General features: G+C 61.6%; 111 protein-coding genes, 1 tRNA gene and 1 other RNA gene. 46 read left to right on the top strand and 67 right to left on the bottom strand.

The genetic code is table 11. From position 1 onward, the window contains the following. Positions 1–449 precede the first annotated feature (449 nt). The 4 genes from ACIQWP_RS29680 (at position 450) to blaOXA (ending at position 3,391) form a co-directional block, all read left to right on the top strand. Positions 450–1,346 carry a sterol desaturase family protein gene (locus ACIQWP_RS29680; RefSeq protein ID WP_402795501.1) on the top strand — a complete coding sequence of 299 codons (897 nt, stop codon included), beginning with the start codon at positions 450–452 and terminating at the stop codon, positions 1,344–1,346. Positions 1,347–1,427: 81 nt separating this feature from the next. Then, the gene (locus tag ACIQWP_RS29675) at positions 1,428–1,814 is read left to right on the top strand and encodes a hypothetical protein (protein WP_402795499.1); all 387 of its coding nucleotides are present in this window, start codon (positions 1,428–1,430) and stop codon (positions 1,812–1,814) included. A 25-nt stretch (positions 1,815–1,839) separates the two neighbouring features. After that, positions 1,840–2,577: an SIMPL domain-containing protein gene (locus ACIQWP_RS29670; RefSeq protein WP_402795497.1), complete on the top strand. Its 738-nt coding sequence runs from the start codon at positions 1,840–1,842 to the stop codon at positions 2,575–2,577. A 94-nt stretch (positions 2,578–2,671) separates the two neighbouring features. Further along, positions 2,672–3,391, top strand: coding sequence for a class D beta-lactamase (gene blaOXA, locus ACIQWP_RS29665; protein ID WP_402795496.1), 720 nt, complete (start codon positions 2,672–2,674; stop codon positions 3,389–3,391). A 32-nt stretch (positions 3,392–3,423) separates the two neighbouring features. On the opposite strand, the gene ACIQWP_RS29660 is transcribed toward blaOXA, so the two are convergent. The 9 genes from ACIQWP_RS29660 to ACIQWP_RS29620 form a co-directional block, all read right to left on the bottom strand. Beyond that, positions 3,424–3,696: a hypothetical protein gene (locus ACIQWP_RS29660; RefSeq protein WP_402795493.1), complete on the bottom strand. Its 273-nt coding sequence runs from the start codon at positions 3,694–3,696 to the stop codon at positions 3,424–3,426. After that, positions 3,693–6,821, bottom strand: coding sequence for an efflux RND transporter permease subunit (locus ACIQWP_RS29655; protein WP_402795491.1), 3,129 nt, complete (start codon positions 6,819–6,821; stop codon positions 3,693–3,695). The genes ACIQWP_RS29660 and ACIQWP_RS29655 overlap by 4 nt, the downstream gene beginning before the upstream one ends. A 12-nt stretch (positions 6,822–6,833) precedes the next feature. Further along, positions 6,834–7,961 (bottom strand): efflux RND transporter periplasmic adaptor subunit, encoded by a 1,128-nt coding sequence (locus ACIQWP_RS29650; protein ID WP_402795488.1) that lies wholly within the window; start codon positions 7,959–7,961, stop codon positions 6,834–6,836. Between the two features lie 143 nt (positions 7,962–8,104). Continuing rightward, a complete protein-coding gene (locus ACIQWP_RS29645; RefSeq protein ID WP_402795486.1) occupies positions 8,105–8,737 on the bottom strand; it encodes an outer membrane protein in 633 nt (210 codons plus the stop codon). A 265-nt stretch (positions 8,738–9,002) separates the two neighbouring features. Then, entirely contained in the window at positions 9,003–10,340 is a 1,338-nt protein-coding gene (locus ACIQWP_RS29640) for a sensor histidine kinase (RefSeq protein WP_402795483.1), read from the bottom strand. After that, positions 10,337–11,011 (bottom strand): response regulator transcription factor, encoded by a 675-nt coding sequence (locus tag ACIQWP_RS29635; protein WP_402795480.1) that lies wholly within the window; start codon positions 11,009–11,011, stop codon positions 10,337–10,339. The genes ACIQWP_RS29640 and ACIQWP_RS29635 overlap by 4 nt, the downstream gene beginning before the upstream one ends. A 114-nt stretch (positions 11,012–11,125) precedes the next feature. Next, entirely contained in the window at positions 11,126–12,328 is a 1,203-nt protein-coding gene (locus ACIQWP_RS29630; protein WP_402795478.1) for a hypothetical protein, read from the bottom strand. Positions 12,329–12,451: 123 nt separating this feature from the next. Next, positions 12,452–13,831, bottom strand: coding sequence for a sensor histidine kinase (locus tag ACIQWP_RS29625; protein WP_402795475.1), 1,380 nt, complete (start codon positions 13,829–13,831; stop codon positions 12,452–12,454). Further along, a complete protein-coding gene (locus ACIQWP_RS29620) occupies positions 13,828–14,502 on the bottom strand; it encodes a response regulator transcription factor (protein WP_402795473.1) in 675 nt (224 codons plus the stop codon). The genes ACIQWP_RS29625 and ACIQWP_RS29620 overlap by 4 nt, the downstream gene beginning before the upstream one ends. Positions 14,503–14,646: 144 nt before the next feature. On the opposite strand from ACIQWP_RS29620, the gene ACIQWP_RS29615 reads away from it, so the two are divergent. Continuing rightward, complete coding sequence (locus ACIQWP_RS29615; RefSeq protein ID WP_402795471.1) at positions 14,647–15,285, top strand: class I SAM-dependent methyltransferase; 639 nt, start codon at positions 14,647–14,649, stop codon at positions 15,283–15,285. 27 nt (positions 15,286–15,312) lie between these two features. Here ACIQWP_RS29615 and ACIQWP_RS29610 read toward each other — a convergent pair whose 3' ends face one another. The 6 genes from ACIQWP_RS29610 to ACIQWP_RS29585 all read right to left on the bottom strand — a co-directional run bounded on the left by ACIQWP_RS29610 (position 15,313) and on the right by ACIQWP_RS29585 (position 21,363). Continuing rightward, positions 15,313–16,377 carry an ABC transporter ATP-binding protein gene (locus ACIQWP_RS29610; protein WP_402795468.1) on the bottom strand — a complete coding sequence of 355 codons (1,065 nt, stop codon included), beginning with the start codon at positions 16,375–16,377 and terminating at the stop codon, positions 15,313–15,315. Further along, positions 16,377–17,303 carry a PfkB family carbohydrate kinase gene (locus ACIQWP_RS29605; protein ID WP_402795465.1) on the bottom strand — a complete coding sequence of 309 codons (927 nt, stop codon included), beginning with the start codon at positions 17,301–17,303 and terminating at the stop codon, positions 16,377–16,379. The genes ACIQWP_RS29610 and ACIQWP_RS29605 overlap by 1 nt, the downstream gene beginning before the upstream one ends. Next, positions 17,304–18,326, bottom strand: a complete 1,023-nt coding sequence (locus ACIQWP_RS29600) for an SIS domain-containing protein (RefSeq protein WP_402795463.1) — start codon at positions 18,324–18,326, stop codon at positions 17,304–17,306. Further along, the gene (locus ACIQWP_RS29595; RefSeq protein WP_402795460.1) at positions 18,323–19,168 is read right to left on the bottom strand and encodes a carbohydrate ABC transporter permease; all 846 of its coding nucleotides are present in this window, start codon (positions 19,166–19,168) and stop codon (positions 18,323–18,325) included. The genes ACIQWP_RS29600 and ACIQWP_RS29595 overlap by 4 nt, the downstream gene beginning before the upstream one ends. Further along, the gene (locus ACIQWP_RS29590) at positions 19,168–20,052 is read right to left on the bottom strand and encodes a carbohydrate ABC transporter permease (RefSeq protein WP_402795457.1); all 885 of its coding nucleotides are present in this window, start codon (positions 20,050–20,052) and stop codon (positions 19,168–19,170) included. Before ACIQWP_RS29590 ends, ACIQWP_RS29595 begins: the two co-directional genes overlap by 1 nt. Before the next feature lie 72 nt (positions 20,053–20,124). Continuing rightward, positions 20,125–21,363, bottom strand: coding sequence for an extracellular solute-binding protein (locus ACIQWP_RS29585; RefSeq protein WP_402795455.1), 1,239 nt, complete (start codon positions 21,361–21,363; stop codon positions 20,125–20,127). A gap of 233 nt (positions 21,364–21,596) precedes the next feature. Here ACIQWP_RS29585 and ACIQWP_RS29580 point away from each other — a divergent pair, with 233 nt between their 5' ends. Beyond that, positions 21,597–22,799 carry an ROK family protein gene (locus ACIQWP_RS29580; RefSeq protein ID WP_402795452.1) on the top strand — a complete coding sequence of 401 codons (1,203 nt, stop codon included), beginning with the start codon at positions 21,597–21,599 and terminating at the stop codon, positions 22,797–22,799. Between the two features lie 3 nt (positions 22,800–22,802). Here the strand turns inward: ACIQWP_RS29580 and ACIQWP_RS29575 are convergent, their stop codons facing one another. Continuing rightward, positions 22,803–23,138, bottom strand: a complete 336-nt coding sequence (locus ACIQWP_RS29575) for a DUF6665 family protein (protein ID WP_402795450.1) — start codon at positions 23,136–23,138, stop codon at positions 22,803–22,805. Between the two features lie 249 nt (positions 23,139–23,387). Here ACIQWP_RS29575 and ACIQWP_RS29570 point away from each other — a divergent pair, with 249 nt between their 5' ends. Then, positions 23,388–23,921, top strand: coding sequence for a methylated-DNA--[protein]-cysteine S-methyltransferase (locus ACIQWP_RS29570; protein WP_402795447.1), 534 nt, complete (start codon positions 23,388–23,390; stop codon positions 23,919–23,921). A gap of 96 nt (positions 23,922–24,017) precedes the next feature. Here ACIQWP_RS29570 and ACIQWP_RS29565 read toward each other — a convergent pair whose 3' ends face one another. The 5 genes from ACIQWP_RS29565 to ACIQWP_RS29545 form a co-directional block, all read right to left on the bottom strand. After that, on the bottom strand, positions 24,018–26,021 hold the full coding sequence (locus tag ACIQWP_RS29565; RefSeq protein ID WP_402795444.1) for an aldo/keto reductase: 2,004 nt from the start codon (positions 26,019–26,021) through the stop codon (positions 24,018–24,020). A 51-nt stretch (positions 26,022–26,072) separates the two neighbouring features. Beyond that, a complete protein-coding gene (locus tag ACIQWP_RS29560; RefSeq protein ID WP_402795441.1) occupies positions 26,073–27,161 on the bottom strand; it encodes an ABC transporter ATP-binding protein in 1,089 nt (362 codons plus the stop codon). A 15-nt stretch (positions 27,162–27,176) separates the two neighbouring features. Next, positions 27,177–28,013: a carbohydrate ABC transporter permease gene (locus ACIQWP_RS29555; RefSeq protein WP_402795438.1), complete on the bottom strand. Its 837-nt coding sequence runs from the start codon at positions 28,011–28,013 to the stop codon at positions 27,177–27,179. Continuing rightward, positions 28,010–28,870 (bottom strand): carbohydrate ABC transporter permease, encoded by an 861-nt coding sequence (locus tag ACIQWP_RS29550; protein ID WP_402795435.1) that lies wholly within the window; start codon positions 28,868–28,870, stop codon positions 28,010–28,012. Before ACIQWP_RS29550 ends, ACIQWP_RS29555 begins: the two co-directional genes overlap by 4 nt. Before the next feature lie 223 nt (positions 28,871–29,093). Then, the gene (locus ACIQWP_RS29545) at positions 29,094–30,368 is read right to left on the bottom strand and encodes an ABC transporter substrate-binding protein (protein WP_402795432.1); all 1,275 of its coding nucleotides are present in this window, start codon (positions 30,366–30,368) and stop codon (positions 29,094–29,096) included. A gap of 86 nt (positions 30,369–30,454) precedes the next feature. On the opposite strand from ACIQWP_RS29545, the gene ACIQWP_RS29540 reads away from it, so the two are divergent. After that, on the top strand, positions 30,455–31,405 hold the full coding sequence (locus tag ACIQWP_RS29540; RefSeq protein WP_402795515.1) for a helix-turn-helix domain-containing protein: 951 nt from the start codon (positions 30,455–30,457) through the stop codon (positions 31,403–31,405). A 63-nt stretch (positions 31,406–31,468) separates the two neighbouring features. Next, on the top strand, positions 31,469–32,239 hold the full coding sequence (locus tag ACIQWP_RS29535) for a TIM barrel protein (RefSeq protein WP_402795430.1): 771 nt from the start codon (positions 31,469–31,471) through the stop codon (positions 32,237–32,239). A 28-nt stretch (positions 32,240–32,267) separates the two neighbouring features. Here ACIQWP_RS29535 and copD read toward each other — a convergent pair whose 3' ends face one another. Beyond that, positions 32,268–33,152, bottom strand: coding sequence for a copper homeostasis membrane protein CopD (copD, locus tag ACIQWP_RS29530; RefSeq protein ID WP_402795428.1), 885 nt, complete (start codon positions 33,150–33,152; stop codon positions 32,268–32,270). Between the two features lie 379 nt (positions 33,153–33,531). On the opposite strand from copD, the gene ACIQWP_RS29525 reads away from it, so the two are divergent. Beyond that, positions 33,532–34,305, top strand: a complete 774-nt coding sequence (locus ACIQWP_RS29525; protein WP_402795425.1) for a metallophosphoesterase — start codon at positions 33,532–33,534, stop codon at positions 34,303–34,305. Between the two features lie 7 nt (positions 34,306–34,312). Here ACIQWP_RS29525 and ACIQWP_RS29520 read toward each other — a convergent pair whose 3' ends face one another. Both ACIQWP_RS29520 and ACIQWP_RS29515 read right to left on the bottom strand, forming a co-directional pair. Next, positions 34,313–35,794: an NAD-dependent succinate-semialdehyde dehydrogenase gene (locus tag ACIQWP_RS29520; RefSeq protein ID WP_402795422.1), complete on the bottom strand. Its 1,482-nt coding sequence runs from the start codon at positions 35,792–35,794 to the stop codon at positions 34,313–34,315. Positions 35,795–35,865: 71 nt separating this feature from the next. Beyond that, a complete protein-coding gene (locus ACIQWP_RS29515; protein ID WP_402795419.1) occupies positions 35,866–37,137 on the bottom strand; it encodes a 4-aminobutyrate--2-oxoglutarate transaminase in 1,272 nt (423 codons plus the stop codon). Between the two features lie 224 nt (positions 37,138–37,361). Here ACIQWP_RS29515 and ACIQWP_RS29510 point away from each other — a divergent pair, with 224 nt between their 5' ends. From ACIQWP_RS29510 to ACIQWP_RS29500, 3 genes are all read left to right on the top strand, one after another. Continuing rightward, positions 37,362–38,192, top strand: a complete 831-nt coding sequence (locus tag ACIQWP_RS29510) for a MerR family transcriptional regulator (protein WP_402795416.1) — start codon at positions 37,362–37,364, stop codon at positions 38,190–38,192. A gap of 95 nt (positions 38,193–38,287) precedes the next feature. Continuing rightward, positions 38,288–38,914, top strand: coding sequence for a ribonuclease D (locus ACIQWP_RS29505; protein WP_402795413.1), 627 nt, complete (start codon positions 38,288–38,290; stop codon positions 38,912–38,914). Between the two features lie 239 nt (positions 38,915–39,153). After that, positions 39,154–40,809 carry a hypothetical protein gene (locus tag ACIQWP_RS29500; protein ID WP_402795410.1) on the top strand — a complete coding sequence of 552 codons (1,656 nt, stop codon included), beginning with the start codon at positions 39,154–39,156 and terminating at the stop codon, positions 40,807–40,809. A 207-nt stretch (positions 40,810–41,016) separates the two neighbouring features. Here ACIQWP_RS29500 and rpsA read toward each other — a convergent pair whose 3' ends face one another. The 4 genes from rpsA to aroA form a co-directional block, all read right to left on the bottom strand. After that, positions 41,017–42,720, bottom strand: a complete 1,704-nt coding sequence (gene rpsA, locus ACIQWP_RS29495) for a 30S ribosomal protein S1 (RefSeq protein ID WP_402795407.1) — start codon at positions 42,718–42,720, stop codon at positions 41,017–41,019. Positions 42,721–42,900: 180 nt separating this feature from the next. Continuing rightward, the gene (gene cmk, locus ACIQWP_RS29490; protein ID WP_402795405.1) at positions 42,901–43,533 is read right to left on the bottom strand and encodes a (d)CMP kinase; all 633 of its coding nucleotides are present in this window, start codon (positions 43,531–43,533) and stop codon (positions 42,901–42,903) included. Positions 43,534–43,561: 28 nt separating this feature from the next. Beyond that, a complete protein-coding gene (locus ACIQWP_RS29485; RefSeq protein WP_402795403.1) occupies positions 43,562–44,197 on the bottom strand; it encodes an FMN-binding negative transcriptional regulator in 636 nt (211 codons plus the stop codon). A 75-nt stretch (positions 44,198–44,272) separates the two neighbouring features. Then, a complete protein-coding gene (gene aroA, locus ACIQWP_RS29480) occupies positions 44,273–45,628 on the bottom strand; it encodes a 3-phosphoshikimate 1-carboxyvinyltransferase (RefSeq protein WP_402795400.1) in 1,356 nt (451 codons plus the stop codon). Here aroA and ACIQWP_RS29475 point away from each other — a divergent pair. The 6 genes from ACIQWP_RS29475 to ACIQWP_RS29450 all read left to right on the top strand — a co-directional run bounded on the left by ACIQWP_RS29475 (position 45,627) and on the right by ACIQWP_RS29450 (position 48,627). Then, positions 45,627–45,818 carry a hypothetical protein gene (locus ACIQWP_RS29475; protein ID WP_402795398.1) on the top strand — a complete coding sequence of 64 codons (192 nt, stop codon included), beginning with the start codon at positions 45,627–45,629 and terminating at the stop codon, positions 45,816–45,818. The two genes, aroA and ACIQWP_RS29475, sit on opposite strands and share 2 nt — an antisense overlap. A gap of 83 nt (positions 45,819–45,901) precedes the next feature. After that, positions 45,902–46,282, top strand: a complete 381-nt coding sequence (locus ACIQWP_RS29470) for a TIGR02300 family protein (protein ID WP_402795396.1) — start codon at positions 45,902–45,904, stop codon at positions 46,280–46,282. A 151-nt stretch (positions 46,283–46,433) separates the two neighbouring features. Then, positions 46,434–46,509 (top strand) — tRNA-Ala (locus ACIQWP_RS29465). Positions 46,510–46,695: 186 nt separating this feature from the next. Further along, complete coding sequence (locus ACIQWP_RS29460) at positions 46,696–46,938, top strand: GIY-YIG nuclease family protein (RefSeq protein WP_402795512.1); 243 nt, start codon at positions 46,696–46,698, stop codon at positions 46,936–46,938. A gap of 103 nt (positions 46,939–47,041) precedes the next feature. Beyond that, positions 47,042–47,764, top strand: coding sequence for a YoaK family protein (locus ACIQWP_RS29455; RefSeq protein ID WP_402795393.1), 723 nt, complete (start codon positions 47,042–47,044; stop codon positions 47,762–47,764). Between the two features lie 71 nt (positions 47,765–47,835). Further along, positions 47,836–48,627, top strand: a complete 792-nt coding sequence (locus tag ACIQWP_RS29450) for a YdcF family protein (RefSeq protein ID WP_402795390.1) — start codon at positions 47,836–47,838, stop codon at positions 48,625–48,627. A 41-nt stretch (positions 48,628–48,668) separates the two neighbouring features. On the opposite strand, the gene ACIQWP_RS29445 is transcribed toward ACIQWP_RS29450, so the two are convergent. After that, complete coding sequence (locus tag ACIQWP_RS29445; protein ID WP_402795387.1) at positions 48,669–49,148, bottom strand: hypothetical protein; 480 nt, start codon at positions 49,146–49,148, stop codon at positions 48,669–48,671. 140 nt (positions 49,149–49,288) lie between these two features. Here ACIQWP_RS29445 and ACIQWP_RS29440 point away from each other — a divergent pair, with 140 nt between their 5' ends. Further along, on the top strand, positions 49,289–49,924 hold the full coding sequence (locus tag ACIQWP_RS29440; protein WP_402795384.1) for a trimeric intracellular cation channel family protein: 636 nt from the start codon (positions 49,289–49,291) through the stop codon (positions 49,922–49,924). A gap of 69 nt (positions 49,925–49,993) precedes the next feature. Here ACIQWP_RS29440 and irrA read toward each other — a convergent pair whose 3' ends face one another. After that, entirely contained in the window at positions 49,994–50,413 is a 420-nt protein-coding gene (gene irrA, locus ACIQWP_RS29435; RefSeq protein ID WP_402795381.1) for an iron response transcriptional regulator IrrA, read from the bottom strand. Positions 50,414–50,710: 297 nt separating this feature from the next. Here irrA and fabA point away from each other — a divergent pair, with 297 nt between their 5' ends. The 5 genes from fabA to ACIQWP_RS29410 all read left to right on the top strand — a co-directional run bounded on the left by fabA (position 50,711) and on the right by ACIQWP_RS29410 (position 55,354). Next, positions 50,711–51,226, top strand: a complete 516-nt coding sequence (gene fabA / locus ACIQWP_RS29430; protein ID WP_402795378.1) for a 3-hydroxyacyl-[acyl-carrier-protein] dehydratase FabA — start codon at positions 50,711–50,713, stop codon at positions 51,224–51,226. A 53-nt stretch (positions 51,227–51,279) separates the two neighbouring features. Beyond that, positions 51,280–52,503, top strand: coding sequence for a beta-ketoacyl-ACP synthase I (fabB, locus tag ACIQWP_RS29425; protein ID WP_402795375.1), 1,224 nt, complete (start codon positions 51,280–51,282; stop codon positions 52,501–52,503). Positions 52,504–52,507: 4 nt separating this feature from the next. Further along, positions 52,508–53,314 carry an enoyl-ACP reductase FabI gene (gene fabI, locus ACIQWP_RS29420; protein WP_402795373.1) on the top strand — a complete coding sequence of 269 codons (807 nt, stop codon included), beginning with the start codon at positions 52,508–52,510 and terminating at the stop codon, positions 53,312–53,314. Positions 53,315–53,391: 77 nt separating this feature from the next. Next, positions 53,392–53,970 (top strand): GNAT family N-acetyltransferase, encoded by a 579-nt coding sequence (locus ACIQWP_RS29415; RefSeq protein WP_402795371.1) that lies wholly within the window; start codon positions 53,392–53,394, stop codon positions 53,968–53,970. Positions 53,971–54,127: 157 nt separating this feature from the next. Beyond that, entirely contained in the window at positions 54,128–55,354 is a 1,227-nt protein-coding gene (locus ACIQWP_RS29410) for an acyltransferase family protein (protein ID WP_402795368.1), read from the top strand. Positions 55,355–55,393: 39 nt separating this feature from the next. Here the strand turns inward: ACIQWP_RS29410 and ACIQWP_RS29405 are convergent, their stop codons facing one another. From ACIQWP_RS29405 to rimP, 11 genes are all read right to left on the bottom strand, one after another. Then, positions 55,394–56,410: a class I SAM-dependent methyltransferase gene (locus tag ACIQWP_RS29405; protein ID WP_402795365.1), complete on the bottom strand. Its 1,017-nt coding sequence runs from the start codon at positions 56,408–56,410 to the stop codon at positions 55,394–55,396. A gap of 312 nt (positions 56,411–56,722) precedes the next feature. After that, positions 56,723–58,861, bottom strand: a complete 2,139-nt coding sequence (gene pnp, locus ACIQWP_RS29400; protein WP_402795362.1) for a polyribonucleotide nucleotidyltransferase — start codon at positions 58,859–58,861, stop codon at positions 56,723–56,725. A gap of 325 nt (positions 58,862–59,186) precedes the next feature. Next, complete coding sequence (gene rpsO / locus ACIQWP_RS29395; protein WP_402795360.1) at positions 59,187–59,456, bottom strand: 30S ribosomal protein S15; 270 nt, start codon at positions 59,454–59,456, stop codon at positions 59,187–59,189. Between the two features lie 163 nt (positions 59,457–59,619). Then, positions 59,620–60,471, bottom strand: a complete 852-nt coding sequence (locus tag ACIQWP_RS29390) for an alpha/beta fold hydrolase (protein ID WP_402795357.1) — start codon at positions 60,469–60,471, stop codon at positions 59,620–59,622. A 98-nt stretch (positions 60,472–60,569) separates the two neighbouring features. Beyond that, positions 60,570–61,502 carry a tRNA pseudouridine(55) synthase TruB gene (truB, locus tag ACIQWP_RS29385; protein ID WP_402795355.1) on the bottom strand — a complete coding sequence of 311 codons (933 nt, stop codon included), beginning with the start codon at positions 61,500–61,502 and terminating at the stop codon, positions 60,570–60,572. Positions 61,503–61,514: 12 nt separating this feature from the next. Continuing rightward, the gene (rbfA, locus tag ACIQWP_RS29380) at positions 61,515–61,922 is read right to left on the bottom strand and encodes a 30S ribosome-binding factor RbfA (protein ID WP_092720337.1); all 408 of its coding nucleotides are present in this window, start codon (positions 61,920–61,922) and stop codon (positions 61,515–61,517) included. A gap of 68 nt (positions 61,923–61,990) precedes the next feature. Next, positions 61,991–62,599, bottom strand: a complete 609-nt coding sequence (locus tag ACIQWP_RS29375) for a hypothetical protein (RefSeq protein WP_402795351.1) — start codon at positions 62,597–62,599, stop codon at positions 61,991–61,993. An 89-nt stretch (positions 62,600–62,688) separates the two neighbouring features. After that, positions 62,689–65,409, bottom strand: a complete 2,721-nt coding sequence (infB, locus tag ACIQWP_RS29370) for a translation initiation factor IF-2 (protein ID WP_402795348.1) — start codon at positions 65,407–65,409, stop codon at positions 62,689–62,691. A 101-nt stretch (positions 65,410–65,510) separates the two neighbouring features. Then, positions 65,511–66,203: an RNA-binding protein gene (locus ACIQWP_RS29365; protein ID WP_402795345.1), complete on the bottom strand. Its 693-nt coding sequence runs from the start codon at positions 66,201–66,203 to the stop codon at positions 65,511–65,513. Continuing rightward, complete coding sequence (nusA, locus tag ACIQWP_RS29360) at positions 66,200–67,807, bottom strand: transcription termination factor NusA (RefSeq protein ID WP_402795342.1); 1,608 nt, start codon at positions 67,805–67,807, stop codon at positions 66,200–66,202. Before nusA ends, ACIQWP_RS29365 begins: the two co-directional genes overlap by 4 nt. A gap of 63 nt (positions 67,808–67,870) precedes the next feature. Beyond that, on the bottom strand, positions 67,871–68,479 hold the full coding sequence (gene rimP / locus ACIQWP_RS29355) for a ribosome maturation factor RimP (RefSeq protein WP_402795339.1): 609 nt from the start codon (positions 68,477–68,479) through the stop codon (positions 67,871–67,873). Between the two features lie 230 nt (positions 68,480–68,709). Between rimP and ACIQWP_RS29350 the strand changes: the two genes are divergently transcribed. After that, a complete protein-coding gene (locus ACIQWP_RS29350; RefSeq protein WP_402795336.1) occupies positions 68,710–69,318 on the top strand; it encodes a hypothetical protein in 609 nt (202 codons plus the stop codon). Next, positions 69,318–69,620: a transcriptional regulator gene (locus ACIQWP_RS29345; RefSeq protein ID WP_402795333.1), complete on the top strand. Its 303-nt coding sequence runs from the start codon at positions 69,318–69,320 to the stop codon at positions 69,618–69,620. The genes ACIQWP_RS29350 and ACIQWP_RS29345 overlap by 1 nt, the downstream gene beginning before the upstream one ends. A 20-nt stretch (positions 69,621–69,640) precedes the next feature. Here ACIQWP_RS29345 and ACIQWP_RS29340 read toward each other — a convergent pair whose 3' ends face one another. The 4 genes from ACIQWP_RS29340 to ACIQWP_RS29325 form a co-directional block, all read right to left on the bottom strand. Further along, on the bottom strand, positions 69,641–71,101 hold the full coding sequence (locus tag ACIQWP_RS29340) for a lytic murein transglycosylase (RefSeq protein WP_402795331.1): 1,461 nt from the start codon (positions 71,099–71,101) through the stop codon (positions 69,641–69,643). A 33-nt stretch (positions 71,102–71,134) separates the two neighbouring features. Further along, positions 71,135–71,740, bottom strand: a complete 606-nt coding sequence (recR, locus tag ACIQWP_RS29335) for a recombination mediator RecR (RefSeq protein WP_402795328.1) — start codon at positions 71,738–71,740, stop codon at positions 71,135–71,137. A gap of 139 nt (positions 71,741–71,879) precedes the next feature. Next, entirely contained in the window at positions 71,880–72,491 is a 612-nt protein-coding gene (locus ACIQWP_RS29330) for a LysE family translocator (RefSeq protein ID WP_402795326.1), read from the bottom strand. A 95-nt stretch (positions 72,492–72,586) separates the two neighbouring features. Then, positions 72,587–73,123, bottom strand: coding sequence for an RBBP9/YdeN family alpha/beta hydrolase (locus tag ACIQWP_RS29325; RefSeq protein ID WP_402795323.1), 537 nt, complete (start codon positions 73,121–73,123; stop codon positions 72,587–72,589). Positions 73,124–73,236: 113 nt separating this feature from the next. Here ACIQWP_RS29325 and ACIQWP_RS29320 point away from each other — a divergent pair, with 113 nt between their 5' ends. Continuing rightward, positions 73,237–73,713: an Lrp/AsnC family transcriptional regulator gene (locus tag ACIQWP_RS29320; RefSeq protein WP_402795321.1), complete on the top strand. Its 477-nt coding sequence runs from the start codon at positions 73,237–73,239 to the stop codon at positions 73,711–73,713. A 19-nt stretch (positions 73,714–73,732) separates the two neighbouring features. Here ACIQWP_RS29320 and ACIQWP_RS29315 read toward each other — a convergent pair whose 3' ends face one another. From ACIQWP_RS29315 to ffs, 3 genes are all read right to left on the bottom strand, one after another. Beyond that, a complete protein-coding gene (locus ACIQWP_RS29315; protein ID WP_047635820.1) occupies positions 73,733–74,056 on the bottom strand; it encodes a YbaB/EbfC family nucleoid-associated protein in 324 nt (107 codons plus the stop codon). 106 nt (positions 74,057–74,162) lie between these two features. Then, entirely contained in the window at positions 74,163–76,049 is a 1,887-nt protein-coding gene (locus ACIQWP_RS29310; protein WP_402795316.1) for a DNA polymerase III subunit gamma/tau, read from the bottom strand. A gap of 66 nt (positions 76,050–76,115) precedes the next feature. Continuing rightward, positions 76,116–76,213, bottom strand: an RNA gene (gene ffs / locus ACIQWP_RS29305) — signal recognition particle sRNA small type. A gap of 91 nt (positions 76,214–76,304) precedes the next feature. Here ffs and ACIQWP_RS29300 point away from each other — a divergent pair. The 6 genes from ACIQWP_RS29300 to ACIQWP_RS29275 all read left to right on the top strand — a co-directional run bounded on the left by ACIQWP_RS29300 (position 76,305) and on the right by ACIQWP_RS29275 (position 79,912). Then, positions 76,305–76,715, top strand: a complete 411-nt coding sequence (locus tag ACIQWP_RS29300; RefSeq protein ID WP_402795314.1) for an HIT family protein — start codon at positions 76,305–76,307, stop codon at positions 76,713–76,715. Beyond that, positions 76,712–77,671: an NAD(+) diphosphatase gene (gene nudC, locus ACIQWP_RS29295; protein ID WP_402795312.1), complete on the top strand. Its 960-nt coding sequence runs from the start codon at positions 76,712–76,714 to the stop codon at positions 77,669–77,671. The genes ACIQWP_RS29300 and nudC overlap by 4 nt, the downstream gene beginning before the upstream one ends. A 13-nt stretch (positions 77,672–77,684) precedes the next feature. After that, a complete protein-coding gene (locus ACIQWP_RS29290) occupies positions 77,685–78,371 on the top strand; it encodes a helix-turn-helix transcriptional regulator (protein WP_402795310.1) in 687 nt (228 codons plus the stop codon). Between the two features lie 82 nt (positions 78,372–78,453). Then, entirely contained in the window at positions 78,454–78,681 is a 228-nt protein-coding gene (locus tag ACIQWP_RS29285) for a hypothetical protein (RefSeq protein WP_402795307.1), read from the top strand. Positions 78,682–78,806: 125 nt separating this feature from the next. Continuing rightward, on the top strand, positions 78,807–79,175 hold the full coding sequence (locus ACIQWP_RS29280) for a VOC family protein (RefSeq protein WP_402795304.1): 369 nt from the start codon (positions 78,807–78,809) through the stop codon (positions 79,173–79,175). A gap of 341 nt (positions 79,176–79,516) precedes the next feature. Beyond that, the gene (locus tag ACIQWP_RS29275) at positions 79,517–79,912 is read left to right on the top strand and encodes a VOC family protein (protein WP_402795301.1); all 396 of its coding nucleotides are present in this window, start codon (positions 79,517–79,519) and stop codon (positions 79,910–79,912) included. Between the two features lie 10 nt (positions 79,913–79,922). On the opposite strand, the gene ACIQWP_RS29270 is transcribed toward ACIQWP_RS29275, so the two are convergent. Both ACIQWP_RS29270 and ACIQWP_RS29265 read right to left on the bottom strand, forming a co-directional pair. Beyond that, on the bottom strand, positions 79,923–80,777 hold the full coding sequence (locus ACIQWP_RS29270; RefSeq protein ID WP_402795298.1) for a prephenate dehydratase: 855 nt from the start codon (positions 80,775–80,777) through the stop codon (positions 79,923–79,925). 28 nt (positions 80,778–80,805) lie between these two features. Then, entirely contained in the window at positions 80,806–81,558 is a 753-nt protein-coding gene (locus ACIQWP_RS29265; protein WP_402795295.1) for a 3-deoxy-manno-octulosonate cytidylyltransferase, read from the bottom strand. Positions 81,559–81,709: 151 nt separating this feature from the next. Between ACIQWP_RS29265 and ACIQWP_RS29260 the strand changes: the two genes are divergently transcribed. Next, complete coding sequence (locus ACIQWP_RS29260) at positions 81,710–82,285, top strand: c-type cytochrome (RefSeq protein ID WP_402795292.1); 576 nt, start codon at positions 81,710–81,712, stop codon at positions 82,283–82,285. A gap of 64 nt (positions 82,286–82,349) precedes the next feature. Here ACIQWP_RS29260 and ACIQWP_RS29255 read toward each other — a convergent pair whose 3' ends face one another. Both ACIQWP_RS29255 and ACIQWP_RS29250 read right to left on the bottom strand, forming a co-directional pair. Then, complete coding sequence (locus tag ACIQWP_RS29255) at positions 82,350–83,507, bottom strand: patatin-like phospholipase family protein (RefSeq protein WP_402795289.1); 1,158 nt, start codon at positions 83,505–83,507, stop codon at positions 82,350–82,352. 120 nt (positions 83,508–83,627) lie between these two features. Further along, the gene (locus ACIQWP_RS29250; protein WP_402795286.1) at positions 83,628–84,572 is read right to left on the bottom strand and encodes an AEC family transporter; all 945 of its coding nucleotides are present in this window, start codon (positions 84,570–84,572) and stop codon (positions 83,628–83,630) included. A gap of 505 nt (positions 84,573–85,077) precedes the next feature. On the opposite strand from ACIQWP_RS29250, the gene ACIQWP_RS29245 reads away from it, so the two are divergent. Further along, positions 85,078–86,070 (top strand): adenosine kinase, encoded by a 993-nt coding sequence (locus ACIQWP_RS29245; RefSeq protein WP_402795285.1) that lies wholly within the window; start codon positions 85,078–85,080, stop codon positions 86,068–86,070. Between the two features lie 112 nt (positions 86,071–86,182). Here ACIQWP_RS29245 and ACIQWP_RS29240 read toward each other — a convergent pair whose 3' ends face one another. The 3 genes from ACIQWP_RS29240 to ACIQWP_RS29230 form a co-directional block, all read right to left on the bottom strand. Then, positions 86,183–86,539 (bottom strand): hypothetical protein, encoded by a 357-nt coding sequence (locus tag ACIQWP_RS29240; protein ID WP_402795282.1) that lies wholly within the window; start codon positions 86,537–86,539, stop codon positions 86,183–86,185. A 193-nt stretch (positions 86,540–86,732) separates the two neighbouring features. Further along, positions 86,733–87,335, bottom strand: a complete 603-nt coding sequence (locus ACIQWP_RS29235; protein ID WP_402795510.1) for a cadmium resistance transporter — start codon at positions 87,333–87,335, stop codon at positions 86,733–86,735. Between the two features lie 97 nt (positions 87,336–87,432). Then, entirely contained in the window at positions 87,433–87,972 is a 540-nt protein-coding gene (locus ACIQWP_RS29230; RefSeq protein ID WP_402795279.1) for an SH3 domain-containing protein, read from the bottom strand. A gap of 189 nt (positions 87,973–88,161) precedes the next feature. On the opposite strand from ACIQWP_RS29230, the gene ACIQWP_RS29225 reads away from it, so the two are divergent. After that, on the top strand, positions 88,162–89,163 hold the full coding sequence (locus ACIQWP_RS29225) for a 2-hydroxyacid dehydrogenase (protein ID WP_402795276.1): 1,002 nt from the start codon (positions 88,162–88,164) through the stop codon (positions 89,161–89,163). A gap of 141 nt (positions 89,164–89,304) precedes the next feature. After that, positions 89,305–90,618, top strand: coding sequence for a UDP-N-acetylglucosamine 1-carboxyvinyltransferase (murA, locus tag ACIQWP_RS29220; protein ID WP_402795274.1), 1,314 nt, complete (start codon positions 89,305–89,307; stop codon positions 90,616–90,618). 27 nt (positions 90,619–90,645) lie between these two features. On the opposite strand, the gene ACIQWP_RS29215 is transcribed toward murA, so the two are convergent. Genes ACIQWP_RS29215 through recF form a run of 3 tightly spaced genes read right to left on the bottom strand, consistent with a single transcriptional unit; the run spans position 90,646 to position 93,056 of the window. After that, positions 90,646–91,116, bottom strand: a complete 471-nt coding sequence (locus tag ACIQWP_RS29215; protein WP_402795507.1) for a GNAT family N-acetyltransferase — start codon at positions 91,114–91,116, stop codon at positions 90,646–90,648. Positions 91,117–91,121: 5 nt separating this feature from the next. Further along, the gene (locus ACIQWP_RS29210) at positions 91,122–91,892 is read right to left on the bottom strand and encodes a molybdopterin-synthase adenylyltransferase MoeB (protein WP_402795271.1); all 771 of its coding nucleotides are present in this window, start codon (positions 91,890–91,892) and stop codon (positions 91,122–91,124) included. Between the two features lie 36 nt (positions 91,893–91,928). Then, positions 91,929–93,056 carry a DNA replication/repair protein RecF gene (gene recF / locus ACIQWP_RS29205; protein ID WP_402795268.1) on the bottom strand — a complete coding sequence of 376 codons (1,128 nt, stop codon included), beginning with the start codon at positions 93,054–93,056 and terminating at the stop codon, positions 91,929–91,931. A gap of 396 nt (positions 93,057–93,452) precedes the next feature. Between recF and ACIQWP_RS29200 the strand changes: the two genes are divergently transcribed. After that, the gene (locus ACIQWP_RS29200; protein ID WP_402795265.1) at positions 93,453–94,256 is read left to right on the top strand and encodes an APH(3'') family aminoglycoside O-phosphotransferase; all 804 of its coding nucleotides are present in this window, start codon (positions 93,453–93,455) and stop codon (positions 94,254–94,256) included. Between the two features lie 90 nt (positions 94,257–94,346). Here ACIQWP_RS29200 and dnaJ read toward each other — a convergent pair whose 3' ends face one another. The 3 genes from dnaJ to ACIQWP_RS29185 all read right to left on the bottom strand — a co-directional run bounded on the left by dnaJ (position 94,347) and on the right by ACIQWP_RS29185 (position 100,501). Further along, positions 94,347–95,492, bottom strand: coding sequence for a molecular chaperone DnaJ (gene dnaJ / locus ACIQWP_RS29195; protein ID WP_402795262.1), 1,146 nt, complete (start codon positions 95,490–95,492; stop codon positions 94,347–94,349). A 182-nt stretch (positions 95,493–95,674) separates the two neighbouring features. Further along, a complete protein-coding gene (dnaK, locus tag ACIQWP_RS29190; protein WP_402795260.1) occupies positions 95,675–97,594 on the bottom strand; it encodes a molecular chaperone DnaK in 1,920 nt (639 codons plus the stop codon). Positions 97,595–98,104: 510 nt separating this feature from the next. After that, entirely contained in the window at positions 98,105–100,501 is a 2,397-nt protein-coding gene (locus tag ACIQWP_RS29185) for a transglycosylase domain-containing protein (protein WP_402795257.1), read from the bottom strand. A 341-nt stretch (positions 100,502–100,842) separates the two neighbouring features. Between ACIQWP_RS29185 and ACIQWP_RS29180 the strand changes: the two genes are divergently transcribed. The 3 genes from ACIQWP_RS29180 to ACIQWP_RS29170 all read left to right on the top strand — a co-directional run bounded on the left by ACIQWP_RS29180 (position 100,843) and on the right by ACIQWP_RS29170 (position 101,721). Continuing rightward, positions 100,843–101,031 carry a hypothetical protein gene (locus ACIQWP_RS29180; protein ID WP_402795255.1) on the top strand — a complete coding sequence of 63 codons (189 nt, stop codon included), beginning with the start codon at positions 100,843–100,845 and terminating at the stop codon, positions 101,029–101,031. 92 nt (positions 101,032–101,123) lie between these two features. After that, a complete protein-coding gene (locus ACIQWP_RS29175) occupies positions 101,124–101,246 on the top strand; it encodes a hypothetical protein (RefSeq protein ID WP_402795253.1) in 123 nt (40 codons plus the stop codon). Positions 101,247–101,478: 232 nt separating this feature from the next. Beyond that, positions 101,479–101,721, top strand: a complete 243-nt coding sequence (locus ACIQWP_RS29170; protein WP_402795251.1) for a DUF982 domain-containing protein — start codon at positions 101,479–101,481, stop codon at positions 101,719–101,721. Between the two features lie 331 nt (positions 101,722–102,052). Here ACIQWP_RS29170 and ACIQWP_RS29165 read toward each other — a convergent pair whose 3' ends face one another. Beyond that, entirely contained in the window at positions 102,053–102,937 is an 885-nt protein-coding gene (locus ACIQWP_RS29165; protein ID WP_402795248.1) for an SH3 domain-containing protein, read from the bottom strand. Positions 102,938–103,131: 194 nt separating this feature from the next. Between ACIQWP_RS29165 and ACIQWP_RS29160 the strand changes: the two genes are divergently transcribed. Then, positions 103,132–103,389 carry a hypothetical protein gene (locus ACIQWP_RS29160; protein ID WP_402795245.1) on the top strand — a complete coding sequence of 86 codons (258 nt, stop codon included), beginning with the start codon at positions 103,132–103,134 and terminating at the stop codon, positions 103,387–103,389. A 75-nt stretch (positions 103,390–103,464) separates the two neighbouring features. Further along, complete coding sequence (locus ACIQWP_RS29155) at positions 103,465–103,647, top strand: hypothetical protein (protein WP_402795242.1); 183 nt, start codon at positions 103,465–103,467, stop codon at positions 103,645–103,647. On the opposite strand, the gene ACIQWP_RS29150 is transcribed toward ACIQWP_RS29155, so the two are convergent. The 4 genes from ACIQWP_RS29150 to ACIQWP_RS29135 form a co-directional block, all read right to left on the bottom strand. Next, positions 103,644–105,104 (bottom strand): efflux transporter outer membrane subunit, encoded by a 1,461-nt coding sequence (locus ACIQWP_RS29150; RefSeq protein WP_402795239.1) that lies wholly within the window; start codon positions 105,102–105,104, stop codon positions 103,644–103,646. The genes ACIQWP_RS29155 and ACIQWP_RS29150 overlap by 4 nt on opposite strands. A 351-nt stretch (positions 105,105–105,455) precedes the next feature. Next, positions 105,456–106,400: a phosphoribosylaminoimidazolesuccinocarboxamide synthase gene (locus ACIQWP_RS29145; protein WP_402795503.1), complete on the bottom strand. Its 945-nt coding sequence runs from the start codon at positions 106,398–106,400 to the stop codon at positions 105,456–105,458. Between the two features lie 144 nt (positions 106,401–106,544). Beyond that, on the bottom strand, positions 106,545–107,228 hold the full coding sequence (locus ACIQWP_RS29140; RefSeq protein ID WP_402795237.1) for a phosphoribosyltransferase: 684 nt from the start codon (positions 107,226–107,228) through the stop codon (positions 106,545–106,547). A 13-nt stretch (positions 107,229–107,241) separates the two neighbouring features. Then, entirely contained in the window at positions 107,242–108,042 is an 801-nt protein-coding gene (locus tag ACIQWP_RS29135; protein WP_402795234.1) for a pseudouridine synthase, read from the bottom strand. 364 nt (positions 108,043–108,406) lie between these two features. Between ACIQWP_RS29135 and ACIQWP_RS29130 the strand changes: the two genes are divergently transcribed. Together ACIQWP_RS29130 and ACIQWP_RS29125 are read left to right on the top strand one after the other, a co-directional pair. Then, positions 108,407–109,126, top strand: coding sequence for a response regulator (locus ACIQWP_RS29130; RefSeq protein ID WP_402795231.1), 720 nt, complete (start codon positions 108,407–108,409; stop codon positions 109,124–109,126). A gap of 3 nt (positions 109,127–109,129) precedes the next feature. Continuing rightward, a complete protein-coding gene (locus ACIQWP_RS29125; RefSeq protein WP_402795229.1) occupies positions 109,130–110,482 on the top strand; it encodes an ATP-binding protein in 1,353 nt (450 codons plus the stop codon). 65 nt (positions 110,483–110,547) lie between these two features. Here the strand turns inward: ACIQWP_RS29125 and ACIQWP_RS29120 are convergent, their stop codons facing one another. Then, positions 110,548–110,754 carry a hypothetical protein gene (locus ACIQWP_RS29120; protein ID WP_075856804.1) on the bottom strand — a complete coding sequence of 69 codons (207 nt, stop codon included), beginning with the start codon at positions 110,752–110,754 and terminating at the stop codon, positions 110,548–110,550. Positions 110,755–111,088: the final 334 nt, after the last annotated feature.

The raw sequence follows: 111,088 nt of genomic DNA, 5'->3' as shown, positions 1-111,088 counted from the left end.
CTTCGAGGCCTTCATCGAATTCTCCTCTCTTCCCCGCAGGGATCATAAGTGGAAAATTCCAGTTCTAAATGGCCTAATTTAACGGGGGCACGTCACCGTTCAATCGATCGAAGGCGGATGGAAATGCAGATCTCTTTCCTCATGGCTTGTGTCGTCTTGGCCGCAGCGTCGTGCGTCTCGGCGAACGGGCTAGGCCCCGAGCCCAATGACCGGCGTCCTGTTATCGTCCGCGAAAAATATGATCCATGCACCGATGGCCGCATGAGCGACGGGCGCCCGAGGAGTTGCGAGGAGGTTCGGCGGGCCTTGCGGCATGATCGATGGCGCGGCTGGCCCGATGAAGACTACAGCCGTGCAAGACGCCCCTACGTCAATCCGTGCACGGACGGGCGCTTCAGCGATGGCAGGCCCCGCTCCTGCCGCGAGCTGCTGGACTGGTTGGATTCGCAATGAAGACGATCCTCGCCTTGTCGTCTTGGCCGCTTGTGTTCTTCTCCGGCCTGCTTCTCACCCATCTTGCCTTCTCGAGCGAGCGGCCGATGCTTGCCTTCGTTCTCGTCTATGCCGGCGAAGTGCTGCTGCTCTTCTTGCTCGAGCGCTACATTCCCTATGAACGACGCTGGCTGCTGTCCGATGGCGAAACGGCGAATGATATCGCTCACACACTTCTGACCAAGGGGCTTGTGCAGGTTGTGGCGCTGCTCGGCGCGGTCTTCCCGATGCTGGCGGCGATGATATTGCAGCCGCTTGCCAATGCCAGGTTCGACCTGTGGCCGACGGCGCTCCCCTTGCTTTTGCAAGTCGCGATCGCGGTGGTCATTGCGGAGTTCGGCCTCTATTGGTCGCACCGGATCGCTCATGAAAAGCTGTTCTTCTGGCGTTTCCACGCCCTGCATCACAGCGTCGTCAGGCTCTGGGTCGTCAATACCGGCCGCTTCCACATTGCCGATTCGCTCTTCAAGGTCGCGCTCAGCCAGCTGCCGCTCTACCTCATGGGCGCGCCGCTGCAGGTCTTCTGGTGGCTCGGCGCGGTCACCGCATTCATGGGCATTCTCACCCATTGCAATGTCGACATGCGAACCGGCTTCTTCGACTACGTTTTCAGCACGCCGCGCCTGCATCGCTGGCATCACTCCAAGGACATGCGCGAGGGCAACACGAATTACGGCGAGAATGTCGTGTTCTTCGATCTGCTGTTCGGTACCTATTTCAATCCGGACCGCCCGTCTTCGACCGATATCGGCATTCGCGGCCAGATCGCGAAGAGCTTCATGGGCCAGCTCGCTCAGCCTTTCCGCAAGGAAGGTGTCCGTCAAATTCTCGGCCGCCCGACAAAAAGCGCCTGAGGCCGCAATGCGCAATGCTGGTGTAATCCAGCAGACGTACCCCTGCCTGCGATCCCTCTCCAGTTGCAAAGGACGTTGCTGATGCCTGCCAACCGCATGAAGCGGCTCCCTGTCGCAATTGCCGCGCTCTCGATCCTGCTGATCCTGTCGGCCTGCGCCTCGCAGATCATGAAGAGCTATATCGGCGCGCCGATCAGCAGCGTGATGCTCGATTACGGCCCGCCCGACAATGTTTATGACCTGCGCCCCGGCGAGCGTGCCTATCAATGGCGCAAGCAGAAGACGCAGGTGGTTCCGGGCCAGTCCAGCGGCGAAATTAAGGAGACGCGCCGCGGCAAACGCTACGAAGTCACCGAGACGCCCGGTTATGTCGAGCATACGGAGTGCTTTTACACCTTCCATACCCGAAGCTCCGGCGCCGATTGGTACGTGACGAGCTTCCGCCAGCCCTCGCTCGAGTGCGAATGATTCTCCAGTTGCAGGATTCCAGAATATGAAACGCAGTTTCTTGACCATGGCCGCCCTGGCGGGCCTCTCCTTTGCGATGGCAATTCCGTCGCATGCCCAGGAAAAACTGGGCCAGGGTGCTGGTCTCATCCGCGTCGTTGGCGACGGGCAGGCCGTCCGCAGCCCGGATCTAGCCGTTGTCCGTCTGACGGTGTTGCGCCAGTCGGCCGAGGCGAGCCCGGCGGTCTCGGCCTCCACCGAGGCAACCCGCAAGCTCATCGATGCGCTGACCGCCATGGGCATCGACCGAGACGACATGCAGAGTGCGGATTTCCAGATCTCGCCGCGCTTCGATTATACGGCGAAGCCGGACGGCATGCCGCCATCCTCCGCCATTGTCGGCTACGATGCCCGGAACACGCTGATGGTGCGTGTTCGCAAGGTGGCGGAGGTCGGCAAGGTCCTTGATGTCGCCTTGAAGAACGGCGTGAACGAGGGCGGCTCCGTCGATTTCTTGGTGGAGGATGTGGCGGGCGCGGTCGACGAGGCGCGCAAGAATGCCATTGCAGCAGCGATGAAAAGCGCCAGTGTCGTGGCGGAAGCTTCCGGCCTAAAACTCGGGCCGATCGTTGCGATCGAAGACCAGCCGACCGCGACCGTCTTCCCCTATGCGTCGACCGAAGCGAGATTGCGCGCCGCGAGTTCGGATGGCGGTGTTCCGATCGTGTCAGGCAAGAATATCATCACCGCGCGCGTTGCCGTGTCCTATCTGACCGCAAGGTGAAAGGCGCGATCATGAGAAAGACGAGCTTGCTTGCAGCCGCGGTCTTCATAGTCGCTCCGGCCGCCGCGAGTGCTGAAACCATATCTGCACGATCGTGGAGGATGTCGGAAGCGGCAAGGCTCTTCTGAGAGAGGGCGATTGCGACCGCACGCTTTCTCCCGCTTCGACATTCAAGCTCGCTCTCAGCCTCATGGGTTATGACGCCCATATTCTCAAGGACGACTCCAAACCTGTCTGGCCCTATGTCAAAGGCTATTCGGATTGGTCGGCGACATGGGAAGACAAGGCGACGCCGCGCCTCTGGATGGAAAAATCGATCGTCTGGTATTCCCAGCGTCTCACGGAGGCGCTCGGCCCTGGGAAATTTCAGACCTATGTCCGGAAGTTCGATTATGGCAATCGCGACGTGTCGGGCAATCCCGGCAAGCATGATTGGTTGACGCATGCCTGGCTCGGCTCGTCATTGAAGATTTCGCCGGTCGAGCAGCTGGTCTTCCTGCGAAGGTTGGTCCGCCGGGAGCTTGATGTCAGCGAGCGGGCCTATGAGATGACGGCAAGGATAGCCGACTATGGAATGCAGCCGTCGGGCTGGCATGTCTTCGGCAAGACCGGCTCTATGCCGGCGTCAAAAGCAGGCGCGCGCCCAGACCGCAACAAGATGTACAGTTGGTTCGTCGGCTGGGCCGTCAAGGGAGATCGTCGGATCGTCTTTGCGCGCCTCGTCGGCGAAGAGCTGAGGATATCGGGATCGGCCGGCAGAAGGGCACGCGACGCGCTGTTTACGGATCTGTTTTCCAAGCCCGACACTCTCTGATCGGCATGGCTGTTCTGCTCAGAGCCTGGATATCAATTCCCATCCTTATCCTCGAATTCGCCCCATCGCCAACGCCACGGGGCATCGCTTTTCCACCAGACGACGAAAACCATCAGCGCGGTCGGGATGCCGATCGCCACCGCATAGGCGGCCGGTCGGCTGCCTACATGGGGCGCGACGATGGCGATCATCGCTATCAAGGCGAGCACATAAATTACGGTTGCGACCCAGCCTTGCCAGCGGCAAGGCAGGCCAGCTCCATAGCCGTAGGCCTTCACGCGGAACCAGGGTACTTTCGCTCTCATTCGGCGGCATCCTTCATCCGCGCGGCGTCCGATCGATCCGCTTTCCCGCTCAACATTGTCCGGCAATTGTCGATCAGCGACAAGGCCACCGGCACGAAGACGAGCGTCAGTGCCGTCGAGGAGACAAGGCCGCCGATGACGGCATGGGCCATCGATGCCCGCTCCTGCCCGCCTTCGCCGAAGCCGAGCGCCAGCGGCAACATGCCGATGATCATGGCCGAGGTGGTCATGACGATCGGCCGGAAGCGGACAATACCGGCATCGATCAGGCTCTGCTGCACGCTTGCGCCGTCCCGCCGCCGCTTGTTGGCATGATCCACGAGCAGGATGGCGTTTTTCGTGACGAGGCCCATCAGCATGATGAAGCCGATGACCGAGAAGATGTTGATCGTTGATCCGGTTACGAGAAGGCCCGCCAGCACGCCGCTGATCGAAAGCGGCAGGCTGGTCATGATGGCGATCGGCTGCACGAAAGAGCCGAATTGCGAAGCAAGGATGAGATAGATGAACGCGACGGCGAGGATCAGCGCCTGCACCGCGTAGCCGAAACTCTCCGCCATGTCGTCTGCCTCGCCGCCGATGGCGATGCGATAGCCGGCGGGCACCTTTTCGGCATCGATCACGGTCTGGACCGCGCGGACGACCTCACCGAGAGGCCGGCCGTTCAGATTGGCGGAGAGGCGAACCTCGCGATCGCCATCGCGGCGACTGATTGTCTTCGGCGCTAGGGTTTCCGTGATATCGGCCACCTGGGACAGCGGCACGGTGGCTGCCGGGCCCGTTGCACCTTTGTGATCGACGGGAATCGGAATCTGCGCGAGGTCTTCGACTGTCCGACGGCCTGTTTCCGGCAGCCTGATGGCGACGTAGCGCGATTCGTCGCCGCCATGCGCCCAGCTGGTCAGCTTCTCGCCTGCCACCAACGGGCGCAGGTTGCGCTCGATGGTTGCGGTCGAGATGCCAAGGTCGGCAGCTTCGTCTGCACGCAATCGGACCATCAGCATCGGCCGTTTCTTGTCCGCGGAGGATTCGAGATCGATGATCCCGGCGATCTTGCCGAGCTTGACAGTCAGATCGCGCGATATCTCCTCAAGCACGTTCAGGTCGCCGCCGAGGATCGATATCTGCATCGTCTTTGCCTGCGAACCGGAGCCGTCTCCGGGTTGCCCGACCTCGATCCTGCTGCCGGCGACAGGGCTCAGCGCTTCTCGCAGCTTCGGCGCGATCGCCACCGAGGTCATCGTTCTCTTTTCCGGCGCGACCATCGACGCCGTAATTCTCGCTTCGTTGGTGTTGGCACCGTCGCCGCTGTTCACGGTCGAATAGAGATTGCTGATATCCGGAAACTGTCGCAGGACGTCTTCGGTCTGCCTGATCTTGGCGGCGGTGTAATCGACCGACGATCCCTCGGGCAGGGTGAGGCCGACGGCGACCATGCCCTGATCGGATTTTGGCACGAATTCCATGCCGATCCGCGGAATGAGGCAGAGGCTTCCGGCAAACAGAGCGAGGACGCAGACGGAGGTTATGGCACGATGCCCGAGACACCAGCCGACCACGCCGCCATAACGATGCGCGATCCGCTCGAATGCCCTGTCGAAATGGTCGAGCAGGGTCTGCAGTCGCCCCTTGCGTTGCTGCTTTGGCTGATCGGCCCAGACGCTCGAAAGCATGGGATCGAGCGTGAAGGACACGAAGAGCGAAATCATGACGGCAACCGAGACGGTGACGCCGAACTGGAGGAAGAAGCGGCCGATCACCCCGCCCATGAAGGCGACCGGAAGGAAGACGGCAACGATGGAGAATGTGGTTGCCAAGACCGCCAGGCCGATTTCGGTCGTGCCATCAAGTGCAGCCTGCCGTCGATCCTTGCCCATCGCCGCATGACGGCTGATGTTTTCGCGCACGACAATGGCGTCGTCGATCAGGATGCCGATGCAGATCGACAGCGCCAGCATGGTCATCAGATTGAGGCTGAATCCGAGGGCGGCGATGGCGGCGAACGTGCCGATGACCGCGACCGGCAGGGTCAGCGCGGTGATGATGGTCGAGCGCCAGGAGTTGAGAAAAAGGAGCACGATGACGATCGTCAGCGCGCCGCCTTCGACGATGGTGCGTTGAACGTCGCCGATCTGGCCGACGATGGTCCGGGAACTATCCTGCGACACGACAATGCCGATATCCCGCAACGCGTCGTCCTTCCGAAGCTTAGCCAGCTCCCGTTCGACGCCCTTGGCGACTTCGACGGTGTTGGCGCCTTCGAGCTTGTTGATGTCGAGGCCGAGTGCCGGCTTGCCGTTGAACCATGCCTGGCTTTTCGGGTCGGCGCCGGCCTCCATCACATCGGCGACTTCCAGGAGACGGACGGCGCGGCCGGCGCTGTCCTGGGCGATGACGATATCGGCGAACTCCTTGATGCTGCCGGGCTGCACGCTGACGGTGATGCTGCGCTCGCGCGTCGAGGAGACGACAGAGCCGATGGCGCTGTCGCGCGTTGCCCGCTGTATGGCCTCGATCAGGTTCGGGATCGGGATGCCGAAGGATTGCAGCTTCACCAGATCTGGCTGAATGCGCACCTGGTCTTCGCTGCCACCGACCAGCGTCACCTGACCCACACCCGGTACGCGCCGCAGCCTCGGCACGATCGTCGTGTCGGCAATCTGCGTCATCCGGCTGATGGAGACATCGGCGGAGAAGGCGGCGAGCGACATGATCGGCGCGTCCTGGGGATTGAAGCGCGTCACCAGCGGCCGATCGGCCCCGTCGGGAAGCGCGTCCTGCAATCGCGATACGCGGTCGCGCACCTCGTCGGCTGCCGCTCTGGACGGCGTGTCGAGAGTGAATTCCGCAATGACGAGCGAACTGCCCGTCGAGGATTGCGACGAGATCTTCTTGATGCCGGAAATCGCGCCGATGCTTTCCTCGATCGGCCGGCTGACCTGCTGTTCGACAGCGAGCGCGGATGCGCCGTCGTAATTGGTGGAAACGACGACGGTCGGCAGATCCACGGAAGGCAGGAGGTCGACGGGCAGGCGCGACCAGGCAACGATGCCAAGCACGACGATACCAACCATCATCATGGTGGCAAAGACCGGCTGCTGAATGGAAATACGGGCAAGAAACATATGGGGTAATCCTCAGCGCCCTGCGATCTTGATCGGGGTGCCGGTCGCGACATCCTTGAGGGGGATGGTGATGATGGTGTCGCCGTCGTCCAGGCCGCTGCGAACCTCGACAAGATCCTCTCCGATTCTGGCATCGCCAAGCTCGACGGGTCGTCGATGCACGGTGCCATCGGAAACGATCCGGATGAAGGTGTCGGCGCCTTCCCAGGCAACGGCTGAGATCGGAACCGCCACGATGTTTTCATGGCTTTCGATCTGGAGCGTGCCGTGGCCGAACATGCCGCCGCGAAGACCAGGGATAGTCCGGTCGAGTCGCAGGAAGACTTGCAGCGAGCGCGAGCCGTCGATGGTTGCCGGGCTGATCCTGTCGAGCCGGGCTGAAAGCGGCCGGTTCGGCAATCCCTCGATTTCGATCTCGGCCATCTGCCCGATCAAGAGCCCGGCGCTTTGCTGCGGAGGCAGGAGAGCCACCAGATCCAGCCTGGAGATATCGACGATCTCGAACAGTTCTGTGTTGATCGACACGGCCTGGCCGGGATTGATCTTGCGGCTGTTGACGATGCCGTCGAACGGCGCGACGACGACCGCGTCATCCAGCGCGCGGCGGGCTTCGGCTTCTTGCGCCTGCAGTGCGCGCAGCTCCGCCTTCTGTACCGCCACGTCGGTTTCGACCTCGGTCAGCTTTGCCTGGGCGACCCCTCCCGTCGCGGCGAGGCTGCGCGTGCGTTCCAGTTCTTTCTGCGCGCGCAAGAGCGTCGCTGCCTTGGCCTCGGTGGTCGCGACCAGCTTGTTGAGCGCCAGCGTCAGCGTTTCCGTGTCGAAGCGCGCGATGACGTCGCCCGCGCTGACGACGTTTCCCACATCAACATCGACAGAGGCAACCGTTCCGGACAGCCGGGCGGTGAGGGTAACGCGGCGGGCCGGCTGGATGAAGCCGTTGATGCGAATCCGCTGGCTGTAGCCCTGCCGGCGGACCTGCATGACTTCCATGGGGGCGACTTCCACCGTCTTCATGCTGGCGGCTTGCACGGCTTCGGAAGAAGCATTGCGCGCGTCGTTCTTGGCGGGCGCGATCACGGCACCTGCAACTCCCAGCGCGACCAGCGCGAGCGTGATCGATATTTTCGTGACGAGACTCATCATAGCACCCAACATCGTGCTTGCATTTCACGATCGAGAGCGGCGAGAGGATTGACTCGGGGTTTGATCAGCCATCCTTCGCCGCTCTCCGTCCGGCCTGCCCTGGCTTGAAGGGCGTGCCCGACCTCTGCAAAGAATGTCGATCAGAAGCGGTAGTTCAGGCCCGCCTTGATGACGTGGTCGCGCAGATCGGTCTTCGACCTGCCGCTCGACGATGTCGTCGATACGTCGTTGGTCATGACGTAGTTGTATTCGATCTTGGCCGACAGGCCGCCGCCGAAGCCCTGTTCCAGGCCACCGCCGACAAGGTAGCCCTGCTTCCAGCCGCCCGAAGTGGAAACGCCCTTACCGCCTTCGAACTTCGTCATTGTCAGGCCCGCCGTGCCGTAGACGAGCGTGCGATCGAAGGTCAGGCCGGCCTTCGCCTTGGCGGCGCCGCGAAAGCGTTCTTCCACCTTGCCGTTCGGCACGTGCAGCTCGTTGTTGCCGAGGTAGGAACCTTCCAGTTCGGCACCGATAATGCCGGGCCCCACCTGGAAATTGTAGCCGGCTTGCACGCCGCCGGTCAGACCCTTGCCGCTGGCAAATGGATTGAATTTCGGCGAGGCGATGCCGCCATGGGCGCCGAAATAGGCGCCGCTCCACTGGAAGGCCGGCGGCCGGTCGTAGGCGGAGGCATCCGGAGCCTGGTAGGTGGTGAGATCGGCGGCGAAGGCGTTGGTCGCGGCCGTCATGGCCAGGGCCGCGAACAGAATCGATTTTGCGCTGAGCGACATTGCTAACTCCATACGAAACCCATGCGCCATCCCTAGGCGCTCGCAAGGTCTCTGTTTGCGTTGGAGAACCGGACATCGGTTCCTGCTGTTCTCCGGTGCCGACCGTCTTGGGGAGCGGATCGCCACCAGGAGATGCAGGTTATTTTGCCTGTGAGAATTGCGGGTACATTGCAGGATTTAAAAATATTGAAAAATTATCAAGTATTTCTATGCAGTTGAATGGAATTCTTTAACTATTTTTTAAGGATTGGTCGCCGTTTCACCGCTAGTTCGGGAAGGATAGACGAAAGCAGGCGCCGCCCTGCGGGCCGTCCACGGCGACCACGTGGCCACCGTGCCGCTGCATGATCTCCTTCACCAGATTGAGCCCGAGACCGGCTCCATGCTCGTGCGGCTGAAGGCGATGGAAGGGTTCGAAGATCCGCTCCCGCTCCGCGACCGGTATGCCCGGCCCTTCATCCGTGATCTCGATGACGGCGCCCCGGTCGATCCTGATCGTAATGTTTCCCTTGCCTCCGCCATGCTCGATCGCATTCTGCACGATATTGAAGACGACACGCTGCAAAGCCCCCGCGTCACCCTGTATGACGAGGTGATCGAGCCCGGTCTCCAGCGAGAGTTCATAACCCTGAGCGATTGCCAGCGGTGCCATGTCGGCCGCGACGTTGCGGCAGATTTCCACCAGATCGACCGGCGAAAAGCTAGCGCCGCTGACATCCAGCCGCTGCAGGTCGAGCAGCTGTTCGGCAAGCGCGGCGATGCGACCGGCATCGGAGAGGAGGCGGGTGCGGATCGGCCCTTCCGCGATCGTCTCGACACGCGTCTGCAGAATGGCGACGGGCGTGCGCAGCTCGTGCGCCGCATCGAGAATGAAACGCTGATGGCGCTCGTGACCGTCATCGAGGCGTTGCAGAGCACCGTTGATCGCGTTGACGAGCGGGACGACTTCGCTCGGAATGCCGCTTTCCGGCAATCTGTAGCCGCGCCGGTCGATATCAATGATCTCCGCCTCCTTGGCGATGACGGAAAGGCGGGAAAACGCTCTGCTGACGATCCACGGGATGGCGATGATCGTGACGATGACCAGCAAGATAAGGATCGGCACCATCAGCAGGTTCGTGAGCAGAAAGACGGCATATGTCAGGCTGAACACGTCGCCCTTGCCAAGCACGGTAAAATTTCCCGCAGGGCCGGATGCGCCGCGTATGGCCGCCACGTATGAGAAGGGCGCCCTGGTGTCTCGGATGTCTCCGAAGCTTATGCGATCCAGGTGCTCCGCCATCACGGCATAAACCGTCGGGACATTGCCGGTCTGAATGATCTCGCCTTTGTCGCTGCGGGCGACGAACCAGAAGTTCACTGAACGTTGCCGAAGCGTCGCGAGTTCTTCCGTTTCGTTGAGAACGAGACTGTCATCGGCTTTGCGTTCGATCGCGCGCGCAGCGACATTGGCAAATTCCGGATCGGAGAGGACGACGCCGTCATTCGTCTGTAACAGATAGGCGACGAAGGCGGCGCTGAACAGAAAGAGAATGCCGACCTGGAAGAGCAGAAGCTGGGCAATCAGTCGGCGCTTCAGCGATTTCGATGTGAGAAGCTTCATGCAATTGGCCTCAACAGGTAGCCGACACCGCGAATACCGTGGATTTCGACGTCGGCCTGCGCGTCGGCCAGTTTCTTGCGAAGCCGCGATACATGCGAATCGAGTGCATTCGACTGTATCTCGTCGTCGAAGGTATAGACGGCCTCTTCCAGTGCGGACCTGAGAACGGTTCTGCCCTGGCGGCGGATCAACGTTTCCAGGACGAGAAGCTCGCGCCGGGGCAGATCGAGCACCTTGCCTGATATCCGCGCTTCCCGGTCATCGAGGTTGAATTCCAGCTTGCCGAGTTTGGCGACCATCGGGGCGACGGCCGCGGGCCGGCGCATCAGGGCGCGGATGCGCGCCAGAAGTTCTTCCAGGGCAAACGGCTTGGCGAGATAGTCGTCGGCGCCATAATCCAGACCTTTGACACGGTCTGCAACGGAGCCGCGGGCGGTCAGCACGATGACCGGCGTGGTCGCGCCGATCGCCCGCAGATGCCGGATGAGTTCGAGCCCGTCGCCATCAGGCAGCTGCCTGTCGAGCACGATCATGTCATGGACATGCTCCGCGACGGCGCTTCTCGCAAAGTCCAGGGTCGGCGCGTGATCGACGATGATGTCATATTGATGCAGGGCGGTCGCAAGCGCATCGGCCATCTGCGGCTCGTCCTCTACAAGCAAGAGGCGCATTCTTACCCTCCATAAACGAAATAGTGTCGTCCAGACATAGCGATGAACATTACGGCATCATTGCGCGCGATCCGTCGCCTGCCGTATCGCCGGCCTTATTCTGTCTGTTTCCGGCTAATCACCTTCGATGCAATCCAGCCATGCCGAGCTCACGGCGGCCGCCAGCGACAGCAGGAAGGCAATGAAGATGCAGGTCGGCCGGAATGAGCCGAAGCCGATCGCCGCACCGGTCAGCAGGTACTCCAGCGGCAGAAACAACAGAACGATCGAATAGGAAAGGCCCATGACATGGGGCCTGCCGACACGTGACGTCTTCAGCTGCAGGATAGTGGCAAAGGCGGGCGAGAGCCAGCCGTTTGCCAGTCCCGAGATGAGACCGGCAAGCATCATCGTCAGCGGCGAGATGTCGATCCACAGGACGCCCACCGCCGCTGCCAGGCCAAGCAGGGCCTTTGACACGATGGAGGCGGGCGCGGGCATGGTTTGGCGCGATGCCAGATGCAGGTTCATCACGACCGTGCCGGTCGCCGCGGCACCGATGAACAGACCGAGCCACGCCACCGATTCGCCATGCAGCCGCAAGGCGGCCGGCACGAGAAAGATCTGCAACGTTATGAAGAAACCGAGGGTCGCGCTTGCCCAGAGGGTGAACGCCGGCGAAGCGGCCGATCTTCGAAGCTGCCTTCCCGCATGGAGGGTATCGGCAAGCGTCGGCGCCGGACCCAGGCGGAATCTCGGTAGGCTGAAGGACAGGAGCATCATCGCGACGAAGTTGCTGATCACGATCCACCATGCCGCATTCTTCGAGCCGATGACGGCAATGATGAAGGCGCTGACGGCGGATGCCGTCAGCAGCACGAGGCCGTCGATCATATCGTCGATGGAGCTGGCGGCATTGGACGACAATCGCGAAAGGCGGGCGATTTCGGGCGTCTTCGCTTCGGTCGCGACGGTCGCCGGTCCATCGAGGATCGATCCGACTAAGCCGAGAATGAGGAAGGTGCCGGGGCGCAGGAAATCCGCCATGTAGAGCACCGCAATCACCAAGGAAGTCAGCAATCCGATCTTGGCGGAAATGAGCGCCGTGTAGCGGATTCCGAGCATTTCCGCCACGTAGCCGCCGAAGATCATGCCGACCAGAAGCACGGTAGCGTTCATGAAGACCATCAGAGCCATGCACATCACGCTGCCGGTGAGGTCATACATGATCCACGGATATAGGACGGTCGCAAAGGCATGGCTGCAGTTCAGGGCGACGTTGCTCAATTGAAGCCCGACGAAGGGCCATCGCGTGCTGCGTTGAAGTTGTAGAGACACGGTTCTTTCCCGACGATTGTTCGCGTCCTCAGGTTCGGAGCTCTGCCTTGCGGTAACATTACGGAAAACAAAATTCCCGCAGGCTATCGGCGAACCGTCCATCGTGGTCGGGGATAAGCTTGGTCAAACTGCCTTTGCGACCGGCGCCGGCAAAATATCCGAAGGCAGGTCTATGGTCAGGCGTGCGCCTCCCATGCGGCTGGCACCGGCTGTGACGCTGCCGCCATGCAATTCCACGATCTGCCGGACGAGATGCAGGCCGAGGCCCGTGCCGCGCGGCCGCGGCCGCAGCCGATAGAAAGGCTCGAAGATTCGCTCGCGCTCGCCGGACGGTATGCCCGGTCCCTCGTCGTTCACCTCCACGAGACCGGAGGATATGTGGACGCTGATCGTCCCTCTGCCGCCGCCATGATCGATGGCATTCTGGATAAGGCTGGTCATGGCGCGCTCGAGCGCCGCCTCGTCGCCGTTGACAGGAATATCAGGCCCCGAATGGGTCAGCTCCAGTTGGTAGCCGGCCGGAAAGGCAAGCGGCGCCATGTCGCTCACCACGCGCCGGCCGAGCGTCAGTAGCGAGACCGGGCGAAATTCGACATTGTCGCGCCGCAGCCGCTCGATATCGAGCAGTTGCTCGGTGAGGGTCGTCAGCCGCGCCACGTCGGCCACCAGCTGCACGCGTTCGGGTGTATGCGGCAGGGCGGCGACACGGGTGCCCAGAATGGCGATCGGGGTCCTGAGCTCATGGGCGGCATCCGCCAGAAAACGCTGATGCCGCTCATAACCTTCATCAAGCCGGCGAAGGGCCTCGTTGACCGCACGAATGAGCGAGGCGATCTCGGGCGGCGTGCCGGTGGTTTCCAGCCGGACGCCGCGTTGACCGATATCGATCAGGGCTGCCTGTTTCTCCGCCTTCGCAATGCCGGCCACCGCACCGCGAACGACCAGCGGGGTTGCGAGCAGGATGCCGAGAGCGATGACGATCATGATCGGCAGTCCGACCTTGAGGAAGACCAGCAGCAGTCCGAGCGCCACCATTGCCGGCGGCGCCCTGCTTTCGGTGCCGGTCAGGATCTGCATCTCGCCCGCCGACGTATAGACGGTCCGCATCCGTGCTTCCGGCCGGTCCATCGCGGCGGCGTCGACCGTCGAGCCGAAGCGAGCCTGGCCGATACCGGTAAGCGTTTCGCTGATGCGGGCAAAGATTGCCGGCACGGGACCTTCGGAAACCTGCAACCCCTTGATATCGCGTATGATGAACCAAAGGCCTGGTTCGGTCGCACGCAAAGATTGCAAATCCGGCGTATCGCGCAGCTGCAATCGGCCGGCCGCGTCACGTTGGATGGCGTGCTGCAGGGCTTCGATGGTCCGATCCGTCGAGCGGAAGGCGAAGAGATCGCCTTTGGCGAACATGATGCTGAGGACGAGGACCAGTATCAGGCTCTGGAGGATCAGCAGCCGGCGGATCAGCTGCCATTTGAGCGAGCGACCGGCCGGTTCCTTCATGTCTGCTCCATCAGCATATAGCCGACGCCGCGCACACCATTGATGGTAACGCCGGCGTCCGCCTCGGCGAGCTTGCGGCGTAGCCGCGAAATATGGCTGTCGAGGGTGTTGGACTGGACCTCGTCGCTCATCCCGAAGACCGATTCCATCAGGATTTCGCGCGGCACCATCCGGCCGGCACGCCGCATCAGCGCCTCCAGCACCAGCAGCTCGCGCCGCGGCAGGTCGAAGCGCATGCCTTCAACTCTGGCTTCGCGATGGTCGAGATCGAGCGTCATCCGGCCGAGCCGGACGCTCATCGGGCTGACATGATCGGGCCGCCTCATGACAGCGCGCAGCCGCGCCAGGAGCTCTTCGAAGGCGAAGGGCTTTGCCAGATAATCATCGGCGCCGCCATCCAGCCCGGCGACACGCTCGGCAAGCCGGCCACGCGCCGTCAGCACGATCACCGGCATGCCTGATTTGTGCCGGCGTATCTGCGGAATGAGGGAGAGGCCGTCCCCGTCCGGAAGTCCGCGGTCCAGGATGATCGCATCGTAGGAGCCCGTCAGGATCATCTCCATGGCAGTCACTATGCCGTCCGCATGGTCGGTGATCATGTCGTGCCGCCGCAGAGCCGCTTGCAGGGCCAGCGCCATTTCCGGCTCGTCCTCCACCACCAGCAGCCGCATCGTTCATCCCTTCATATCCCACGCCGAATGTTTCGTGCCCGCGCCACATTGCGGCAACATGACGTCTTGAAGCAATGCAGGCGTCAGACGATCCGCGGAAACCCTTGTGGGAAAAAATCAATCGACAAGGGATGAACCGACATCATGAAAGACAGCCTGCTTTTCCTGCGCCATTGGGCCACCGCTCCCCTTCGCACCGCAGCCGTCGCGCCGTCGAGCCGTGCTCTGGCAAAAATCATGACGCGGGACATCACGGCCGCGACCGGGCCGGTTATCGAGCTCGGTCCCGGCACCGGAGTGTTTACCCGCGCCCTGCGCGACCGTGGTGTGGCGGAGCACGACATCACCCTGGTCGAGCTCAATCCGGACTTTGCCGTGTTGCTGAAGCGCCGCTTTCCGGCCGCGTGCGTGTTGCAGATGAGCGCAGCCGATATTACGGCGTCACCCGCATTGCGTGAGGGCGGCGCCGGAGCAGTCCTCAGCGGTCTCGGCCTGCCGTCGATGCCGACGCGCCAGGTCGTGAAGATCATGCAAGGCGCATTTCGCTGCCTCGGACCGGTGGGCTCTTTCTATCAATTTACCTATGGTCCCCGCTGCTCCGTACCGGACGACGTCCTGAACTTCCTCGGCCTGCAGGCGGAAAGAGTGGGTGGAACCTTCTTCAACCTGCCGCCGGCCTCCGTCTACCGGATTACCCGCGCGCGCATCTCGTCGAACGACAGAGTCGCCGACCGGGTGTCAGGCGATGCATCATGCTGCCAGCTCGATGTTTTTAGCGACTGACAGGACGTTGTTGGAAGCCCGGCAAGCCTATTCGCAGCGGCGGCCGGTAGCGCGATCGAACAGATGCAACGCATTGGCGTCGAATCCAAGCCTCAGCGTCTGTCCTTCGGCAATGGCGGTGCGCGGCGGCAGGCAGGCCATCAGCCGCTGCGAACCCGCTTGCGCCGTCACGATCAGTTCCGGTCCCGTCAGTTCCGCGACTTCGCAGACGGCCTCGAGCTTGCCGTCTTCATCGAGACGCAGCGTTTCCGGCCGGATACCGACGACCAGCTCCTGACCCTGTTTGATCCCGGCCCTTGTCGCAGGAATTGGCAGCATAATCGATGTCCCGTCGATGCAAAGGGCGCCCTGATCGGCGGTCGCGTTCAAAAGATTCATCGGAGGCGCTCCGACGAAGGTCGCGACATAGAGCGTTGCCGGATGATTGTAGATCTCGTCCGGCGTGCCGAGCTGCTCGATGCGGCCATCGCGCATCACGGCGATACGGGTCGCGAGCGTCATCGCCTCGATCTGGTCGTGGGTCACGTAGACGACGGTGGTCTTCAGCATCTGGTGCAGGCGCTTCAGCTCGGTGCGCATCTCCATGCGCAGCTTGGCGTCGAGGTTGGATAGCGGCTCGTCGAACAGGAAGACCTCCGGCTTGCGCACCAGCGCGCGGCCGATCGCCACGCGCTGGCGCTGGCCGCCGGAAAGCTGGCTCGGCTTGCGCTCCAGCAGTGGTTCGATCTGCAATAACTTCGCTGCCTCGCGCACCGCCTTGTCGCGCTCGGCGGCAGGCACCTTGCGCATTTCCAGGCCGAAACCGATGTTGCGGTGGACCGACAGGTTCGGATAGAGCGCGTAGGACTGGAACACCATGGCGATGTCGCGGTCCTTCGGATGCACGCCGAGCACGGAGCGATCGCCGATGCGTATATCCCCGCTCGTCGCCTCGGCAAGCCCTGCGATGATGTTCAGAAGCGTGGACTTGCCGCAGCCGGAAGAGCCGAGCAGCACCAGGAACTCGCCGCTTTCGAGCGAGACATCGATGCCCTTCAGCGTCTCGACTTCGCCGTAGCTCTTGCGGATGTTCTGGATTTCAAGCGCGCTCATCAAACGGCCTCCTCGGATGCTTTGGCCGGGCCGTAGCTGCGCGGCAGAGTGGAAATGGCGCGGGAAGCGACCGCGGTCCCCGCCGAAAGGCAGGTCGCGAGCGGCTCGCCGCGGGCAAGGGTGGCCAGGAAGCCGGCATTGAAGACATCGCCGGCGCCGATCGTATCGACGACCGTGACGCGTGGAGCGGCGGCAGAAACGGATGTGCCGTCGGCGCTGATGGCAATCGCGCCTTCCGGGCCGCGCTTGACGACGAAGATGGCACCATCAGGCATGTGCGACCGAAGAGCGATTGCGGCCTCGATTGGATCGTCCATGCCGGCAAGCGTCGTCGTTTCGACTTCGTTCATCAGCGCAACGCCGCAGCGGGAAAGCCAGCGTCGCGTGGCGTTGCAATTCGCCTCCGTCCAGCCGTCAAGCGGCCAGCCGGTATCGAGAGCCACAATGATCCGGTGCTTGTCGGCCCAGTCGAACAGCGCGTCGTACTCCCGGGTGAGATCTTCGGTGAGGAAGGCGCCACACAGCAGCGCATAGCCGCCGGAGAGCTTTGTTCCGTCGAGCACCGCATACACATCGGCCAGATTGAATCGCGGCAGGTGGCCGCGCGTGGTGAAGAAAGTGCGCTCGCCGTCGGGATGGGTGATGCCGACCGAGAGCGTCGTCCCCTCGGGGCTGACAGGCCATTTGCTGCTGCGGGTGCCGAATGCTTCGCTGAGCCAGCGTCCGAACTGGTCGTTGCCGACATTGGCTGATATCTCGTAGTCGACGCCGAGGCCTTCCCAGGCGAGCGCGCTATTGCCCGCCTGGCCGCCGACGCGCAGCTCGTCATGATCGACGATGATCTCGGTGCCGGCCTTCGGCCAGGGTGCCGCCGGTCCCAAGATCAGGTCGATGTTGACGTTGCCGATCACTGCAAGCGGCTTCATTCATTCGCTCCGGGTGATCTTGGTGGTGCGCACCGGCGTACCGGCATTCTCCACCCGCGCATCGGCGAAGGCGATCATCAGCGACTGTGCCACGGGCAGCATCTGGAAGATGGCGGCAAGGCCGATTTCCGGCTTGAAACGCAATGTGACGCAGCCGGGGACCGGTTCTTCTCGAGAACCGTCGAAGACGATCACGGGCGCGCCCGTTTCGGCGGCGGAGATGGCCATGGCCGTCACCAGGTCGGCTGTCGCATCGTCACCACGGAAGAGTACGACGCCGATCGACGGTCCGAGCATTTCCATCGGCCCGTGCCGCAGCTGGCCACCCTCGAGCGAGAAGCAGGGGCGGCGGGAAAGTTCGGTCAGGCCGAGCGCCAGCGCCTCGGCAACGCCCTGCAGGCGACGGCCCGAGGTGACGACGGTGGCGACATCGGCAAGGGCGGCAAGCGCCGGCTCGATATCGAGGGCCTGCGGTGCATGCAGCACTGCCAGTGCGCTTGCCGGATCTTGCCCAAGCGCGGCGAAGATCGCCAGATGCAGCGCAAAGCTCACCGTGAGACTGCGCGTAGCAGCAAAAGCAAGCTCGGTGCCGCCGGCGCCGACGAGAGAAGGCGCGGTTCTGGCGAGGAAGGAGCTGCCCTCCAGCGTCAGGCCGAACGTGTCGGTGGTGCCGCCCGTCTCGTCGAACCAGCGTAGGACTTCGGCACTTTCGCCGGACTGCGAGGTCATGAAAATCGTACGCCCGTCGAGCGACAGCGGCTCGCCGAGCTGTTCGGAGAGCGGCAGCGCGATCGCATCGATGCCGGCGGCGCGGTAAAGCGGCTCGACGGCACGGTTGACGGCATGGGAGGCCCCCATGCCGAGCAGCAGCAGTTTGCCGGTACGCCTCAGCGAGGCGGCGGCCTTGGCAGCCATATCGCTGCTGGCCCCGAAGGAGGCAAGCGCATCGGCGTGTTGACGGGCCATTTCGCGATCGATCGCGGCAAGGCCGGCGGGGCGTGTTTTCTCTGTGCTCATGGTCATCCCTTGACGCCGCCATTGGTGAGCCCCGAGATCAGGGCACGTTGCATGACAAGGCCGATCAGCACCGGCGGCAGGGCGGCCAGCACGCCGGCAGTCGCGATCAGTCCGTAATCCGAGACACGGCCGCCGGCGAGATCCGCTATGGCGACGGTGAGGGTCTTTGCGCGCTGGTCGGAGGTGAAGAGCAGCGCATAGAAGAATTCATCCCACGCAAGCAGGAAGGCAAAGAGCGCCGAGGTCGCCACCACGGGCATGGCAAGCGGCAGTGTGATGATCTTCAGTGTCTGGAACAGCCCGGCGCCATCGATCATCGCCGCAGCCTCGATCTCCTTCGGAATGGAATCGAAGCCGGACTTCATCAGCCAGGTCGTGAACGGCGCCAGGATCGTCAGATAGACGAGCGCCAGTCCGAAGACGTTGTTGAGCAGGCCGAGATAGGCAAGGCCCATATAGAGCGGTACGGCGAGCGCGACGGGCGGCAGCATATAGGTGGCGATGACCATGGAGAGCGACCATCCGACAGACGGCGTGCGCGATACGGCCCAGCCGGCGGGTATGGCGAGCGCGATCGCGGCGATGGTCGCCATCCCAGCCACTTGGATGCTGTTGCGCAGCGATGAGGTGAAGGCGGCGCCTTCGCTGTTCTCCAGGGTCGACAGCAACACCCTATAGCGCGAGAAATCAGCCGTCTGCGGCCACCAGCGCAAGGGCTTGGCGGCAAGATCGGCAGCCGGCGAAATGCTCATGATGAACAGCCAGGCGATCGGCGCCAGGATGACGATGGCGAGCAGAATGGCGCAGACATAGATGAAGCAGGTGAAGAGCGGGCTCTTGCGTTCCATCAGGTGGCACTCCCTGCGGTTTTGCGAACAAGGGCGGCGTAGGCGGCGGCTAGCACCGTCACCAGCAGCGTGACGATGAGGGCAAGCGACGCGCCGGACCCCGCTCGCTGAAAGGAGAAGGCTTCCTGATAGACAAGGATCGACAGCGTGCGCGTGCTGTTTGCCGGGCCGCCGCGCGTCATGACCCAGATGATGTCGAAAACCTTGAAGGCCTCGATGGTGCGCAAAACCAGCGCCACCATCAGCGGTCCCACCAGATAGGGAAGGATCACGAAACGGAAACGCTTGAAGGGCCCCGCGCCATCGACCAGTGATGCCGCGGTGATGTCGCGGGGCACGGCCTGGAGTGCTGCAAGCGCGATCAGCGCCACCAGCGGAAAATTCTTCCAGCAATCGGCAACAATCAGCGCCGTTAGCGCGGTGCCGGGCTCGCCGAGCCACGAGCGGTAGGCGTCGAGCAGGCCGAGCTGGGTGAGCGCTGCGTTCAGCGCGCCGTATTCGGGATTGTAGATCAGCCGCCACAGCGTCGCGTTCACGACTGTTGGCAGCGCCCAGGGCAGGATCATCAGCGCGCGCAGCACGCCGCGGCCTTTGAACTCCTGGTTCAGCAGCAGGGCGGCAAGCACGCCGAGCACCATTTCGGCGGCAACGGAGATGATCGCAAACCAGGCCGTGGTGATCAGCGTGCGCTGAAAGTTGGAATTTGCCAGCATCTTTGCGTAATTGTCGATGCCGACGAAATTGCCGCCGGTGCCGACAAGCTTTGCATCGGTGAAAGAAAGGCCGACCGTGTCGACGAGAGGCCAGCCGATGACTGCGATCATCACCACGAGCAGCGGCAGCATCAAAAGCCAGGCGCGAGTTGTCATAGAGGTGCCGGACATGACGGGCCCCTTCTTTCATTCTTCATGGAGGATTGAGAGGCGGGCGGTGACTGGCACCGCCCGGTAAGACTATCAGAGACCGCTGTTTTGGGCAGCCGTCTTCAGCGCATCTTCCGGAGAAGACTGGCCGAGCAGCGATTCCTGGATCGCCTGCTGAAGTGCGGTCGACAGTTCCTGATACTTAGGCGTCGTCGGGCGCGGATACATGGCAGCGAGGCCGACCTTCGCGGCCGCGATCAGTTCTTCCTGGTCCTTGGTGACGGCCGGGTCGCTGTAGGACGATGCCCAGATCGGCAGGCTGAGCTTGGCGTACTGGTTCTGCGTCGCCTGCGAGGTCATGAAGCTGATGTACTTCCAGGCTTCGTCCGGATGCTTGCTCGCAGACGTGATGCCAAGGCCCATCGAGCCGTTGACGGCTGAAGCCTCGCTCTTGCCGGCAACGCCCGGCGCCGGCACGACGCCGACCTTGCCCGCGACCTTGCTGTCCTTCGGGTCGTTCGCCATGTTGTACATATAGGTCCAGTTCAGCGCAAAGGCGGCGTCGCCGTTTTCGAAGACCTTGCGGACATCCTCTTCGAGGAATTCCTTCGAGTTCGGATTAGTGAGGCCGGACTTGTAGCTGGTGACCATGTATTTCAGGGCATCGAGGCCGCCGCCGCTCTGGAAGTCCGGCTTGCCGTCCTTGATGAAGTCGCCCTTATAGGCGCTGACGAGCGTCGCGTAGTCGCAGATCGCGGCTTCGGCCTGCGACCAGCTCCAGGCGATCGGCGTGGCGAGAAGACCCTTGTCCTTGATGATCTTGGCCTGCTCGTTCAATTCGTCCCAGGTCTTCGGCGGCGTCTTGATGCCGGCCTTTTCCAGGATTTCCTTGTTATAGAACAGGTACTTGGTATCGAGAATCCAGGGCATCCCATAATATTTGCCGTCATACTGGACCGTCGTCCATGCGCCCGGCAGCACGCTCTTCTTCGTGTCGTCGGAAATGCGCGAGGACACGTCGACCAGAACCTTGTTGGTTGCGTATTCGGCCGGCCAGATGACGTCAAACAGCACGACATCGTAGCCGCCGCCGGACCCTTGAGCCAGCACGGTCTTGTCGTGCAGGCCTTCGTAAGGCACGAATTCGAGATTGACCTTCACGTCCGGATTGGCCTTGGAAAAGGCATCCGTCATGGCGCGCACATCGGCTTCGCTATAGGCAGCCTGCGCCATGAAGAGGGCATTGATCGTGGTTTCGGCAAAGGCATGCGAGGCGAAAGATACGCCGATCAGCGCTGCGCCGAGCAATGTCTTGTTCAATGATTTCAACATTCCATCCTCCAGTTTTTTTGACAGTCACGCATTTTTTCCAATGGCGGCGGAAGGCGTCGCCATCGATTGTCGATCAGGCAATTGGCCGGGTCGGCTGCCGACATCGATCGGCGTGTCCTTGGAGCCCGAAGGCTCGCTCAAGTTCCCTGATGAAACTCTGTGGTTTCTTTTAAGTCAATTGTCTTGACTAATTTGTTCTTCAATATTCTATTGGTGTCAAGAGGCAAAAACAGATGAACGATATTCGCCCGATCAGGGCTACGAGCGGAACGAACCACGAAGGCACCAGCGCCCACAATCGGCGGGTGATTATCGACGCCCTGCGGCTCAACGGAGCGCTCTCCCGCGCCGATCTCGCACGCGCCACCCGCCTGACGAAGCAGACGGTCTCCAACATCATGGAGGAGCTGGAATACGACGGGCTGGTGACCTCGCGGGAAACGGTGCGCCGCGGCAGGGGCCAACCCTCGACACCCTATGGCCTAGTGCCGGAAGGCGCCTTCGCCATCGGCCTGCAGATCGACCGCCACATCACCCGCGCCATTGCCGTCGATCTCGTCGGCAATGTCCTGATCCGCAAGGAAGCGAACCTGCCGGCCGGCGGACCGGCCACGGGCACGCGCGTTGTTTTGCAATTGGTGCAGGACGTGCGCAGCGAATTGAAGCAGCGCGTGGCGCAGGCGGAAAAGCGCCTCGTCGGCCTCGGCGCGGCGATGCCGGGCCCTTTCGGCATCGAGCAGAAGGATGCCGACAATCCCTGGATGATGGGTGCCTGGCAGCGCTTTCCCCTGCTGGAAACGCTGTCGGCGGGCACCGGCCTCAACGTCACCCTGCAGAACGACGCCGCCGCCTGCGCGACGGCCGAGCGCATGGTCGGTGCAGCCCATGGGCTCGACCATGCCGTCTGCCTCTACGTCGGCTACGGTATCGGCGCGGGGCTGATCCTCGGCGGCGAGCTTTATAGTGGCGCTCATGGCAATGCCGGCGAAATCGGCATGGCGCTGTTGACCGCCGGCGGGCGGCAGACCCAGCTGGAGCATCGCGCCTCGCTCGCTTCGCTCTACGAGCACCTTGGCGTCGATCCGATGGCGCCCAACATCTATTCGCTGATAAGCGAGCGCGCTGCGGCCGACGATCCCGATATTCTCGCCTGGATCGAAAGGGCGGCGATCGATCTGCGCTGGAGCGTGCAGCTCATCGAAACCATCTTCGATCCGCAGACGGTGATTCTGTGCGGCGGCGCGCCGGCATCGCTCGCGACGCGGCTGATCGCCGCCATGCAGCCGCTCTTGCCCTCCAATGCCGATCGTCCCGACCGGCTGCTGCCGCGTCTGCAGCTCGGCATGACCGACCCCTGGGCAGTGGCGCGCGGCGCGGCGGCGGAGCCGATCGGCCACGCCTTCGATCCGCGCTTCCAGGCGATCCTGAAATCCTAAAATTCAGGGATGGCGCGGGCTGGCGCCGAGGCGGGCAAGCACCTTGTTCGGAATGCCGTAGCGCTGGATGATGTCGCGGCCGTTGCGCAGGCCGCAGATCTCGCGGTGGATGAACATTGCCCAGACGGCTTGCGCGGCGGTATCGACCAGCTGCTCGTGTTCGATGCCGTGCTTGCCCTTGGCTTCGCCCTCCTGCAGCGCGGCAAGCGCCGCCTCAGCCTTCAGTCCGTTTTGACCGAGCGTGCTGGCGCGCTCCGACATGATCTCGTATTCGAGAATCCCGAGGCCGGTCGCAGCCATATGGGATGGATTGAAATTGCGCGGCGGGCGAACTGTCATCTCGGGCTCCGCATGCTGTGCTCTGTCCTGTCTGGGTTCTACACAATTCCAGTCCATTTCCCAAGCGAGACCATGTTGCTTGCGCCACCTTCATCCCGAGCGTCCGGATTCGGAAATGCCGGATTTCCCGTTCAGGCGTCTCTTTTCGGGTGGCTGGAGCCCGCCATTTGAGGTCCTATGCAACCATAAGCGCTCCATCGAGGCAATCTCGCCCGATGCCATAGCGCAATTCAAGGAAAGGATATCGGCATGACCAAAGCTCTGAAAAATGGACAGAAGCACTATGTCTATCGGATCGTGAACTCGCCCGTTGGCGCGCTGAAGCTCGTCGGCAGCGATGATGGGCTTGCCGCGATCCTCTGGGACAACGACCGGCCGGGTCGCGTACCGCTGTTGATTGTCGCGGAAGATGACAATCATCCGGTGCTCTTGGAAACCGAGCGTCAGCTGCGCGAATATTTCGCCGGCGAACGACAGGTTTTCGACCTGCCGCTCGATTTTGCCGGAACGGAGTTCCAGCAGAAGGTGTGGCAGGCGCTGCTCGCCATTCCTTTCGGCGAGACGCGCAGCTACCGCCAGATCGCCACCGAGATCGGCTCGGCAAAGGCGATCCGCGCCGTCGGCGCCGCCAATGGTCGCAATCCGATCTCGATCATCGCGCCCTGCCACCGTGTGGTGGGTTCGGCCGGCGATCTTAGGGGATTTGCCGGCGGTCTCGAGCGCAAGGCCTATCTGCTGCGGCTCGAAGGGGCGGATACCAAGACATTCGATTTCGCCGCCTGATCTTTCGACGATCATTCAGGCATATATCAAAAGGCCCATCCGGTTTCCCGGATGGGCCTTTTCTTTCGGTGCGTTGTTGAAGGCGTAAGGCCTATCTTAGCCTTCGAGCCACTTCACCTGCTCCGGCGTCAGCTTGATGTCGAGCGCCGAAAGGCTGTCTTCCAGCTCGGCGATCGTGCGCGGGCCGATCAGCGGTATCACAGGGAATGGCTGGGCGACGACATAGGCAAGCGCGATGTGGATCGGGTTGCGGCCAAGCTTCTGCGCCAGTTCGATCGCCCTGTCGCGGCGGCCGAAATTGCGGTCGGAATACCAGACACGAACCAGTTCCTCGTCGTCACGCTTGTCGCGGCCGGCGCGGTCGGTGAAGAAGCCGCGGCCCTGGCTCGACCAGGCGAAGTTCGGGATCTGCTTGGCGTTCAGCCAGCTCTTCCAATCGTCGTCCGAGGCGGCGATGCAGCCGGCCCAGATCGGGTCGAGCATTTCGGCGAGCGAGAAGTTGTTGGAAAGCGCAGCCGGAGCCGTCTTGCCGTTCTTCTCGGCGTAGGCGATTGCCTCGTCGAAGCGGGCGCGCGTCCAGTTCGAGCCGCCAAAGATGCCGCGAATGCGGCCGGCCTTCACCTCGGCATCCATGGCATCGACGAACTCGCCGACCGGAATGTCGGTGTTGTCGCGGTGCATGAAGTAGATGTCGACATAGTCGGTCTTCAGACGATTAAGGGACTGGTCGAGCTGCTTGGCGATCATGTCCGGGTAGCAAAGTGGCGAATGGGCGCCCTTGCCGATCAGCACGATCTCCTCACGCGGCACGTTGCGGCTGGTGTGCCAATCGCCGAAAATGCTCTCCGTCTTGCCGCCGCCATAGACATAGGCCGTGTCGAAGGCGTTGCCGCCGGCCTCATAGAAGGCGTCGAGCGTTAGCGAGGCGGCGGCGAAATTCGGGAAGAATTCGAAGCCGAGCGTGACGAGCGATGCGGGCTTGGAGATGCCGGGAATGCTGCGCTTCGGAATGCTGTTGCCCTTGATGACGGTGGCGCCGGCGATATTCTTCGTCCGCTTTGCCGCCTTTTCGACACCATATTCCAGGCCGATCGAGGCGCGCCATTGGTCGAGAACCCGGAGATTGCCGATCGAATCGGCCCAATTGATGCCGGGATAGGCGAATTCCTTTTGTCCGGCGCGGATGGCGTCGCCGGCGGCATCGACCTCGAAGGAATAGAGCCAGCGCTCTTCCTTGACCTCGATGGTCTGGGTTTCGCCGCCCTTGATGAGCTCAATCTTGCCGACGCCGCCCTTGTGGCCGGAGGCGAACCAGAAGTCGGCCACTTCGATACGGCCCTCGGAGCCGATGATGCGCAGCGTGTTGTCCTGGTTCGCCATGATCGAGCAGGACACTTCGGCGATGACGTTGTTCGGGAATTTCAGAACTGCGGAAGCCCATTCGTCAACGCCGGTCTGGCCGAGATGGCCGACACCTGAGACCTTGTCGGGATCGAGGAACGGCTTGCCATCGGCCGCACCGGCAATTAGGCGTGCCATCGAGACCGGATAGCCGCCGACATCGAGGATGCCGCCGCCGGCAGTCTCATTGGCAAACAGCCGGTGTTCCGGATTGACCTTGCCCATGTTGAAGCCGAAGGACGAGCGGATGATGCGCAGATCGCCGATCACGCCGCTCTTGATGAGTTCGATCAGCTTCGCCGTCTGCGGATGGACGCGATACATGAAGGCTTCGCCGGCAAAGATGCCGGCCTTCCTGGCTTCGTAATAGATGGCCTCTGCGTCGAAGGCCGAAAGCGCGATCGGCTTTTCGACGAGCACGTGCTTGCCGGCGCGGATCGCCTTGATTGCCCATTCGGCATGGCCGGTGTGCGGTGTGGCGATATAGACGGCGTCGATGTCCTTGTCGGCGAGCAGAGCCTCATAACCGTTGACGATACGGGCGCCGGGAAAACCGTCGCCAAGACCCGGCTTGTCCGGGTTGCGACTGGCGATCGCCACCAGCTTGCCGCTACGGGAATGAGCGACGCCCTCGGCAAAAGTCTGGGCGATCCTGCCAGGGCCGATAATGCCCCAGCGGATGGATGTATCTGTACTCATGGAACGATCCTTTCGTAAATCTGCATGCTGTCTTGGGAGTATGGGCAGTGCCTACCGCAATCGGTTGCCGGCACTGTCGAAGAGGAATGTCTTGGCCGCGGAGAGCGCGACGGTGAGCGTGTCGCGATTGCCCGTATTGCGGGACTCCTCGCGCTCGATAACGATCTGCTCACCGCTTTCGATATTGGCGTAGATGTAGCTGGTATTGCCGAGATGCTCGGCGACATCGACATCGACGATCAAGTCCACGTCGCCGCGCCCGGCCTCGAGGAAATGTTCTGGACGAACGCCGATCGTCACCTGTTGCCCGACCTCCACCTTTGCCGAGGTGATCGGCAATGTCAGGCGGACATTGCGCTGGCCCTTGAGTACGACGGCTATGCGGCCGGATTGATTGTCCGTGACCTCGGCTTGCAGGAAGTTCATCTTCGGGGAGCCGACGAATCCGGCTACGAACTGGTTGGCGGGATCGTCATAGAGGTCGAGCGGCGCGCCTACCTGCTCGATGTTGCCGCCGCGCAAGACGACGATCTTGTCGGCAAGCGTCATCGCTTCCGTCTGGTCGTGCGTGACATAGATCATCGTCGTGCCGAGCTTCTTGTGAAGGCGGGAGATTTCGACGCGCATCTGCACGCGCAGCTCGGCGTCGAGGTTGGAGAGCGGCTCGTCGAACAGGAAGATCTGCGGTTCGCGCACGATGGCGCGGCCGATGGCGACGCGCTGGCGCTGGCCGCCGGAGAGCTGCTTCGGCCGGCGCTGCATCAGCTCTGATATCTGCAGGATCTCGGCCGCCTGCTTGACGCGGCGGTCGGTGTCGGCCTTCGGGTTGCCGTTCATCCGCAGGCCGAAATTGAGGTTCTGCTCGACGGTCAGGTGCGGATAGAGCGCGTAGGACTGGAAGACCATGGCGATGCCGCGATCGGCCGGCTCCACGTCGTTGACCACACGGCCGCCGATCTTCAGTTCGCCGCCGGAAATATCCTCCAGCCCGGCGATCATGCGCAAGAGCGTGGACTTGCCGCACCCGGAGGGACCGACGAAGACGACGAATTCGCCGTCCTTCACATCGAGATTGGCGCCGTGGATGATTTCCAGAGAACCGTAGCGTTTGACGATATTGGTAAGGGACAGTTCAGCCATACGGGTCTCCCGGAATTATTTGATTGCGCCGGCGGCGATGCCGGCGATGAAGTGGCGCTGCAGGAGAACGAAGATGATGAGGATCGGCGCCGTCAGCATGACCGCACCGGCCATGATGCCACCCCAGGAGACCCTGGTAAGGCCGATCAGCGTTCCGAGCGCCACGGGCGCGGTCATCATTCCCGGCCGGGAGTTGATGAGCAGCGGCCAGAGGTAGTTGTTCCAGGAGGCCAGGAACAGGATGATGGCGAGCGCCGCCATGGTCGGCCGTGCGAGCGGCAGGGCGATGCGCAGGAAGATCTGCCATTCCTTGACGCCTTCGACGCGGGCCGCATCAAAGAGCTCGCCCGGCATCATCGAGAAGGCCTGGCGCATGAACAGTACGCCGAGCGAATTGAAGAGCGGCGGTACGATCAGCGCAACCCATGTGTTGGCGAGTCCGAAATCGCGCGCCACCATGATGAATTGCGGGATGATGACGACGGAGTAGGGCAGCGTGATTGTGCCGAGGATGATGCCGATGACACCGGATCGCCCGGCGAACTGGTAGCGCGCCAGCGCCCATCCGGCCATCGATGTCAGCATGACCGAGAGAAAGGTGTAGACGACGGCAACGACGATGGAGATCGTCATGGCGCCGATGAAGTTGGTGTCCGCCTGCAGGTTACGGACGTTGTCCATGAAACCTGTCGACGGCGCCAGGATGATGCCGGGGCTGAAAATGCCGTAGTCGGGCATGGTCGAGAAGACGAACATCATCCAGAGCGGAAACAGCCAGATGATGGCGAGTGGCACCAGCAGGCCGTGCAAGGCAAGGGAGCGGATCAGATTGGATTTGGACTTCGATTTCATTTCGGTTCGCGCCCCACCCAGAGATTGAGAAGAGAAATGGCCACCGCAAGCGCCGCCATCGTGTAGGCGATCGCCGAGGCATAGCCGAAGTTGGTCGACTGGAAGGCCTGGCGATAGAGCAGCAGTCCGAGCGTCTCCGTACCGCCGCCGGGACCGCCTCTGTTGGTGATCAGATATGGCTCGGTGAAGAGCTGCATGGTGCCGATGACGGAAAGGACCACGCAGAACAGAATGATCGGCTTCAACAGCGGCAGGGTGATATGGATGAACTGCTGGAAGCGGCTGACGCGGTCGAGGGTCGCAGCCTCGTAGACATCCTCGGGGATCGATTGCAGCCCGGACAGGATGATGATGGCGTTATAACCCGCCCAGCGCCAGGTGACGGCGATGATGATGAGCACCATTGCGGCATGCGATTCCGCGAACCACGACACCGGTGCAAAGCCGACCGCGCCGATCAGCTTGTTGATGATGCCGAAATCGACGTTGAACATCAGGCGGAAGACCGCGGCATAGGCCACTTCTCCGACGACGACGGGCGCGAAGAAGGCAAAGCGAAAAATGCCACGGGCCTTCAACAGCGGTGAATTCAGCAGCACTGCCATGACCGTCGCGAGCGTGATCATGACGGGTACCTGGACGATCAGGATGATCAGCGTGTTTTGAAGCGCATTGTAGAAGGCCGGGTCGCCGAACAGGCGCCCCCAATTCAGCGACAGATTGAAGGTCCACGGATTAACCCGGGTGTTCTGGAACGAAATCAGGAACGAATCGATGATCGGCCAGACCCAGAAAGCGGCGAACACCAGAAGATAGGGTGCAAGGAACGCATAGGCGCTCCGGTTTCGCAACCGCATGAAAGCCTTCTCCTTTATGCGCAGGGAAATGATGCGTGACGTCGCATCCCCGCCGCCCTAGAGCGTGACGCCGAAAAGTGTAGGCGGTTTTCGGACGACGTCACGCTCTACTTCTTTGATTCTAGAGCGGATTCAGATTTAGGTCGAACAGACCTAAAATCATCCGGCTCTAGGGCGGCGGAGATGCCGGGCGCGGCTTGGGAAGCACGCCCGGCAGTATCACTCATTTCGCAAGCGGCAGACCCGTCGCCGAGGCGATCTGCTGGGCTGCATCGTCGAGCGCAGCCTTGCCGTTTGGATAGCCACCGGCGAGGTATTTCGTCTGTACGGCCTTGATGACTTCATCGGCGTCGCTGAAATACTGGGTGCCGGGGTTCGGACGGATCTTCGGCAGGGTGGCGAGGATATCGGTCCAGATCTTTTGCCCGCCCCAGTAGGGCTGCGGCTGGTTGACGAAGGGATCTTGAACCGCGGTCAGCAGCGACGGCACGAGCCCGAACGACTTCAGCATCGTCACCTGGCCCTCATTGGTGCCAAGCGTGTAGTCAAGGAACTTCCAGGCTGCTTCCTTGTTCTTGGAGCCGTTGGCGATTGCGAGTGACGAACCGCCGAGATTGGCTGCGTGCGGGCCGTCGGCCGTCATGCTCGGCATCGGATAGACGCCCCATTTGCCGGCCAGATCCGGCGAGGTGGAGCGGATGGTGCCTTCGTACCAGCCGCCATAAAGCTGCGATGCCACCTTGCCGGCGGTGTTCGACTGGATTTTCTCGTTCCAGTTGGCGGCGGTCAGCAGGCCGGCATCCTTGATCTCCTTCACCTTATCCAGCGCCTTGACGCAGGCAGGCTGGTTGACGGTGATGCTCTGGCTGTCATCCGAGAAATAGCCGCAGCCCTGTTCATTGGCGAGCATGCGGAACCATTCGGTGTCGCCGTTGAGATCGGCCTGCGCCATGACGACGCCAGGATTGGCGGCGGAAATCTTCTTGCCGGCGGCAATGAAATCGTCCCAGGTCTTGATCGTTGCGGGATCGACGCCGGCCTTTTCATAGATGTCGCGGCGATAGAACATGGTGACCGGGCCGGAATCCCAGGGCATGGCATAGGCGGCGTCACCCACTTCGAGCTCGGCGCGCTTGAAATCCGGGAACTGTTTCTTCAGGTCGTTGTTGTAGCCGAGCTTCGTCAGGTCGGTCAGGCAGTCGGGAAAGCGGTTCCAGAAGATCGAAGCCTTGTGGTTTTCGATCGACATGACGTCGGGCAGGCCGTCGCCGCCGGCGGCGCAGGCGGCCAGCATCTTGTCGAAGACCTGCGGATTGCCGATGTCCTGCACATCGACCTTGATATCGGGATATTTCTTATTGAACCCCTCGACCGTGGATTTCAGCGCCGATGCGGCGATGTTCCAGCTCCAGACTGTGATGGTCGTTTGTTCCGCATAGGCAGAACCAGAAGCGAGCAAGGCGGCAAGCGCCGTCGCCCCAGCAAGTTTTAAACGCATTGAAAATCCTCCCTTTTCAATTGCTGTCCTCAAGAGAACACGCTTAAACTAGCTGTCGGTACGCTTCTGTCTCCTAAAAAAGGAACATTGACTTGGCGAAAAGTAAGGTAGGTCAACGAGCGGTTTATCAGCCGGGTGCGAGCAGCGTCGAAGGGCTCCCAAATGTCCTGCAGATGTTTCATAACCACCCGTTGCCGATGGCAAAGCCGCATTGGCACGCGCAGGTGGAAGTCAACTACATCGTCCGCGGCACTGTGCATTACCGTATCGGCGATCACGAGCTTACTTTGAGAGCGGGCGAGATCTGCCTTTTCTGGGGAGGCCAGCCGCATCTGTTGGACGAGCTGTCGGAGGATGCGATCTATGCGGGCGCGCATCTGCCGCTGGTGCATTTTTTCCGTCTGCACCTGCCGCTCGATATCTCAGGCCGCCTCATTCGCGGACAGGCGTTGATAAGCTCGGCAACGGATGCCGCCGATGACGAGAATTTCGCCAGATGGCACCGCTATGTCATGTCCGATGACGGCGCCAAGGCGGAACATGCGGTCGCGGAACTTCTCCTGCGCCTGGAGCGCATCGCCTTCGAGCCCTATCGCATGGTGCCCGAGAAGCAGCAAAACCTGAGCAACGAGCAGGTACATCCGCAATCCTCGCGCAGCCTGGCGCGGATGTGCGATTTCATCGCCGAGAATTTTCTGCATGACATCGATACCGTCGACATCGCCAAGGCGGCGCATCTCCATCCAAAATACGCCATGAACCTCTTCAAGAAATCGACCGGCATGACGCTTGCCAAATATGTGAACCTGCTGCGTCTGTCGCGCGCCCAGGCGATGCTGATGCGCGACGGCGCCAATGTGTTGCAAGTTGCCATGGACAGCGGCTTCGGCTCGATCAGCGCCTTCAACAAATCCTTCCGCCATATCGCCGGCATGACGCCCTCCGATTTCCGTCGCGACATGCGCGTCCTTTCCGCGATGAACGTCGAGGCCATCAAGCCATCGATGCCGCGCCTGCCCCAGCAATATCATCGCTAGGGAGACTTGCAGTTACGGGCGATCTCGCGCATTGCTCCTGACCGGTTGAGGGAGGAGAATCTCATGCGGCAGTTTTCGGCTTGTATCGAGTGGTTGTTTGCGCGCGACGGCGACGTCTTCGCCGATCGTATCCGGCTGGCGCACGAGGCGGGGCTGAATGCGGTCGAGTTCTGGCACTGGACGGACAAGGATCTCGATGCGATCGCCGCCGCCGTTGCGGAGACCGGCATTGCGGTTTCGGGCATGGTGGCTGAACCGATGATCGCGCTCACGAATCCGGCAAACAAAGAGGCGTGGCTGCGGGGCCTGCGAGACTCCGTAGCCGTAGCCCAGCGCCTTGGCGCAAGAGTTCTCATCGCGCAGGCGGGCGATGACCTGCCGGGCTATTCCCGTGTCGAGCAGCGGGCGGCCATCGCCGCCGCCCTCCGCGCTGGCGCCGACATTCTTGCAGGGTCCGGCATCCGGCTGGGCCTCGAGCCGCTGAACACGACGATCGACCATGTTGGCTACTATCTGTCTTCGACGGCGGAAGGGCTCGATATCGTCGATGAGGTCGGCCGCCCGGAAATCGGCATCGTCTACGACCTCTATCATTCGGCCGTCATGGGGGAAGATACGCGGGAGGTCATCGGCAACCGGATCGACCGGGTCGTGCATCTCCATGTCGCCGATCATCCCGGCCGCAGCGACCCCGGCAGCGGCCGCATCGATCTGGCGGAACGGCTGGATTGGCTATACACGCAAGGCTATCGCGGCAGGATCGGCCTGGAATACAAACCGGGGACCAGCGATGCCGCAGCCGTTCGCGCGGTCGTAAAATCGCTCGGCGGCTAAGGCATCCTTGTGAGCGGGCAGCGAGAAGCTACACCGGCTCCAACATGCCGAAGACGGCAACCAGCCCGATGACGACAATGCCGATGACGATCTCGGCGATGCTTCCAAGCCGAAGAGCTAGCAGCGCGCGCTCCGGTTTGCGACCGATCCAGGGAACGAAGACGTAGCGGTTGACGATGGCGAGCACGGCCATGATGGCGACCAGCGCGATCTTGATGGCGAGCAGCATCTGATAGGGCGAAGACCAGTCCGTCGGCAGCCGTTTCAGGATCAGCAGCGTATTGACAATGCCGGAGAGGATGACGAGCGCGACCGCAACGTGGCCGGCATTCGAGAAGCGGCGAAGCGCGATCCGTGCTTCCGCCCTGCATTCCGGACGGCCGAGAAGCCTGAGAATAGGGATCAGCGGCAGCAACGCCCCCAGCCAGCCGCCGCCGGTTAGCACATGCAGGATATCGTTGGCCCGATGCGCCTGCCGCATCCAGCCTTCCAGCATCGAGGCGTGTCCCGTCAAGGAAAGCGAGGCGAGCCCAAGGCCCGCCCCCAGGGCCAGTCCATAACGGCGCTTGCCTTCCGGCAACAGGAAGGCGCCGACCATCACCATGGCCGCAAATGCCTGTGCCTGCCAGGCGACGCCGACCGTAGTCTCGAAGAGCACATCATGGACCATGCCGGCATCGAGCGCATCGCTCCACCCGTTGCCGATATTGGCGGTCATGATCGGCAGGGCCGCCAACGCCGTCAGGGCTGCAATCACGGCAGCGATGAAAAACGGCCTTGCCGACATGCGCCACACGCTGTCGGCCAGCGCTTTCGGCACAAAAAGGGCGAGATAGGCGCAGGCACCCCATAGAAGCATCAGGGACGCATCATGCAGGAAGCGGCAGAGTTGAAGCGCTGTCGTCGTATCCATCAGGACTTCACGATAAATTCATAGGCGTCATGGGTGCGACGTTCCGGTTTGGAGCGGTGTCATTTGCGCTGGCAATCCGGCAGCTCTCGTGCCGAAGCGGCCTGACATCGCGCCTTTCAGGGGTTGAACGGCAGGAATTTCTCGCGCCATCGTGGTTAGCGCGATAAGATTGCGGATACGCACTGTCAACTTTCTCCATGCATAAAGGCGCCGTTCGGGACGCTTTGCCGCAAGGCGAGCCGGTGCCGCAGGCCTAGACCCGCTACCGGAACCGTCATCGGCGATGATTTCCGCCTCTCTGGCAAAGAATCGTCGCTTTTGAGTCCTTTTTGCAGACACGGTTAAGGCGTTCCGGGGCGTGCGCTCGAAAGGCAGTTTCATGGCGGCATCTAGGATACGCGAAAAAATGACGAATGGCTCTGGTCATCGTCGGCGCCGCGAGTGGCTCGAACGTCTCGACGTGCCCACTTATGTCATTGGCGATGTCCATGGCCGCTACGATCTCTTGAGTGCGCTGGAGCGCAAGATCGTTGCCGACGCGGCGGGACTTCCCGGCCGAAAGCTCATCGTCATGCTGGGGGATTTCATCGATCGCGGACCGGCGTCCGCACAGGTCGTCGGCCGCCTGATGGCGCCACCGCCCAGCGGCTTCGATCGCATCTGCCTCACCGGCAATCATGAGATGGCGATGCTTTCCTATGTCGATGGCGAGATATCGCTTGAGGATTGGGTGGCGCTCGGCGGCGACGCGACGCTTGCCTCCTATGGCGTGGATATCCTTCAGTTGCAGCAGCAATATCCCAAGCAGAAAAAGCTCGACACGTTTATCCGAACCTGGCTGCCCGACGACCACGTCAACTTCCTGCGCCGTTTGCCGATCCTGCTGGACACGCCGAAGGCGCTGTTCGTCCATGCGGGTATCGATCCCGACCGGCCGATTTCCGAGCAGCAGGACGATGATCTCGTCTTCATCCGCTCGCGCTTCTACGACAGCGCCCAGCCGCTGCCGAAGCTGATCGTGCATGGACATACGCCGATCCGGCAAGCCGAAGTCAATGGCCTGAGGCTCAATCTCGATACCGGCGCTTTTCACACCGGCCGATTGAGCGCGGCCCGGCTGTGGCAGGGCCGCGTTCACATCACGTCTACTTGATAGTCGGCTATAGATTGCCGATGCAGAGATATTTCATCTCCAGATAGTCGTCGGCGCCGTGGCGCGAGCCTTCGCGGCCGAGGCCGGATTGCTTGATGCCGCCGAACGGCGCCGTCTCCGACGACATCAGGCCGGTATTGATGCCGACCATGCCGTATTCCAGCGCTTCGGCAACGCGCCAGACCTTCTTGAGATCGCCGGCGAAGAAATAGGCGGCGAGGCCGAATTCGGTATCGTTTGCCTGCGCGATCACATCCTCGGCGCTCTCGAAGCGGAAGAGCGGCGCGACTGGCCCGAACGTCTCTTCGCGCGCAACCTTCATGCTCCGGTCGACGCCCGTCAGGATGGTTGGCGCGAAGAAGGTGCCTGCACCCTCGATGCGCTTGCCGCCGACGACGATGCGGGCACCCTTCGAGACGGCATCCTGAACATGGTCTTCAGCCTTGGCGACACCCTGTTCGTCGATTAGCGGCCCAACCGATACCCCCGGCTTGAAGCCATCGCCGACGGAGAGTTCGTTTACCTTGGCCGCAAGCTTGGCGGCAAAGGCGTCATAGACATTGGACTGCACGTAAATGCGGTTGGCGCAGACGCAGGTCTGGCCGGCATTGCGGTATTTCGAAGCCATGGCCCCTTCGACGGCGGCATCGAGATCGGCGTCGTCGAAAACGATAAAGGGCGCATTGCCGCCGAGTTCGAGGCTGACCTTCTTGATCTGGTCGGCGCACTGGCGCATCAGGATGCGCCCGACTTCGGTCGAGCCGGTGAAGCTGATCTTGCGAACCTTCGGATTGCCGCAGAGCTCACGGCCGATCGCCGGGCCGTCGATGCCGACGATGATGTTGAGCACGCCGGCCGGAATGCCCGCCTCCTCGGCAAGCACGGCAAGCGCGATCGCCGTCAGCGGCGTCTGCTCGGCGGGCTTCGAGACAACCGTGCAGCCGACGGCAAGCGCCGGCGCGATCTTGCGGGCGATCATCGCTGCCGGGAAGTTCCAGGGCGTGATCGTGCCGACGACGCCGACCGGCTGCTTGATGACGACCATGCGCTTGTCGTTGGACGGCGCGGGTATAGTTTCGCCGTAAATGCGCTTGGCCTCTTCCGCATACCATTCGACATAGGAGGCGGCATAGAGGATCTCGCCTCTCGCTTCCGGCAGCGGCTTGCCCATTTCCGCCGTCAGGATCGCGGCCAGCTCGTCGGCATTGGCGACCATGAGGTCGAACCATTTGCGTAAGGTTGCGGCCCGCTCCTTGGCCGGGCGGGCAGCCCAGGCAACCTGGGCGATATAGGCGGCATCGATGGCAGCCGTCGTCTCGGCGGCGCCCATATCGGGAAGCGTCGCGAGCACTTCGCCGGTGGCCGGATTGATGACATCGAATGTCTTCGTTGCCCCGCCCGCCGTCCAGACGCCATTGATATAGCCGGCGGCGCGCAGGAAACGCGACGAGAAGGGGACATGCTTGGTCATTGCTGTTGTAAAGGACATGCTATGCACTCCGACAGGTTTCGCCCGGCAGGCCGCACGGGCGGATAAGGGAAATGGGTGGGTCGCGTCCGTTAGCGGGAGGCGCTTGCCTCCAGCAGCGATGCCTCGAGAATGTCGAGCGCCTCGCTGAACACGCCGTCCTGAATGGTGATCGGCGACAGGAAGCGGATGACATTGCCGTGGACGCCGCAGGTGAGCAGGATCAGTCCCTTGTCGAGCGCGATCAGCCGCACCTTGTTGGCGAAGTCGGCACTCGGCAGCTTGGTCGTCGCATCGTTGAACTCCGCGGCGTTCATAAAGCCGGGGCCGCGGATGTCGGCGATTTCAGGCACCTTGTCGCGCAGCGATTCCAGCCGCTGTTTCAGCCGCGAGCCGAGCTGGTTGGCGCGGTCGCACAGGCCCTCGTCGGCGATGATGTCGAGCACGGCATGGGCGGCGGCAATGCCAAGCGGATTGCCGCCATAGGTGCCGCCGAGGCCGCCCGGTCCCGGCGCGTCCATCACCTCGGCCCGGCCCGTGACGGCGGCAAGCGGGAAGCCGCCGGCAAGGCTCTTCGCCATGGTGACGAGATCGGCCGCCACTTCATGATGATCCATCGCGAACATCTTGCCGGTGCGCGCAAAGCCGGTCTGCACTTCGTCGGCAATCAGGAGAATGCCGTGCTGGTCGCAGATCTCGCGCAACGCCTTCATGAAGGCCGCTGGCGCCGGATAGAAGCCGCCTTCACCCTGCACGGGTTCGAGAATGATGGCCGCCACGCGCTGTGGATCGACATCGGCGGCAAAGAGCTTCTTCAGCGTTGCCAGCGACTGTTCGACGCTGACACCATGCAGCGGCACGGGGAAGGGCGCATGGAAGACATCGCCCGGCATCGGGCCGAAACCGATCTTGTAGGGCGCGACCTTGCCGGTCAGCGCCATGCCCATGAAGGTGCGGCCGTGAAAGCCGCCGCCAAAGGCGATGATGGCGGAGCGACCGGTGGCGGCGCGAGCGATCTTGACGGCATTCTCGACCGCTTCGGCGCCCGTCGTCACGAAGATCGTCTTCTTGGCGAAATCGCCGGGGACGATCGCATTCAGCCGTTCGGCGAGATGCACATAGCTTTCATAGGGCACCACCTGATGGCAGGTATGGGTGAAGCGGTCGAGCTGTTCCTTGACGGCGGCAATGACGCGCGGATGGCGGTGGCCGGTATTCACCACGGCGATGCCGGAGGCGAAGTCGATATAGCGATGCCCTTCCTTGTCCCAGATCTCGGCGTTTTCGGCGCGATCGGCATAGATCTGCGTCGTCATGCCGACGCCGCGGGAAATGGCGGCGTTCTTCCGCTCGGTCAGGGTCATTGCAGTGCCTCCCACAAGATAGTTTCGAATTATCTTGCAGAAGTTCTGCAAGTTATTTACAAAACTCCTACATTTTTCCTGCAAGATTTCAAGCGCGATTTTGTGCGGGTGACAAGAATACGCCGAAGGGATCACATGCGGCCGCGCGCATCTTTTAGGACGCGCTATGGCGCTCTATCCATGCTAGACGGATCGAAAGACAAGATAATCAGGATCATTGGCAAATGAGCAGCATCGAACCGGAGCGCTATCCAGTGCGCTACAAGGTGGCGGAAGCGGCGCGTCTTGCCGGCGTATCGGCCTCCACCCTGCGGCTATGGGAAAGCCAAGGCCTGGTCGTACCCTCCCGCTCCGAAACCGGGCACCGGCAGTACAGCGCCGAGGATGTGGCGCGGTTGAAGCGCATTTCCTGGTTCCGAGCCGAGCGCGGCCTCAATCCGGCAGCAATTCGCGAGGCACTCGAGACGGAGGAGGGCGCCGCCGGCGGCCCGGAGAATGGCGAACAATCGGCATCCTCGGATATCGGCCGCAGGCTGCGGTCGCTGCGCCATGCCGCCGGCAAGACGTTGGAACAGGTCGCCGCCGATATGGGCATGACGTCCTCGACGCTCTCGACCTTGGAGCGGACGTCGCAGGGCGTCAGCTTCAAGACCCTGCATGATCTCGCCGATTATTACGGGACGACGGTGTCGCGCCTGTCGGGCGAGGAGCGCGAGGATGTTCCGGCCCTGATCCGATCCGGCGAATGGCGCGCCTGGCCGGCGACGACACCAGGCGTCACCGTCCAACTTCTCGCAGAGGGAAGGACGATGATGGATTGCCATCGCTTCGTGCTCGCACCTGGTGCCGCAAGCGAAGGCGCCTATCGTCACGAAGGCGAGGAGTTCATCCATGTCCTTGTCGGACGCCTGGAACTGGTGCTCGACAGCGACCAGTTCTTCGATCTTCTGCCCGGCGATTCCCTTTATTTCGAGAGCCGCCGCTATCATTCCTGGCGCAACCGCCACGATGGCGAAACCATATTGCTCTGGATCAACACGCCGCCGACATTTTGAGCGGCGTTGGCATGGTTATCCGGTATCGTCATCGCCCCGTCTGTTCTATAGAACGGACGAAAATTGAATTCAAAGGACAAAGCCGGGAGAATCTCATGGCTGCCACCATCCGCTACCACGAAGGCGATATCTCCGACGCCGATGCCGCCCGTTACACCGGCGCCATAGCCATCGACACGGAAACCCTCGGCCTCGTTCCGCGCCGCGATCGGCTTTGCCTCGTGCAGCTTTCGCCGGGCGACGGCACCGCTGACGTCATCCGCATCGCCGCCGGCCAGAAGCAGGCGCCCAATCTCGTCGCCATGCTCGCCGATCCCACGCACCAGAAGATCTTTCATTATGGCCGCTTTGACATCGCTGTCCTGTTCCATACCTTCGGTGTCACCACCACGCCGGTCTTCTGCACCAAGATCGCCTCGCGCCTCTGCCGCACCTACACCGACCGCCATGGCCTGAAGGATAATCTCAAGGAGATGCTCGACGTCGATATTTCCAAGGCGCAGCAGTCGTCCGACTGGGCCGCGGAAACGCTCTCGCCAGCGCAGCTTGAATATGCCGCCTCCGACGTGCTCCATCTCCACGCGCTGCGTGACAAGCTGACGCAACGCCTGTTGCGCGACGGCCGCATGGATTATGCGGATGATTGCTTTGCCTTCCTGCCGACGCGAGCCAAGCTCGATCTTCTCGGCTGGGAAGAGGCGGATATCTTCGCGCATAGCTGATTGCCACCGGCGAGGGGCGAAATCCAAAGGCCGGTGCCGCGGACATGGCATCGGCCTTTTCATTTTAGCGATCTGTTAAGGACTAGACTGCTATTTTGCGGATGATTTCCAGTTTTGCGCGTTCGCGCCTCGCCACTTCGGCCATCTGGCGTTAGGAGATCCACAGGCCGCATGAGCGGACCTAGATTGAACCTGCCCTCCCGCTTCCATCGTCGCCTTGCCAGACAAAGGAGCATGTCATGTTGCTTCCCGTTGGTGCCGTGTCCGCTGTGGGTATGTCCGTTGATAAGCCGATTGTCGCAACGGCTGAAACCTCCGGGCTTCAGACGACGGCAACGCCGCTTGCCGTTCTGTCGAGTACCGTCAATGCCAGCGTCGAGGGCAAGCTGAACATGCTGCTGATGGCGGCTCGCGAGCGCATGCTCGACAGCCTGCTTTCCGCGATCGATGCCGCCAGCAAGGTGGTGAATGTGTCCCGTCAACCGGGCGAGAGCAATACCGTCTATGCGCAGCGCGTTGCCGCCGCAATCCGCAGCCTGACGCCGCCGCAGCTTGCCGCCGCGCAGCAGCGCATGGATGCGCAGATGCGAACGCCGTTGCCGTTGCCGCTTCTGGCGTCAGCATTGCAGGACCCGGAAAGCCCGCAGGCGGTTCAGCTGGCTCTCAGCCTGGAACAGGCATCGGCTGCCGAACCGGATGCCGCGCTGAAGGCCGTCGTCAATTCTTATGGTCAGAATGCCGCCGAGGTGGAAACGCCAGTTCCGCAGGCGCCGACATCGGCCCCGCTGCAGAAGGCGGCAAATCTAGCCGCGCTGGCAACGGCGCTTGCCGTGGCCGCAGAAGAACCGATTTCCGCTATCCCCGCGCCTGCGCCTACGATGACCACGACGGCGACGGCACAGCCGACGCCGCAGCCGGGCGTTCCCGTTCAATCTCAATCCGCGCCGGCTGCTGCCCAGACGGCCCCCGCACAGCCGCTCGCGCAAAACGGAACTGCCGTAGCCCCGCCAGCCGCGCCAGTCGGTAGTAGCGGCATCGCAACCTCCACGGTCCAGCCTTCCGAGCTCGCGTCCCTTGTCGATGATCTGACTGCGGGTGTAGTGCTGACCGCGATCGCCGCCGAAGCCGAACTTCCGATCGAAGTCGCATTGATCCGGTCGCCGCTGACGCCGCCGCCGGTACCGCGCGATATCCAGCAGATCGCAGCCGATATCAAACAGGGCCTGCAGGTCGTCATCAGCCCGCCCGCGATGGCGACCGATCCCGACCTTTTGCAGATCATCAACAATCCCTCGTCTTCCGTTGAGAAGATCATTGCGCAGGCGCTGACCGGCAATGCGGCGGCGCAAGCGTCTTCCGCGCAGCCGCCGGCCGTTAGTGAAAGCGCCAGGGGCCCGGCTGCGGCAACGGCCGTGCCGGCGTCATTCGCGGGCCAGCCCGAAGCACCCGCGGACGCTGCTCTATCTTCCGGCAAGCCACAGCTGCAGGCGTCGTCCGCAGCACCCATGGCACTCTATGAGACCGCGGAGCCGGCGGGAATGACGGCGCCTTTGCCGCTCGGCGTTCCTTTCGTCGTGGCGAATTATCTGCCGACAGATACCCCCATCAAGAACAGCGAATCGAAACTGCTCAATCGCGTCGATCCCGTCGGCGATGAGGAGGGCGGGCAGGCTCAGGATGAAGAGGCCCCGCAGGATCAGGATGAGAGCGAGGCTCATCCGGAGGAAACATCGGCGCAAGCGGTAGAGGAGACTTCCGGCGAAGCGGAAGCGGGATCAGCCTCCGCCCAGGACGATGGCGCTGCGCCGGAGCTCGTTGCCTTGCCGCAGCCTTTGCGTGACCCCTTGCACGACCATGCCTTCGATTTTTATCGGCGCATGGTGGCCTGGGAATAGAGCAATTCCAGGAAAAGTGCATAGCGGTTTTCCGTCCGGACTTGCGTAAAAACAAAAGGATAGAGCGTTTTCGCGATTCGAAGAAAAGCGGAAAGGCTCTAGAAGGCGTCGAATTGGAATAGCCGGCACGGACGTGGCGCGACGGACATAAGAAAAACCCGCCGGATCGCTCCGGCGGGTCTTTTATTTCCAGGCTTCTACCGAAGATTATTCGGCGTTGCGGTTCTTCAGAGCCGCACCCAGGATGTCGCCGAGCGAAGCGCCCGAGTCGGACGAACCGAACTGAGCAACGGCTTCCTTCTCTTCTGCGATTTCCAGAGCCTTGATCGACAGCATGATCTTGCGGTCCTTCTTGGAGAAGTTGGTGACGCGGGCGTCGACAACCTGACCAACAGAGAAACGCTCCGGACGCTGTTCGTCACGGTCACGCGACAGATCGGCGCGGCGGATGAACGAGGTCATGTCTTCGTGGTTGACGAGCTTGACTTCGATGCCGCCGTCGTTGACTGCGATGATTTCGCAGGAAACGACTGCATTCTTGCGCAGGTCGCCGGAAGCGGCTGCTTCGCCGACTGCATCCTTGCCGAGCTGCTTGATGCCGAGCGAGATGCGTTCCTTCTCGACGTCGACGTCGAGAACGACAGCCTTGACGACGTCACCCTTGTTGAACTCCTCGATGACCTGTTCGCCCGGACGGTTCCAGTCGAGGTCGGAGAGGTGCACCATGCCGTCCACATCGCCGTCGAGGCCGATGAACAGGCCGAATTCGGTCTTGTTCTTGACTTCGCCTTCGACTTCGGTGCCGGCCGGATGGTTGCGGGCAAATGCAGCCCACGGGTTTTCGAGCGTCTGCTTCAGGCCAAGCGAGATACGGCGCTTGGTCGGATCGACTTCGAGAACGACCACTTCGACTTCCTGGCTCGTGGACAGGATCTTGCCGGGGTGAACGTTCTTCTTGGTCCAGGACATTTCCGAGATGTGGATCAGGCCTTCGATGCCCGGCTCCAGCTCGACGAACGCACCGTAGTCGGTGATGTTCGTGACGGTGCCGGAAATCTTCTTGCCTTCCGGATACTTGGCCTGGATGCCATCCCACGGATCGCTCTCGAGCTGCTTCATGCCGAGCGAGATGCGGTGGGTTTCCTGGTTGATGCGGATGATCTGTACCTTGACCTGCTGGCCGATGGACAGGATTTCCGACGGATGGTTCACACGGCGCCATGCCATGTCGGTGACGTGCAGCAGGCCGTCGATGCCGCCGAGGTCAACGAACGCACCGTAATCGGTGATGTTCTTGACGACGCCGTCAACAACCTGGCCTTCTTCGAGGTTCTGAACGATTTCAGAACGCTGCTCGGCACGGGACTCTTCCAGAACCGTACGACGCGAAACGACGATGTTGCCGCGGCGCTTGTCCATCTTGAGGATTTCGAAGGGCTGCGGGTTGTGCATCAGCGGGGTGACGTCGCGGATCGGACGGATGTCGACCTGCGAGCGCGGCAGGAAGGCGATAGCGCCGTCGAGATCGACGGTGAAGCCGCCCTTGACCTGGTTGAAGATGACGCCTTCAACGCGTTCGCCAGCTTCGAACTTGACTTCGAGCTTGATCCAGCTTTCTTCGCGGCGAGCCTTTTCGCGCGAGAGAACGGCTTCGCCAAGCGCGTTTTCGATACGCTCGACGTAGACTTCGACTTCATCGCCGACCTTGAGCGTGCCGTCCTTGGCGCGCGCACCGAATTCCTTCAGCGCGATGCGGCCTTCGACCTTGAGGCCGACGTCCACAACGGCGACGTCCTTCTCGATGGCGGTGACGATGCCCTTGGTGACATAGCCTTCGGCCAGGTCATTCTTGGCAAAGGACTCTTCGAGAAGAGCTGCGAAATCTTCGCGAGAGGGGGTTGTTACAGACATAAAATCTCCTGGCGTGTCCCGATCATGCAATCTGGACACTGACGCGCCGGTGGTTCGCGTTAAACGGGCCTGACCCCAGTCCGCCTCCCTATCGGGAAGCTATCCGGCGCTTGGACGGAATGTCAGGCTTATATAAATTGGCGGCTCCGTGCGCTAAGCACGCGAAAGCCGCTCGCATTTTCAGGCATTTCGGCTCAGAGCGGTGTCGACGATCGACTTTGCCGTCTGAAACGCCGCTTCTATACTCATTTCTGAGGTATCAAGCAAGTATGCGTCTTCGGCCGGCTTCAGCGGGCTGTCGGTGCGGCCCATATCCCGCTCATCGCGCCGCTTCACGTCTTCGAAGATGGCGTCGTAATCGGCATTGCCGCCGGCTTCGACGATCTCCTCGTAACGGCGCTTGGCACGGACCTCGGCCGAGGCCGTCACGTAGAATTTCACCGGCGCTTCCGGGCAGACGACGGTGCCGATATCGCGGCCGTCAAGCACTGTGCCGGGCTCCTTGCGTGCGAATTTCTGCTGCATTTCGCGTAACGCAGTACGCACGGTCGGCATGACGGCGATCTTCGATGCAGCTTCGCCGATCTCGTGTCGGGAAAGAACGGCCCGGTCGAGCCCGGCCAGATCGACCTTGCGCGCGATTGCCTCGGCAACGGCTTCGTCATCAAGCGGCAATCCTGCATCGAGCAGGGCCTTGGCGGTCGCGCGGTAGGTAAGGCCGGTATCGAGATGATGATAGCCATAGGCCTCGGCGATCCGACGTGCCAGAGTTCCCTTGCCGGCAGCCGCTGGTCCGTCGATGGCAATGATCATGTCTTCTCTGTCCCTAGCCGGTCTCTCGTTATTTGCTGTAGCGACGCACCAGATCGGCCATTTCAGCCGCCTCCGTACGATCGATCGTCGTAAGGCCCTCGGCGACGCCCTGTCGATCAGCCAGCGGCCGGTTCTGGCTCACCTTCCATTTGCCGTCAATCGTCTCGATGTCGATTTCGATGCCGACGATGCCTTTCATCTGGGCTGCGATGAATTCCGGTGGGGCGTCTTCCACCGCCCAGGGCTGCGCGCGGTCGCTCTCGTTTTCCCCGGTCAGCGCGCCGATCTGCGCACGCAGCCAGGCGGGGTCCTCGATCGTCCGCGCGGCTCCGCGCACCTGCACGATCGCATAGTTCCAGGTTGGCACCACCTTGCCGGTTTCCCGCTTCGTCGCATACCAGGATGGCGTGATATAGGTGTCGGCGCCCTGGAAGACGACAAGTACGGGGGCGCCCGCCGCAATCTCCTTCAGCTGACCGTTCGCTCTGGCGAGATGCGCTTGCAGCGTACCCTTGGGCGAGAGCTCCGTATTCAGGTGGAACGGCACGGGATTGGCGATCAGCCCGCCATCGCCGGCCGTAATGAGCAGTCCCAGCGGATGGGCGCGGATCAGCTGGTGCTGCGTGCCGAGATCGTCTTCGCGATGATGTGGAGGCTGATACATGGCTTCGGTCCGTTTTGCTGCGCAATCTCCAAAACCCCGCATGGCAAGGTTTCGAATGGCCAATGGCGCGGTCTATCAGTCTCTGGCTTCGATCGTCGCGCCCAATCTTGTCATCATAGCAAAAAATTCCGGAAAGCTGGTAGCGACCATGGCGGAATCGTCGACCGAAACCGGATGTTCGCTCGCCAGCCCCATGACGAGGAAACTCATGGCGATGCGGTGATCGAGATGGGTCCTGACGTCGCTACCGCTGGCATTGCCAAGGCCCTTGCCCTCGGGCCTGCCCTGAACCGTCAGCGAATCCTTGCCTTCGATGCAGTCGACGCCGTTGAGCTTCAGCCCCTCGGCGACGGCGGAGAGCCGGTCGGATTCCTTCACCCGCAGTTCTTCCAGCCCCTGCATGATCGTCGTGCCGTCCGCAAAGGCAGCGGCGACCGCCAGCACGGGATACTCGTCGATCATCGACGGCGCGCGCTCCGCCGGAACGGTAACGGCCTTGAGCGCCGAGGACCGCACGCGCAGATCGGCGACATCCTCGCCTCCCGTCACGCGCGGGTCGAGCATCTCGATATCCGCGCCCATCTCCTGCAGCGTCAGGATGAGGCCGGTGCGCGTCGGGTTCATCAGCACGTTGCGGATGGTGATGTCGGAACCGGGCACGATCAATGCGGCTACCAGCGGGAAGGCGGCGGAGGAGGGATCGCCGGGAACGTCGATCGTCTGGCCCGCGAGCCTGCCCTGGCCCTCGAGGCGGATGGTGCGCACGCCTGCCGCATCGGCTTCGACCGAAAGCGCCGCGCCGAAGCCCACGAGCATCCTTTCGGTGTGGTCGCGGGTCTGGACGGGTTCGATGATTGTCGTGATGCCGGGCGCGTTGAGACCGGCCAGCAGCACGGCCGATTTGACCTGCGCCGAGGCCATCGGCACGCGATAGGTCAGCGGGCTCGCCACAGGAGGCCCATGCAGGATGACGGGCAGCCGGTCGCCCTCGGCGGCCCTGACCTGCGCTCCCATCAGGCGCAGCGGATCGAGAATGCGGGCCATCGGCCGCTTGGAAAGCGAAGCGTCGCCGATGAAGGTGGTTTCGAAATCGTAGGAACCGACGAGGCCCATGGTCAGGCGGGAGCCGGTGCCGGCATTGCCGAAATCGAGCGGTGCCTCCGGCGCCAGCAGCGCGCCATTGCCGGTGCCGCTGACGATCCACGCGTCGCCGTCCCTGCGGATCGCAGCGCCGAGCGCCTGCATGGCCCTGCCGGTATTCAGCACATCCTCGCCTTCGAGCAGGCCAGTGATACGGGTTTCGCCCGCGGCAAGGCCGCCGAACATCAGGGAGCGATGGGAGATGGATTTATCGCCGGGAATGCGGATCGAGCCGAAAAGGCCGGCCGAGCGGCGCGCCACGGCTGGCTGGGGAAGAGTATCGCGCGGCATGGGCAATTCCTTTGCGATGCCGGTATTTCCGCCGCATTCTGTGCTGGCTGCTATCGTCCTTGGCCAGATGTTCTGCGGTTCACGCCAGCTGGTTAGCACGGGCCCGTTCCCCAGTCATCCCGCCATGTGCGAAAAGCGCGTGCAAAGCGGCATGAAGTTTAGCTTTGACAGATACGGCCGCAACGATTAAGGGGACCGGCTGATATTTCCCTTAAAACGCCGGCTTCCCCGGCATTGCCGAATTTTCATTCGGCCATTGATGAGGCTTTGACAGTGGCGAAAACGGAACTTGGAACAAAACGTACCGACCCCGATACCGGCAAAAAGTTCTATGACCTGAACCGGGACCCGGTGGTCTCGCCCTATACCGGCAAGTCCTGGCCCTTGTCCTTCTTCGAAGAAACTTCGGCTTCGAAGGAAGTTCCGGAAGAAGAGGAAGTGGCCGAAGTCGATACCGAAAACACCGAAGTCGAACTGGTATCTCTCGAGGATGCCGACGAAGCTGCAAGCGGCGACGATATTCCGGATATGGGCGACGACGATGTCGAAATCGGCGACGATGACGACGATACCTTCCTCGAAGCCGACGAAGATGAAGACGATGACGACATGAGCGACATCATCGGCGTCACCGGCGACGAAGACGACGTCTGATCTGAAAGACAATCGGCCCGGACTTAAGAAAAGTTTCCCGGGCCGAATTTTTCGGCTTGCTATCTGTGAAAACCACAAGTAATAAGCCGCCACCCCGACGGGCAAAGCGCTTCGAAGGGACCCAGGGCCGGTCAAACGGCACCATCTTGATGGGGCTATAGCTCAGCTGGGAGAGCGCTTGCATGGCATGCAAGAGGTCAGCGGTTCGATCCCGCTTAGCTCCACCACGCTTCGCCCTTACGGGCTTCGCGTGGCGCAGCCGCGGGAAACCGTTAGGCCGAAGCAGTGCCCGGCATAGCCCGCAGGGCGACGACGGGCTGAAATATTGTCAAACATTTCCAGCTACAACGACAAGCTCGATTGCGTATAGAATTTGCGTTCGAATCACCGGATGCCAATTGATCGAGATGCGGATGTGGTACGTTTACATCCTTCAAAGCGCGAATTTTCCAGATCAGCAATATACCGGATCGACCTCGGACCTTAAGCAACGGCTTGCCGACCACAATACCGGTAAGTCGACCCATACCGCAAAGTTCACGCCATGGGTTCTTCATTGGTATTCGGCGTTTCCGGACAAATATCGCGCATTGGAATTTGAGGCCTATCTAAAATCACACTCAAGCAGAGCCTTTGCAAAGAAGAGGCTGCTTTAAACAAGCTTGTCCGCTTTTCGCATATCGATGATTTGATAAATCCTCCGCATCCGCCCAACTTCATGCTAGCCTCCCATCCTCCTTAACCCACCTCGAATCGCCAATGACCAGACAGCGCCGCCGTCGTCTCATCCGGACCCGCCGTACCGTGACGGGGCTTTCGCTTGTCGCCTCGATCGCCTTTCTCGCCGGCATGACCGATGCCGTCGGGCTGATGCTCACCGGGAATTTCGTGTCCTTCATGACCGGCAATACGACGCGGGCGGCGATTGCGCTCGGGACGGGGGATTTCGGCCATGCGGCGGTGCTGTTCTCGGCCATTCTGACATTCATTGCCGGCAATGCGCTCGGGATCGTCGTGGCGCATGCCGCAAGCCGGCGGGCTTTCGTCGTGCTGGCCTGCGTCAGCATCCTTCTGGCGACAGCGGCGGGTTTTGCGGCGCCGTCGCTGGTTCTGGTGCAATTCTATCTGGTGGTGCTTGCCATGGGCATGGTCAATGCCACGGTCGAGCACATAGAAGGCCTGCCGATCGGGCTGACCTATGTGACCGGCGCTCTCTCGCGGTTCGGTCGCGGCATCGGCCGCTTCCTGCTGGGTGACCGGGATTTTGCCTGGAGGGTGCAGATCGTGCCCTGGAGCGGCATGATATCGGGCGCGGTCATCGGCGCGCTACTCGCCAATGCCCTCGGTGCCGGGGCGCTCTGGCTGGTTTCGTTGGTTGCGCTCGCGCTCGCGCTTGTCACCCTTTTGATCCCCCGCCCGCTGCAGCGCCGCTTCAACCAGCGGCTGATGATTGCCGCTCCAATGGCGCAGCGATCGAAATAGCCACATTGCAGCGCACAAAATCTGCTAGGGAGGAAAGCGAATCGTTTTGCCGACAAGCGTAAGGATGTGCCGTGTTCGTTTTTTCGAAACTTGTCTGGATCTTCGGTCAGCCTTTGTCGCTGGCGTTCCTCTTCGTTCTCCTGGCCTTCATTGCCGCGCTCCTGCGCTGGCGCGTGACCACGATCACCTCGGCGCTGCTATCGGCGCTGATCCTGTTCGTCTCGCTTTATACGACGGCCGGCGCCTATATCGTTCAGGGGCTGGAAGAGCGCTTTCCGCACGCCGCCGCCGATCCGGCCGATCTCAAATGCATGATCGTGCTCGGTGGCGCCACGCAGAACGAAGTGACGACCGCCCGCGGCGGCTATGAGCTCGATTCGGCCGGCGATCGCCTGATCGAGGCGCTGCGGCTGGCGCAGAAATACCCGCAGGCGCGCATCGTCATTTCGGGCGGCGATGGCTCGATCGGCGGGACGTATGAGGGCGATGCCGTCATTTCCGAGCGTTTCTTCACCGCGCTCGGCATCCCGACAAGCCGCATGGTCGAGGACAAGACCTCGCGCACCACCTTCGAGAATGCGGTCAACACCAAGGAGCTGCTCGCCCAGAACGGGCTTTCGGATTGCCTTTTGATTACCTCCGGCTTCCATATGCCGCGCTCGATGGGCATCTTCCGCAAGCAGGGCATCGACGTTGTGCCCTGGCCGGTCGATTATCGCAGCACCGGCAAGGAAAGGCTCGGCCTCGATTTCACGCAGCCCTCGCGGAATGCGCAGCTCTTGGCGACCGGACTGCGTGAATGGGTCGGCCTCGTCGGCTATTACCTCGTCGGCCGCACATCGGCGCTTTACCCCGGACCGTGACTACGTGTCCCGGACCGTACAATCTGTCCGCGCCCTGATGGCTACTTCTTCGAGATCGTGACGAACTTGACGCCGCGCACCCTGACGGTGATTTCGCAGACGGCCTCGCCATCCTTGCGGTCGCAGAAGCGTGGGTGCATCTTCATGACCAGCACCATGTTGCCGAAACGCTGGATGAAATCGTAGCCGTAGGTCTGTGCCGTTGCGATGAGCAGATATCCACCCTCGGCCACCTGGACATAGAAATTGTAGGGGCATCCCTCGTCGGTGCAATAGGCCCTTTTTTCGCCCTTGCAGGTGATCTCGCCCTCGTTGATGACGATATCCATCAACTTGTCGTTGTTGATGTCCTGCTCGGTGGCGAAATGGTCGCCGAAACTCACCTGTCCGTCACAGCTCTTGGTGAAGTGATCCTTTTCGAAGGCCACGGGGTCCTGCAGGATCGATTGCTGTGCCTCGGCCACGGCGGGCATGACCACGAATGCGACGAGGTTGAGGATTACGATCAACAGGGATTTCACGGGGGATTCCTCTTCGAAGCGCCGTTGCGGCCACGATAACAGCCGTAACCGCCGCGACATCTTTGCACGCGCCTGCTTGCGCGGCCCTTGCCGTCGTGATTCATTTCGAAGAAATCGCCGGTGTCCCGTTGGAGTGTTCGATGTCGCTTCTCTCGTTTCTTGACTATGCCGGCGTCGCCCTTTTTGCCGCAACCGGCGCGCTCGCCGCCTCGCGCAAACAGCTTGATCTGATCGGTTTCCTGTTTTTGGCGGCGGTCACCGGCATCGGTGGCGGCACGCTGCGCGATATTGTCCTTGGCCGGGTGCCGGTCTTCTGGGTGTTGAACCCGACCTACATCATCATCTGCGCGGTAGTGGGGGTGTTGTTTTTCTTTACCGCGCACCTGTTCGAATCGCGGTATCGCTTGCTTCTATGGTTTGATGCTGTCGGGCTATCAGCCTATTGCGTGATGGGGGCGGCCAAAGGCATGGCGGCCACGGGTTCTCCGACTGTCGCCATCGTCACCGGCGCGCTGACGGCCACTTTCGGCGGCATCCTGCGCGATCTGTTGGCGAATGAACCCTCGGTGCTGCTGCGGCCGGAAATCTATGTGACGGCCGCGCTCGTCGGCGCCGGCGTCTTTACCGCCGCCAATGCGACCATGCTGCCGCTCTATGCGTCGGCTGGGCTCGGCGTTGCCGCAGCCTTCGCGGTGCGCGGCGGCGCGCTCTGGTTTGGCTGGACCTTCCCGACCTATCATCACAAGCCCGGCCGGCATCCGGATGATGTCATGTGAAATGGGAGGCAGTAGGAATTAGGCAGTGGGCAATAGCAAAACGGGATGAAACAATTCTACTGTCTATCCTTAACGCTGCTTGCGGCGCAGGCGGATCACGACGTCGACATGGGCGATTTCCATGCCCTTCGGCGGCTCCGGCAAGTTGGCAATCGTCAGATTGCTGATCGGAATATCCAGCACCTCGTTGTGACCTTCCACGAAGAAGTGATGGTGGTCGGACACGTTGGTGTCGAAATAGGTCTTGTTGCTCTCGACGGCGAGAACGCGGATCATGCCGGCTTCGGTGAATTGATGCAGGGTATTGTAGACGGTCGCAAGCGAAACGGGTACGCCCGCGGCAACGGCTTCCTCGTGAAGCTCCTCGACCGTCAGATGCCGGTCGCCCTTGGCGAAGAGAAGATCACCCAGCGCGATCCGCTGCCTGGTCGGCCTCAGGCCGACATTGCGCAGCCTGGTCTCGATCGCGATTTCGGCCTCTACCGCCATTCAGGGACTCCGGATTCCAGATTTCTATAATTCTTCACTAAGCCATATAACTTTTGCCTTGATTGCTTTCAATAGTTTCAATGGGGTGGGAAGGTGCTCAAAAGCCGGAAAAATCGGGCTTTTGCCGCATTTGGCACTGGTAGCGGCTCTGGCGTTCCTGTATGCGACCACCACATAGGAGCTATTGCGTTCGATTGGACGGGCGAATGAGAGTGTGATGGTTGCGCTTCATTTTCTGTCGATCTTGCACTAAAGCTTCACATCCATCGGCATTCATGCGGGGGAAACGGGATTTTTATGACGACGAGACAATCCAGCTTCAACTACGAGGAAATCCTGGCCTGCGGCCGCGGCGAGCTGTTCGGCCCGGGCAACGCACAGCTTCCCCTGCCACCGATGCTGATGGTCCACCGCATTACTGAAATTTCCGAGACCGGTGGCGCCTTCGACAAGGGCTTCATCCGCGCCGAATACGACGTGCGTCCGGATGACTGGTACTTCCCCTGCCATTTTGCCGGCAATCCGATCATGCCGGGCTGCCTTGGCCTCGACGGCATGTGGCAGCTGACCGGCTTCTTCCTCGGCTGGCTCGGCGAGCCCGGCCGTGGCATGGCGTTGTCGACAGGCGAAGTGAAGTTCAAGGGCATGATTCGTCCGGACACGAAGCTTCTCGAATACGGCATCGACTTCAAGCGCGTCATGCGCGGCCGCCTCGTCCTCGGCACCGCCGATGGCTGGCTGAAGGCCGATGGCGAGACCATCTATCAGGCGACGGACCTGCGCGTGGGCCTGTCGAAGGACAAGGTTGCCTGAACTGCGGCACCGCCGCCTCCACCAAGACAGATGTTTTAGAAAAGGTCATCGACATGAGACGGGTAGTTGTTACGGGTCTGGGTATTGTCTCTTCGATTGGAAACAATGCTCATGAAGTGACCGCCTCGCTGCGCGAAGCCAAATCCGGCATTTCCTTCTCCCCCGATTTCGCCGAACACGGCTTCAAGTGCCAGGTCTGGGGTGCGCCGAACATCGATACGACCGACCTGGTGGATCGCCGCGCCATGCGCTTTCTGTCGCAGGGCGGCGCCTGGAACCATGTCGCCATGAAACAGGCGATCGCCGATAGCGGCCTTGAGGAAGGCGATATCAGCAACGAGCGCACCGGCATCATCATGGGCTCCGGCGGCCCGTCGACCCGCACGCTGATCGAGGCGGCCGACATCACCCGCAAGAACAACAGCCCGAAGCGCATCGGCCCCTTCGCCGTGCCGAAGTCGATGTCTTCGACCGCCTCGGCAACGCTTGCGACCTGGTTCAAGATCCACGGCGTCAACTATTCGATCTCGTCCGCCTGCTCGACTTCGGCGCACTGCATCGGCAACGCCGCCGAGATGATCCAATGGGGCAAGCAGGACGTGATGTTCGCCGGCGGCCACGAGGATCTCGACTGGACCATGTCGAACCTATTCGACGCCATGGGCGCGATGTCCTCCGACTTCAACGAGAATCATCCGGAAACGGCCTCGCGCGCCTATGATGCCAAGCGTGACGGTTTCGTCATCGCCGGCGGCGCCGGCGTGCTGGTTCTGGAAGAGCTTGAGCATGCCAAGGCACGCGGCGCCAAGATCTATGCCGAGATCGTCGGATACGGCGCCACCTCCGATGGTTACGACATGGTCGCACCTTCGGGCGAGGGCGCGGTGCGCTGCATGCGCCAGGCAATGGCCACCGTGAAGGGCGACATCGACTACATCAATACCCACGGCACCTCGACGCCGGTGGGCGACAGCAAGGAAATCGGCGCGATCCGCGAAGTCTTTGGCGACAAGATCCCCCCGATCCAGTCGACCAAGTCGCTGACGGGCCATTCGCTCGGCGCAGCGGGCGTGCAGGAATCGATCTATTCGATCCTGATGATGCAGGAGCGCTTCATCGGAGAAAGCGCTCATATCACCGAACTCGATCCGGAATTCGCAGGCGTGCCGATCGTGCGCAAGCGCATCGACGATGCCAAGATCGACATCGCTCTTTCGAATTCCTTCGGCTTCGGCGGCACCAACGCCACGCTCGTATTCCAGCGCTACAACGGATAAGGCAATGACGGGAATCATGCAGGGTAAGCGCGGCCTCATCATGGGCGTCGCAAACAATCACTCGATTGCCTGGGGTATTTCAAAGGCGCTCGCAGCCGAAGGCGCCGAACTGGCTTTCACATTTCAGGGCGAGGCGCTTGGCAAGCGCGTCAAGCCGCTCGCAGCCGAAGTCGGCTCGGACTTCCTGCTGCCTTGCGACGTCGAGGATCTGGCGTCTGTCGATTCCGTCTTTGACGCGATCAAGGAGCGCTGGGGTAAGCTGGACTTCATCGTCCATGCCATCGGCTTTTCCGACAAGAACGAGCTGAAGGGGCTCTATGCCAACACCACGCGGGAGAATTTCACCCGAACCATGGTGATTTCCTGCTTCTCCTTCACCGAGATCGCCAAGCGCGCCGCCGATCTGATGACCGACGGCGGCAGCATGCTGACGCTGACCTATAACGGCTCGACGCGGGTGATTCCGAACTACAACGTCATGGGCGTCGCCAAGGCGGCTCTGGAAGCCTCAGTGCGCTATCTCGCCGCTGACTACGGCCCGCGCGGCATCCGCGTCAACGCCGTTTCCGCCGGCCCGATCCGGACACTGGCCGGCGCCGGCATTTCGGACGCCCGTGCTATCCTGTCGTGGAACCAGCGCAACGCCCCGCTGCGCAAGTCCGTCACCATCGACCAGGTCGGCTCGTCGTCGCTCTATCTCCTGTCGGATCTCTCGGCTGGCGTGACCGGCGAAATCCACTTCGTCGATGCCGGCTATAACATCACCTCGATGCCAACGCTGGAAACGCTGTCGAGCGCGGACGCTGAGTGAGTTTGTCGATCTGAATCGTCCTCTCGGTCCTTGGCCGGGAGGATCAAAGCTCCGGATATCCTTCCAGAGGATTCCCGATGACGTCCCACGACCCAAAATCCTTCGCATCGACTGACCGTCTCATCCTGCGGGGATTCATTCCGGAGGATTTCGAAGCCTACAGCGCTTATCGCTCGCTGCCATCCGTTTATCGCTATCTCTATAGCGATCCGCCATCGGAACAGGAGATGCGGGAGCGTTTCGACGCCGGCTTCAATACGCGCCTGTCGGAAGACGGGGATATTCTCCGCTGCGCCGTCGTTCGGCGCGAGGATGATGCCCTGGTGGGTCAGGTCAGCCTGAAGCTTGCCAGCAAAGCCGCCCTTCAGGCCGAAGTCGGCTATATCTTCAATCCGGCCTATGCCGGCAAGGGTTATGCGACAGAGGCGGCCGAGGCCATCATCACCCTTGGCTTTGAAAGATTCGGCTTCCACCGGATTTTCGCGCGGCTAGACGCGAAAAACACGGGCTCCATCGGCGTCGTCGAACGGCTCGGCCTGCGTCGTGAGGCGCATCTGATTGAAAACGATCGTTTCAACGGCGTTTGGGGCGACGAATATGTCTATGCCGTGCTGAGCCGCGAATGGGCTGTACGAGCGCCGAATCGGGCGCGTTAATCTCCATTCGGTAAGATTTTACGAAAATTTTAGGTTAATTCTATCTTGCCGGGGATGGCCCGTTACGGCCGGCCGGAATTCCGATACAAGGCGGGCAATCAACAGTATTGCCTGCATGTCCATCGGCGTTCATTGACCATTTACGGGAACCCCAGCCGTGAACACCATAACTGTTGCCAGCTCCAAGTCGCTCGATCCATTGGACGAGACGGCATCGATCCAATCCGCTGCCACGACAAGGGCATTCGGACCGGATCTGTTGCGCGCGCTTGCCATCCTTCTCGTCATGCTGGTACATCTGCCGGCGGAGGCGACGCCGCTGCCGCTCGCCGCGATCAGGCCCTATGGCTGGATCGGTGTCGACATCTTCTTCGTGCTGAGCGGCTATCTCATCGGAAGCCAGCTGATGGCGGAGGTCGCCCGCCGCAATGCCATCGACTTCAAGACCTTCTATCTGCGCCGCGCATTTCGCATATTGCCGGCCTTTCTGCTCGTGCTTGCCGTCTACGCGCTTGTCCCCTCCCTGCGCGACGCGCCGGCGATGCAATCGGTCTGGCGGTTCCTGACCTTCACGGTCAATTTCGGGCTCGACCCACGCTCTGGCGGTGCCTTTGCAGAAGCCTGGTCGCTGGGCGTCGAGGCGCATTTCTATCTTATCCTGCCGATTCTCGTCGTCTTGCTGAAGCGGCGCGCAACGCCGGTTCTGATCGCCTGTCTCTTGGCGACAATCGTTATCGCCGGCATGGGCTTGCGGTTTGCCTTCTGGCAGAGCGAAGTTGGCCCTGCTACCGAAATACAGGCCTACAGGGAGGCGCTCGCCGCTTATCTCCGGGATGTCTATTACCCGACGTATAATCGACTGGATGGACTGACCTTTGGCGTCGTTCTGGCGGCGATCCGGCTCTTCAGGCCGCTGCTATGGGAACGATATATGTCGCCTTACATCGCGTTCGGCATCGGCGGCATGCTGGTGACGGCGGCGCTGGTGATCTTCTCCGTCCGCGGGCCTCTTGCGCAAACCAATCTGCCGCTTGTGTTTCAGCCTCTCGCAGGCACGGTCGTCGGTTTCCCGCTATTCTCGGCGGGCGTGGCCTTCGTTCTCGGCGCATTGGTCGATCTGCAGCCCAGGATCGCGCGCTGGCACCTTCCGGCCATATCCGGCATCGCAACGCTCTCCTACAGCCTCTACCTGACCCATAAGGGCATTTATCATCTCGACCGGATGGTGTTCGGCAGAGACAATCTTCTGGGGCTGTCGGGCTTCGTCATCTATCTCGCCACCTGCTTCCTTGTGGCGGCGACGCTCTGGTTTCTCGTCGAAAGAAACTTCCTGATCCTGCGGGATCATTTGCCGTCGCGTGCGCGGCGAAGCGAGGATGTCTAGCCCAGAAAGAAAAGGCGGCCGATCGGTCGCCTTCGTCGCCTATTTCTTTGCCCAGAGCACCTTGAAGCGGGCGTTACGGCAGGTCTCGCCGAATTCCCTGAAGTTTTCCGCCAGCACCGGCTCATAGGGCAGGCCGCGATTGGCGACCAGCATCAGCCGCCCGCCGCCACGCAGCGCCGAGGCGGCGGTCTTGATCATCGCCTGGCCGAGCGAAGGCTCGGCGGCGTGGCCTTCATGGAAAGGCGGGTTCATGATGATCAGGTCGTACTTGTCCTTCACCGGCTCGCTTGCCAGATCGTGCCAGAAGAAGCGCTGGGGGACCTTCGGGCAATTATCCAGCAGATTGGCGCGGGCGGCTTCCAGAGCGCCGTAGTGGGCCTCGTAGAGGTCGATGCGCGCGAGCCTCGGCGATTTGGTCGCAAGCTCGACGGAGAGATAACCCCAGCCGGCGCCGAAGTCGGCGGCATCGCCGGTAAAGTCGGTCGGCAGGCGCGAGGCCAGCAGCTCCGAACCGGCGTCGATCCGGTCATGGGAGAACATGCCAGGCGCCGTGGTGAAGCGATCCTCGACGCGCGTTGCCGGCTTCACCAGCTGCGCCGTCTGGGCCTTGACGTCGGCGGGACGCGTGAACCACAGGGCGACGCCGTGATATTTCGGCATGTGCTCGACGGTAAGGCCGAAGCCTTCGAGGCGCTTGCGAAGCGGCTGGATGCCGTCTTCCTTGCCGCCGGCGATGACGATGAGGCCACCCTCCTTCACGCGCGAAAGCGCTTCGGCGATATGGCTCTCGTTCTCGCCCTTGTGCTTGCCGCAGAGAACGAGCGCGCCATCATAGCTTTCGCCTTCGATTTCCGGCGTCACGTTGATGCGTTGCGCCTGCAGCTGGCGATAGAACGGCCTGAAGCCCTGGACGGCGGAAAGCTCGGCGGTAAATCCTTCAGGCAGCGCAAAGCCGGCTTCGGCGCCGAGAAACAGTATCCGCTCGCCCTCGCCGGGCGCATCTACGGTGCCGGAGGCAAAGGGATGAAACAGGGTCTTCAGGGCGTCGCGGCTCATGGGCGTGGTCTCGTCATGGGAATGGGTTTCGTCTGTCGGATATGCGCGGCATTTTCTGGTGCTTGCCCCTCACCCTAGCCCTCTCCCCGTTGTGACGGGGAGAGGGGACCACGGAGCAAGACAACATACCTCAACCCTGTAAGGAGAGGATGATCTAGCACAGTCGTTGTCCCCTCTCCCCGCACGCGGGGAGAGGGCTAGGGTGAGGGGCTGGGCACATAGCTTCAGCGAAAAGCAGGCTAGGCTGACAGCAATAATATAAAAAGGGCGCGGAAAATATCCCGCGCCCCGGAACCTGAGTGAAGGCGCAGCTTACTCGGCTGCGTCGTCCTTCTTCTTGTCGGCGGCGAGTTCCTGGCCGGTGGCCTGGTCGACGACCTTCATGGACAGGCGAACCTTGCCGCGCTCGTCGAAGCCGAGCAGCTTGACCCAGACCTTGTCGCCTTCCTTGACGACGTCCTGCGTCTTTGCAACGCGCTCGGAAGCGAGCTGCGAGATGTGGACGAGGCCGTCACGGGCGCCGAAGAAGTTGACGAAGGCGCCGAAGTCGGCGGTCTTGACAACAGTGCCTTCGTAGATCTGGCCGACTTCCGGCTCAGCGACGATCGAATGAATCCACTTGCGGGCCGCTTCGATCTCCTTGCCGGAGGACGAGGCGATCTTGACGGTGCCGTCGTCTTCGATGTTGATCTTGGCGCCGGTCTTTTCGACGATTTCGCGAATGACCTTGCCGCCGGAGCCGATGACTTCACGGATCTTGTCGACCGGGATGTTCATGACTTCGATGCGCGGAGCGAATTCGCCGAGCTGGCCGCGGCTCTCGGTGATGGCCTTGGACATTTCGCCGAGGATGTGGGTGCGACCGCCCTGTGCCTGGCCGAGAGCGACCTTCATGATCTCTTCGGTGATGCCGGCGATCTTGATGTCCATCTGCAGCGAGGTGATGCCGTCGGCAGTGCCGGCGACCTTGAAGTCCATGTCGCCGAGGTGGTCTTCGTCACCGAGAATGTCGGAGAGAACGGCGAAGCGCTCGCCTTCCAGGATCAGACCCATGGCGATGCCGGCAACCGGCTTGGCCAGCGGAACGCCGGCGTCCATCAAAGCGAGCGAGGTGCCGCAAACCGTTGCCATCGAGGACGAGCCGTTCGACTCGGTGATCTCGGAGACGACGCGCAGCGTATAGGGGAACTGTTCAGCCGTCGGCAGCATCGGGCGGATAGCGCGCCATGCGAGCTTGCCGTGACCGATTTCGCGACGACCCGGGGAACCCATGCGGCCGGTTTCGCCAACCGAGTAGGGAGGGAAGTTGTAATGGAGCAGGAAGCGCTCCTTGTACATGCCCGTCAGGCTATCGACATACTGTTCGTCTTCGCCGGTGCCGAGCGTGGCGACGACGATTGCCTGCGTTTCACCGCGGGTAAACAGCGCCGAACCGTGCGTGCGCGGCAGCAGGCCGACTTCCGAGACGATCGGACGAACGGTCGACAGGTCGCGGCCGTCGATGCGGCTCGAGGTGTCGAGGATGTTCCAGCGAACGATCTTGGCCTGCAGGTGCTTGAAGACAGCACCGATGACTTCGGCGGAGTACTTCGGCTCTACGCCTTCCGGCAGGAAGTGTGCCTTGACCTTGGCCTTGACGGCGTCGACGGCAGCGTAGCGCTCGGCCTTCTGCGTGTTCTTGTAGGCGGTGCGCAGCTCGGCTTCGGCGATGCCGAGCATTTCTGCTTCGAGTTCGGAATAATCTTCCGGCGTGAAATCGCGCGGTTCCTTGGCGGCAACTTCGGCGAGCTTGATGATCGCGTCGATGACGGGCTGGAAGCCGCGGTGGCCGAACATGACGGCGCCGAGCATGACGTCCTCGGGCAGTTCCTTGGCTTCCGACTCAACCATCAGAACGGCGTCCTGCGTGCCGGCGACGACGAGGTCGAGGGTCGACTCGTCCATCTCGTCGAGATGCGGGTTCAGCACATATTCGCCGTTGATGTAGCCGACGCGAGCGCCGCCGACCGGGCCCATGAACGGAACGCCTGACAGCGTCAGGGCAGCCGAGGTAGCGACCATCGACAGGATGTCGGGGTTGTTTTCCAGGTCATGCTGGATGACCGTGACGACGACCTGCGTGTCGTTCTTGTAGCCTTCCGGGAAAAGCGGGCGGATCGGGCGGTCGATCAGGCGGGAAACGAGGGTTTCGTTTTCGCTCGGACGTCCCTCGCGCTTGAAGTAGCCGCCGGGGATCTTGCCGGCTGCGTAGGTCTTTTCCTGGTAGTTGACGGTGAGCGGGAAGAAATCCTGGCCCGGCTTCGGCGACTTGGCGGAAACGACGGTGGCAAGAACCACGGTCTCGCCATAGGTGGCGACGACGGCGCCGTCAGCCTGACGGGCGATCTTGCCGGTTTCGAGCTTCAGCGGGCGACCTGCCCACTCGATTTCGACAGTATGGATATCGAACATATCTTGTCCTTACATTGTGCGGGAAAAGGCGCCGTCGCCGACGATTTCGGCAAGGCACATCTTCAACCACACGAAATGTGACGCATCACGGGCAAGACAACGAGAGGCTTTCGAAAGTCGGCCGAAGCGTCGAGCTTCGGCTGAAAGCATCCGGCAATCCTGCCCCATGACAGGTCAACGGTTGTTGTTGGCAGCGCCGGCCCATCCGGGCTGCCGGCAGCTTCGCATCGCGCAGACACAGGGCGCGAGGGAAGCTGGTCTCAAGGGTTCATACCCTTCATAAGCATCCGGCGGACGTTCAGGTGAACGCCCGCCGGAAATTCTATTAGCGACGGATACCGAGGCTGGTGATCAGCTTGGTATAACGGGCTTCGTTCTTCTTCTTGAGATAATCAAGAAGCGAGCGCCGGCTGGAAACCATCGTCAGAAGACCACGACGGGAGTGGTTGTCCTTCTTGTGGTCCTTGAAGTGGTCCGTGAGGTTGTTGATGCGCTCGGTCAGGATCGCAACCTGGACTTCCGGAGAACCGGTGTCGCCTTCGACGGTAGCGTATTCCTTGATCAGCGCAGCCTTGCGCTCAGCAGTGATCGACATCGGATAGTCCTTTCTATGAGAGGAAATTAAAGTCGCCAAACGCCGGGATGTCGTCCAGCATTGGCCGCGAATGCAATCAGGCATGCCTGATGCTGGCGCTGCCTATAAACCAAATGAGCGGCAATGGAAAGAGGCTTCTCCCCCAGGAGGTTTTCCGCGCGCTTCAGCGCCCCGCCATGGCATCCCGGATCATGGCATCATAGCCCTCCGGATCTTGCAGCATGGCGAAATGGCTTGCGTCCTTCAGGATAACGAGTTTCGCGCCCGGAATTTCCTTCGCCATCATCTGCGTATGGTCGAGCTTGACCGCCTCGTCATGGTCGCCGATGGCAAGCGTCACAGGCACCGAGATCTTTCCAAGGTCGGCTGCCGTCCACGCCGGTTGCGTCGCCCACATCTGCGAGATCTGATTGACAAAGGCGTCGTATTCGGTCGGCGTCGGGGACAGTTTCTTGTAATATTCGCCGGCGACATTGATGTAGTCGTTGAAGGTCTTGTTGTTCATGACATCGGGTTTTACCCCGTCGGTCGTGACATTCGCCGCCTGGGCGATCACGCGCGTCAGCTTGCCGGGGTATTTCATCGCCATGTCGATACCGATGATGCCGCCATCCGACCATCCGACGAGCGTTACCTTGTCGATCTGCAGATAGTTGAGGAGCGCGACGTAATCCGAGGTCATCAGATCGTAGCCGAACGGCTGCTGGCTACGCGTTGAGCGGCCGTGGCCGCGGCTGTCGGCAACTATGACCAGATGATCCCTGGCGAAATCGGCGACCTGGCGGCCCCAGATATCGGCATTTCCCAGTCCGCCATGGATGAAGAGGATCGGGTCACCCTCGCCATATTCGGCATAATACATCTTGATGTCGTTGACATCGGCCATGCCGCTCGTCTTCGGCTGCGGCACGGGCGGGAAAGCCGGTAGCCCGGCCCACCGCTCGGCGGAATGGGCGCTCGCAACTGTCAGGAACAACGAAAGGAACGCCAGTATACCGATCGCAACTCTGCGCATGTTCGCCCCTTTGAGCGGGCCGTCATGGCCCGCCGGGAAGCATATCGCATCGCTGTTGCCTCGCAATAGCCGCCTTTGTCCGGCGGACCGAATGGCGGTCAGCCGAACACGCGCTTGGGGCGGAATTCGCCCTGGCCGATCTCGCCGATCGCGATCAGCTTGCCGCGCGCCGTGGCATAGGCCTCCGTCTCGGCGACCGGCGCATCGCGGCCGCGCACGAGAATGGGGTTGCCCATCTTCAGGCGGTGTGCCTGGTCGTCGCTGATGACGAGATGCGGCAGCGAAGACAGGGCTTCGGCCGTGTCGATCAGCAGGGCATCGAGGGCTGCGAGCCGCTCGTCCGCATCCTCGATCTCTTCCAGCGCCACGAGATTGGCGAGCGGCACCATCGTCTCCTCGGCAAAGGGAGCGACGAAGCTGCGGCGCAGGCCGGAAATATGGCCGTAGCAGCCGAGCTCGCGGCCGAAATCTCGGGCAAGCGCGCGCACATAGGTACCCTTGCCGCACTCGACTTCGAAATGCGCCGTGTTGGCATCCGGGCAGGCAAGCAGCGTCAGGCGGAAAATCTCGACTTCGCGCGAGGGAATCTCGACCGTCTCGCCTTCGCGGGCCAGATCGTAGGCGCGCTCGCCGGCAATCTTGATGGCGGAGAACTGCGGTGGGATCTGCTGGATGATACCGGTATAGTTCGGCAGCAGCGCGCGAATGTCGTCTTCGCCCGGACGCTTGTCGGACGTGGCGGTCACGTCGCCTTCCAGGTCGTCGGAAGCGCGCTCCTCGCCCCAGGTCACGGTGAATTCATAGATCTTGCGGCCGTCCATGACATAAGGGACCGTCTTGGTGGCATCGCCGAGCGCGATCGGCAGCATGCCGGAGGCAAGCGGATCGAGCGTACCGGCATGGCCGGCCTTCTGGGCCTTGAACAGCCACTTGATCTTGGAAACGGCTTCGGTCGAGCCGAAATCAACCGGCTTGTCGAGGATGAGCCAGCCCGAAATCGGGCGGCCCTTGGGCTTGCGTTGCTTGGACATTCTCTGTCTCTGTTATTGATCTTGGTCGTTGTCGTCTTCGAGATCGCGGCTGACCTCGGGCGAGCGCAGCAGCGCGTCGATCTTCTTGTAATTGTCGAAGCTCGTATCGTCGCGGAAGCGAACTTCCGGCATGTACTTCATCTGGCGAAGCTGCGGACCGAGGCGGCCGCGGATATATTTCGCATGGCGGTTCAACGCCTCGATGACGGCGGCATGGTCGGAAACGCCGAGCGGGGTCACAAAGGCGGTCGCGATCTTCAGATCCGGCGACATGCGCACTTCGGAAATGGAGATCACGGTGCGCTCGATCAGGTCGTCGCGCACTTCGCCGCGCTGCAGAACCTGCGTGATCGCTGAGCGCACCTGCTCGCCGACGCGAAGCATGCGCTGCGAGGGCGCGGAAGAAGTTGGTCTGGTCATGGTTGTTCCGTTAGCAGCGTCCCGTGGACGCGATAAAGGGGGTCAAATGACTCGATCCGGCGCAAAGGTCAAGGCTGGACAGGGTTTGCGGCCCGCCAGAAGCCGAGAATCCTCGCGAAAGCGGCCTGTTGCACCGCCTGGGAGGCGAAGGCGGATGCCGGGATATAGGCCGCGAAGGATTCGAGATCGAATTCGATCCGTCCGTCGCGAAGACCAATATCGATGATCTCGCCCCAGGCGAGCCAAATCGATGACTGCTTTGAGTTCCAGGTGGCGCCCTCGGGTGTAATCGTCACGATGACGTGGACATCGGGGCGTATGCGGGCCTGCATCGCCGCCAGACGCCGCCTCCCCAGCCAGCGGGAATAGATCAGGATCAGTGCGTAGAGGATCAGCGTCGGCACGAGCCAGATGATCGCCATGTCGCCTTTGCCGATCGACGGCGACAGACCAAAAACCGGAATGAACAAGTATTCGCGCAGGAGATGGAAAGAGACGGGCAGGGCGGCGCCGACGACGATCGCCGATACGAAGAACGCGGCGCCTGTGCTTTGCGCATTTCGGGATTGGCGAGCAGCAAAGCGCCGACCCGCTTGCCGCATCACGGCCACATGCTCCGCCGGCTGGCGAGCGAAGGAGACGGTGATGGCATGATCGTCTTCAGATCCTGTGGTCATGGCGGCAGCTCATCGTCACTCGGTTGCACCAAAGAAAAAACCGCCGGGCTTGGCCGGCGGTTTTGATATTTCGCAAATCGAAAGATCGCTTAGAGCGTGCGGGTGATGTGCTCGACGCGGAAGCATTCGATCGTATCGCCGGCGCGAATGTCTTCGTAGTTCTCGAAGGCCATACCGCATTCCTGACCGACATTGACTTCCGACACTTCGTCCTTGAAGCGTTTGAGCGTCTTGAGCTTGCCTTCGTGGATGACGACGTTGTCGCGCACCAGGCGGACGCCGACGCCACGCTCGACCTTGCCCTCGGTGACGCGGCAACCCGCGACCTTGCCGACCTTCGTGATGTTGAACACCTCGAGGATCTCGGCATTGCCGAGGAAGGTCTCGCGACGCTCCGGCGAGAGCAGGCCAGACATCGCTGCCTTCACGTCATCCACGAGGTCGTAGATGATGTTGTAGTAGCGGATCTCGATGCCCTGACGTTCGGCGAACTGACGTGCCTGCGCATTGGCGCGGACGTTGAAGCCGATGATGGCCGCATTCGAGGCTTCCGCCAGCGACACATCCGACTCGGTGATCCCGCCTGCGCCCGAATGAACGATACGGGCACGAACTTCGTCGGTGCCGAGCTTGTCGAGAGCGCCGGCAATGGCTTCGATCGAGCCCTGCACGTCGCCCTTGATGACCAGCGGGAATTCCTTCACGCCGACAGCCTGGAGCTGGGTCATCATCTGCTCGAGCGAGCCGCGCTGACCGGACAGGCGGGCAGCCGCCTTGTCGCGGGTGAGGCGCTGGCGATATTCCGAGATCTCGCGGGCGCGGCTTTCGCTTTCGACGACGGCGAACTTATCGCCGGCCTGCGGTGCGCCGGAAAGGCCGAGCAGTTCGACCGGCATGGCCGGCCCCGCTTCCTTCACATGCTCACCCTTGTCGTTGACCAGCGCGCGCACACGGCCCCACTGATCGCCGGCAACGACGATCTGGCCGGGACGTAGCGTACCCTTCTGCACGAGCACGGTGGCGACGGAGCCGCGGCCGCGGTCGAGCTGGGCTTCGATGACGGTGCCTTCCGCCGTGCGGTTCGGATTGGCCTTGAGGTCAAGGATTTCCGATTGCAGCAGGATGGCTTCGAGCAACTTGTCGAGATTGGTGCGGTTCTTCGCGGAGACTTCCACGTCGAGCACTTCACCGCCCATGGATTCGACGAAGACTTCATGCTGCAGCAGTTCCGTGCGGACCTTCTGCGGGTTGGCTTCGTGCTTGTCGATCTTGTTGATGGCGACGATGATCGGAACACCCGCCGCCTTCGCGTGGTTGATCGATTCGATCGTCTGCGGCATCACGCTGTCGTCGGCTGCAACGACCAGGATCGCGATGTCGGTCGCCTGGGCGCCGCGGGCGCGCATCGCCGTGAAGGCGGCGTGGCCGGGTGTGTCGATGAAGGTGATCTTCTGACCGTTCTGTTCGACCTGATAGGCGCCGATGTGCTGGGTGATGCCACCGGCTTCGCCGGCGACAACGTTTGCATGGCGGATGGCGTCGAGCAGCGAGGTCTTGCCGTGGTCGACGTGACCCATGATCGTGACGACAGGCGGACGGGAAACCAGTTCGCCTTCTTCGTCGGCAACGTTGAAGATGCCCTGTTCGACGTCGGATTCCGAAACGCGCTTGACAGTATGGCCGAATTCGCCGGCGATGAGTTCTGCCAGATCGGCGTCGATGACGTCGCCCGGCTTCATCATCTGGCCTTCCTTCATCAGGAACTTGATGACGTCGACGGCGCGTTCTGACATGCGCTGCGACAGTTCCTGAATGGTGATGGTCTCCGGCAGCACGACTTCACGCGAGATCTTCTCGCGCGTTTCCTGCATCTGGCTGCGGCGGAACTTCTCCTGGCGGCGGCGCATGGCCGAAAGCGAGCGGCCGCGAGCGCTGCCGTCTTCGTCGACATTGGCCGTGGTGACCGTCAATTTGCCGCGGCGGCGTTCTTCGTCGGTTTTCGGACGAGTCGTGACCGGCTTTGCCGGCTCAGGACGCGTGACCTTGCCGCGTATCGGAGCACCACGAGGCGGGCCGCGATCGGTCTCTTCTTCGTTGACCCGACGGCGGTTGGCCGGTGCCTCGGCAGCAGCAGCGCCTGGGCGTGCCGGCTGCGGAGCCGCGTCCGGACGCCGCGCAACGACTGGAGCCGCGGCCGGCTGGACTGCCGCCGGCTTCGGTGCTTCCACCGGCGCGGGCGTCTCGACCTTGGCTTCAGCAGCGCGGGTGGCTTCTTCGGCGGCGCGGCGGGCAGCTTCAGCCTGTTCGGCGATGCGGCGTGCCTCATCTTCCTGACGGCGGCGTGCTTCTTCCTCGGCACGGCGCACGGCGTCCGCGGCATCGCGGGCCTGGGCGTCGGCAAGGGCGCGGCGGCGGGCATCCATTTCATCGGCGGACAGGTGGTTCAGAACCACCGGACGCGACGAGCGTTCCTGCTGCGGGCGCTGCTGATGGTTCTGGTTAGGCTGCCCCGGCCGCTGCTGCTGGCCACCGGGCTGATGAATGCGCGGAGCCGGCTGCGGCGGGCGCGGCGGTTGCGGCGTCGGTTCCGCAACCCGCGTCACGGATGGCGCTGCGGCTGCCGAGCCGACGATCGGCTTTTCGTCTTCGGGGCGTAGAGGGCGGCGTTTGCGGGTCTCAACCACGACCGCCTTGGTGCGACCGCGGCCCATATCCTGGCGCACGGTGCCCTGGTTCACGCCTGAAGGCTTCAGGGTGAGGGTCTTCTTACCCGATGCACTCAGCGTCTTGTCGTCTTGATTGTCGGTCATTCCGTTCCTGTTCCTTCGGACAGGGCTCGGAAATGTCCGTCAGACCCTGTCGTTCAATGCATGTACCTTAATGAGGCGTCCGGCAAAGGCCGGTGACCGCGTCATTGTTTTCGCCGGCCAGCGCCGCCCGTTGCCCGGGACTGACCGCCGTTGCGGTACCGTTCGAGCAGGTTTGCGCGCTTCACTACACCCTCACCCGCCTGCCCTGCAAGCGCTGCGGCATGGATAAAAGCATTCTGGCCCATCAGTTCTTCCATTTCCGCCTCCGTAAAGACACGGAACGACGGTATTTCCTCTTCGGTCTCCATGCCGAGATGCCAGGCCTTGCGAGCCTGATCGATCTTGCGCACGCCATCGGCGGCGGCGTCGATCGCATGGAATACGGCCCGTGCCGAACCATTGCGAACCGCGCCGTCGACCTTCGACGAGCCATTGACGAACTGGCTCGCTTTGCGCGCCATGTGCATCATCCCGGCAAGCTGCGCCACAAGGAGGCGGTCGACGATGGCGCCGAGATCGCTCGGTGCCGTCACCTCCGCCTTCAAGGCGCGAGAAAACAATTTCTTCGCCACTGCCTTGTCCACCAGCGCCCGGTCGAGCTTGACCCAGCAGCCGCGTCCCGGCAGCTGCCGCTTCAGATCGGGAACAACGGTCCCGTCAGGAGCGGCAACGAAGCGGATCAAGTCGTCGGGCGATCCGCTTTCGCGTGTTACGATGCACATCCGGCCGTTTGCGTCGTCACCCCCGAGATCATCGTTCTCGGGAGGTGCGCTCGGCCCCTCGGTGATCGTCATGCTTGTTGCTCGGCTTCATCCTCCGCGGCGACCTCTTCGGTCTCGGTGGCGAGATCGGCTTCGGTGATCCAGCCGGCCAGCAGGCGGGCCTGCACGACCATCTGTTCGGCTTCGACGCGCGAGACTTCGAGCTTCGAGAACAGGCCTTCGAACTTCTTCGTCTCGCCGTTCTTGCGCTCGGACCAGCCGACGAGGTCGTCGGCGGCGCAGCCGGCGAAGTCTTCGATCGTCTTGATGCCGTCCTCGCCAAGCGCGACCATCATCTGTGCGGTCATGCCGTTGATCTCGCGCAGTTCGTCGGCCACGCCGAGCGCCTTGCGCTTCTCGTCCATTTCGGCCTCGAGCTTCTCGAGATATTCGCGGGCGCGCGTCTGGATTTCCTGGGCGGTGTCTTCGTCGAAACCGTCGATGGAAGAGATTTCGTCGAGATCGACGTAAGCCAGCTCCTCGACGGCGGCAAAGCCCTCGGAAGCCAGAACCTGACCGACCATTTCGTCGACGTCGAGTGCGTCCATGAACAGGTTGGTGCGCTCGTTGAATTCCTTCTGACGGCGCTCCGATTCCTCGGCTTCCGTCATGATGTCGATATCCCAGCCGGTCAGCTGCGATGCGAGACGGACGTTCTGGCCGCGGCGGCCGATGGCGAGCGACAGCTGTTCGTCCGGCACCACGACTTCGATGCGCTCTGCGTCCTCATCGAGAACGACCTTGGCGACTTCGGCCGGCTGCAACGCGTTGACGACGAAGTTCGCCGGCTCGTTGGACCAGGGAATGATGTCGATCTTTTCGCCCTGCAGTTCGCCGACGACGGCCTGGACGCGCGAACCGCGCATACCGACGCAGGCGCCGACCGGATCGATCGACGAGTCGTTCGAGATGACGGCGATCTTGGCGCGCGAGCCCGGGTCGCGGGCAACCGACTTCACCTGAATGATGCCGTCGTAGATTTCAGGCACTTCCATGGTGAAGAGCTTGACCATGAACTGCGGATGCGTGCGCGACAGGAAGATCTGCGGGCCGCGCTGCTCGCGACGGACGTCGTAGACATAGGCGCGGACGCGGTCGCCATAGCGGAAGTTTTCGCGCGGGATCATCTCGTCGCGACGGATGATGCCTTCGCCGCGGCCGAGATCGACGATAACGTTGCCGTATTCGACGCGCTTGACGGTGCCGTTGACGATTTCGCCGACGCGATCCTTGAATTCGTCGAACTGGCGGTCACGCTCGGCTTCGCGCACCTTCTGCACGATGACCTGCTTGGCCGACTGGGCAGCGATGCGGCCGAAATCCATCGGCGGCAGCGGATCGGCGATGAAATCGCCAAGGGCTGCGTCCGGGTTGCGGTCGCGGGCCAGTTCCAGCGGGATCTGCGTGGAATAGTCCTCGGCCTTCTCGACGACTTCGAGCAGACGCTGCAGGCGAATTTCGCCGGTCTTCGGGTTGATGTCGGCGCGGATGTTCGATTCCGTGCCGTAACGCGAGCGCGCGGCCTTCTGGATCGCATCCGCCATTGCGGCAAGCACGATCTCACGGTCGATGACCTTTTCGCGCGCCACTGCATCTGCGATCTGCAGAAGTTCTAGCCGGTTCGCACTGACTGCCATTGTCTTTAGTCTCCGTCTTCCTGCCTTCCGGGTTCCCGTTCCCTCAGGCGGTTCGTTGATCGGTTATTCTTCTTCGTCGTCCGCTTCGTTCTGGTTCGCTGCCTCGGCTTTCGCCAGCTTGTCGGCGCGCAGCGCGTCGCGGATGAGGTCGTCCGTCAGGATCAGCTTGGCTTCGGCCAGCGTGCTGAACGGAATGGTCACCTTCGGTTCCTCGCCATAGGCAACCTGGTCGCGTTCGATCGTGAAGCCGTCATCGGTGACGTCGGCGATCTTGCCGCGGAAACGCTTGCGGTTATCGACCAGGATCGACGTTTCGCACTTGACGATGTGGCCGTTCCAGCGGACGAAATCCGACTTGCGCACCATCGGGCGGTCGATGCCGGGCGAAGACACTTCGAGATGATACGCCTTATCGATCGGATCTTCCACATCCAGGACCGGAGAAATGGCCTGGGAGGCTTCTTCGCAGTCCTCGACGGTCATGGTGCCGTCGTTGCGCTCGGTCATGATCTGCAGCGTCAGGCCGTTCTGGTTCAAGAGGCGCACGCGCACCAGGCGGAAGCCCATGCCCACAAGGACGGGCTCGATGATGGCGGCAACGCGCTGATCAAGGCCGGTTTCGACGATCAGCCTGGGTTCATTGGTATTGTCTGCGTTTGTCACGTCCGACAAGCATTCACTCCTGCATTGTTCATGCATTGGGAGATCGCGCTAATAAAAAAGAGCGGGTCCTTGCGGCCCACTCTTCATCACGCGATCAAGAATTTGAAGCCGATATAAGCCCCTTTCCAGCAAATTGCAAGGCTTCCACCAGATTCAGCGCGCGCATCCCGATCGCGGAATTGCAGAGAACTCTGCTTGACAGAGTGGTAGAAGATCTGCACTCTGTGTCACAGAGGGCAATGTTCGACAAAGCAGGCTGCCTTCGCCACCTTGCTGGAGCATCGATCATGGAACTTTCTCCTACAGAAGCCAGGCATGCATTGCGCGAGGTTGATGAGATAACCTCGCGCAGCAACCGCTTGCGAAGCTATCGAATCTCGGCTTCCTACCTGATCCTCTGGGGCATCGTCTGGCTTGTCGGCTATTCGAGCATGTTCTTCCTGCCGGCACTGTCGGCGAATCTGATTTGGCTTGTATTGGATGGCCTGGGTTTGGCAGGCAGCGTCCTGATCGGGATGCGGACATTTCGCGCGGGAGAAGATCTGAAGAAGGTCAATGTGAGGATATTGGCGGTTTTTGCGATCGTCACGCTTTTCATGCTTGCCACGCTCAAGGTGATGCAGCCGATGCACGCGGCCCAATATGAAGTCTATCCCGCGCTGGTTCTCGGCCTCACCTACGGATTGATTGGTGTGTTTTTCCTTCGCGGCTTCGTGTGGCTCGCCGCGGCCGTATCGCTCGGCAGCCTGCTGTCATTCTTCTTCCTGCAGCCGTGGCTGCCGCTGTGCATCGCCGTCTTCGGCGGCGGCAGCCTGCTGGTTGGCGGGATGTGGATGAGGAGACTGTAATGGCGGCCCTCAACGAAGTGATCCACCAGTCCCTTCGCCTCAAGATCATGGCCGCTCTCCATGCCCACACCGCGAGCGAGGCGTTGGAATTCATTGCGCTCAGGAAGATGACCGGTGCGACGGACGGCAATCTGGGCAGCCATCTGATGACGCTGGAGCAGGCGGGATACATAGAGACCGTAAAGGCGTTCGTCGACAAGAAGCCGCAGACCCGCATATCGCTGACGCGAGAAGGGCGCCGCGCGTTTCGCGAACATGTCGCCTATCTCAAGGAAATTGTCGAACTGGCGGAAGGCAGATAGGCCGCGTATCCGCGATTTGCTTACTTGAGCACCCCGAGCATCGAACTATCGGGATAGCAGGTCGGCCTCATGCCGCTCTTTTCCTGCCACTGGCCGATCGACCGTCTGGTTTTGTAGCCCGGCAGGCCGTCGGTGCCGCCGACATCATAGCCCCTGCGCTCCAGCGTCTTCTGCATGTTGGCGACATCCGAGCGCAGCATCTTGCCGACGTCGCCCCATTTTTCCTGGAAGGCGCCGCTGCCGGAGGCGATGCGGTCGGCGAGGTTGCCGATATAAAGGCCGTAGAGGTCGGAGTTGTTGTACTCCTTGATGACGTAGAAGTTCGGCGTGACGATGAATTCCGGCCCGTCGCGGCCGGCCGGCACCAGCATCATGCCGCTGGCGCGCAATTCGTCCGAGGGAAACGCCTTGCCGGAGACACGTGCGATCCCGAGCGAAGCCCATTGCGAGATCGGCTTGGCAAGGTCCGGCCCTTCCTGCGCACACGAGACGTTCTGCGGGATTGCGACCTCGTAACCCCAGCTTCGGCCACGCTGCCAGCCCTTCTGCACCAGATAGTTGGCTATGGATGCCAGCGTATCCGGCACTGATGTCCAGATGTTGCGATGGCCGTCGCCATCGAAATCGACCGCATATTTCAGGTAGTTGGTCGGCATGAACTGCGGCTGGCCGAGCGCACCGGCCCATGAGCCCCTGAACTGGTCCGGCGTGACGTCGCCATGTTCCAGAATGCGCAGGCCAGCGATAAGCTCGTTGCGGAACATGTCCTTGCGCGTCGACATGAAGGCCTTGGTCGCCAGCACCTGGATCGCCGAATTCGGCAGTTTGGCGGCGCCAAAGCCGGTCTCGCGGCCCCAGATGGCGAGCAGGACCGGTCCCGGCACGCCATAGACCTTCTCGATCCGCTTCAGAACCGGGCCATATTGCGAGGCGAGGCTTCGCCCGGTCGCCGCCAGCTTCTGCAGCCGCGCCTCGTTGAAATAGGGGGCGGGCGAAGAGAATTCGGCTTGCGTCTGCTTCTGCTCCTTGGGCTTGGGGAAGCCCGGTGGCTCGAGGTCAGGCAGATCCCAATTAAGGGTTACACCGGCGAAAGCGGCCTGGAAGGTCTTTTCCGAAATCCCGGCCTTCCGCGCTTCCGGCCAGAGGTCCTTCTGTATCCAGGTCTGAAATTGCGCCTCGACATCAGCCTTCGAGGCGGCGAATGCGGGGAGGGGAAGGAGGGAGAGGAGGAGGAAGCAGAGGAGCGCAAACAGCCTTTGCGTATGCCGAGCCGCCGATACCCCCCTTTGTCCCTTCCGGGACATCTCCCCCACATAGGGGGAGATCGTTGGGAGCCTGCTGCCGCTTCTCTCGCCACTATCTGCTCTGGTTTCTGCGGGGAAAGTATCGGTTTGAGGCAGGTCGATGCTGCAAGCAACCAATCTCCCCCCTTGTGGGGGAGATGTCACGAAGTGACAGAGGGGGGTGCGCACTCTCCTCATGCTCAATCCTTTATGTCTTCTCGAAAAATCGCTTCAAATCGCCGTCCGCGCCCGAAGCGCCGCCGCCAGTGTGCCCTCGTCGAGATAATCGAGCTCGCCACCAACAGGCACGCCGTGGGCAAGCCGCGTGATCTTGATCTCCAGGCCCGCCAGCTGGTCGGTTATATAGTGTGCTGTGGTTTGCCCTTCGACCGTGGCGTTGACGGCGATGATGATCTCGCGGACGCCGCCTTCGCCGACGCGGGCGATCAACCCGCGAATATTGAGATCGTCAGGCCCGACGCCATCGAGCGGAGACAGGACACCGCCGAGAACATGGTAGACGGCATTCATCGCGCCTGATCGTTCCAGTGCCCAGAGATCGGATACGTCCTCGACGACGATGATGACGGACTGGTCGCGGCGATCGTCGGTGCACACGGTGCAGGGGTCGACGGTATCGACATTGCCGCAGCGCGAGCAGATCTTCACCTTGTCATAGGCGTCGCCCATGGCATGGGATAGCGGCCCGAGCAGCTGATCCTTCTTCTTGATCAGGTGCAGCGCCGCCCGCCGTGCCGAACGCGGCCCGAGCCCCGGCACCTTCGCCAGAAGCTGGATGAGTTTTTCGATTTCCGGGCCGGTGACTCGCTTTGCCATGGGAGGCTTTTAGCTCATATGCTCAAGGAACGGAATCACGGAAGGGGCGATTGGCGGATGAAAATTCCAGCCGTTCCAATCGCATACTATCTTTGTGGGGCCGGTGCCTTGTTCCGGGACGGAGCCAAAAACCCCGCGTCTAACGCATCGCAATCGCCACGGCGGCGCCGGCCATGGTGCCGGCGCTGGCGCGATTGGCGATGCGCACGGCGCGGCGACTTTTGAGGAAGGTTCTCGCCTTGGCGGCCAGCATCGCCCAGGACAGATCGATGACGATCAAGACCACGAACATCGTCCCCACCAGCTCGGCCCAGCCGGAAAGCGTGACCGCGTGCAGATCGATGATCGAAGGCAGCAGCGCCACGTAGAACACCATGATCTTCGGGTTGCCCATGGTCACCGTGAAGCCGGCAAGGAAAAGCCGGGCCGGCGACTGTGCCTCCGGCAGCTGTTCTTCCGTCGTGTCGGCGGCCGCAAACCACATCTTCCAGGCAAGATAGAGCAGATAGGCGACACCGACCCACTTGATGACGACGAAGGCCAGATGGAAGGTTTCGGCAATGGTCGCAAGGCCGGCAACGGCGAAGGTCAGCCAGATCGCCTCACCAAGCCACATGCCGGACAGGAAGGGCAGCACGTTGCGCGCGCCCTTGGTCAGCACGCGCGCCACCAGCGCTGCAATGTTCGGCCCCGGCGATCCCGCCGCGATGAACAAGGCTCCGGCAAAAACAAGCAGCGTCGACAGGCTCATCGCATTTTCTCCGATCAGGCAGGCCAGACGATATCTGGAAGAAGATTTTTAGAGATAGCACTCCGGCCCGGCTTTTCCAAACGCCTGATTTGCATTTAGCCGAGCTGCGCGCGAAAGCGCTCGAAGATCGCCTTGCCTTCCGGCCAGTTTCCCAGCCCGGATGCGGCGTTGACATGGCCGCGCGGCCCGACATCGGCAAAGGCGCTGCCCCAGATTTCAGCGCTGCGCCGCGCGTGATCGAAGGACCCGAACGGATCGTCGGTGCTGGCGACGAGTAGGGATGGAAAGGGCAGCCTTTGCCGCGGTGGATTGGCGAAGCTGCCGGCTTCAGCGAGGTAGACTTTGCCTGTGGGATCGGGCGCGGCCACCATAAATGCGCCAAGGATCGCGCTTGTCGTTGACGGAGCCCAATGGGCGATCAACTGGCAGGCAAGGCTATGCGCGATCAGGATCGGCGGCGTTTTGGAGCGCGAGATCTCCCCCTCCAGCGCAGCAATCCAATCCGAGAGGATCGGTCTGTTCCAGCTCGGCGGCTGGAACCGGCGCATGGTCGGATCGTCCTGCTCCCAAAGCGTTTGCCAGTGACCTTCGCCCGAGCCGCCAAGCCCCGGCAGCATGATGATATCGCCCATCTTGACGCATTCTCCCTGATTTCTGACGGAGAAAAGCTCGCATGTCACCGGATCGATTGACATTGCAATCCATCGGATAAAGCTTCCACAGTCCGATGAATTGAAGGTGGATGATGGATAGTATCGAAAGAGGGCTGGACCCGACGGATCTGTCGATCGTCGAGATCCTGCAGCAAGACGGACGAATCTCGGTGTCGGAACTTGGCCGCCGCGTCGGTCTTTCGCAGCCGGCGGCGTCGGAGCGGCTGAAGCGGCTGGAAGAGCGCGGGGTGATTGCCGGATATCGTGCGGTCATCGATCCTTCAGCAGTCGGGCTCGGCATGATGGCGATCATCCGGCTGCGGACCACGCATGAACACATCCGGCCTTATCTGAAGCAGTTTTCGGAAATGCCCGAGATTATCGAGGTCCTGAGGCTGACGGGCGAGGATTGCTTCCTGCTCAAGGTTCTCGTGCCGACACCATCGGACCTTGAAACCATCGTCGATTCCATTGCCCGCCATGGGGCTGTGACGACGTCGTTGGTGCTGCGAAACGAACCGGCAAAGGCGATCGGCCGCGATCTCATTCGCAAGGCGGCCGTCCGCTGATTCGATGCGTGGGCTGGTCTTAGAAAGGCAGCTTGAAGCCGGGCGGGATCGGCAGGCCTGCCGTCAGTTCGCGGGTCTTTTCGGCTGCTATCGCCTCGGCCTTTTCTTGGGCATCCTTGTTGGCGGCGACGATCAGGTCTTCGAGGATCTCGACATCGTCTTCCTTGAAGAGCGAGGGATCGATCTTGAGGCCGAGCATCAGGCCCTTGCCGTTGACGGTGACGGTGACGAGGCCGCCGCCGGCCTTGCCTTCGACGCGAATGTCGGCGATCTCCGACTGCATCTTCTCCATCTTCGCCTGCATTTCCTTCACTTTGCCCATCATGCCCATGATGTCGCGCATCGTCTTTGGTCCTTCTTCAAGTGTCGATGTCTTCCCGGCCGGGATATGCTGCCGTGGTCGCCGCCGGCGTCAAGCCGATGCGGTTCCTGTGCCGTCCATCCTAGCCTTAGAATTCTATGTCGTCGCCCGGCAGGATATCGCCATCGACGGATTCGGCGGCTGCCGGCGGAGCGGCGGCCTCCTCTTTGTCTTCCGTCTCGGGTGCCCGCACCCTGACGTCGATGATCTTTGCGCCGGGAAATTGAGCGAGGATCGCCGCGACGTCGGGGTCCTGCCGTGCATCGGCGACCCGCTGCTTCTGGGCGTTCGCCTCGGCCTCCACCAAGGTCGGCTGGCCTTCCTCTCGGCTGAGGCTGACGATCCAGTGGATGCCGGTCCATTCCTTGAGCTTGACGGCAAGCTCGTTCAAGAGCGTGCCGGGAGCGCCCGATGTCAGGCTGACATCGAGCCGGCCCGGCTCCAGCTTTACGGGGCGTACGAAGGCGCGTACCAGCGCCTTCAGCTTCGGATCGCGCTTCTGGCCGGCAAGTTCGGCGATATCGGCCATCGAATTGATCGGCACGAGCGGCTTCGGCGCCTCGACCGGTCTCGGTTCGACGCGGCCGACAGGTTGCGAATCCGGCTGTGTATTCGGCACGGCGCGCAACATGGCGACCGGTGCGGAAGGCGTCGGACGCGGCGTCGGCGTCTCGACGGCGCGCGCGATAACGCTGCCCTGATAGGACACCGCTCCGCCGCCGTTGCCGCCACCATTGCCGATTGGCGTGGACGATGATGGGCGGGAGCCGCCATTGCCCTCGGAAAATTCGGCAAGCCGGCGTGCGGCATCTTCCGGCGCCGGCAGATGCGCCGCGTGCGCGAGCCTGATCAGCACCATTTCGGCAGCGCCAGCGGTGCGCGAGGCGTTCTCCGTCTCGGTGATGCCCTTGAGAAGCATCTGCCAGATGCGGGAAAGTGCGGTTATGGCGACCCCTTGCGCGAATTCCGCCGCTTTCGTGCGCTCGACTTCGCTGAGCGACGGGTCGTCGGCGGCATCGGGCACATATTTGAGGCGGGTCACGAGATGGGTGAAATCGGCAAGATCGGTCAGCACGACGACGGGATTGGCGCCGGCTTCGTACTGGCTGTTGAATTCGGACAAAGCGGCCGAAACATCGCCTTTGACGACATGGCCGAAGAGATCGACGATGCGGGCGCGGTCGGCAAGCCCGAGCATCGCGCGCACGGCGTCGGCGGCAACGAAGCCGCTGCCATGGGCGATCGCCTGGTCGAGCAGCGACAGGCCGTCGCGCGCCGATCCTTCGGCGGCGCGAGCGATCATGGCGAGTGCTTCCGGCTCTGCCTCGATGCCTTCCTTGCCGGCAATGGTGGTGAAGAGGCCGACGAGATCCGAAGCGCTGATGCGGCGCAGATCGAAGCGCTGGCAGCGCGACAGCACCGTGATCGGCACCTTGCGGATTTCCGTCGTGGCGAAGATGAACTTCACGTGCTCGGGCGGCTCTTCCAGCGTCTTCAAGAGGCCGTTGAAGGCGGCCGTCGACAGCATGTGCACTTCGTCGATAATGTAGACCTTGTAGCGCGCCGAAACCGGCCGGTAGCGCACCTGCTCGATGATCTCCCGGATATCGTCGATACCGGTGTGCGAGGCGGCGTCCATCTCGATGACGTCGACATGCCGGCCTTCCATGATCGCCTGGCAATGGTCGCCGGGCTCACGCAGGTCGATGGTGGGGCGATCGACGTCAACGGTCTTGTAGTTGAGGGCGCGGGCAAGGATGCGGGCGGTCGTGGTCTTGCCGACGCCGCGCACGCCGGTCAGCATATAGGCCTGCGCGATGCGGCCGGTTTCGAACGCATTGGTCAGCGTTCGCACCATCGGCTCCTGGCCGACCATAAGGTCTGTGAAGTCCTTGGGCCTGTACTTGCGGGCCAGCACCCGGTAACCGGTGCCGGTCGAGGCGGCATCTTTTGCTTGTCGCTCGGTGTCGCTCATCGCCCTGCTTGTTGCCCGGTGCCCAGCTTGTTGCCCGGCGAAAGCCGGGACTTGCTTTCGGAAAGGGTGGGAGGCTGGCACGAATGACCCGTGCCGTGCTCGTTAGGGCTGCTTCCTTCCGGACCTGACCCGGTTGGCGAGTGGCTCGTCCACCACCAACCTCCCGGATGCACATATCGGCAATATCGCCATCAAAAGCAAGCCAAGGTCAAAAAAAACTGCTAAACATTTGATAAAACAATGGAGGATGCCCCCTTGAAGGAGTTCACGCTCGACGACCGTCTTGCGAATGACAGCGTTTCCGTGGCCATCACCGGCCTCTGCGACGTCAGGCTGATGAAGGATAGCCGCTGGCCTTGGCTCGTGCTGATCCCGCGCCGGCCAGACAAATCGGAAGTTTTCGAGCTGACGCCACTCGACCGGATCTTGCTGACCTTCGAAACCGATAAGGTAGCAAGCGCCTTAAAGACGGTGACGGGTGCCACAAAAATCAATGTCGGGGCACTTGGAAATATCGTCCGTCAGCTTCATGTTCATGTCATTGCGCGGTTCGAAGGCGATGCCAACTGGCCAGGCCCGGTCTGGGGCTACGGCAAGTCGGAACCCTATTCGGACGACGACATGGACAGCCTCATAGCCAAGTTGCGGGACACGCTTTCACAATGAGCCACTCCATCTTTTCCTCGGATGTACCGCATCCGGAACCAAGCAGTCTCACCGCCTTTGCGGAAAACCAGCTCGACCGGGATGCCGAGCATCGCGACGAGGAATCGATCAAGCATGCGCTCGCCAAGGAAGGTACGCATATCCTCGCCTTTGCCCAGGAACGGCTGGTCCTGAAGCATGACGGCCAGGTGCTCGATCCGCTGTTTGCCCGCTATGAGCTGAACGATCTCGATCCGAATTGGGATGAGGCTGTCCTTCTTGGTTATCGCAAGACCGGCGAACCGAGGCTTGCCGTGCCGGTCCGCGTCCATGCCGACGAGCTTGCGAGCCAATACAAGCCGGCCGACATGCGTTCGCTCTGGCGCGATTTCTTGCTGGAGGGTGAAATCCTCGGCGAGGCGGCGCAGGGCATGAGCCTCATTCGGTGGAACGGCGACAACCGCTTCTGCGGTCGCTGCGGCTCGGTGATGGAGAGCCGCATCGGCGGCTACAAGCGGGTCTGCACGGCCTGCGAACACATGATTTTCCCGCGCACCGACCCGGTCGTCATCATGTTGACGATCGACGAGGAAAGAAATCTCTGCCTGCTCGGCCGCAGCCATCATTTCGCGCCCGGCATGTATTCCTGTCTCGCCGGTTTCGTCGAACCCGGTGAAACCATCGAGAATGCGGTGCGCCGCGAGACGCACGAGGAATCCGGCATCCATATCGGCCGCGTGCGCTATCATGCCTCCCAGCCCTGGCCGATGCCGCACTCGCTGATGATCGGCTGCTACGCCGAGGCGAAGTCGGTGGAAATCCATATGGACGCGGCCGAGCTCGAGGATTGCCGCTGGTTCACCCCGGAGGACACGCTTGCCATGCTTGACCGCGTCTCGGCATCCGGCAACACATCCCCACCCAAGGGCGCCATCGCCCATCGCCTGATGCGCGACTGGGTGGAATGGAAACGCTAGGTCTCATTTCGCCATGGCACGCTCGGAACGCTTGTTGACGCTGTTGCAGACGCTGCGGCGCTATCGCCGTCCGGTCAGTGGCTCCGTTCTGGCCGAGGAAACCGGCGTCAGCCTGCGCACGCTCTATCGCGACATTGCCAGCCTGCAGTCGCAGGGCGCGATGATCGAGGGCGAGCCAGGCATCGGCTATGTTCTGAAACCCGGCTTCATGCTGCCGCCGATGATGTTTTCGCAGGACGAGATCGAGGCGCTGGTGCTGGGGTCGCGATGGGTGGCGCGCGCAACCGACGAGCGATTGGCTGCGGCCGGCGCCGACGCGCTTGCCAAGATCGCCGCCGTGCTGCCTGCGGACCTCCGCGACGAGGTCGATCAGGCGGCGGTGGTCGTCGCCACGCGCCGCGTCACCGAGGACAGAGCCGATCTTTCCCTGATGCGCAAGGCAATCCGCACCGAGCGCATGGTGCAGCTGACCTATGGCGACGTGAACGGCGCTATCTCGACCCGCCGCATCTGGCCCTTCGCGCTCGGCTACTTCGATAATGCGCGTATTGTCATGGCCTGGTGCGAGCTGCGCCAGGACTTCCGCCATTTCCGCGCCGACCGCATCGTCGATTTCGCAGTGCTGGAGGCGCGCTATCCACGCCGCCGCGTGACGCTTGCCAGAGAATGGCACGCGCGCGAAGGCGTGGTCCACAATTGATCCGGCGACGCGATACTACTGCCAGAAACTGTCAGTAGGTACGACTATGATGGGTCCATCCAATCAGGAAGGAGGACCGATCATGGCAGCCAACGTTTTCACCGTAACGAAACAAGCGCATCGTGGTGGCGTCGAGGCGCGCGAAGGCAAATATCCGGCATGGCCGGCTCGCCTGTTGCAGATTGCGCTTGGCTATTTCACTCGCCGCTGGAATCGTCTCGATATCGAGGAGGCGCCGAATTCCGTGAAGCGCGATCTGGGCTTCCTGGACGGGTGCGCCCCTTACCGTGAGGAAGAGCGGATGCGCTAGCCGCCTCCGCCAGCTCAAAGCTTACCTTCTGACACGCTCACTGGCCTTCCACCGGCAAGCTCCACCCGGCCTGCCGGACCGCATCTGCATGCCCCTATATCCATCAAGACAAGAGGAATATCCAAATGACCAACCCGAACCTCATCATTTTCTACGTCAAGGACCCCGGCGAAAGCGCGCCGTTCTACCGCGATCTGTTCGGCTGCGAGCCGGCCTTCGCGTCGCCGAACTTCGTGGCTTTCTCGCTCGACAACGGTCTCAGTCTCGGCCTCTGGCGCCGCAGCAGCGTCGAGCCGCAGCCCTCTGCCATCGGCAATCGCGGCGAACTGGGCTTCATGGTCGAAGGCGTCGGCGCCGTCGAACAGCATTACAGGGACTGGAAGGCGCGCGGCCTGCCGATCGCGCAGGAGCTGACGACGATGGATTTCGGCCCGACCTTCGTCGTGCTCGATCCGGACGGCCATCGCCTGCGTGTTTGTGAGCCGGATAAATGAATGTGGCCTAGCCATCCGCCCTCGTGGTTCGAGGCTGCAGCCCTTCGGGCTTCCACACCTCACCATGAGGGCTGATCCTTTGTGCCCGCCCAGGGCATGATCCACCTCATGGTGAGGTGCAGCACCGTTAAGCGCAGCGAAAACGGTGATGCCTCGAACCACGAGGTGGCCCGGGTTTGTGCCAGATGTTGAAGTTCTGCCCGTGTGGGCTAGGCTTCTGCTATCTCCTGCATCCATGTAAAACCTGCAGCTCTCACAAAGGACTCGCGCCCTCATTCGAGTTGACTTCCGGCATTCGCAGAAGAAACTGATCGCTAAATCCAGAGCCATGCGAGGCGCAATTGCTGCATCATATTTCATTCGGTGTCGCGGATATCGAGAAAGCCGCCGCGTTCTACGACGCCGCCTTCGCGCCGCTCGGTTATGTCAGGGTTTGGGAAGACTTGACCCCCAGCGATCCCGACCAGGCGATCGGATACGGCCCTGCGGGTGGTGGCGATAAGTTTGCCATCAAATTGCGGGGCCCCGAGGCCCATGCGCCAGGCGCGGGCTTCCATCTCGCCTTTGCCGCGCCAAACCGGGAAGCCGTCGTCCTATTCCATCAGGCCGCATTGGCTCATGGCGGCAAGGACAATGGCGCACCTGGTCTTCGGCCGCATTATGGCCCGAGCTATTTCGCAGCCTTCGTCATCGATCCGGATGGGCATCGAATCGAAGTCGTAACCAAGGCGTCGTGATAGCGGTTGCCTAAAGATCGCCCCGCGTTGGGTGGCCCTTGTAGACACCCAGAATCCGAACTTTCTCCGAAAAGAAGCGCAGTTCTTCCAGCGCGCGGCGCACGTGCGGATCGGAGGGATGGCCCTCGATGTCGGCATAGAACTGCGTCGCGACAAAACGGCCGCCGAGCTGATAGCTTTCGAGCTTCGTCATGTTGATGCCGTTGGTCGCAAAGCCGCCAAGTGCCTTGTAGAGCGCTGCCGGAATGTTGCGGACGTTGAAGACAAAGGTCGTGACGATCTTTTCGTCCGGCGCGCTGCGTTCCGCCCAGTGCTCGTCGCGCGACAGGACGACGAAGCGCGTCATGTTGTTTTCGGTGTCCTCGACATTCTCGGCGATGATTTCGAGGCCATAGAGATCGGCAGCCAGCCGCGGTGCCAGCGCCGCCATGCTGCGGTCGCCGGTTTCCTGCACCAGCTTGGCCGCACCCGCGGTATCACCGGCGATGACGGGCTTCCAGCCATTGGCTCGCACGATGTTGCGGCATTGGCCGAGCGCGTGGATATGGCTGTGAACCGTGCGGATTTCTTCCTTCTTGACGCCGGGCAGGACCATCAGCTGGAAGCGGATCGGCATGAAATATTCGCCGACGATATGCAGGCGCGATTCCGGCAGCAGGTGATGGATGTCGGCAACGCGGCCGGCAATAGTGTTCTCGATCGGAATCATGCCGAGATCGGCGTCGCCATTCTCGATGGCGGTCAGTGCATCCTCAAAGGTCTGGCAGGGCAGCGGCTCCATGGTCGGGAACATGTCACGGCTGGCCATGTCGGAATTGGCGCCGTAGTCGCCCTGGAAGGAGATCTTGTTGGTCTTGGTAATCATGGGACTGCCCTTGGGGGAATGCCGTCTATCAAGAAGCGGCGGAGAGGATACGTCTGGCCTTTTCGAGGTCAGCGGGAGTATCGACACCGAGCGGGACCGTGTCAACGATCTCGACATCGATGCGCATGCCGGCCTCCAGCGCCCTGAGCTGCTCTAGTGATTCGCGCCGTTCCAGCGGCGACGGGCCGAGGCTGACGAATTTGGCAAGCGCCGTGCGGCGATAGGCATAAAGGCCAATATGATGGTAGAGCGGACCATTGCCGTAAGGCGCGGTCGTCCGGGTGAAATAGAGCGCGCGCAGACGATTGTCGGAAATCGCCGACCCGACGACCTTGACGACACTCGGCGCTGTCTTTTCTTCCTCGTCCTTGATCTCGACGGTCAGCGTCGCGATGTCGACGGCCGGATCTTCGAGCGGGCGCAGCGCGGCGCGGATGGTCTCGGGATCGATTGTGGGAAGGTCGCCCTGAACATTGACGATGATTTCGGCGCGGCCTTCGGGATCGACGGCCTGCAAGGCCTCATAGATGCGGTCCGAGCCGGACTGATGATCGGTGCGCGTCATGACGACCTCGAAGCCGACATTGGCGACAGCGGCATAGGTATCCTCGTGGTCGACGGCGACGACGATGCGACCGATCGCCGCCTCGCGCGCGCGCTTGGCAACCTGTACGATCATGGGCAGGCCGCAAATATCGGCGAGCGGCTTGCCCGGCAGGCGAGTGGAAGCCATGCGGGCGGGAATAAGGACCAGCGTCTTGTCTAAATTCGAATCTGTCATTGTTGGGCCTTCTATTCCCGAGGGAAAAGTGTCAAAACGTCTCATGGTGGAGACCGTTTACAGCGTTGCAAGAAACAGCCAAAAGACATAGGTTTCGCGCGAATTCAAGATGGGCCGGCGGAGGATGCCGGCGGCGAGGGGAGCATAGCAGATGAATTCATCCTACGTGAACATGGGAGTCGGGGCACTTTTGGCCACGCTGTTCGTGTTGAAGTCCGTGTCGCTCGCGTCAGGATTTATTTTCCATTCAGAGACGCCGGAAAAGCCCGGTTTTGCCATTGTCGCAACCGAGGAACCGGCTGCGGGCGAAAAGGCTGCCGCCGCCAAGCCGGAAACGCCGATCGCTCAGCTGCTGCAGAAGGCTGATGCCAAGGTCGGCGAAACGATCTTCAAGAAGTGTCAGGCCTGTCATTCCGGAGAGAAGGGAGGGCCAAACAAGGTTGGTCCCGATCTCTGGGGTATCATTGACCGCCCCGTCGGCGAGCACGAGGGCTTCGCCTATTCGTCCGGCATGAAGGATTTCTCCAAGGGCGGTTCGGAGAAGTGGACCTACGATCACCTCTATCACTTCCTCGCAGCTCCGAAGAAGTTCGTTGCCGGAACGGCAATGGGCTTTGCCGGCCTGCCGAAGGAAGAGGATCGCGCCAACGTGATCGCCTATCTGCGCACGCTCGCCGATACGCCGGAGCCGCTGCCGGACCCGAACGCGCCGGCCGCGACGAACTAAGGCAAATCAGAGGATCAACACGAAAAACCCGGCCGCCAGGGCCGGGTTTTTTGGTGTTGCATGGTCAGATCGCGTGCCGGCGGGAGCGTGTTCTCTGATCCAGGTCGAAGACCTTCAATCCATCTTCGGCGCTCGGCGGCATGCGCCAGTCTTCGGCAATCAGCGCCTTGCGAGCGTCGCGCAATCCGGCCTCCCAATGCTCGTGCATGGACAGCGCCGAAAACTCGTAATCCTTCGAATGCGAGCGAAACTGCTTGTTGCGGTAAATCAGGTGGATGATGGTGACGCCGTAGTCGGAGCAGTGCTTCTCCAGCTTCTTGATCTCCGGATCGGCCTTGGCCTCTTCGGGAAGGCGCGCATAGAGGTCGGATATCGCGCGCCGCAGGCGATGGCGCTCCAGGAAGAGATCGGTGTTGAGCCGGGTGCGGCTCGAATAGGTGATGTCCTTGCGCCGCTCCTCCACTTCCTCGAGATCCTGCGGCAGCGGGCCGGTGGCGCTGAAGAGATCGACCTGAAATACGACGGTATCGATATCGGCGCCATTGCGCAGCACGTAGCTGAGTGGCGTGTTCGAGACCAGGCCGCCGTCCCAGTAATGCTCATTGCCGATCTTGACCGCAGGAAAGCCGGGCGGCAGGGCGCCGCTCGCCATGATGTGTTCCGGCGTGATCTTGGTGTCCTTGTTGTCGAAGAAGGCGAAGTTGCCTGTACGCACGTTGACCGCGCCGAGGCTCAACCGCACCGGACCGTGATTGATTCGGTCGAAATCGACGTGATCGAGCAGCGTCTGGCGCAGTTGCTCGGTGTCGTAGACGCTGGTCGCGGCGGCCGAGCCGCGCGGCTGGAACCAGGCCGGAATCTGCCAGGGCGAAAAGAAGCCGGGTGCGCCGAAGGTCGACACCCACCAGCTGCTGACCGAGCGATAGAAGGGGTTGGTCTGGCGCCGGTCCTGCATCAGCATGTCGACGGGAAGATGAACAGTCACCTTGTTCCAGAAGGAGCGCAACTTCTCAAGCCGCTCGCCGGGTACGTTGCCGGCCATGATCGAGGCATTGATCGCGCCGATCGAGATGCCGGCGATCCAGTCCGGCTCGATATTCTGTTCGCGCAATGCCTGAAAGGCGCCGGCCTGATAGGAGCCGAGCGCGCCGCCGCCCTGGAGCACGAAGACCTTCTGCGAATAGGCCGAAGCGGGGTTGGCGATGGGAGCTGCAATATTCATGTGCCATCCTTTGCTGCGCTCCGGGTGGGAAGGCCGGGATGCGCAAAACTATGACCATTTTCACGCCTGCGTCTCCGAAAGCGGAGAGTTGCTGTTGCGATCGGCGGATTCGAGCCTCGGCTATCCGAGCAGATAGGCCCAAAGCGACACCGAGAACGCCCCGAGCGCCGTCGTCAAGGTAATCGTCGAGGCGGCGAGACTGTGACCCACGCCGAAGCGATTGGCAATCAGCCAGGCGTTCACACCTGTAGGAACTGCCGCCGTGAGCACGAGTGCGGCCCGCCATTCCGGACTGAGGCCGAGCAGAAGCCCGGCCGCCAGCACGCAGGCCGGCAGCAGAAACAGCTTGAAGGCGGCAATCACGCTGGTAATGCCGAGATTGCCGGATAGTCCGTATTGCCGTAGCGCCATGCCGAGCGAAATCAGCGCCGCCGGGCCGGCGATATTGGCGATGCTGTCGACGACGGTGCCGAGCGTCGCCGGAATGGGAAGGCTGGTCAGATGGACGATGAGGCCGCAGAAAAGCCCGATGACGAGCGGATTGCGGATGAGATTGCTGCCCACCTGCCGCAGCAGCTGGCTGGTGCTGCGGCCGGCGCCGGGATTCTCCCTGCGCTCCGCCTGTTCCATCAGCAGCGTGCCGGCGATCATCATGGTCGGCAGATGCACTGCAATCAGGATCGACATCGCCATGACGCCATCAGGCCCGACGGTACGCCCCACCAGCGGCAGGCCGATAAAGATCGTGTTGGCGAAGGCCGAGGAAACGCCGGCGAGAACGCCGATGCGCGCATCCCGCCCGAACAGCCGCGTCGCGACGACATGGCCTGCTGCCCAGGTGATGGCGACGCCGGAGAAATAGGCGATCCACAATCGAAAGGGCGAAGCGCCACGAAAGTCCGCCTCCGCGATGGTCTGGAACAGCAGGAGCGGCACCGCGATCTTGAAGACGAATTCGCTCATGGCCTCGCCGACCTCGGCCTTCAGAAGGCCGGTGCGCACGATCACCCAGCCGACGAGGATGAGCAGGAAGACCGGAAGAACGTCGGTAAGGATTTCGGACATGCCGGGCGGGGTCGTGAAAGATCGTGGCTTGGGGAAGGGCGATCCGGACGTTGTAGCAGCTTGCTTGAAGCATGTCGCGCAAAACTGCGCTACGGTTTTGCGACGATGACATGCGCAAAATCAAGCACTTGAAGCGCCAGGAGTGAATCTGAAGGGTCGCGAAGCGCCGTACGTGTGAGAACCTGCAAAACAAAAAAAGCGGGCCAAGCCCGCTCTTGTCCATCCGGCTTCGCCGGACGGGTCCCCCCGGTGCACATGCCGCCAGTTCATCCGTGGTCGGCCCGCGTACCGGTGAGGCGGAAGGCATCATTCCTTCCCAGGCTGGCTCGGAAGTCTTTCGAGCTTCCCATCCCAGCCGCTTGATAAGCATTTAAAGATAGAAAGTGACAGCCAAATGACTGAATGGAAATAAGTTGGCCGCGCTGGCGCTGATTTTTCTTCCAAACTTCGGAAAAACCGATAATACCGGATACCGGCTATCACCAATTCCGGGACCCTCCTATAGATGACTCGCTTCGATGTACTGACCGTTGGCAATGCCATCGTCGACATTATCGCCCGTTGCAATGATCAGTTCCTGATCGACAACAAGATCACCAAGGCCGCGATGAACCTCATCGACGCCGAGCGCGCCGAACTTCTCTATTCGCGTATGGGTCCGGCTCTGGAAGCCTCGGGCGGCAGTGCCGGCAACACGGCGGCGGGTGTCGCGAACTTCGGTGGCAAGGCGGCCTATTTCGGCAAGGTCGCCGAAGACCAGCTCGGCGAGATCTTCGCCCACGATATCCGCGCCCAGGGCGTTCACTACGAGACAAGGGCGAAGGGCACATTTCCGCCGACCGCCCGTTCGATGATCTTCGTGACCGAGGACGGCGAGCGTTCCATGAACACCTATCTCGGCGCCTGCGTCGAACTTGGCCCCGAGGATGTCGAGGAAGATGTCGTTGCCGATGCCAAGGTGACCTATTTCGAAGGCTATCTCTGGGACCCGCCGCGCGCCAAGGAAGCGATCCGCGAATGTGCCCGCATCGCCCATGCCCACGGCCGGGAAATGTCGATGACGCTCTCCGACAGCTTCTGCGTCGGCCGCTACCGCGACGAATTCCTCGATCTCATGCGCTCGGGCACTATCGATATCGTCTTCGCCAATCGCGATGAAGCACTCTCGCTCTACGAGACCGATGATTTCGAGAAGGCGCTGAGCCTGATTTCGGCGGATTGCAAGATCGCCGCCGTGACGACAGGCAAGGACGGTGCCGTCATCGTGCGCGGCAACGAGCGCTATGTCGTCGATGCCCATCCGATCGAGGAGCGCGTCGACACGACCGGCGCCGGCGATCTTTTCGCGGCCGGCTTCCTGTTCGGCTATACGCAGGGCCGTGGTCTGGAAGATTGCGCCAAGCTCGGCAATCTCGCCGCCGCCATCGTCATCGAACAGATCGGCCCGCGGCCGATGCGGTCGCTATCGGAGGCCGCAAAGGAATTCGGGCTTCTCTGACAAGTTGTCGACGCTTTAACAAAGTGGCGAGCCATCGGAGGCAGCTTGTTGCCGATGGCTTTTTCCGTGGCGGATGCCGCAAGCTTGGCTCTTACTAAGTAAGAAATCGAGATCATGATTCTAGATATTCGCCAGGAATTGGCGGCCCCCCGTAAGGACCGACATCGTATCCAGTAGTGATGATTTGAAGTTGCCTCTGCACCGCCTCTTCAAGCTGGTATTGCAAGCCTTGATATCGATCGATGTATCCATATTGATGCCACGGCGAGGGATCGAAGCCGTGCTCGTAGTGATTATAGTAGATTACCGTCGAGCCGATTAGGGCGACCACCCAACATTTGCCATATCCTCGCAGCTGCCATTCTTCGGGAGGGCGTTTGATGGTCTCCCATAGGAACCGTTCCTTGAATGACATCCGGGACCAGCCATCTTTGATCTGATCCCATACTTTTTCTTCCGAAAATGACATTTTGATCCTCAAAACTAGTGAAGTTCGAAGTCATGAGCCCGCTCAGCCTATCATTGTGTGGTTCGCAATTCACGGAGGAAATTACTTAAGGTTGCGGGATCGCGGCGTCGCCATGAATGCCAGTAGCAATGCCGGAGGAAATGCGTTTATCGGAGATGCCTTGTCGAAGCATGTCCATGGATCGACGTGCGAATTAACCCAGAACGAGCTTTGCAGTCTCCGCCTCATGCAGGATGAGCACCCCGAGCACGATCAGAACGAATGGCACGATCCTGTTTCCGTAGCGCCGAATGGGTGCTCCCAAGGTCGGATGATTGACGAGGGAATGCGCCGCACCGAGCCAGATCACGGTCATAACTGCGAAGATGCAGCCGATGGTCAGGATCTCATAGGCGGAACGGGTGGCGAAGATCGGCGTGTAGACGCTGATATTGTCGCCACCATTGGCGATCGTCACCAGCGTCACGGCCACGATGTTTCCGTGTCCCGCCGAAGCCGTCGCATGATCTTCCGGATTATCGCCCGTGTCGATGCCGTTCCAGAGTTCCCACAATCGCCTGATGCCGAAATAGATCGGCGCAAACCCGAGCAGGCCGATATAGGTGGCGGGGATGACGAGAACGAGAAGCGAGGCAACGACGCTGATGCCGTATAGGAGGCCTATACCAAGATATTGCCCGATGACGATCTGCCTTGCCCGAAATTTCGGATCGGCGAAAAAGCCGAGAAGGACGAAGATGTCGTCTATGTTCGTCGAGGCGAACATGACGATGGCAACGCCGAAAACGCCCAGCACATAGCCCAAGATCGCAGGTCTCCTTGTCCGATCCCGGATATAGCATTGCGCCGGAAAAGTCGCGCGGTTGCTTGCGTCGCGGAGCGATCAGGTTTCGTTATTTGAAGGCTTCGCCGGGATAAGCGCCCCAGATCTCGGATTGCGCCACCCATCCCTCGGTACCGTCGGTGGTCACGAGGCACCAGTCGCCGGTGCATTCCTTGACGCTCATCATCACGCCGGGCTGTAGCTTGGCGATGACGGCGGCGGATGGCTGGGATTCGCGCCGCATGTTGACGAAGACGGCCTTGCCCTTGCCCTTCATCCACGGCGCGGCGATGGCCGAACGCTGGCCCGACAGCAGCGACTGGTTGACCCAGCCCTCCGTGCCGTCGGCGTCGCGCACGCGCCGCCAATTATCATATTCCTGGATGATCTCGACCGGCAACCCCTGCTTGAGGTAGAGCCACGACACGGCATAATCCGCGCTCGGGCCGATGCGCAGATTGACCCGCTTCGACTTCAGCGTGACGAAGCGCGGCAGCGGCAGGCCGCTCGGCCCCTTGGCGGCTTGTGCTGCGGCAAGATCGGCCGACACAGCGGTCATCATCAGGCCGATTGCGAAAATGGCGCAGGACTTCAATACTTTGCCACGCATGGGATTTCCGTTCGTTCGTCATGACAAAGGCGCCGTTCCGGCGGCCTTTCGCTCCGGTGAGCGGCAAATCCTCGGATCGCGTCAGCGAGTTTTATTTGTCTTCGCCTGCGGGTCTGGTAGAAATGCCGGAACGGGAAAATTATCCCGCTTCTTGGTTAAGAACATCTGAACAAGGCATCGCCGCTCGCCATGACGACGAAGAAAAAACCGAAGGTCTACGTCACGCGCAAACTGCCGGATGCGGTGGAGACGCGCATGCGCGAGCTCTTCGATGCCGAGCTCAACATCGACGATCGTCCGCGCACCAAGGACGAGCTCATTCAGGCCGTCCGTTCGGTCGACGTGCTGGTGCCGACGGTCACCGACCGCATCGACGCCGAGGTGATCGACGAGGCCGGACCGCAGATGAAGCTGATCGCCAGCTTCTCCAATGGCACGGATCATATCGATGTCGAGGCCGCCGCCCGTCGTGGCATCACCGTCACCAACACGCCGAATGTGCTGACCGAAGATACCGCCGACATGACCATGGCGCTGATCCTCGCCGTGCCGCGGCGCCTGGCGGAAGGTGCGCGCGTGCTGACCGACAATCCCGGCGAATGGGCCGGATGGTCACCCACCTGGATGCTCGGCCGCCGCATCCACGGCAAGCGAATCGGCATCGTTGGCATGGGGCGGATCGGCACGGCCGTCGCCCGTCGCGCCAAGGCGTTCGGCCTTTCGATCCATTATCACAATCGCAAGCGCGTCAATCCGGCGACGGAAGACGAGCTGGAGGCGACCTATTGGGACAGCCTCGACCAGATGCTCGCCCGCGTCGATATCGTCTCGGTCAATTGCCCCTCGACACCGGCCACCTACCATCTGATCTCGGCCCGCCGCCTGGCACTGCTGCAGCCGACGAGCTACATCGTCAACACGGCGCGCGGCGACGTCATCGACGAAACGGCGCTGATCAAGATCCTGCGCGAGGGCAAGATCGCCGGCGCCGGCCTCGATGTGTTCGAGAACGAACCGGCTGTCAATCCGAAGCTGGTGAAGCTTGCTAATGAGGGCAAGGTGGTGATCCTGCCGCACATGAGTTCGGCCACGCTCGAGGGCCGTATCGACATGGGCGACAAGGTCATCATCAACATCCGCACTTTCATCGACGGCCATCGGCCGCCCAATCGCGTGCTGCCGTTCCGATAAGCGAATCGCTGATTCTCCGGCCAAAGCGAAGCAGACGACGCCCGCTTCAAATTTGATCTTTATTGCCTCCGGCCGGTCATGTGCATGTCACAAAGCCGGCCCAGAGGTGACCACAAACACAAATCAGGAAGGGCGGAAACCATGGCGCGTGCGCTGCCGCATGAGCGGATTCAATATGTGGTCGAGGGCGGCTTCAAGCTGTCGGGCGAGATCGAGCCGAGCGGCAACAAGAATGCCGCATTGCCGATCATCGCCGCATCGCTTCTGACCGATCAACGCGTCGAGCTCAGCAACGTGCCGCGCATCCGCGATGTCGAGGCGCTGGTGGAGCTGATCCAGTCGGTCGGTGCGAAAGTGCGCTGGCTCGGCCGCAACCAACTCGAAATCGAGGCGCGGGAGCTGCGGCCCGCCAATCTCGATCCCGATCTCTGCGCTCGCATCCGCGCCTCTATCCTGCTTGCCGGCCCGATGCTGGCGCGCTGTGGCGAAATCACCCTGCCGCCGCCCGGCGGCGATGTCATCGGCCGCCGGCGCGTCGATACGCATTTCCTGGCGCTGGAACAGCTCGGCACCAGGATCGAGGTCAACAGTGTCTACAGCTTCCGCACCGAAGGATTGCGCGGTGCCGATGTCTTTCTCGACGAGCCGTCGGTGACGGCAACGGAAAACGCGCTTTGCGCTGCGGTTTTCGCTGAGGGAACGACAATCCTGCGCAATTGCGCCTCCGAGCCGCATGTCCAGGATCTCGCGCGCTTTCTGATTGCCATGGGCGCTCGCATTGAGGGCGTCGGCACCAACATGATGACCATCCACGGGGGCCAGCGGCTGAGTGGCGCATCGCATCGTATCGGCCCCGATCACAATGAGGTTGGTTCGCTGATCGGCCTTGCCGCCGTGACCGGTTCGGAAATCACCATTCGCCGTGCCGGCGTCGAGCATCTGCGCTCCACCCTGATGACCTTCGAGCGCCTTGGCATCCGCTGCCAGATCGATGGCGACGACCTGATCGTCCGATCCGGTCAGGAGATGAAGATCCAGCCCGATTTCGGCGGTCATATCCCGAAGATCGAGGACCAGCCCTGGCCGGCCTTTCCGGCCGACACCATGTCGATCGCCATCGTCACCGCCTCGCAATGCGACGGCGTCGTGCTGATGTTCGAAAAAATGTTCGAAAGCCGTATGTTCTTCGTCGACAAGTTGATCGCCATGGGTGCCCGCATCGTGCTGTGCGACCCGCATCGCGCCATCGTCGCCGGCCCTTCCAAGCTGCGCGCCGCACAGCTCGAAAGCCCAGATATTCGCGCCGGCATGGCGATGCTGATTGCGGCGATGTGCGCCGAGGGCACGAGCGTCATCAACAACGCCCAGCAGATCGAGCGGGGGTACGAGCGCATCGAGGAGCGGCTGAATGCCATGGGCGCCCGCATTACCCGCATCCCGCCGCGCGAGGCGTAAGAAACCGATTCAGCGGATGAGGATGCGCTAGGCAATCGCCTTGCGCATCTCAATTGATGTCGTCCGATCGAAGCCGGCATGGCGATTCTCCGCTGTCTTCCGGAAGCCCCAGGCAGTGAAGGTGGCGTGATTGTTGATGAGCTCGATCCGCGTTTCCAGCCGCAAGTCTTTGAGGCAAAGCTTTCGCGCCGTAGCCTCGGCCATAACAAGCAGGCGCTTGCCGATACCCTTGCCCTGCGCTGCAGGCAGCACGGCGAGCTTGCCGACGTAAAGGCTTTCCGCCTCCGGCCGGCAGAAAATGCAGCCGGCCAGCTGCTCGCCCTCAAGTGCAATGTATGCGATCTCGCTGATCGCCTTCGCCTTCAATATCTCCGGCGTCAACGCGAGCGCCGAGGAGGGCGGATCAATGCGCCCGTTCATATAGGCGAAGGATGTCAGGATAAGATCCAGCAACGCATCCCAGCGGTCAAAGCGACCATTGAGCCTTTGAATTGTAATATCGCTCATTCCGCCGCGACCCGAGGGCGTTTACGGCGATAGCGCACGGTTTCGAAGCGTGCGGAAAGCCCGTCATAGAGCAGCAGGCGGCCGATCAGCGGCTCGCCGATACCGGTGATAAGTTTGATCGCCTCCATCGTCATCAGCGTGCCGATGACGCCGGTGAGTGCGCCGATGATTCCCGCCTCCGCGCAGCTGGGGATGAGGCCTTCCGGCGGTGGCGCGGGAAACAGATCGCGATAGCGCGGATGGGGGTTGCCATCCGCATCGCTTTCATAAGGCTTCAGGGTGGTCACCGACCCGTCGAATCGTCCGACAGCGCCGGTTACCAGCGGCAGGCGCGCCGCCTCGGTCGCATCGGCAGCCGCATAGCGCGTGTCGAAATTATCGGAGCCATCGATGACGAGATCGAAGCCGGCGAGGTGCCGCGCAGCCGTGTCCGGGCTGAAGCGCTCCTCGAAGCGAATGGTGCGCACATGCGGGTTGAGCCGCGCGATGGCCTCTGCCGCGCTCCGGGTTTTCATCTCGCCGATCGTGCCCGTGTCGTGAATGACCTGCCGCTGCAGGTTGGACAGCGAAACGCGGTCGTCATCGGCAATGCCAAGCGTGCCGACGCCGGCGGCGGCGAGATATTGCAGCACCGGCGCACCAAGGCCGCCGGCACCGATGACTAGTACGCGGGCCGCCTTCAATTTTTGCTGGCCGGCGCCGCCGACCTCCGGCAGGAGGATATGGCGGTGATAGCGGCCGATTTCGTCTGAGGTCAAAGGGTCCATATTGACGAGTCTAGCACAATCGCGGCAAAGGAGACGCTAGGATTTCGAAATGCCGCCATGCGCCACGGTAAAGAATTGCGCGCGCTCGCCAAGGGCCGAGAACATCGCCTTGTCCGTGCCGGTCATGAAGGCCTGGCCGCCGAGCCCGTCGATGAGATCGAAAAGTGCCGCGCGCCGGCCTTCGTCGAGATGCGCGGCGATCTCGTCAAGCAGCAGGATCGGCGCATGGCCCGTGAGGTTGCCGACAAGGCGCGCATGGGCAAGGATAAGGCCGACAAGCAGCGCCTTTTGCTCGCCGGTCGAGCAGCGCTCCGCCTCCATGTCCTTTTCGCGATGGCGCACGAGAAGATCGGCCCGGTGTGGCCCATCCAGCGTGCGGCCGGCGGCCGCATCGCGGTAACGTCCCTCGCGCAGCATGTCTGCGTAAATGTCTTCCAGGTCGACGGCCGGCCGATGGAACTGTCCGTCGAGGAAGCCGGATAGCTCCAGCGCTGCCGAGGGGAAAGGCGTCGTCTCGCGCGTCTCGGCAATCAGCCGCGACAGAAGGCCGAGCATTTCCTGCCGCGCGATCGCCATGGCGATGCCGAGGCTCGCCATCTGCTCCTCGATACCCCCAAGCCAGGACGGATCGAACCGGCTTTCGGACAGCAGCTTGTTGCGGCTGCGCATGGCACGCTCGAAATCGCTGGCGCGACGGCCATGGGCGGGATCGAGCGACAGCACCAGCCGGTCAAGGAAGCGGCGGCGCTCCGAGGAGCCGCCGGTGAAGAGGCCATCCATCGCGGGCGTCAGCCAGAGAAGGCGTAGGTGATCGGTGAGTTCATCGACGGCCTTGGCCGGCGTGCCGTTGATTCTGAGCCGGCGCGCACCACTCTCATCGGTCGTATCGATGCCTGTGCCGATCTCGACGATGCCCTCCATGCCTTCGAGCTCGGCGAAGATCGAAAATCCACCCGGTGCGCTGACCCGGGTGACATCGGCATAGGCGGCGCGGCGCAGGCCGCGGCCGGGCGACAGCAGTGATACTGCTTCCATGAGATTGGTCTTGCCCGCGCCATTGTCGCCGGTCAGCACCACATGCCGCTCGTCAAGTGTCAGCGCCGCTGCCGCATAGTTGCGGAAGTCGGAGAGCTTCAGGCGCGAGATGAAAACCTTGTTCGGCATCGGTCTTTCTGATTCTCAGTCAGTGGCCGAGGGGTATGCCGAACCCCGCCCAAGTGCAAGGATTTTGCCGTCGGCAATGGTATAAGGCGCCGTCAAGGGCCACCCTCGTCCTTCGACAGGCTCAGGATGAGGGTGGAGTGAGCCGCGGGTCCGCGGAAGCTGAGACAAGGCGAGAGGATCAGCCCTCATGGTGAGGAGGCCCGCAGGGCTGTCTCGAACCACGAGGGTGGGTGATTTGCCCTCCAAACAAAGGTCCGGGCGAATCATCGCCAGGATCTATGCGAAACAATCTGATTCGCCATCTCGGGATTTGAATTCCTGCAACGGTTGGTATTGGCGCATGGCGCTACCTATATCGCCATGCTCGGCAAAGTTTCGGGCAAGAGGGGCCATCCATTGGATTCTGCAAAAACACTGCTCGCAGATACGCATGTCGACTGGACACGCGTGAAGACGGGCGAATCGGGTGATTTCGTCTTTCGGCGCGAAGACGGCCACGCCTATGCGAAGATCGCGGCATCTGCGCGGTCTGCCGATCTTGCCGGCGAGCGCGACCGGCTGCTTTGGCTAAAGGGCAGGGGGATCGCCGTTCCCGAAGTCATCGACTGGCGCGAGGCGGAGGAGGGGGCGTGCCTGGTCATGACGGCAATCTCCGGCATACCGGCGGCTGAACTGGATGGCGATGCCTTGCTGAAGGCCTGGCCGTCGATGGTGCGGCAACTGAAATCTCTTCACGGGCAGCCGATCGGTCAATGCCCCTTCGATCGTAGCCTGTCGCTGATGTTCGCGCGGGCGGTGGATGTGGTCTCGCGCGATGCGGTAAACCCGGATTTCCTGCCGCCGGAGGATTGGAATAAGCCAGCCCGCGAACTGCTTGATCGCGTCGAGCGCGATCTGCCCATCCGGCTCGCTCGGGAGGCCACCGACAAGGTTCTCTGCCATGGCGATGCCTGTATGCCAAACTTCATGGTCGATCCGCATAGCCTTGAATGTACTGGGCTGATCGATCTCGGTCGGGTCGGCAAGGCGGATCGCTATGTCGATCTCTCGCTGATGATTGCCAACGCCGAAGAAAGCTGGGCGACGCCCGTACAGGCGCAAAGGGCCTTTTCGATCCTGTTCGAGACACTGGAGATCGTGGAACCGGATCGCGAGCGTCTCGCCTTCTATCTCCGGCTCGATCCGCTCACCTGGGGCTGATTCGCAAGCTGACGAGTGATTCGCGTGCCCAAACAAAAAATCCGGCCGAATCATCGGCCGGATTCATGTGAAACACTTTTAATTCGCGGCTCAGTCGCTGAACGTATCGAAGAAATCCTTCATGCGGGCAAAGAAGCCCGTCGATTCGGGATTATTGTCCTTCGAAGAGATCTGCTCGAATTCCTGCAGCAATTCGCGCTGGCGCTTGGTCAGCTTCTGCGGTGTCTCGATCTGGATCTGGATGTAGAGATCACCGACCTGGCTGGAGCGCAGCACCGGCATGCCCTTGCCCTTCAGGCGGAACTGCTTGCCGACCTGCGTTCCTTCGGGAACGGTGACGCGCGACTTGGTACCGTCGAGCGTTGCCACGTCGAAGGTGCCGCCGAGCGCTGCCGTCGTCATCGAGATCGGCACCGCGCAATAGAGATCGGCGCCATCCCGCTGGAAGAATTCATGCGGCTTGACCGACAGGAAGATATAGAGGTCGCCCGAAGGGCCGCCGCGCACGCCCGCTTCGCCTTCGCCCTGCAGGCGAATGCGCGTGCCGTCTTCGATGCCCGACGGAATGTTGACGGAGAGCGAGCGCTCCTCGGTCACCCGGCCCTGGCCGTGACATTTCGTGCAGGGATCGGGGATGATCTGGCCGCGGCCATGACAGGTCGGGCAGGTGCGCTCGACGGAGAAGAAGCCCTGGGCGGCGCGCACGCGACCAGAACCCTGGCAGGTGCCGCAGGTCTTCGGCTGCGTTCCGGGCTTCGCGCCCGAGCCCGAACAGACGTCGCAGGTGAGCGAGGTCGGGACGCGGATTTGCGCCGTCTTGCCGCTGAAGGCCTCTTCCAGCGAGATTTCCATATTGTAGCGAAGATCGGCGCCGCGCTCGCGACCACCGGAAGAGCGACCGCGTGCGCGACCGCCACCCATCATCTCGCCGAAAATATCCTCGAAAATATCGGAGAAGCCACCACCGCCGAAGCCGGCGCCAAAACCGCCGCCGCCGCCCATGCCGCCATGCTCGAAGGCAGCATGGCCGTAACGGTCATAGGCCGCGCGCTTCTGCGGGTCCTTGAGCGTTTCATAGGCCTCGTTGATTTCCTTGAACTTCCGCTCGGCGCTGCTGTCGTCCGGATTCTTGTCCGGATGATATTGCATTGCCAGCTTGCGAAAGGCGCTCTTCAGCTCTTTCTCGTCCGCCGTCTTGGAGACGCCCAACGTCTCGTAAAAATCCGCTTTTGCCATTAAGGATTAGAACCCCGGAAATGGATTTCCGGCTGCCAAAGGCAGCCGGATCATGCGCTTAACCCCTTAAATTGATACAATTTAAGGAAAGGCTTATGCGCCACTTCAAATTCTACTGCGACCTTTGCGCGTCCAAAAGGACGCGCGGCGCAGTAATTCCTCGAGAACCTTTCGGTTCGCGCTTATGCAGACCGCTTGTGGTCGTTTTCGTCCTTGATTTCCTCGTAGTCGGCATCGACGACATCGTCCTTGCCGGTTGCTGCCGAGGCATCGCCCGGGGCTGCTTCCGCCTGCTGCGACTCATAGATTGCCTGGCCGAGTTTCATGGAAACTTCCATGAGCGTCTGGGTCTTGGCCTTGATGTCTTCGGCATCCGGCTCGGAAGCTTCGGTTGCCGTCTTGAGGGCTGCGATGGCGTCCGAGATCGCGGTGCGATCGGCTTCGCTGACCTTGTCGCCGTAATCCTTCAGCGACTTCTCGCTGGAGTGGATCAGGCTTTCGGCCTGGTTCTTGGCTTCAACGCCCTCGCGGCGCTTCTTGTCTTCAGCAGCGTGAGCTTCTGCATCCTTGACCATCTTTTCGATGTCGGCGTCGGAGAGACCGCCGGAAGCCTGGATGCGGATCTGCTGTTCCTTGCCTGTACCCTTGTCCTTGGCCGAAACCTGAACGATGCCGTTGGCGTCGATATCGAAGGTCACTTCGATCTGCGGTACGCCGCGCGGTGCCGGCGGCAGGCCGACGAGGTCGAACTGGCCGAGCAGCTTGTTGTCGGCAGCCATTTCGCGCTCGCCCTGCGAGACGCGGATGGTCACGGCCGACTGGTTGTCGTCGGCGGTCGAGAAAGTCTGCGACTTCTTCGTCGGGATCGTCGTGTTGCGTTCGATCAGACGGGTGAAGACGCCACCCAGCGTTTCGATGCCGAGCGACAGCGGGGTCACGTCGAGCAGCAGAACGTCCTTGACGTCGCCCTGCAGAACGCCGGCCTGGATGGCGGCGCCGAGTGCGACGACTTCATCCGGGTTGACGCCCTTGTGCGGTTCCTTGCCGAACAGCTGCTTGACGACTTCCTGCACCTTCGGCATGCGGCTCATGCCGCCGACGAGAACGACTTCGTCGATCTCGGCAGCCGTGACGCCGGCATCCTTGAGAGCGGCCTTGCACGGAGCGATGGTGCGCTGGACGAGATCGTCGACCAGGCTTTCCAGCTTGGCGCGCGTCAGCTTCAGCGTCAGGTGCTTCGGACCGGTGGCGTCTGCCGTGATGAAGGGCAGGTTGATTTCGGTCTGCTGCGCGGACGAAAGTTCGATCTTGGCCTTCTCGGCAGCTTCCTTCAGGCGCTGCAGAGCAAGCTTGTCGCCCTTGAGGTCGATGCCGTTGTCCTTCTTGAACTCGGCAACGAGATATTCGACGAGGCGCATGTCGAAGTCTTCACCGCCGAGGAAGGTGTCGCCGTTGGTCGACTTCACTTCGAAGACGCCGTCGCCGATTTCGAGGATCGAGATATCGAAGGTGCCGCCGCCAAGGTCGTAAACGGCGATGGTCTTTCCGTCCTTCTTGTCGAGACCATAGGCGAGCGCGGCAGCGGTCGGCTCGTTGATGATGCGCAGGACTTCGAGACCGGCGATCTTGCCGGCATCCTTGGTTGCCTGGCGCTGCGCGTCGTTGAAGTATGCGGGAACGGTGATGACGGCCTTTTCGACCTTTTCGCCGAGATAGGATTCGGCGGTTTCCTTCATCTTCTGAAGGATCATTGCGGAAATCTGCGCGGGCGAATAGCCCTTGCCCTGGGCTTCGACCCAAGCGTCGCCATTGTCACCCTTGACGATCGTGAAGGGAACAAGGTGCTTGTCCTTCTCGACGGTCGGATCTTCGTAGCGGCGGCCGATCAGGCGCTTTACGGCGAAGAGGGTGTTCGTGGGGTTTGTGACAGCCTGACGCTTGGCCGGCTGGCCGACGAGGCGTTCGCCGTCGTCTGAGAAGGCAACCATGGAGGGGGTCGTCCGGGCGCCTTCGGCATTCTCGATCACTTTCGCGTCCTTGCCGTCCATGACGGCGACGCAGGAATTTGTCGTTCCAAGGTCGATACCAATTACTTTTGCCATGTCATTCTCTCCTTGAAGCAAGCTATCGGAACCCCTGTCAGGCATTCCATTGACAGCCCCTTACGGGATGGTCTTGAGGATTGCGCAGCCATGACTGCGGTGATGCCGCGTATATAAGTAGCGGTTTTACTGACTGCAAGGCAGGAAATGGCCTGAAATCCAGCAAAACAAATGGTTTGTCGTCCAAATTCCACATGGTCCCATATGCGCCGAGGACCCGTGGATTTGACGCGACCGCGTATCAGAGCAGCCTTGCCGCGGCCATGCAAGCGTCTACTGCATAATTCCTTAAATCGGGATCGATTTAGGGATAAAATCACGCAGCGGATCTAAAGTGCCACAGCGACCTCAGAGCCGGATGATTTCAGGTCGAATCGACCTGAAATCTGAATCCGTCTCTAAATGAAAAAGTTAGAGCGGGATGTCGCCCGAAAACCGCTCGCACTTTTCGGCATCCCGCTCTAGCGCGCCATATATGACGCGCGGCGCCGTGGGTGCAAAATTGCGATTTTATCGGCCGAGGATGACGTCGAGCAGCGAGGAGCGATGCGGTCGCGCGGTGGCGACCGGCGCGCCGCTGTCGCCGACATCGGCAGGCGGAATATCGCTGCTGTCATAGGGGTTGGAGCTATAGGGATTTGCGTCGTCGGCGAGATTCGCCGGCGGCAGGTCCTGCGGGTCTTCGTTGGCTGCTGTCTGGTTGACGATCTGCGGCTGGATCGGCTGCTGTGCCGGTCTTTGCTGCAAGGTCGGCTGCTGGACTGGCTGCCCATTGTCCGCCACACCGGAGATGATGTTGCCGATCGTCGTCGGCTGGTCGCCGTTCGGCGCGGTCTGTGCCATCGGCAGGCCGTTGTCGATGATCTGACCGCCGCCGAAGATCGGCGTCGGCGTGATGCCCTTGTGGGCGGCGATCATGAATTCCTTCCATGCCTTGGCCGGCAGCCCGCCGCCGGTCACCTTGCGCATCGACTTGCCGTCGTCGTTGCCAAACCAGACACCCGTCGTCAGATGGCTGGTAAAGCCAACGAAAAGCGCATCGCGGAAAGATTGCGTCGTGCCCGATTTGCCGGCCGCCTGCCAGCCGGGAATGCGCGCCGACTTGCCGGTGCCGTAGGCGATGACGCCGGCCATCATGGCGTTCATGTTGGTGACGATATCCGGGTTCAGCACGCGCTCGGGATTGTCGGTATTGGCCTGGTAGAGCACCTTGCCGGAGGCGGTCGTCACCTTGGTGATGACATGCGGCGCCACCTTGAAACCGCCGTTCATGAACGTCGCATAGGCGGAAGTGAGCTCCAGCAGCGACACTTCGGACGTGCCGAGCGCGATCGAGGCATTGGCCTGCAGGTCTGATTCGATGCCGAGCCTGTGCGCGACCTTGATGACCTGATCCGGCCCGACTTCCGCGACGATCTGGGCGGCAACCGTATTTAGCGACTTGGCCACGGCTGTCGCAAGCGTCACCGGTCCGCTATAGCGCTGCTCGTAGTTTTCGGGTGCCCAGTTGCCGATCTTGACCGGCATGTCGTTCCGGATCGAATTGGGCGTCAGGCCCGCTTCCAGCGCTGCGGTATAGACGAAGGGCTTGAAGGCCGAACCCGGCTGGCGCTTGGCGGTAACCGCGCGGTTGAACTGGCTCTGTGCATAGTCGCGGCCGCCGACCAGCGCGCGGATGGCGCCCGTCGCATCGACGGAAACAAGCGAGGCCTGCGAGGCGTTGAGCTTCCTACCGTCCTTTTCGAGCACGTCGCTCAATGCCTTCTCGGCTTTCTCTTCGAGCGACATGTCGAGCGTGGTGTCGACGATCAGGTCTTCCTTGACGTTTCCGCCGATCAACTTCGGAAGCTGGTCCATGACCATGTCGGCGACATAGTTTTCCGCGCCGCTCCAATAGCTCTTCGATCGCGTCGGCGGCTGCGACATCGCCGTCTTGGTATCGGCCTCGGTGATGAAACCCTGGTCCTGCATGGCCTGCAGCACCAATTGCGCACGGGCCTCGGCGGCAGCCGGGTCGCGAGCCGGCGACAGTCGCGAGGGAGCCTTCACGAGGCCGGCGAGCATCGCCGCCTCGCCGAGATTGACGTCCTTGGCCGACTTGTTGAAGTAGCGCCGCGAGGCTGCCTCGACGCCGTAGGCGTTGGAGCCGAAATAGACGCGGTTCAGGTACATCGTCAGGATCTGGTCCTTGGTGTACTTGTGCTCCAGCCACAGCGCCAGCAACACTTCCTGCACCTTGCGTTCCAGCGTGCGATCCGGCGACAGGAACAGGTTCTTGGCGAGCTGCTGCGTCAGCGTCGAGCCGCCCTGGACGGCGTGCCCGGTCACCACGTTCGTCACCACGGCGCGGGCAAGGCCGATCGGATCGAAACCGAAATGCGAGTAGAAGCGGCGATCCTCGATGGCGATGATGGCTTCGGGAATGTAGGGAGACATGTCGCTGAGCGTCACGGCTTCCCCGCCCGTCGTGCCGCGATTGGCAATCAGGCTCCCGTCGAGGTCGGTGATCTTCACGTTCGGCGGCCGCTCGGGAATGACCCAGGTGCTGGCGCTCGGCATACGCGAGCCATAATAGGCGACGAGGCCCGCAAGGCCGATGCCGACCCAGAGGCAGAGCACGAGGCCCCAATAGATCGTCGAGCGAATGAAGCCGAAGAAGCCGCGGCGCGGCCGCGCCCGTCGTGCCGGCTTGCGGCGGCTACGGGTGCGGCGAGGTTTTTCGACCACGGGTTCTTCCTCGTCGTCTTCGTCTTCTTCCTCGTCGGGTTCCGGTTCTTCGTAATGTTTCTTCGCCGAACGCCGGTTGCCGATGATGCGCTCGCCGGCATTGAATCCATTGTCGATGCGTTCGCGGCCGCTGGAAAAGGACGGTTCTATCCTCTGGCGTGATTTTTTCTTATCTGCCATTGCCGGCCGGTCGTACCTCGGTGCCCAGTGTTTCCATGTCTTCTATCAGGCTGATCGCAGCGGCGGTAGAAATCTTTGAGCCTGTTCGGCCGCCCTGGGCCAGCGCGTCACCCCGAAAACCGATCCCGGCCATCGAGGCGGAGCGGCTCGCCATTGGTTCACGCACCCCTCGTGAAGACATCAAATCCCGCCTGAACTGTAAATGCGGCGATTTAAGGAGGGATTAAGAACATTCCGATCCGCAATGCCGATGCGTTCGTCCCGCGTCTGGGCAGGCGTGCGTAGGGAACTTTTCGCTACCCTGAGCATTATCCTTCCATAAGAACAAAGAGGGCGAACAGATGAGTTCACTGCTGAAGATAGAGGAAGTTGACAAGAGCAAGCTACGCGAGGTCTGGAGTGTCGAGGATTTCGCTCGTCGCCACCGGATTTGCAAGGAAGAGGAAGCCCGGCTGAAGAAGCTGTTCGGCGACTTCGCAACCAAGCAGGAATTGCTCTCCAACGCGCAGAGGCCGCCTCAATTCCGCTGATGGGATTCGTTGAAAGGGAATTGGCAGGCCGGGCGCGATGTTCATCGGAGGCCGCTTCGACCGAAGGGTTCGCAGCGGAGGAGGCTATGCCAATGTGGAAACGTTTCGAACTCTGGCTGGTCGACCAGATCGATCGGATATTCGGTGTCGAATGGCTCGCGCGCCGCGCCGGCTTTTCCCCGGACGAGGCACGCCGTATCGCGCGCGAAAAATAATTCGCTGGGATGATCCGGAAAGCCTCCCGAAATGGCTGTTTGCTCGAAGTTCACGGAAAGCATTTCGCTCGGTCGGGCAGGGCGAAGCTTTCATGCCGGATGCGGCGATACTTCGCGCAGCTCATGCAATCTTCCATATTTTCGAATTGTCTGATCGAGGTTATAGTACTGTCACATGGCCGTCATTGGCGGGCGGTCGCAGGCAATTGATAGCGCGTGAGGAGGAGTATTCATGCGACACGTCAAATGGAGCAATCCAATCGAGATCGGTTTTGCTCAGGGTACCTTCCAGCTTGTGACGGGTCCTTCCGAGGCCTTGAATTGCATGGCCAATCTCTGGCCGGATCGGCGCGGTCCGCTCTATGTGGCGGCAAGAAGCCTTTGCCGGGCGGCGATCGACGGCCGCAAGTCGGCCGAAGAGGCGCGCGAGATGTTCATTTCAGCGACGCGGGAAGCGCATCTGAAAATGCATTGAAGCGCCGGTACTATTCGCGCCGATTAACCGTCCAGGTCTTGCGAGCCGGCGAAAGTACGGCAGGAGTCGAGGGTTTGGAGGCGCGTTGTTCCATGAAGGCATCTCGTGAATGCTGCTCCCGCGCGAAGCGGTGAGCGTATTTCTCCGATAGGCGATGCACTCAACCAAAAAGGCCGACGACTTTGAAAGTCGTCGGCCTTTTGGCTTTTTAAAGCATGTCGCGCAAAAGTGTGCAGCGGTTTTGCGACGACGACATCAGCAAAATCAAAGACCTAAAGCGCGAGACGCCGATCTGAATGATCGCGACGCGCTTTAGGAGTGTCGCCGGCCGTCAGCGGTTCGAGCCTCTCACGGACATCCGGCAATTGGGCTCCGATGCGGGGCATGGGTCCCTCTGGTCGGGGCTGTAAGGCCCCGGTGCGCCGGCGTTCGGCCGCGGATTGTTCTGCGGCTGCGGCTGTGGTTGCGGTTGAGCCTGCTGCGGCTGCCGCTGCGGTTCCGGGCGCGGGCGGTTGTCGGGGCGATTATTGTCCGGGCGGTTGTTGTCGCGCTGGCGATCCGGCCGGTTACCCCAGTCTTGGTTGTTGTCCGGCCGCTGACGGCCCCAGTCGCGGTTGTCGTCTCGCTGCCTGTCCCAGTTGCGGTCGCGGTCAGGTCGGCGGTCCCAATTGCGGTCCGGTCTGTTGTTCCAGTCCGATCCGCCATCCCAATCACGGTTGCGGTCGGGGCGGCGGTCCCAGTTGCGATCCGGTCCGTTATCCCATCCCGGAGCATTGCGGTCCCAGCCGCTGTCGGGCCTGCGATCGACCCAGCCCGGGCCGCGGCGCCAACGGTCGCGATCGCGATAGAAGTCGCGGCCGCGATAGTAGCGGCCCCAGTAATCGTCGAAATTGAAGACCACGGTCGGGATGCCGAGCGGGCGATAATATTGCGGGCCGACATAGATGCGGCGCGATTGATAGGTCGCCTGGATATAGCGGCCGGCCACCCATCCGCGGCCGCCATAGAAGGAAACGTCGCACCAGGGCGTCTCGTTGAGGCAGCCGTTGATCTGCAGCGGCACGCCGACGGGGATCATCGTCACCGCCGGATAGGCGGTGCTCGGGCCGGATCGCATGTTCACATTTGCCGTGGCAAAACCTTCCGCCGCTTCCGCGATGGCTGGCAGCGCAACGAGCGCTGCCAGAATGCCCGCCGCAAGAACCTTGAACTTCATAGATATTCTCCCTTTGCGCACCTTCGCCGCGAAATCGCCGCCCGGTGCCTGTTCCGCTGTCGTGCGCCTACCCCGGCGCCATTCGGTAAGACTTTCCAATTTCGGCAAGATAAAGGCCTGGCCATGCACGGAATCTGATAGGATTCCATGATGCCTCTTCAATCTTTGCATGTGTTGTAGGAGTATGTGCATGAATGCAGCTTGAACGGCGTCGTTTGAAGCTGAAAAGTTGCAGGCCCTCTGCCAAGGCTTACTTGCCTTCGGAGGCCTTACCGTCGTGGCAGCCTTGGCCGCGTGAAATGCTTTTTGGAAGAAACTGGAAATGCGGCCTTGAAATTGCCACCTTGCACGCCGATATACGCTTCAGTCATGCAGCCGATGGGCGCTGGCGCGCTGAAAAGCGAGCCGTTTCGTCTGTCGATATCATGGAAGTGACGTTAACTCTTCGTTGACCTTTCATGATCAATCTGGCTGCAGTTCCGCCCTTGCCTTTGACCACGGATGTACTGGCACTGATGTGAAGGCGGATGGCGAAAGGCCGGATCATTCCGGCCTTTTTGTTTTTTGGCGATGGCGTGCTTCCGGCGAAAGCGGAGCGCGCCATTTTCATTTTCAGCCTCTCTCAAGCGCCAAAAGAAAAACCGCCGCAGATGACTGCAGCGGTCTCTCATTTCGAGCGATGCGCCCGCGAAAGCGGGCGATATCCTTAGTTCGCCTTCTTGGCCGCAACCTTGACGACCTTGGCCTTGGCCGGAGCCTGTGCGAGGGTTGCCTTGCTGGCCGGGACATAACCTGCGCCGATGTTGACGTTCAGCGCGATGTAGTCGAGAGCGCTCTGTTGGACGGCCTGAGCCAGGCTCTGCTGGGCAGCGGTCACGTTACGCTGTGCGTCGAGAACGTCGAGCAGCGAGGATGCGCCGTCCTTGTAGCTTGCCGTCGAGAGCTGCAGGGCTTCCTGGTAGGACTTGACCTGAGCCTGCTGTGCGGCCACCGTCTGTGCGTCGCGGCTGACGGCCGACAGGTAGTTTTCAACCTGTTCGACAGCTGACCGCACCGTCGACTGCCAGGCGAGGTAGTTTTCGCGGCTCGTCGATTCGGCACTCTTGACGCCGGCGCGCAGGGCACCGCCGTCGAAGATCGGCAGGTTCAGCGACGGGCCGAACGACCAGGTGGTCAGGCCGCCGCTCGCCGAGGAGCTATGGATATAGGTCGGCGAAATCGCGCCGCTGAGCGTGATCGACGGGAAGAGCTTGGCTTCCGCCACGCCGATCTGGGCCGTCGAGGCTGCGAGGGTGCGTTCCGCAACGCGAACGTCCGGACGGTTGCGGATGAGGTCGGCGGGAACGCCGGTGCGGACGCTGCCACGGAAGACTGGCTGCCTGCCGCCACCCTGCATCTGTGCGATGATCGTCGATGAAGACACGTTGAGCAGCGTCGCGATGTGATGCACCTGCTGGCGATAGCTGATTTCATAACCAGGTATCAATGCCAGCGTCGAGTTGACAAGGCCTTCGGCCTGTACCACGTCGAGGCGGGATGCAGCACCGGCTTCGAGCTGGAACTTGGTCAGCGAAAGCGTGTCGCGCCGCGACTTCAGGTTTTCCTGAGCGATCGAAATGAGCGCCTGGTAATAGCGGGCATTGACGTAGCTGTTGGCAAGATCCTGCAGATAAGTCAGACGCTGGACGTCGACGGTGGAATAGGCGGCGTCGAGCGAGGCATTGGCACTTTCGGTTGCGCGGCGATACTGACCCCAGAGGTCGAGCAGCCAGGAAGCCGAAGCGGTGCCGGTCGTCGTGTTTCGCCGTGTACCAGGGGAGACAACCGAGCCGCCTTTCTGGCCGCTGGTCGTGTTGTCGCCGCTGACGGTGAGGCTTGGGAGGCCGCCTGCACCCGCCGTGACGACGGCAGCTTCCGCCTGGTTGATACGTTCCAGCGCTTGCTGGATGGTAAGGTTCTGGGCAAGTCCCTGTGCAGCGAAGGCATTCAGCTTGGGATCGCCGAAAGCGGTCCACCATTGCGAACCGGCGACATCGCCGTTTGCCTTCGTACCGCCCTCCGAGAATTTGGCCGGGAGAGGCATTTCCGGTGGCTTATGGTCTGGGCCGCTGACGCAACCTGCCAAAACAAGCAGCAGGGCGGGGGCGGCAGTACGAATGGAAACCATCACATTGTCCCACAATTCAATTTACTGATCAGTGTTTTTTCGGGATCGAGATGACCCCATATGCCGGCGCTCCAGTTCTTACGCAGTACAAACAATGACCCGAAGCGGTCGGCGTTAATCTAGCAACGAGTTTTGCAATAGCACAGTGGCTTTTACGAATTCTCGGCTGCGAACATATGTGGGATCGACCGAAATATCAGCGTGCCGTTAAAAAAAATATAAAGTGTTGCAAAAAACATACCCTTTTACGCACAATCTAATGGTGCATCGAGGCCAAAGGGTGACGATCACCGCAACCCTAAGGAGTTGTGGCGTGCGATTCGCGTGATCAAACGTCCATTCGGACTGTCTTTACGGGAAATAGCGGGTCAGGCTTGTGCGAACCCGATCAAGCGGCGTCGCACCGCGATCATCGGCCACAAAAGCTATGCCCGTGATTGCCTCATAGGCGCGGATATAGACCTTGGACGTCTCCTCGACGAGCTCGCGCGGAATCTCGGGAATCTCATCCTTGTAGGGATCGCAGCGTTCGGTGACCCAGGCTCGCACGAAATCCTTGTCGAAGCTTTCCGGGCGCACACCCTTCTGGAAGCGATCCTCATAGCTTGCGGCCAGCCAGTAACGGCTGCTGTCGGGCGTATGGATTTCGTCGGCGAGGATGATGGTCCCATTTTCGTCGGTGCCGAATTCATATTTGGTATCGACGAGGATGAGACCTCGCTTGCGGGCGATTTCCTGCCCGCGTGCGAACAGCGCAAGAGCGTATTTCGACAGCGTCTGCCATTGTGCTTCGGTCAGAAGTCCGTGCTCGATGATCTGGCTTGGCGTCAGCGGCTCGTCATGGCCGCCGTCGAATTCCTTGCTTGTCGGGGTGATGATCGGTTCCGGCAGGATCTGATTGTCGCGCATGCCATCCGGCAGCGTGATGCCATACATCTCCCGCTGACCCTTCTTGTAGAGCGTCAGGACAGAAGTGCCCGTGGTGCCGGCAAGATAGCCGCGGACGACGACTTCGACGGGCAGGATGTTCAACCGCTTGCCGACGACGACATTCGGGTCCGGATAGTCGATCACATGGTTAGGGCAGATATCGCGCGTCTGTTCGAACCAATAGCGCGCCGTTTGCGTCAGCACCTGACCCTTGTAGGGAATGCAGGTGAGGATGCGATCGAAGGCGCTCAACCGGTCGGTGCTGATGATGATGCGGCTGCCATCGGCCAGATCATAATTCTCGCGCACCTTGCCGCGATAGTAGTTGGGCAATTCCGGGAAATGGGCTTCGGAAAGAATTCGCAACGCGTCCACCAACAGGCTCGTGCATCCGCCCGACGGATGCTTCTTGAGCGGACCCTTAACCCATTGCGGCCGGAATCGGAACGGTTTTCATATATAATAATATGTAACCGGCTCCATCCGTCGGGTTGCCGGCGGGAAAAGCGGTCAACCCGGCCGCCGCCAGCCACCGTTTTCGTTCCGCTCAAGGATCGGCGTCGAAAAGACGCCGACGATCCGCTCGCTCCACTGCCTGCCGTCCAGATCGACGCGCTCCCGCCAGCGATCGGACTGCAGCATGGCCGCGCCGATCACGACGGGCTCGATACCGCAGGATGCCAAAAGCGAAAGTCCGGAAACGATCGAGGCGCCGCTGGAGATCACGTCGTCGACCAGCGCGACGCGCTTTCCCTGCAGCAGCGGCAACATGCGCGGGTCTATATAGAGACGCTTCTCCTGGTTCGGCGTGGTGATGGAGGAGAGCGAGACCGATAGTTCATCGCGATACCAGAACTTGCGCGACGTTCCGAGCGGTACGTAGCGCGCATGGCCGAGCGCGCGCGCCACGGTCGCTGCAAGCGTCAGGCCGAGTGTCGGCAAGCCGGCGACGACGTCGATGTCATGGGCCGCGATCCGTGCGGCCAGTGCTTCCGCCAGCGCCTCCTGCACGGCAAAGCTCGCCTGATTGACGATCAGTGATGCGAGCGCGTGGTCGCCGTCGGCGAGCACGCGGATCGGCAGGAGCAATTGCCGTCTGTCCGGTAATTCCGCCACATGGAAATCCGCACGCTCTTGCCTTGCATCGAAGGTGCCGGGCGCATGCAGCTCCTGCCAGAAGTCATGGGGTTGCATCGCATTCCGCCTTCTATCTATTGGCCTTCATTCCGGCGCGCCGGTGCAGTCCGAGGATTTCGCCTTCGCTCAAGGCTCGCACGCCGCCCTTTGGCAGGTCGCCAAGCGCGATATCGCCGAAGGCGACACGCACCAGCCGCAGGCATTCGATGCCGAGCGCCTCCAGCATGCGCCGGATCTGGCGGTTACGGCCCTCCTTCAGCTCCACTTCGATCCAGCCATTGCGGTCGCCGCTGCGCAACAGCCGGGCCGAACTGGCGGTCAAAAGCTCGCCATCGTCGATGATGCCGCGTTCCATGCGCGCAAGCTGTTCGTGATCCATGATCCGGTCGACCTGCACGTGATAGGTCTTGCCGACGTGGCTGACCGGATCGAGCAGAGCCTGTGCCAGCACCGTATCGTTGGTAAAGAGCAGCAGTCCCTCGCTCGCCTTGTCCAGCCGTCCGACGGGGGCAAGGTGCCGGGCATCGATATCCCTGAGGCAATCATATACCGTTGGCCGTCCCTCCGGGTCGTCGCGAGTGGTCACCAGCCCGCGCGGCTTGTTCAGCATGAAATAGAGCTTTTTCTCGGCAGCGATCTCGGTGCCGTCGACCGCGAATTTCGAATGTTCCAGATCGACCCAGGTCGTAGGATCGGACACTTTTCGGCCGTCCACGGTCACGCGGCCCGCCGCAATCAGTGCCTCGGCCTGGGTGCGGGAGCAATAGCCGAGCTTGGAAAGCGCCCGCGGCAAGGTTACGCGCTTGCCTTCGGGCTCCTGCCTGCCCTTTGCCGCCTTGGTGGATCTTTGCGGTGATTGCCGTTGGCTCACCCGTCTTGCCTCATGCGCTTGTTGCCGTGACCCGACATTGCCGCCGGTGAAGGCCAATCCTTTCGCACGGCGGCGAACCGGACGCAAATTGCATCGCGGAGGTGAGGTCGGAGGCGGGGCGGCTCGGGAAGCAGACAGGGCTCGTATTTCATGGATACGAGCCCTGTCGCGGACCGGAGCGGGCGATGGGGTCGGGTAGACGGCAACGGGGTTGCCGCCATTCGCTCCGGAGGGATCGCGGTTGCACAGAAACTGCACCGCTTCTTTTGCTGGGATTTTTCAAAACAGGGGAAATTTGTTACAGTTTGTAACGCTGGCCGTTTCTCTGTTGCCAAAACCGCCTCTCGCCCCGCATGGAAGGGCCATGGTTTCCGCATCGCTGCTTCTGGTCGAGGACGACCGCGAGATTAGGGCGCTCCTCGAGGAGTTCCTGAGCCGTGAGGGTTTTTCCGTGCAGGCGGCCGACAGTGCCGTCGCCATGGATCGCATTCTGTCCAAGGGTTTTCCCGATCTGATCATCCTTGATCTGATGCTGCCGGGCGAGGACGGCCTCTCGGCATGCCGCCGCATCCGCGCCCGCAGCAAGGTGCCGATCCTCATGCTGACGGCGAAAACGGAAGATATCGACCGCATTCTCGGCCTCGAAATGGGCGCCGACGATTATCTCGGCAAGCCTTTCAATCCGCGTGAGCTTCTGGCGCGCATTCGCGCCATTCTCCGTCGCTCGGGGCCGGAGCGGCCGGAAGATGCCAGCACTCCGTCAAGGCGCAAGAGCTTTGCGGGGCTGACCGTCGATCTCGATGGCCGGGTGATCGAGATGGATGGCGAGCGCGTCGTGCATCTGACGACGGCGGAGTTCGATCTGCTCGTCTGCTTCCTCGAAAGGCCGCGGCGTGTGCTCTCGCGCGAGCAATTGCTCGACTGGACGCGCGGTCGCGGCGCCGATCCCTTCGATCGTACCATCGATGTCACGGTCTCCCGCCTGCGCACCAAGCTCGGGCATTGCCTGCCCGATGGCGCCCATGTCATCACCACCGTGCGCAATGCCGGCTATCTCCTCACAATGGACGTGAAGGATGTCTGAGCCATGCTGAAACTCGGTCTTGTCGCCCGCATCATCATGATCGTCGCGGTGGCATTGTTCATCATACAGCTCGCGGCATTTGCCGCCGCACAGCTGAAGCCGGACACGCCATTCAATCCGGAGCTGTCGCCCGCCATGCAGGTCAAGACGGCGATCCGGCTTCTCGACGCCATTCCGCCCGAGGCGCAGCAGGCCGCCGTTCGGGCGCTGAATGCCAATGGTCTGGCCATCCGTCTCGCCGATCCGCCGGCTCCAGGTCAGAAGGAGGAGGCGTCCAATCTGACGCTGACCGACAAGCTGGCGCGCGAATTCGCCAATATCGCCTTGGGCAATCGCTACTTCAACATGCGCTCGCTGTCCGAAAGGCCGCAGGGCTGGTTCTCCGTCGGAGCGCCGGACAGGATCATGGAAGTGTCCATCGGCGTTGCCGGCGGCAAGGTCGCCGTCTTCAACCTGCCCGACACGCCGACGGTGCGCTTGAACGGCGTTCCCGTCGGCCTGATCGCCGGCGTGCTCGGCATGCTGGTCGCCGTCATCGCCATTGCCGCCGTGGCGCGTGAAACCCGGCCGTTGACGCGCCTGTCGCGAACCGTCAACTCGATCGGCAATGGCCTGCAGCCGGTTCATATTCCTGAAAGAGGCGCCTGCGAGCTGCGCCTGCTGATCAAGGCGATCAACGCCATGCAATTGCGCATCGCCGCGCTCGTCAGCAATCGCACCCTCATTCTCGGCGCGATTTCGCATGATTTGAGGACCTATCTGACCCGCTTCCGCCTGCGCATGGAAATGATGCCGGAGACGCCGCATCGCGAGCGGGCGATCGCCGATGTCGAGGCCATGCAGCGGCTCGTGGAGGATGCGCTCGGTTTTGCCCGCAGCACCGTCGTCTCGGACGGCAAGACCATTGTCGATCTCGATGCCGCCATTGCTGTTCACCTCGCCGAGCGGCAGGACGAACAGGACCTTGTCGTCTTCGCGCCGATCGGCCAACCGATTGCCGTGGCAATGACAGAGACCGCTCTCGTGCGGGTGCTGGACAATCTCATGGACAATGCCCTGCGTTACGGCGGCCGAGCCGATATTGCCGTCGAACGCCGCGGTGACCTTGGCGCTATCGTCGTCGGCGATCGCGGGCCGGGCATTCCCGCGGAGCGTCGCAAGGAGGTGCTCGAGCCTTTCGTGCGGCTGGAGGAATCGCGTAACCGCGATCTCGGCGGCAGCGGCCTTGGCCTTGCAATCGTTCGCCAGATTCTCGATGCGCATGGCGGCGCGCTTTGTCTGGAGGATCGGCAAGGAGGCGGGCTGAATGCCGTTGTTCTGTTGCCGCTGGCGATGATGGAAAGAAAAGCAGCCTGAAATCAAGTGTAACTACACGGCAATCGCGCTCGCGCGCGATCGAGGCGCTGCTTGGGGTTGCCTGCTCAATGGCAGGTCAGGAACCTCTGCAACTCCTGCCTGCTTAATACGATACCGGCCGCCGCCTTCTGCGGATCAGGATGCGTATAGGTAAAGCTCGGCAGATCGGGCAGGTCCAATGCCTGGCGCATGCTCATGATACCGAGCGCGCGTCGGCCATTGGCGCTGTCGAAGCTGACTTCGATAATGCTTTCCGGTCTTGTTGTATGCATTGTTTCCTCCCTTCCCTAATATTTGGCCTAAACCATATCAGAAAGCTGATGTAAAATCTCGGTTTTTCTAAGGCTTGCGGCCGGCGGATTTGCCGGGCGCGCCGTCCGCCGTCCGCCGTCCGGCGGTCAGGAAGGGCATGCTTTAATGGATGGGCGGGGCGTCCGTTGAGGTAAAGCCGTCGGATTTTACCGCTGGAGCAAAATTTGACCATCCGGACAATGTTTTTTGCGGCTTCCGAGGTAAAATCGCCCTACATTTCTGGCTCTGTTACAAATTATTGTTTTGTATCAGGTGTTTAGAAAAATGTCAGAATTTTTACAGTTGGAGTGTTGA

It is taken from the genome of Rhizobium sp. NPDC090279, assembly GCF_044769665.1.
Lineage (GTDB): Bacteria > Pseudomonadota > Alphaproteobacteria > Rhizobiales > Rhizobiaceae > Rhizobium.
The sequence above is the reverse complement of the archived record's forward strand: the minus strand, read 5'-3'. Positions and strand labels throughout refer to the sequence as shown.

Bases quoted from the DNA above. Each gene is read 5' to 3' on its own strand.
- ACIQWP_RS29680 (WP_402795501.1), top strand. From the start codon at position 450: ATGAAGACGATCCTCGCCTTGTCGTCTTGGCCGCTTGTGTTCTTCTCC.
- ACIQWP_RS29675 (WP_402795499.1), top strand. From the start codon at position 1,428: ATGCCTGCCAACCGCATGAAGCGGCTCCCTGTCGCAATTGCCGCGCTC.
- ACIQWP_RS29670 (WP_402795497.1), top strand. From the start codon at position 1,840: ATGAAACGCAGTTTCTTGACCATGGCCGCCCTGGCGGGCCTCTCCTTT.
- ACIQWP_RS29660 (WP_402795493.1), bottom strand. From the start codon at position 3,696: ATGAGAGCGAAAGTACCCTGGTTCCGCGTGAAGGCCTACGGCTATGGA.
- ACIQWP_RS29655 (WP_402795491.1), bottom strand. From the start codon at position 6,821: ATGTTTCTTGCCCGTATTTCCATTCAGCAGCCGGTCTTTGCCACCATG.
- ACIQWP_RS29650 (WP_402795488.1), bottom strand. From the start codon at position 7,961: ATGAGTCTCGTCACGAAAATATCGATCACGCTCGCGCTGGTCGCGCTG.
- ACIQWP_RS29645 (WP_402795486.1), bottom strand. From the start codon at position 8,737: ATGTCGCTCAGCGCAAAATCGATTCTGTTCGCGGCCCTGGCCATGACG.
- ACIQWP_RS29640 (WP_402795483.1), bottom strand. From the start codon at position 10,340: ATGAAGCTTCTCACATCGAAATCGCTGAAGCGCCGACTGATTGCCCAG.
- ACIQWP_RS29635 (WP_402795480.1), bottom strand. From the start codon at position 11,011: ATGCGCCTCTTGCTTGTAGAGGACGAGCCGCAGATGGCCGATGCGCTT.
- ACIQWP_RS29625 (WP_402795475.1), bottom strand. From the start codon at position 13,831: ATGAAGGAACCGGCCGGTCGCTCGCTCAAATGGCAGCTGATCCGCCGG.
- ACIQWP_RS29620 (WP_402795473.1), bottom strand. From the start codon at position 14,502: ATGCGGCTGCTGGTGGTGGAGGACGAGCCGGAAATGGCGCTGGCCCTG.
- ACIQWP_RS29615 (WP_402795471.1), top strand. From the start codon at position 14,647: ATGAAAGACAGCCTGCTTTTCCTGCGCCATTGGGCCACCGCTCCCCTT.
- ACIQWP_RS29610 (WP_402795468.1), bottom strand. From the start codon at position 16,377: ATGAGCGCGCTTGAAATCCAGAACATCCGCAAGAGCTACGGCGAAGTC.
- ACIQWP_RS29605 (WP_402795465.1), bottom strand. From the start codon at position 17,303: ATGAAGCCGCTTGCAGTGATCGGCAACGTCAACATCGACCTGATCTTG.
- ACIQWP_RS29600 (WP_402795463.1), bottom strand. From the start codon at position 18,326: ATGACCATGAGCACAGAGAAAACACGCCCCGCCGGCCTTGCCGCGATC.
- ACIQWP_RS29595 (WP_402795460.1), bottom strand. From the start codon at position 19,168: ATGGAACGCAAGAGCCCGCTCTTCACCTGCTTCATCTATGTCTGCGCC.
- ACIQWP_RS29590 (WP_402795457.1), bottom strand. From the start codon at position 20,052: ATGTCCGGCACCTCTATGACAACTCGCGCCTGGCTTTTGATGCTGCCG.
- ACIQWP_RS29585 (WP_402795455.1), bottom strand. From the start codon at position 21,363: ATGTTGAAATCATTGAACAAGACATTGCTCGGCGCAGCGCTGATCGGC.
- ACIQWP_RS29580 (WP_402795452.1), top strand. From the start codon at position 21,597: ATGAACGATATTCGCCCGATCAGGGCTACGAGCGGAACGAACCACGAA.
- ACIQWP_RS29575 (WP_402795450.1), bottom strand. From the start codon at position 23,138: ATGACAGTTCGCCCGCCGCGCAATTTCAATCCATCCCATATGGCTGCG.
- ACIQWP_RS29570 (WP_402795447.1), top strand. From the start codon at position 23,388: ATGACCAAAGCTCTGAAAAATGGACAGAAGCACTATGTCTATCGGATC.
- ACIQWP_RS29565 (WP_402795444.1), bottom strand. From the start codon at position 26,021: ATGAGTACAGATACATCCATCCGCTGGGGCATTATCGGCCCTGGCAGG.
- ACIQWP_RS29560 (WP_402795441.1), bottom strand. From the start codon at position 27,161: ATGGCTGAACTGTCCCTTACCAATATCGTCAAACGCTACGGTTCTCTG.
- ACIQWP_RS29555 (WP_402795438.1), bottom strand. From the start codon at position 28,013: ATGAAATCGAAGTCCAAATCCAATCTGATCCGCTCCCTTGCCTTGCAC.
- ACIQWP_RS29550 (WP_402795435.1), bottom strand. From the start codon at position 28,870: ATGCGGTTGCGAAACCGGAGCGCCTATGCGTTCCTTGCACCCTATCTT.
- ACIQWP_RS29545 (WP_402795432.1), bottom strand. From the start codon at position 30,368: ATGCGTTTAAAACTTGCTGGGGCGACGGCGCTTGCCGCCTTGCTCGCT.
- ACIQWP_RS29535 (WP_402795430.1), top strand. From the start codon at position 31,469: ATGCGGCAGTTTTCGGCTTGTATCGAGTGGTTGTTTGCGCGCGACGGC.
- copD (WP_402795428.1), bottom strand. From the start codon at position 33,152: ATGGATACGACGACAGCGCTTCAACTCTGCCGCTTCCTGCATGATGCG.
- ACIQWP_RS29525 (WP_402795425.1), top strand. From the start codon at position 33,532: ATGGCGGCATCTAGGATACGCGAAAAAATGACGAATGGCTCTGGTCAT.
- ACIQWP_RS29520 (WP_402795422.1), bottom strand. From the start codon at position 35,794: ATGTCCTTTACAACAGCAATGACCAAGCATGTCCCCTTCTCGTCGCGT.
- ACIQWP_RS29515 (WP_402795419.1), bottom strand. From the start codon at position 37,137: ATGACCCTGACCGAGCGGAAGAACGCCGCCATTTCCCGCGGCGTCGGC.
- ACIQWP_RS29510 (WP_402795416.1), top strand. From the start codon at position 37,362: ATGAGCAGCATCGAACCGGAGCGCTATCCAGTGCGCTACAAGGTGGCG.
- ACIQWP_RS29505 (WP_402795413.1), top strand. From the start codon at position 38,288: ATGGCTGCCACCATCCGCTACCACGAAGGCGATATCTCCGACGCCGAT.
- ACIQWP_RS29500 (WP_402795410.1), top strand. From the start codon at position 39,154: ATGTTGCTTCCCGTTGGTGCCGTGTCCGCTGTGGGTATGTCCGTTGAT.
- rpsA (WP_402795407.1), bottom strand. From the start codon at position 42,720: ATGTCTGTAACAACCCCCTCTCGCGAAGATTTCGCAGCTCTTCTCGAA.
- cmk (WP_402795405.1), bottom strand. From the start codon at position 43,533: ATGATCATTGCCATCGACGGACCAGCGGCTGCCGGCAAGGGAACTCTG.
- ACIQWP_RS29485 (WP_402795403.1), bottom strand. From the start codon at position 44,197: ATGTATCAGCCTCCACATCATCGCGAAGACGATCTCGGCACGCAGCAC.
- ACIQWP_RS29475 (WP_402795398.1), top strand. From the start codon at position 45,627: ATGGGCAATTCCTTTGCGATGCCGGTATTTCCGCCGCATTCTGTGCTG.
- aroA (WP_402795400.1), bottom strand. From the start codon at position 45,628: ATGCCGCGCGATACTCTTCCCCAGCCAGCCGTGGCGCGCCGCTCGGCC.
- ACIQWP_RS29460 (WP_402795512.1), top strand. From the start codon at position 46,696: ATGTGGTACGTTTACATCCTTCAAAGCGCGAATTTTCCAGATCAGCAA.
- ACIQWP_RS29455 (WP_402795393.1), top strand. From the start codon at position 47,042: ATGACCAGACAGCGCCGCCGTCGTCTCATCCGGACCCGCCGTACCGTG.
- ACIQWP_RS29440 (WP_402795384.1), top strand. From the start codon at position 49,289: ATGTCGCTTCTCTCGTTTCTTGACTATGCCGGCGTCGCCCTTTTTGCC.
- irrA (WP_402795381.1), bottom strand. From the start codon at position 50,413: ATGGCGGTAGAGGCCGAAATCGCGATCGAGACCAGGCTGCGCAATGTC.
- fabA (WP_402795378.1), top strand. From the start codon at position 50,711: ATGACGACGAGACAATCCAGCTTCAACTACGAGGAAATCCTGGCCTGC.
- fabB (WP_402795375.1), top strand. From the start codon at position 51,280: ATGAGACGGGTAGTTGTTACGGGTCTGGGTATTGTCTCTTCGATTGGA.
- fabI (WP_402795373.1), top strand. From the start codon at position 52,508: ATGACGGGAATCATGCAGGGTAAGCGCGGCCTCATCATGGGCGTCGCA.
- ACIQWP_RS29415 (WP_402795371.1), top strand. From the start codon at position 53,392: ATGACGTCCCACGACCCAAAATCCTTCGCATCGACTGACCGTCTCATC.
- ACIQWP_RS29405 (WP_402795365.1), bottom strand. From the start codon at position 56,410: ATGAGCCGCGACGCCCTGAAGACCCTGTTTCATCCCTTTGCCTCCGGC.
- pnp (WP_402795362.1), bottom strand. From the start codon at position 58,861: ATGTTCGATATCCATACTGTCGAAATCGAGTGGGCAGGTCGCCCGCTG.
- rpsO (WP_402795360.1), bottom strand. From the start codon at position 59,456: ATGTCGATCACTGCTGAGCGCAAGGCTGCGCTGATCAAGGAATACGCT.
- ACIQWP_RS29390 (WP_402795357.1), bottom strand. From the start codon at position 60,471: ATGCGCAGAGTTGCGATCGGTATACTGGCGTTCCTTTCGTTGTTCCTG.
- truB (WP_402795355.1), bottom strand. From the start codon at position 61,502: ATGTCCAAGCAACGCAAGCCCAAGGGCCGCCCGATTTCGGGCTGGCTC.
- rbfA (WP_092720337.1), bottom strand. From the start codon at position 61,922: ATGACCAGACCAACTTCTTCCGCGCCCTCGCAGCGCATGCTTCGCGTC.
- ACIQWP_RS29375 (WP_402795351.1), bottom strand. From the start codon at position 62,599: ATGACCACAGGATCTGAAGACGATCATGCCATCACCGTCTCCTTCGCT.
- infB (WP_402795348.1), bottom strand. From the start codon at position 65,409: ATGACCGACAATCAAGACGACAAGACGCTGAGTGCATCGGGTAAGAAG.
- ACIQWP_RS29365 (WP_402795345.1), bottom strand. From the start codon at position 66,203: ATGACGATCACCGAGGGGCCGAGCGCACCTCCCGAGAACGATGATCTC.
- nusA (WP_402795342.1), bottom strand. From the start codon at position 67,807: ATGGCAGTCAGTGCGAACCGGCTAGAACTTCTGCAGATCGCAGATGCA.
- ACIQWP_RS29350 (WP_402795336.1), top strand. From the start codon at position 68,710: ATGTTCGACAAAGCAGGCTGCCTTCGCCACCTTGCTGGAGCATCGATC.
- ACIQWP_RS29345 (WP_402795333.1), top strand. From the start codon at position 69,318: ATGGCGGCCCTCAACGAAGTGATCCACCAGTCCCTTCGCCTCAAGATC.
- ACIQWP_RS29340 (WP_402795331.1), bottom strand. From the start codon at position 71,101: ATGAGGAGAGTGCGCACCCCCCTCTGTCACTTCGTGACATCTCCCCCA.
- recR (WP_402795328.1), bottom strand. From the start codon at position 71,740: ATGGCAAAGCGAGTCACCGGCCCGGAAATCGAAAAACTCATCCAGCTT.
- ACIQWP_RS29330 (WP_402795326.1), bottom strand. From the start codon at position 72,491: ATGAGCCTGTCGACGCTGCTTGTTTTTGCCGGAGCCTTGTTCATCGCG.
- ACIQWP_RS29325 (WP_402795323.1), bottom strand. From the start codon at position 73,123: ATGGGCGATATCATCATGCTGCCGGGGCTTGGCGGCTCGGGCGAAGGT.
- ACIQWP_RS29320 (WP_402795321.1), top strand. From the start codon at position 73,237: ATGGATAGTATCGAAAGAGGGCTGGACCCGACGGATCTGTCGATCGTC.
- ACIQWP_RS29315 (WP_047635820.1), bottom strand. From the start codon at position 74,056: ATGCGCGACATCATGGGCATGATGGGCAAAGTGAAGGAAATGCAGGCG.
- ACIQWP_RS29310 (WP_402795316.1), bottom strand. From the start codon at position 76,049: ATGAGCGACACCGAGCGACAAGCAAAAGATGCCGCCTCGACCGGCACC.
- nudC (WP_402795312.1), top strand. From the start codon at position 76,712: ATGAGCCACTCCATCTTTTCCTCGGATGTACCGCATCCGGAACCAAGC.
- ACIQWP_RS29290 (WP_402795310.1), top strand. From the start codon at position 77,685: ATGGCACGCTCGGAACGCTTGTTGACGCTGTTGCAGACGCTGCGGCGC.
- ACIQWP_RS29285 (WP_402795307.1), top strand. From the start codon at position 78,454: ATGGCAGCCAACGTTTTCACCGTAACGAAACAAGCGCATCGTGGTGGC.
- ACIQWP_RS29280 (WP_402795304.1), top strand. From the start codon at position 78,807: ATGACCAACCCGAACCTCATCATTTTCTACGTCAAGGACCCCGGCGAA.
- ACIQWP_RS29270 (WP_402795298.1), bottom strand. From the start codon at position 80,777: ATGATTACCAAGACCAACAAGATCTCCTTCCAGGGCGACTACGGCGCC.
- ACIQWP_RS29265 (WP_402795295.1), bottom strand. From the start codon at position 81,558: ATGACAGATTCGAATTTAGACAAGACGCTGGTCCTTATTCCCGCCCGC.
- ACIQWP_RS29260 (WP_402795292.1), top strand. From the start codon at position 81,710: ATGAATTCATCCTACGTGAACATGGGAGTCGGGGCACTTTTGGCCACG.
- ACIQWP_RS29255 (WP_402795289.1), bottom strand. From the start codon at position 83,507: ATGAATATTGCAGCTCCCATCGCCAACCCCGCTTCGGCCTATTCGCAG.
- ACIQWP_RS29250 (WP_402795286.1), bottom strand. From the start codon at position 84,572: ATGTCCGAAATCCTTACCGACGTTCTTCCGGTCTTCCTGCTCATCCTC.
- ACIQWP_RS29245 (WP_402795285.1), top strand. From the start codon at position 85,078: ATGACTCGCTTCGATGTACTGACCGTTGGCAATGCCATCGTCGACATT.
- ACIQWP_RS29240 (WP_402795282.1), bottom strand. From the start codon at position 86,539: ATGTCATTTTCGGAAGAAAAAGTATGGGATCAGATCAAAGATGGCTGG.
- ACIQWP_RS29230 (WP_402795279.1), bottom strand. From the start codon at position 87,972: ATGCGTGGCAAAGTATTGAAGTCCTGCGCCATTTTCGCAATCGGCCTG.
- ACIQWP_RS29225 (WP_402795276.1), top strand. From the start codon at position 88,162: ATGACGACGAAGAAAAAACCGAAGGTCTACGTCACGCGCAAACTGCCG.
- murA (WP_402795274.1), top strand. From the start codon at position 89,305: ATGGCGCGTGCGCTGCCGCATGAGCGGATTCAATATGTGGTCGAGGGC.
- ACIQWP_RS29210 (WP_402795271.1), bottom strand. From the start codon at position 91,892: ATGGACCCTTTGACCTCAGACGAAATCGGCCGCTATCACCGCCATATC.
- recF (WP_402795268.1), bottom strand. From the start codon at position 93,056: ATGCCGAACAAGGTTTTCATCTCGCGCCTGAAGCTCTCCGACTTCCGC.
- dnaJ (WP_402795262.1), bottom strand. From the start codon at position 95,492: ATGGCAAAAGCGGATTTTTACGAGACGTTGGGCGTCTCCAAGACGGCG.
- dnaK (WP_402795260.1), bottom strand. From the start codon at position 97,594: ATGGCAAAAGTAATTGGTATCGACCTTGGAACGACAAATTCCTGCGTC.
- ACIQWP_RS29185 (WP_402795257.1), bottom strand. From the start codon at position 100,501: ATGGCAGATAAGAAAAAATCACGCCAGAGGATAGAACCGTCCTTTTCC.
- ACIQWP_RS29180 (WP_402795255.1), top strand. From the start codon at position 100,843: ATGAGTTCACTGCTGAAGATAGAGGAAGTTGACAAGAGCAAGCTACGC.
- ACIQWP_RS29175 (WP_402795253.1), top strand. From the start codon at position 101,124: ATGTGGAAACGTTTCGAACTCTGGCTGGTCGACCAGATCGATCGGATA.
- ACIQWP_RS29170 (WP_402795251.1), top strand. From the start codon at position 101,479: ATGCGACACGTCAAATGGAGCAATCCAATCGAGATCGGTTTTGCTCAG.
- ACIQWP_RS29165 (WP_402795248.1), bottom strand. From the start codon at position 102,937: ATGAAGTTCAAGGTTCTTGCGGCGGGCATTCTGGCAGCGCTCGTTGCG.
- ACIQWP_RS29160 (WP_402795245.1), top strand. From the start codon at position 103,132: ATGCAGCTTGAACGGCGTCGTTTGAAGCTGAAAAGTTGCAGGCCCTCT.
- ACIQWP_RS29155 (WP_402795242.1), top strand. From the start codon at position 103,465: ATGGCGAAAGGCCGGATCATTCCGGCCTTTTTGTTTTTTGGCGATGGC.
- ACIQWP_RS29150 (WP_402795239.1), bottom strand. From the start codon at position 105,104: ATGGTTTCCATTCGTACTGCCGCCCCCGCCCTGCTGCTTGTTTTGGCA.
- ACIQWP_RS29140 (WP_402795237.1), bottom strand. From the start codon at position 107,228: ATGCAACCCCATGACTTCTGGCAGGAGCTGCATGCGCCCGGCACCTTC.
- ACIQWP_RS29130 (WP_402795231.1), top strand. From the start codon at position 108,407: ATGGTTTCCGCATCGCTGCTTCTGGTCGAGGACGACCGCGAGATTAGG.
- ACIQWP_RS29125 (WP_402795229.1), top strand. From the start codon at position 109,130: ATGCTGAAACTCGGTCTTGTCGCCCGCATCATCATGATCGTCGCGGTG.
- ACIQWP_RS29120 (WP_075856804.1), bottom strand. From the start codon at position 110,754: ATGCATACAACAAGACCGGAAAGCATTATCGAAGTCAGCTTCGACAGC.